General features: G+C 64.7%; 114 protein-coding genes and 1 pseudogene (1 of these 115 cut by a window edge). 62 read left to right on the top strand and 53 right to left on the bottom strand.

The features are described 5' to 3' along the window. The 7 genes from ACSU04_RS13160 to ACSU04_RS13130 all read left to right on the top strand — a co-directional run. A protein-coding gene (locus ACSU04_RS13160; RefSeq protein ID WP_439289865.1) for a GntR family transcriptional regulator crosses the window boundary here: on the top strand, positions 1-73 show its final stretch. Its footprint begins 617 nt before the window's first position; the window shows 73 of its 690 coding nt (coding positions 618-690); the start codon falls outside the window, past its left edge; it ends in the stop codon at positions 71-73. Next, the gene (locus ACSU04_RS13155) at positions 70-867 is read left to right on the top strand and encodes an HpcH/HpaI aldolase family protein (protein WP_439289864.1); all 798 of its coding nucleotides are present in this window, start codon (positions 70-72) and stop codon (positions 865-867) included. The genes ACSU04_RS13160 and ACSU04_RS13155 overlap by 4 nt, the downstream gene beginning before the upstream one ends. Before the next feature lie 147 nt (positions 868-1014). After that, the gene (locus tag ACSU04_RS13150) at positions 1015-1983 is read left to right on the top strand and encodes a tripartite tricarboxylate transporter substrate binding protein (RefSeq protein WP_439289863.1); all 969 of its coding nucleotides are present in this window, start codon (positions 1015-1017) and stop codon (positions 1981-1983) included. Positions 1984-2051: 68 nt separating this feature from the next. Continuing rightward, on the top strand, positions 2052-2576 hold the full coding sequence (locus ACSU04_RS13145; protein WP_439289862.1) for a tripartite tricarboxylate transporter TctB family protein: 525 nt from the start codon (positions 2052-2054) through the stop codon (positions 2574-2576). Continuing rightward, positions 2573-4222: a tripartite tricarboxylate transporter permease gene (locus ACSU04_RS13140; protein ID WP_439289861.1), complete on the top strand. Its 1650-nt coding sequence runs from the start codon at positions 2573-2575 to the stop codon at positions 4220-4222. The genes ACSU04_RS13145 and ACSU04_RS13140 overlap by 4 nt, the downstream gene beginning before the upstream one ends. After that, complete coding sequence (locus tag ACSU04_RS13135; RefSeq protein WP_439289859.1) at positions 4219-5088, top strand: dihydrodipicolinate synthase family protein; 870 nt, start codon at positions 4219-4221, stop codon at positions 5086-5088. The genes ACSU04_RS13140 and ACSU04_RS13135 overlap by 4 nt, the downstream gene beginning before the upstream one ends. Before the next feature lie 217 nt (positions 5089-5305). Further along, entirely contained in the window at positions 5306-6286 is a 981-nt protein-coding gene (locus ACSU04_RS13130) for a LacI family DNA-binding transcriptional regulator (protein ID WP_439289858.1), read from the top strand. Between the two features lies 1 nt (position 6287). Here the strand turns inward: ACSU04_RS13130 and ACSU04_RS13125 are convergent, their stop codons facing one another. Then, positions 6288-6599 carry a hypothetical protein gene (locus tag ACSU04_RS13125; RefSeq protein ID WP_439289857.1) on the bottom strand — a complete coding sequence of 104 codons (312 nt, stop codon included), beginning with the start codon at positions 6597-6599 and terminating at the stop codon, positions 6288-6290. Between the two features lie 231 nt (positions 6600-6830). On the opposite strand from ACSU04_RS13125, the gene ACSU04_RS13120 reads away from it, so the two are divergent. Beyond that, positions 6831-8462 carry a fucose isomerase gene (locus tag ACSU04_RS13120; protein WP_439289856.1) on the top strand — a complete coding sequence of 544 codons (1632 nt, stop codon included), beginning with the start codon at positions 6831-6833 and terminating at the stop codon, positions 8460-8462. 133 nt (positions 8463-8595) lie between these two features. On the opposite strand, the gene ACSU04_RS13115 is transcribed toward ACSU04_RS13120, so the two are convergent. Next, positions 8596-9165 carry a TetR/AcrR family transcriptional regulator gene (locus tag ACSU04_RS13115; RefSeq protein ID WP_439289855.1) on the bottom strand — a complete coding sequence of 190 codons (570 nt, stop codon included), beginning with the start codon at positions 9163-9165 and terminating at the stop codon, positions 8596-8598. Between the two features lie 72 nt (positions 9166-9237). Between ACSU04_RS13115 and ACSU04_RS13110 the strand changes: the two genes are divergently transcribed. Continuing rightward, positions 9238-9810, top strand: coding sequence for a dihydrofolate reductase family protein (locus ACSU04_RS13110; protein WP_439289854.1), 573 nt, complete (start codon positions 9238-9240; stop codon positions 9808-9810). Between the two features lie 111 nt (positions 9811-9921). Beyond that, positions 9922-11304, top strand: a complete 1383-nt coding sequence (locus ACSU04_RS13105) for an FAD-dependent oxidoreductase (protein WP_439289853.1) — start codon at positions 9922-9924, stop codon at positions 11302-11304. Here ACSU04_RS13105 and ACSU04_RS13100 read toward each other — a convergent pair. The 4 genes from ACSU04_RS13100 to ACSU04_RS13085 all read right to left on the bottom strand — a co-directional run bounded on the left by ACSU04_RS13100 (position 11261) and on the right by ACSU04_RS13085 (position 16500). Then, complete coding sequence (locus ACSU04_RS13100; protein ID WP_439289852.1) at positions 11261-11914, bottom strand: Pr6Pr family membrane protein; 654 nt, start codon at positions 11912-11914, stop codon at positions 11261-11263. The genes ACSU04_RS13105 and ACSU04_RS13100 overlap by 44 nt on opposite strands. A gap of 50 nt (positions 11915-11964) precedes the next feature. Next, positions 11965-13347 (bottom strand): magnesium transporter, encoded by a 1383-nt coding sequence (gene mgtE, locus ACSU04_RS13095; RefSeq protein ID WP_439289851.1) that lies wholly within the window; start codon positions 13345-13347, stop codon positions 11965-11967. Between the two features lie 390 nt (positions 13348-13737). Beyond that, a complete protein-coding gene (locus ACSU04_RS13090) occupies positions 13738-15006 on the bottom strand; it encodes a DUF222 domain-containing protein (RefSeq protein ID WP_439289850.1) in 1269 nt (422 codons plus the stop codon). A gap of 141 nt (positions 15007-15147) precedes the next feature. Beyond that, complete coding sequence (locus tag ACSU04_RS13085; protein ID WP_439289849.1) at positions 15148-16500, bottom strand: DUF2252 domain-containing protein; 1353 nt, start codon at positions 16498-16500, stop codon at positions 15148-15150. 158 nt (positions 16501-16658) lie between these two features. Here ACSU04_RS13085 and ACSU04_RS13080 point away from each other — a divergent pair, with 158 nt between their 5' ends. Genes ACSU04_RS13080 through ACSU04_RS13065 form a run of 4 tightly spaced genes read left to right on the top strand, consistent with a single transcriptional unit; the run spans position 16659 to position 20384 of the window. Next, entirely contained in the window at positions 16659-17585 is a 927-nt protein-coding gene (locus ACSU04_RS13080) for an ABC transporter ATP-binding protein (RefSeq protein WP_439289848.1), read from the top strand. Then, positions 17582-18427, top strand: a complete 846-nt coding sequence (locus ACSU04_RS13075) for an ABC transporter permease (protein WP_439289847.1) — start codon at positions 17582-17584, stop codon at positions 18425-18427. The genes ACSU04_RS13080 and ACSU04_RS13075 overlap by 4 nt, the downstream gene beginning before the upstream one ends. 53 nt (positions 18428-18480) lie before the next feature. Next, positions 18481-19701: a sensor histidine kinase gene (locus ACSU04_RS13070; RefSeq protein ID WP_439289846.1), complete on the top strand. Its 1221-nt coding sequence runs from the start codon at positions 18481-18483 to the stop codon at positions 19699-19701. Continuing rightward, positions 19701-20384, top strand: a complete 684-nt coding sequence (locus tag ACSU04_RS13065) for a response regulator (RefSeq protein ID WP_439289844.1) — start codon at positions 19701-19703, stop codon at positions 20382-20384. Before ACSU04_RS13070 ends, ACSU04_RS13065 begins: the two co-directional genes overlap by 1 nt. 1 nt (position 20385) lies before the next feature. Here the strand turns inward: ACSU04_RS13065 and ACSU04_RS13060 are convergent, their stop codons facing one another. Then, positions 20386-20973 (bottom strand): hypothetical protein, encoded by a 588-nt coding sequence (locus ACSU04_RS13060; RefSeq protein WP_439282972.1) that lies wholly within the window; start codon positions 20971-20973, stop codon positions 20386-20388. A 131-nt stretch (positions 20974-21104) separates the two neighbouring features. On the opposite strand from ACSU04_RS13060, the gene ACSU04_RS13055 reads away from it, so the two are divergent. The 3 genes from ACSU04_RS13055 to ACSU04_RS13045 are packed head-to-tail and all read left to right on the top strand — an operon-like array spanning position 21105 to position 24636. Further along, positions 21105-22292 carry a glycosyltransferase gene (locus ACSU04_RS13055; protein ID WP_439290111.1) on the top strand — a complete coding sequence of 396 codons (1188 nt, stop codon included), beginning with the start codon at positions 21105-21107 and terminating at the stop codon, positions 22290-22292. 3 nt (positions 22293-22295) lie between these two features. After that, entirely contained in the window at positions 22296-23483 is a 1188-nt protein-coding gene (locus ACSU04_RS13050) for a glycosyltransferase family 4 protein (RefSeq protein WP_439289843.1), read from the top strand. Between the two features lie 25 nt (positions 23484-23508). Continuing rightward, complete coding sequence (locus ACSU04_RS13045) at positions 23509-24636, top strand: AI-2E family transporter (protein WP_439289842.1); 1128 nt, start codon at positions 23509-23511, stop codon at positions 24634-24636. Positions 24637-24670: 34 nt separating this feature from the next. Here the strand turns inward: ACSU04_RS13045 and ACSU04_RS13040 are convergent, their stop codons facing one another. Next, on the bottom strand, positions 24671-25123 hold the full coding sequence (locus ACSU04_RS13040) for a hypothetical protein (RefSeq protein ID WP_439289841.1): 453 nt from the start codon (positions 25121-25123) through the stop codon (positions 24671-24673). Positions 25124-25186: 63 nt separating this feature from the next. Continuing rightward, positions 25187-25348 (bottom strand): hypothetical protein, encoded by a 162-nt coding sequence (locus ACSU04_RS13035; RefSeq protein ID WP_439289840.1) that lies wholly within the window; start codon positions 25346-25348, stop codon positions 25187-25189. Between the two features lie 110 nt (positions 25349-25458). Here ACSU04_RS13035 and ACSU04_RS13030 point away from each other — a divergent pair, with 110 nt between their 5' ends. Next, positions 25459-26427, top strand: a complete 969-nt coding sequence (locus ACSU04_RS13030) for a GlxA family transcriptional regulator (RefSeq protein WP_439282981.1) — start codon at positions 25459-25461, stop codon at positions 26425-26427. Position 26428: 1 nt separating this feature from the next. On the opposite strand, the gene ACSU04_RS13025 is transcribed toward ACSU04_RS13030, so the two are convergent. Together ACSU04_RS13025 and ACSU04_RS13020 are read right to left on the bottom strand one after the other, a co-directional pair. Continuing rightward, the gene (locus tag ACSU04_RS13025; RefSeq protein WP_439289839.1) at positions 26429-27118 is read right to left on the bottom strand and encodes an NRDE family protein; all 690 of its coding nucleotides are present in this window, start codon (positions 27116-27118) and stop codon (positions 26429-26431) included. 48 nt (positions 27119-27166) lie between these two features. Continuing rightward, positions 27167-28111: an NAD(P)-dependent alcohol dehydrogenase gene (locus ACSU04_RS13020; RefSeq protein WP_439289838.1), complete on the bottom strand. Its 945-nt coding sequence runs from the start codon at positions 28109-28111 to the stop codon at positions 27167-27169. Between the two features lie 68 nt (positions 28112-28179). On the opposite strand from ACSU04_RS13020, the gene coaBC reads away from it, so the two are divergent. The 5 genes from coaBC (at position 28180) to ACSU04_RS12995 (ending at position 35503) form a co-directional block, all read left to right on the top strand. Then, the gene (coaBC, locus tag ACSU04_RS13015; protein ID WP_439289837.1) at positions 28180-29382 is read left to right on the top strand and encodes a bifunctional phosphopantothenoylcysteine decarboxylase/phosphopantothenate--cysteine ligase CoaBC; all 1203 of its coding nucleotides are present in this window, start codon (positions 28180-28182) and stop codon (positions 29380-29382) included. Positions 29383-29438: 56 nt separating this feature from the next. Beyond that, positions 29439-31631, top strand: coding sequence for an ATP-dependent Clp protease ATP-binding subunit (locus ACSU04_RS13010; RefSeq protein WP_439289836.1), 2193 nt, complete (start codon positions 29439-29441; stop codon positions 31629-31631). Positions 31632-31891: 260 nt separating this feature from the next. Then, positions 31892-33460 carry a Re/Si-specific NAD(P)(+) transhydrogenase subunit alpha gene (locus ACSU04_RS13005; RefSeq protein ID WP_439289835.1) on the top strand — a complete coding sequence of 523 codons (1569 nt, stop codon included), beginning with the start codon at positions 31892-31894 and terminating at the stop codon, positions 33458-33460. Continuing rightward, positions 33457-34869 carry a Re/Si-specific NAD(P)(+) transhydrogenase subunit beta gene (gene pntB / locus ACSU04_RS13000; protein ID WP_439289834.1) on the top strand — a complete coding sequence of 471 codons (1413 nt, stop codon included), beginning with the start codon at positions 33457-33459 and terminating at the stop codon, positions 34867-34869. Before ACSU04_RS13005 ends, pntB begins: the two co-directional genes overlap by 4 nt. Before the next feature lie 136 nt (positions 34870-35005). Next, positions 35006-35503 carry a hypothetical protein gene (locus ACSU04_RS12995; RefSeq protein WP_439289833.1) on the top strand — a complete coding sequence of 166 codons (498 nt, stop codon included), beginning with the start codon at positions 35006-35008 and terminating at the stop codon, positions 35501-35503. Here ACSU04_RS12995 and ACSU04_RS12990 read toward each other — a convergent pair. The 6 genes from ACSU04_RS12990 to paaA are packed head-to-tail and all read right to left on the bottom strand — an operon-like array spanning position 35490 to position 40014. After that, positions 35490-36260 carry an enoyl-CoA hydratase/isomerase family protein gene (locus ACSU04_RS12990; RefSeq protein ID WP_439289832.1) on the bottom strand — a complete coding sequence of 257 codons (771 nt, stop codon included), beginning with the start codon at positions 36258-36260 and terminating at the stop codon, positions 35490-35492. The two genes, ACSU04_RS12995 and ACSU04_RS12990, sit on opposite strands and share 14 nt — an antisense overlap. 14 nt (positions 36261-36274) lie before the next feature. After that, positions 36275-37375 carry a 1,2-phenylacetyl-CoA epoxidase subunit PaaE gene (gene paaE / locus ACSU04_RS12985; protein ID WP_439282999.1) on the bottom strand — a complete coding sequence of 367 codons (1101 nt, stop codon included), beginning with the start codon at positions 37373-37375 and terminating at the stop codon, positions 36275-36277. 11 nt (positions 37376-37386) lie between these two features. Then, on the bottom strand, positions 37387-37896 hold the full coding sequence (gene paaD / locus ACSU04_RS12980) for a 1,2-phenylacetyl-CoA epoxidase subunit PaaD (RefSeq protein WP_439283000.1): 510 nt from the start codon (positions 37894-37896) through the stop codon (positions 37387-37389). Continuing rightward, a complete protein-coding gene (gene paaC, locus ACSU04_RS12975) occupies positions 37890-38732 on the bottom strand; it encodes a 1,2-phenylacetyl-CoA epoxidase subunit PaaC (protein WP_439289831.1) in 843 nt (280 codons plus the stop codon). Before paaC ends, paaD begins: the two co-directional genes overlap by 7 nt. Continuing rightward, a complete protein-coding gene (paaB, locus tag ACSU04_RS12970; RefSeq protein WP_439283134.1) occupies positions 38729-39034 on the bottom strand; it encodes a 1,2-phenylacetyl-CoA epoxidase subunit PaaB in 306 nt (101 codons plus the stop codon). Before paaB ends, paaC begins: the two co-directional genes overlap by 4 nt. Continuing rightward, positions 39034-40014 carry a 1,2-phenylacetyl-CoA epoxidase subunit PaaA gene (paaA, locus tag ACSU04_RS12965; protein WP_439283004.1) on the bottom strand — a complete coding sequence of 327 codons (981 nt, stop codon included), beginning with the start codon at positions 40012-40014 and terminating at the stop codon, positions 39034-39036. Before paaA ends, paaB begins: the two co-directional genes overlap by 1 nt. Positions 40015-40156: 142 nt before the next feature. Between paaA and ACSU04_RS12960 the strand changes: the two genes are divergently transcribed. Further along, positions 40157-42295 carry a DEAD/DEAH box helicase gene (locus ACSU04_RS12960; protein ID WP_439283006.1) on the top strand — a complete coding sequence of 713 codons (2139 nt, stop codon included), beginning with the start codon at positions 40157-40159 and terminating at the stop codon, positions 42293-42295. A gap of 22 nt (positions 42296-42317) precedes the next feature. Here ACSU04_RS12960 and ACSU04_RS12955 read toward each other — a convergent pair whose 3' ends face one another. The 5 genes from ACSU04_RS12955 to ACSU04_RS12935 are packed head-to-tail and all read right to left on the bottom strand — an operon-like array spanning position 42318 to position 46846. Continuing rightward, positions 42318-42665 (bottom strand): HepT-like ribonuclease domain-containing protein, encoded by a 348-nt coding sequence (locus tag ACSU04_RS12955; RefSeq protein WP_439283008.1) that lies wholly within the window; start codon positions 42663-42665, stop codon positions 42318-42320. Continuing rightward, positions 42662-43156: a helix-turn-helix domain-containing protein gene (locus ACSU04_RS12950; RefSeq protein WP_439283010.1), complete on the bottom strand. Its 495-nt coding sequence runs from the start codon at positions 43154-43156 to the stop codon at positions 42662-42664. Before ACSU04_RS12950 ends, ACSU04_RS12955 begins: the two co-directional genes overlap by 4 nt. A gap of 50 nt (positions 43157-43206) precedes the next feature. Further along, positions 43207-45237, bottom strand: a complete 2031-nt coding sequence (paaZ, locus tag ACSU04_RS12945) for a phenylacetic acid degradation bifunctional protein PaaZ (RefSeq protein ID WP_439289830.1) — start codon at positions 45235-45237, stop codon at positions 43207-43209. Beyond that, complete coding sequence (locus ACSU04_RS12940; RefSeq protein ID WP_439289829.1) at positions 45234-46106, bottom strand: 3-hydroxyacyl-CoA dehydrogenase family protein; 873 nt, start codon at positions 46104-46106, stop codon at positions 45234-45236. Before ACSU04_RS12940 ends, paaZ begins: the two co-directional genes overlap by 4 nt. Further along, entirely contained in the window at positions 46103-46846 is a 744-nt protein-coding gene (locus ACSU04_RS12935) for an enoyl-CoA hydratase/isomerase family protein (protein ID WP_439289828.1), read from the bottom strand. The genes ACSU04_RS12940 and ACSU04_RS12935 overlap by 4 nt, the downstream gene beginning before the upstream one ends. 59 nt (positions 46847-46905) lie before the next feature. Between ACSU04_RS12935 and ACSU04_RS12930 the strand changes: the two genes are divergently transcribed. Beyond that, positions 46906-47568 (top strand): TetR/AcrR family transcriptional regulator, encoded by a 663-nt coding sequence (locus tag ACSU04_RS12930; RefSeq protein ID WP_439289827.1) that lies wholly within the window; start codon positions 46906-46908, stop codon positions 47566-47568. Positions 47569-47686: 118 nt separating this feature from the next. Here ACSU04_RS12930 and ACSU04_RS12925 read toward each other — a convergent pair whose 3' ends face one another. The 13 genes from ACSU04_RS12925 to xylB all read right to left on the bottom strand — a co-directional run bounded on the left by ACSU04_RS12925 (position 47687) and on the right by xylB (position 62286). Beyond that, a complete protein-coding gene (locus ACSU04_RS12925; RefSeq protein WP_439289826.1) occupies positions 47687-48286 on the bottom strand; it encodes a nitroreductase family protein in 600 nt (199 codons plus the stop codon). Positions 48287-48387: 101 nt separating this feature from the next. Then, entirely contained in the window at positions 48388-50034 is a 1647-nt protein-coding gene (locus tag ACSU04_RS12920; protein ID WP_439289825.1) for a dipeptide ABC transporter ATP-binding protein, read from the bottom strand. A 3-nt stretch (positions 50035-50037) separates the two neighbouring features. Continuing rightward, positions 50038-50628 (bottom strand): GbsR/MarR family transcriptional regulator, encoded by a 591-nt coding sequence (locus ACSU04_RS12915; RefSeq protein WP_439283024.1) that lies wholly within the window; start codon positions 50626-50628, stop codon positions 50038-50040. A gap of 7 nt (positions 50629-50635) precedes the next feature. After that, the gene (locus ACSU04_RS12910; protein ID WP_439283026.1) at positions 50636-51559 is read right to left on the bottom strand and encodes an ABC transporter permease; all 924 of its coding nucleotides are present in this window, start codon (positions 51557-51559) and stop codon (positions 50636-50638) included. Next, on the bottom strand, positions 51552-52484 hold the full coding sequence (locus tag ACSU04_RS12905; RefSeq protein WP_439289824.1) for an ABC transporter permease: 933 nt from the start codon (positions 52482-52484) through the stop codon (positions 51552-51554). Before ACSU04_RS12905 ends, ACSU04_RS12910 begins: the two co-directional genes overlap by 8 nt. Further along, positions 52484-53866, bottom strand: a complete 1383-nt coding sequence (locus ACSU04_RS12900) for a M14 family zinc carboxypeptidase (RefSeq protein WP_439289823.1) — start codon at positions 53864-53866, stop codon at positions 52484-52486. Before ACSU04_RS12900 ends, ACSU04_RS12905 begins: the two co-directional genes overlap by 1 nt. Positions 53867-53896: 30 nt before the next feature. After that, positions 53897-55495: a peptide ABC transporter substrate-binding protein gene (locus tag ACSU04_RS12895; RefSeq protein WP_439289822.1), complete on the bottom strand. Its 1599-nt coding sequence runs from the start codon at positions 55493-55495 to the stop codon at positions 53897-53899. A gap of 268 nt (positions 55496-55763) precedes the next feature. Further along, the gene (locus tag ACSU04_RS12890) at positions 55764-56870 is read right to left on the bottom strand and encodes an ABC transporter permease (RefSeq protein ID WP_439290110.1); all 1107 of its coding nucleotides are present in this window, start codon (positions 56868-56870) and stop codon (positions 55764-55766) included. Continuing rightward, the gene (locus ACSU04_RS12885) at positions 56870-57766 is read right to left on the bottom strand and encodes an ABC transporter ATP-binding protein (protein ID WP_439289821.1); all 897 of its coding nucleotides are present in this window, start codon (positions 57764-57766) and stop codon (positions 56870-56872) included. Before ACSU04_RS12885 ends, ACSU04_RS12890 begins: the two co-directional genes overlap by 1 nt. 167 nt (positions 57767-57933) lie before the next feature. After that, entirely contained in the window at positions 57934-58893 is a 960-nt protein-coding gene (locus ACSU04_RS12880; protein ID WP_439289820.1) for a phosphotriesterase family protein, read from the bottom strand. Then, the gene (locus tag ACSU04_RS12875; protein WP_439289819.1) at positions 58893-59822 is read right to left on the bottom strand and encodes a shikimate dehydrogenase family protein; all 930 of its coding nucleotides are present in this window, start codon (positions 59820-59822) and stop codon (positions 58893-58895) included. The genes ACSU04_RS12880 and ACSU04_RS12875 overlap by 1 nt, the downstream gene beginning before the upstream one ends. 11 nt (positions 59823-59833) lie before the next feature. Beyond that, a complete protein-coding gene (locus ACSU04_RS12870; protein ID WP_439289818.1) occupies positions 59834-60784 on the bottom strand; it encodes an NAD(P)-dependent oxidoreductase in 951 nt (316 codons plus the stop codon). Then, a complete protein-coding gene (xylB, locus tag ACSU04_RS12865; RefSeq protein ID WP_439289817.1) occupies positions 60784-62286 on the bottom strand; it encodes a xylulokinase in 1503 nt (500 codons plus the stop codon). The genes ACSU04_RS12870 and xylB overlap by 1 nt, the downstream gene beginning before the upstream one ends. A 146-nt stretch (positions 62287-62432) precedes the next feature. On the opposite strand from xylB, the gene ACSU04_RS12860 reads away from it, so the two are divergent. The 3 genes from ACSU04_RS12860 to ACSU04_RS12850 all read left to right on the top strand — a co-directional run bounded on the left by ACSU04_RS12860 (position 62433) and on the right by ACSU04_RS12850 (position 64571). Then, a complete protein-coding gene (locus ACSU04_RS12860; protein WP_439289816.1) occupies positions 62433-63047 on the top strand; it encodes a glucose-6-phosphate isomerase family protein in 615 nt (204 codons plus the stop codon). Positions 63048-63103: 56 nt separating this feature from the next. After that, a complete protein-coding gene (locus ACSU04_RS12855) occupies positions 63104-64096 on the top strand; it encodes an EamA family transporter (protein WP_439289815.1) in 993 nt (330 codons plus the stop codon). A 109-nt stretch (positions 64097-64205) separates the two neighbouring features. Next, entirely contained in the window at positions 64206-64571 is a 366-nt protein-coding gene (locus tag ACSU04_RS12850; protein ID WP_439289814.1) for a VOC family protein, read from the top strand. Between the two features lie 21 nt (positions 64572-64592). Here ACSU04_RS12850 and ACSU04_RS12845 read toward each other — a convergent pair whose 3' ends face one another. Further along, entirely contained in the window at positions 64593-64964 is a 372-nt protein-coding gene (locus ACSU04_RS12845; protein ID WP_439289813.1) for a HepT-like ribonuclease domain-containing protein, read from the bottom strand. Beyond that, a complete protein-coding gene (locus ACSU04_RS12840) occupies positions 64964-65419 on the bottom strand; it encodes a helix-turn-helix domain-containing protein (RefSeq protein WP_439289812.1) in 456 nt (151 codons plus the stop codon). Before ACSU04_RS12840 ends, ACSU04_RS12845 begins: the two co-directional genes overlap by 1 nt. Before the next feature lie 125 nt (positions 65420-65544). On the opposite strand from ACSU04_RS12840, the gene ACSU04_RS12835 reads away from it, so the two are divergent. The 5 genes from ACSU04_RS12835 to ACSU04_RS12815 all read left to right on the top strand — a co-directional run bounded on the left by ACSU04_RS12835 (position 65545) and on the right by ACSU04_RS12815 (position 71162). After that, the gene (locus ACSU04_RS12835) at positions 65545-66225 is read left to right on the top strand and encodes a GntR family transcriptional regulator (RefSeq protein ID WP_439289811.1); all 681 of its coding nucleotides are present in this window, start codon (positions 65545-65547) and stop codon (positions 66223-66225) included. Positions 66226-66233: 8 nt separating this feature from the next. Next, a complete protein-coding gene (locus ACSU04_RS12830; RefSeq protein ID WP_439289810.1) occupies positions 66234-67751 on the top strand; it encodes an MmgE/PrpD family protein in 1518 nt (505 codons plus the stop codon). Between the two features lie 124 nt (positions 67752-67875). Further along, positions 67876-68778, top strand: coding sequence for a methylisocitrate lyase (gene prpB / locus ACSU04_RS12825; protein ID WP_439289809.1), 903 nt, complete (start codon positions 67876-67878; stop codon positions 68776-68778). Between the two features lie 3 nt (positions 68779-68781). After that, complete coding sequence (locus ACSU04_RS12820; protein WP_439289808.1) at positions 68782-69972, top strand: bifunctional 2-methylcitrate synthase/citrate synthase; 1191 nt, start codon at positions 68782-68784, stop codon at positions 69970-69972. Next, positions 69972-71162 carry a thiolase family protein gene (locus tag ACSU04_RS12815; protein WP_439289807.1) on the top strand — a complete coding sequence of 397 codons (1191 nt, stop codon included), beginning with the start codon at positions 69972-69974 and terminating at the stop codon, positions 71160-71162. Before ACSU04_RS12820 ends, ACSU04_RS12815 begins: the two co-directional genes overlap by 1 nt. A gap of 253 nt (positions 71163-71415) precedes the next feature. Here ACSU04_RS12815 and ACSU04_RS12810 read toward each other — a convergent pair whose 3' ends face one another. Beyond that, positions 71416-72270 (bottom strand): HpcH/HpaI aldolase/citrate lyase family protein, encoded by an 855-nt coding sequence (locus ACSU04_RS12810; RefSeq protein WP_439289806.1) that lies wholly within the window; start codon positions 72268-72270, stop codon positions 71416-71418. A 239-nt stretch (positions 72271-72509) separates the two neighbouring features. On the opposite strand from ACSU04_RS12810, the gene ACSU04_RS12805 reads away from it, so the two are divergent. Next, the gene (locus ACSU04_RS12805) at positions 72510-73310 is read left to right on the top strand and encodes a hypothetical protein (RefSeq protein ID WP_439289805.1); all 801 of its coding nucleotides are present in this window, start codon (positions 72510-72512) and stop codon (positions 73308-73310) included. A gap of 15 nt (positions 73311-73325) precedes the next feature. On the opposite strand, the gene ACSU04_RS12800 is transcribed toward ACSU04_RS12805, so the two are convergent. Genes ACSU04_RS12800 through ACSU04_RS12790 form a run of 3 tightly spaced genes read right to left on the bottom strand, consistent with a single transcriptional unit; the run spans position 73326 to position 75362 of the window. Continuing rightward, positions 73326-73733, bottom strand: coding sequence for a nuclear transport factor 2 family protein (locus ACSU04_RS12800; protein ID WP_439289804.1), 408 nt, complete (start codon positions 73731-73733; stop codon positions 73326-73328). Next, positions 73730-74593 (bottom strand): SDR family oxidoreductase, encoded by an 864-nt coding sequence (locus tag ACSU04_RS12795; RefSeq protein WP_439289803.1) that lies wholly within the window; start codon positions 74591-74593, stop codon positions 73730-73732. The genes ACSU04_RS12800 and ACSU04_RS12795 overlap by 4 nt, the downstream gene beginning before the upstream one ends. Before the next feature lie 19 nt (positions 74594-74612). After that, positions 74613-75362 (bottom strand): enoyl-CoA hydratase-related protein, encoded by a 750-nt coding sequence (locus ACSU04_RS12790; RefSeq protein ID WP_439289802.1) that lies wholly within the window; start codon positions 75360-75362, stop codon positions 74613-74615. Positions 75363-75725: 363 nt separating this feature from the next. Between ACSU04_RS12790 and ACSU04_RS12785 the strand changes: the two genes are divergently transcribed. From ACSU04_RS12785 to ACSU04_RS12775, 3 genes are all read left to right on the top strand, one after another. Further along, positions 75726-76508, top strand: a complete 783-nt coding sequence (locus tag ACSU04_RS12785) for an acyl-CoA thioesterase domain-containing protein (protein WP_439289801.1) — start codon at positions 75726-75728, stop codon at positions 76506-76508. A 2-nt stretch (positions 76509-76510) separates the two neighbouring features. Beyond that, positions 76511-77506, top strand: coding sequence for an LLM class flavin-dependent oxidoreductase (locus tag ACSU04_RS12780; protein ID WP_439289800.1), 996 nt, complete (start codon positions 76511-76513; stop codon positions 77504-77506). A gap of 125 nt (positions 77507-77631) precedes the next feature. Then, a complete protein-coding gene (locus ACSU04_RS12775) occupies positions 77632-78426 on the top strand; it encodes a FadR/GntR family transcriptional regulator (RefSeq protein ID WP_439289799.1) in 795 nt (264 codons plus the stop codon). Positions 78427-78490: 64 nt separating this feature from the next. Here the strand turns inward: ACSU04_RS12775 and ACSU04_RS12770 are convergent, their stop codons facing one another. The 3 genes from ACSU04_RS12770 to ACSU04_RS12760 all read right to left on the bottom strand — a co-directional run bounded on the left by ACSU04_RS12770 (position 78491) and on the right by ACSU04_RS12760 (position 81861). Further along, complete coding sequence (locus ACSU04_RS12770; RefSeq protein WP_439289798.1) at positions 78491-79594, bottom strand: acyl-CoA dehydrogenase family protein; 1104 nt, start codon at positions 79592-79594, stop codon at positions 78491-78493. Positions 79595-79604: 10 nt separating this feature from the next. Continuing rightward, positions 79605-80618, bottom strand: a complete 1014-nt coding sequence (locus ACSU04_RS12765) for an acyl-CoA dehydrogenase family protein (protein ID WP_439289797.1) — start codon at positions 80616-80618, stop codon at positions 79605-79607. 121 nt (positions 80619-80739) lie between these two features. Beyond that, a complete protein-coding gene (locus ACSU04_RS12760) occupies positions 80740-81861 on the bottom strand; it encodes an acyl-CoA dehydrogenase family protein (protein ID WP_439289796.1) in 1122 nt (373 codons plus the stop codon). A gap of 64 nt (positions 81862-81925) precedes the next feature. Between ACSU04_RS12760 and ACSU04_RS12755 the strand changes: the two genes are divergently transcribed. From ACSU04_RS12755 to ACSU04_RS12710, 10 genes are all read left to right on the top strand, one after another. Next, positions 81926-82303, top strand: coding sequence for an enoyl-CoA hydratase-related protein (locus tag ACSU04_RS12755; protein WP_439289795.1), 378 nt, complete (start codon positions 81926-81928; stop codon positions 82301-82303). A 50-nt stretch (positions 82304-82353) separates the two neighbouring features. After that, positions 82354-83655 (top strand): acyl-CoA dehydrogenase family protein, encoded by a 1302-nt coding sequence (locus ACSU04_RS12750; protein WP_439289794.1) that lies wholly within the window; start codon positions 82354-82356, stop codon positions 83653-83655. Positions 83656-83668: 13 nt separating this feature from the next. Next, positions 83669-83908 carry a hypothetical protein gene (locus tag ACSU04_RS12745; RefSeq protein WP_439289793.1) on the top strand — a complete coding sequence of 80 codons (240 nt, stop codon included), beginning with the start codon at positions 83669-83671 and terminating at the stop codon, positions 83906-83908. Further along, complete coding sequence (locus ACSU04_RS12740) at positions 83905-84888, top strand: phosphotriesterase family protein (RefSeq protein WP_439289792.1); 984 nt, start codon at positions 83905-83907, stop codon at positions 84886-84888. The genes ACSU04_RS12745 and ACSU04_RS12740 overlap by 4 nt, the downstream gene beginning before the upstream one ends. Positions 84889-84932: 44 nt before the next feature. Next, the gene (locus ACSU04_RS12735) at positions 84933-85718 is read left to right on the top strand and encodes an alpha/beta fold hydrolase (RefSeq protein WP_439289791.1); all 786 of its coding nucleotides are present in this window, start codon (positions 84933-84935) and stop codon (positions 85716-85718) included. 94 nt (positions 85719-85812) lie between these two features. Next, on the top strand, positions 85813-86085 hold the full coding sequence (locus ACSU04_RS12730) for an AMP-binding protein (RefSeq protein ID WP_439290109.1): 273 nt from the start codon (positions 85813-85815) through the stop codon (positions 86083-86085). Positions 86086-86162: 77 nt separating this feature from the next. Beyond that, complete coding sequence (locus tag ACSU04_RS12725) at positions 86163-86405, top strand: AMP-binding protein (RefSeq protein ID WP_439289790.1); 243 nt, start codon at positions 86163-86165, stop codon at positions 86403-86405. 305 nt (positions 86406-86710) lie between these two features. After that, a complete protein-coding gene (locus ACSU04_RS12720; protein ID WP_439289789.1) occupies positions 86711-87499 on the top strand; it encodes a cyclase family protein in 789 nt (262 codons plus the stop codon). A 2-nt stretch (positions 87500-87501) separates the two neighbouring features. Further along, positions 87502-87681 (top strand): hypothetical protein, encoded by a 180-nt coding sequence (locus tag ACSU04_RS12715; protein WP_439289788.1) that lies wholly within the window; start codon positions 87502-87504, stop codon positions 87679-87681. Positions 87682-87893: 212 nt separating this feature from the next. Then, entirely contained in the window at positions 87894-88115 is a 222-nt protein-coding gene (locus tag ACSU04_RS12710) for a hypothetical protein (protein ID WP_439290118.1), read from the top strand. A gap of 112 nt (positions 88116-88227) precedes the next feature. On the opposite strand, the gene ACSU04_RS12705 is transcribed toward ACSU04_RS12710, so the two are convergent. Next, a complete protein-coding gene (locus ACSU04_RS12705; protein ID WP_439289787.1) occupies positions 88228-89034 on the bottom strand; it encodes an enoyl-CoA hydratase/isomerase family protein in 807 nt (268 codons plus the stop codon). Between the two features lie 216 nt (positions 89035-89250). Here ACSU04_RS12705 and ACSU04_RS12700 point away from each other — a divergent pair, with 216 nt between their 5' ends. Beyond that, entirely contained in the window at positions 89251-89862 is a 612-nt protein-coding gene (locus ACSU04_RS12700; RefSeq protein WP_439289786.1) for a VOC family protein, read from the top strand. 34 nt (positions 89863-89896) lie between these two features. Then, on the top strand, positions 89897-90493 hold the full coding sequence (locus ACSU04_RS12695) for a TetR/AcrR family transcriptional regulator (RefSeq protein ID WP_439289785.1): 597 nt from the start codon (positions 89897-89899) through the stop codon (positions 90491-90493). Positions 90494-90890: 397 nt separating this feature from the next. Here the strand turns inward: ACSU04_RS12695 and ACSU04_RS12690 are convergent, their stop codons facing one another. Further along, the gene (locus tag ACSU04_RS12690; RefSeq protein ID WP_439289784.1) at positions 90891-91613 is read right to left on the bottom strand and encodes an SDR family NAD(P)-dependent oxidoreductase; all 723 of its coding nucleotides are present in this window, start codon (positions 91611-91613) and stop codon (positions 90891-90893) included. A 397-nt stretch (positions 91614-92010) separates the two neighbouring features. Here ACSU04_RS12690 and fdxA point away from each other — a divergent pair, with 397 nt between their 5' ends. The 3 genes from fdxA (at position 92011) to ACSU04_RS12675 (ending at position 94888) form a co-directional block, all read left to right on the top strand. After that, a complete protein-coding gene (gene fdxA, locus ACSU04_RS12685) occupies positions 92011-92424 on the top strand; it encodes a ferredoxin (RefSeq protein ID WP_439289783.1) in 414 nt (137 codons plus the stop codon). Then, positions 92409-93344, top strand: coding sequence for a Gfo/Idh/MocA family protein (locus ACSU04_RS12680; protein WP_439289782.1), 936 nt, complete (start codon positions 92409-92411; stop codon positions 93342-93344). Before fdxA ends, ACSU04_RS12680 begins: the two co-directional genes overlap by 16 nt. Positions 93345-93493: 149 nt before the next feature. Continuing rightward, complete coding sequence (locus ACSU04_RS12675; protein WP_439290108.1) at positions 93494-94888, top strand: FAD-binding oxidoreductase; 1395 nt, start codon at positions 93494-93496, stop codon at positions 94886-94888. 183 nt (positions 94889-95071) lie between these two features. On the opposite strand, the gene ACSU04_RS12670 is transcribed toward ACSU04_RS12675, so the two are convergent. The 4 genes from ACSU04_RS12670 to ACSU04_RS12655 all read right to left on the bottom strand — a co-directional run bounded on the left by ACSU04_RS12670 (position 95072) and on the right by ACSU04_RS12655 (position 99044). Further along, complete coding sequence (locus ACSU04_RS12670; RefSeq protein WP_439289781.1) at positions 95072-95230, bottom strand: hypothetical protein; 159 nt, start codon at positions 95228-95230, stop codon at positions 95072-95074. 244 nt (positions 95231-95474) lie between these two features. Then, on the bottom strand, positions 95475-96263 hold the full coding sequence (locus tag ACSU04_RS12665; RefSeq protein ID WP_439289780.1) for an acetoacetate decarboxylase family protein: 789 nt from the start codon (positions 96261-96263) through the stop codon (positions 95475-95477). A gap of 6 nt (positions 96264-96269) precedes the next feature. Beyond that, positions 96270-97370: an NAD-dependent epimerase/dehydratase family protein gene (locus tag ACSU04_RS12660; RefSeq protein WP_439289779.1), complete on the bottom strand. Its 1101-nt coding sequence runs from the start codon at positions 97368-97370 to the stop codon at positions 96270-96272. Between the two features lie 123 nt (positions 97371-97493). After that, on the bottom strand, positions 97494-99044 hold the full coding sequence (locus tag ACSU04_RS12655) for a class I adenylate-forming enzyme family protein (RefSeq protein WP_439289778.1): 1551 nt from the start codon (positions 99042-99044) through the stop codon (positions 97494-97496). Positions 99045-99342: 298 nt separating this feature from the next. On the opposite strand from ACSU04_RS12655, the gene ACSU04_RS12650 reads away from it, so the two are divergent. From ACSU04_RS12650 to ACSU04_RS12620, 7 genes are all read left to right on the top strand, one after another. After that, on the top strand, positions 99343-100950 hold the full coding sequence (locus ACSU04_RS12650; RefSeq protein WP_439289777.1) for an AMP-binding protein: 1608 nt from the start codon (positions 99343-99345) through the stop codon (positions 100948-100950). A gap of 153 nt (positions 100951-101103) precedes the next feature. Then, entirely contained in the window at positions 101104-101844 is a 741-nt protein-coding gene (locus ACSU04_RS12645; protein WP_439289776.1) for an SDR family oxidoreductase, read from the top strand. Next, positions 101841-102602 (top strand): SDR family oxidoreductase, encoded by a 762-nt coding sequence (locus ACSU04_RS12640; RefSeq protein WP_439289775.1) that lies wholly within the window; start codon positions 101841-101843, stop codon positions 102600-102602. Before ACSU04_RS12645 ends, ACSU04_RS12640 begins: the two co-directional genes overlap by 4 nt. After that, complete coding sequence (locus tag ACSU04_RS12635) at positions 102602-103063, top strand: MaoC family dehydratase (protein ID WP_439289774.1); 462 nt, start codon at positions 102602-102604, stop codon at positions 103061-103063. Before ACSU04_RS12640 ends, ACSU04_RS12635 begins: the two co-directional genes overlap by 1 nt. A gap of 2 nt (positions 103064-103065) precedes the next feature. Further along, positions 103066-104859, top strand: coding sequence for an acyl-CoA dehydrogenase (locus tag ACSU04_RS12630; RefSeq protein ID WP_439289773.1), 1794 nt, complete (start codon positions 103066-103068; stop codon positions 104857-104859). Positions 104860-104976: 117 nt separating this feature from the next. Continuing rightward, complete coding sequence (fabG, locus tag ACSU04_RS12625; protein WP_439289772.1) at positions 104977-105732, top strand: 3-oxoacyl-ACP reductase FabG; 756 nt, start codon at positions 104977-104979, stop codon at positions 105730-105732. Positions 105733-105799: 67 nt separating this feature from the next. Next, positions 105800-106999, top strand: coding sequence for an acetyl-CoA C-acyltransferase (locus ACSU04_RS12620; protein ID WP_439289771.1), 1200 nt, complete (start codon positions 105800-105802; stop codon positions 106997-106999). A 536-nt stretch (positions 107000-107535) separates the two neighbouring features. Here ACSU04_RS12620 and ACSU04_RS12615 read toward each other — a convergent pair. The 3 genes from ACSU04_RS12615 to ACSU04_RS12605 all read right to left on the bottom strand — a co-directional run bounded on the left by ACSU04_RS12615 (position 107536) and on the right by ACSU04_RS12605 (position 110137). Further along, positions 107536-108471, bottom strand: a complete 936-nt coding sequence (locus ACSU04_RS12615) for a zinc-binding dehydrogenase (protein WP_439289770.1) — start codon at positions 108469-108471, stop codon at positions 107536-107538. Between the two features lie 158 nt (positions 108472-108629). Continuing rightward, positions 108630-109067: a nuclear transport factor 2 family protein gene (locus ACSU04_RS12610; RefSeq protein ID WP_439289769.1), complete on the bottom strand. Its 438-nt coding sequence runs from the start codon at positions 109065-109067 to the stop codon at positions 108630-108632. Continuing rightward, positions 109064-110137 (bottom strand): MsnO8 family LLM class oxidoreductase, encoded by a 1074-nt coding sequence (locus ACSU04_RS12605; RefSeq protein WP_439289768.1) that lies wholly within the window; start codon positions 110135-110137, stop codon positions 109064-109066. The genes ACSU04_RS12610 and ACSU04_RS12605 overlap by 4 nt, the downstream gene beginning before the upstream one ends. 108 nt (positions 110138-110245) lie before the next feature. Between ACSU04_RS12605 and ACSU04_RS12600 the strand changes: the two genes are divergently transcribed. From ACSU04_RS12600 to ACSU04_RS12590, 3 genes and pseudogenes are all read left to right on the top strand, one after another. Next, on the top strand, positions 110246-110707 hold the full coding sequence (locus tag ACSU04_RS12600) for a MarR family winged helix-turn-helix transcriptional regulator (RefSeq protein WP_439289767.1): 462 nt from the start codon (positions 110246-110248) through the stop codon (positions 110705-110707). 50 nt (positions 110708-110757) lie between these two features. Then, positions 110758-110952: a flavin reductase gene (locus ACSU04_RS12595; protein WP_439290107.1), complete on the top strand. Its 195-nt coding sequence runs from the start codon at positions 110758-110760 to the stop codon at positions 110950-110952. Positions 110953-111177: 225 nt separating this feature from the next. Then, a pseudogene (locus tag ACSU04_RS12590) lies at positions 111178-111422 on the top strand (transposase); the annotation flags it as partial. Between the last annotated feature and the right edge of the window lie 101 nt (positions 111423-111523).

The raw sequence follows: 111523 nt of genomic DNA, 5'->3' as shown, positions 1-111523 counted from the left end.
TCACCTCGATGGTTCGCGTGAGCGGATGCTGGAAGCGTGGCGCACCTCTGCCGCGCGGCAGACGACGTCATGACCGTGCCCGCCTCCGTGCCCGCCACTACGGCACTCGACAAGGCCACGTTTCGAGAGCGGCTTAACGCGCGGCGCGAGATGAGTGGCGCCTGGGTGTTCCTCGATGACGCCGTCACGGCCCAAGTGATGGCGCGCGCAGGGTTCGACTTCATCACGATCGACCTTCAGCACAGCTACTCGACGATGAGCGCTGCGGATGCCCTGGTCGAGGCCGTGCGGCAGGGCGGAGCACCGGCGATCGTGCGCGTCCCCTGGAACACTCCCGACCTGATCATGCGGTCACTCGACCTCGGCGCCGATGGAGTGATCGTGCCAATGGTCAACAGCGCGGCCGAGGCCGAAGCTGCCGCCAGCGCGTGCCACTACGCGCCGCGTGGAACGCGCAGTTGGGGTCCGCTGTGGCAGGGAGTGCATGAGAGCTTCCCCGATCACGAAGAAGGCGATCGCGCGGCAGCCTGCATCGTCATGATCGAGACCGCCGCAGCGTACGCCGACATCGATGCGATCGCCGCAGTTCCGGATGTCGACGCGGTGTATATCGGGCAGAACGATCTCTCGCTCAGTGCCGGACTCGGCCGCCAGACATACGCTGAGTCCCCGCAGATGCACGCGATGATCGAGCGCATCATCGAGCGCAGTCATGCCGCCGGGACCGCGGTGGGCCTCGACTGCGGCGGTGCCGACGCGGCGCGCTACTGGCGTGAGCGCGGCATCGACTTCGTCATCGCGGCAAACGATGTCGCGCTGCTGGGGCAGGCTGCTGCGGCGGCTGCCGCAGATCTCCAGAAGCGCTGAGCCGCGGCATCCGCGGCATCCGCGGGTTCCTTCCGTATGCCCGCACGCATGTGTTCACTGTTGACTGTCAACAGTGAACACTGCTACGCTCGGCCCCGTCAGTCCCTAACTGCACTCAAGACAACTCGCACTCAAAGAGGAGCAAAGATGCCTATCAAGCGCATGAACCGCGTGCTGGCAGCCGCCGCGGTTTTCACCACAGCAGCACTGGTTATGTCCGGATGCACGAAGGTCGATGAGGGCGGCGACGCCGCATCGTCCTTCCCCGAGAAGGACATCCGCCTGATCATCCAGGCCAACCCCGGGGGCGGCTCTGACCTGTCTTCGCGCGCGCTCGCCACCCAGCTCGAGGGCATCCTCGATGTCAGCGTGATCCCGGAGAACATGCCGGGAGCTGCGGGTGCGCTCGCGATGGAGTACGTCGCAGAGCAAGACCCTGATGGCTACGTCATCGGCTTCGGTCCGGTCGAGATCGCCATGCTCAACACCACGCAGGACGCGAACGTGCTGCCGGAGAACTTCGACCTGCTCGGCCAGATCATGCTGGCGCCAGGCGTCATCACGGTCGCAGCCACCAGCGATGTACAGACTCTGGAAGACCTCGTCGCCAAGGCGAAGGCCGCGCCCATCACGATCGCCAACTCCGGCGCCGGTTCCATCTGGGAAGCGGCCAGCATCGCCTTCGGCACCGAGGTCGGTGGCCAGGTCACTCCCGTCCCCTACGACGGTGGCGCGCCCGCAGTAGCGGCAGCCGCATCCGGTGAGGCCGACGCAGCCGTCTCCGGCCTCGGCGAAGCACTCTCGCAGGGTGACGCCGTGCGCATCCTCGCCGTGCTGAACGACGAGCGCCACCCGGATGCTCCCGACGTCGAGACTGCAGAAGAAGCTATCGGGGCCGAGCTCATCTTCGGTGGCTGGGGCGGAATCTACGCGCCCGCCGGTCTTCCGGACGACGTGCACGCGACGCTCGAGTCCGCCATCAAGGAAGCCGTAGAGTCCGACACCTACACGCAGTTCCAGGAAGACGCCGGAAACCTCGTCGTCTACCGCGACTCTGCGGAGTTCACAGAGTTCGTCGGCGAGCAGTTCACCCTGTTCCAGGATCTGCTGGGCTGACATCAATGACGGAGGCCGTGGGACACCCCGGCCTCCGTCCCCGTCCCCGTCTCGGTCGAAGGAAGCACATGTCAACAGATGCCGCAGAGAGCGACGAGTACGAGAGCGCGACGCCCTCGCGTGCGCTCGAAATAGCGTTCGCCATCGTCGCACTCGCATTCACCGCGGGATACCTGGCGCTGTCGACGCAGATCCATCTGCGCCGAGAAGTGGCCCCAGGACAGATCGATGCCCGATTCTGGCCCATGCTGCTCGGAGTGACGGGCGTCGTCGTCGCCATCATCATTTTGGTGTTTGCGATCACGCGGCCGGCACCAGGGCGTGAGGACACTGAGCGCATCCAGCCCGGTGGCGTGGCCAGGGTGGTCGCAACTCTCGTGATCTCGGGTGCCTTCGTCGCCGTCTGGTCACTCGGCTCGGTCATCCTGTTCGGCTACCGCATCGAAATCTTCCCGATTGCCGCAGCCCTGCTCATGGCCGCTCTGATGCTCGTCTACGGGCACCGGCGCTGGCTGAGCCTCATCATCTACACGGCATCCGTCACGGCGTTCATCTACGTCGTCTTCGGGATGCTCCTGAGGATTCCGCTATGACCCCGTTCCTGGAGGGGCTCGACGCGCTCCTTGACATCTCGATCCTGCTCTACATGCTTGTGGGCCTCTTGCTCGGCTTCATGGTCGGTGCCTTCCCCGGTATCACCGCCACCATGGCTGTCGCGCTCGCCGCCGGTTTCACCATGACTCTCGAGCCCGTGCAGGGTCTCGCAGTGCTGCTCACCATCTACGTCGCCGCAAACTTCGGTGACCGGGTGCCGTCGATCCTGATCAACACGCCAGGCACCCCGGCATCCATCGCGACGACGCTCGATGGCTACCCGATGGCCAAGCAAGGCAGGGCAGGACTCGCGCTGACGATGTCGGCGATCGTGTCTGCTGTCGGCATCCTCGCCTCGCTCGTGCTGTTCGCGGTTGCTGCCGTGCCGATCGCGAGCTTCGCCCGCGACTACTTCAAATCTCCCGAGCTGTTCGCGCTCGTGGTCTTCGGTATCGCGATCATGATTGGCATCTCGTCGAAGTCGATGCTCAAAGGCATCCTCGCCGGTCTCTTCGGACTCATGCTCGGCACGGTCGGCACATATGCCGCCACTGCAGACAAGCGGTTCACCTTCGGCTCGCTCGACCTCGTCGAGGGGCTGAACTTCATCGCCGTCATCATCGGGCTCTTCGGCATCGCCGAGCTGTTCGATCAGCTGCTCACCTATCGCAAGAGCAACGTGCGTCCGATCTCGAGCCTCGGTCGCTGGTGGCCGAACAAGGCTGAGTTCAAGCAGAGTGGTCGCGCGACTGCAGTTGCCGGAGCGGTCGGTCTCGGCGTCGGCCTCATCCCCGCGGCCGGTGGCGACATCGCAGGTCTCATCGGCTGGGACCGCGCGCGCAAGGCGTCGAAGCATCCCGAGATGTTTGGGAAGGGCTCGATCGAGGGCGTTGCGGCTTCCGACACCGCATCCAGCGCGACGCTGGGCGGATCACTCACCACGACCATGGCGTTGGGCATCCCCGGTGACTCGGTGATGGCAGTGATGATCGGTTCGATGATCATCTGGGGTATCACTCCCGGCCCAACACTGTTCACTGAGCGGCCCGATCTGGTCGTCTCGATCGTCGGCATCATGCTCGTCGCGACGCTGCTCTCGCTCGTGCTGAGTCTCGTGCGCATGAAGGGCATGGTGAAGCTTCTCGACGTGCCGCAGCCATACCTGTGGAGCGGCATCCTGATCTTCTGCATCATCGGCACGTATGCCACCTCGAACAGCATCGCGACGGTCATCACGATGCTCTTGTTCGGAGTCGTCGGCGTGCTGCTCAAGCGGATGCAGGTGCCGGCCGGGCCGGTCGTACTTGGTCTGCTTCTCGGCCCGCTCGCCGAGGAGAACCTCGCACGCACCCTCGCGATCCTTCCGACGAAACCGTTCTTCGAGGTTGTCAGCCCGATCGCGATTGTGCTGCTCGTCCTCGCCGTGCTCTCGATCGTCATGCCGGCGATCCGGGCGGCGCGCAAACCCCGTTCGGAGCGTGCATCCTTCGCAGATTCGGTGCTCGACACCGAGAGCCTCGCTCAGATCTCGAAGGCGCATGACGAACTCGCTGCCGATCCCGAGCTGCTCACATCGACTGTGCGCACGCCTGACTCACCACCGCGGCGCGGCCTGCGCCGAAAGAACAAGGAGAACAAGAAGTGACCCGTTACGACATCCTGACTGCCGTTCCTACTGCGTTTCATCGGGACGGGAGCCTTGATCTGGAAGCGTCGCGCGCGATCTTCCGGTTCGTGGGGGAGTCTGGAAACGAGGGCGCATTCGTTCTCGGGACGACGGGGGAGTTCCCTGCGGTGGATGCTGCGGAGTTCCGCTCGCTTGTCGAGGCGGCGCTTGCTGAGCTGAAGGACCGGATGCGCGTGGTCGTACACGTCGGTCAGCCCAGCGCGTTCGAAGCTGTGCGCCTCACGCGCATCGCGCGCGAGCTCGGTGCGACAGAGTTCGCCGCTCTCACTCCGTACTACCTGCGCTCGACCGAGGACTCAATCTTCGACTATTACCAGGCAGTGTCGGATGCCGTGGGCGACGGTCGCCTGTACATCTACATTTATCCCGCGCGCAGCGGCAACACGGTCTCACCGGAGTTGCTGGTGCGTTTGTCGGCGCTGCCGAACGTCGTCGGCGCGAAGATCAGCGAGCTGTCGCTGGAAGAGATCGCGGCATATCGCGCGGTGGTTCCTGAGGGGTTCGAGCTGTACACGGGTGCCGATCGTGACCTGATCGCTGCCGTTGAGGTGGGCGCCCAGGGTGTCGTCTCAGGTGTCTCATCGGTGACGCCGAAGCCGTTCCGTGCGCTGGCGGATGCCGGACGCTCGGGCGATGCCTCCGCGATCGAGGCTGCGCAGATTGCAGTCGACGATGTCGTGTCTCTCATCGGTGGTGACATGGCGCGGATGAAAGAGGCATATCGCGTGCTTGGCGTGGCCGACACCTTCTGTCGTATGGCGATCGCTGAGCCGACGGATGCCGAGCGCGCCGACGTGCGCCGTGTTGTCGAGCTCTATCGCTGAGGTTCTTTGCCCGGGTGCGCACCCGGCATCCAGAACGCACAAACCGTCCTTCCCGAAGCCGGGGAAGGGCGGTTTTTGCGCTTTCGGTTGTGGAGCGGGCACTGTTGGCGGCGAGTAATCTCAGCGCTGACGGCGGGAGCGCTCAGCGAGCGCATCGACAGCCCCCGCTGGGTGCCCCGCGGCCGAGTGGCTGAAATCGGTTACAGTGAACTCCACAATGACCACCATCTACGACGTCGCAGCGCTCGCGCAGGTCTCACCGGCGACGGTCTCGCGTGTGTTCAACGGCACGAGCGTCTCCTCGGAGAAGGTAGCGGCGGTGCGCGCTGCCGCGGAACAGCTGAAGTTCGTCCCCAACCGCACGGCCCGCACGCTGCGCCTCCAGAGCTCTGAGGTGATCGGGCTGATCATCCCTGATATCGAGAACCCGTACTTCACCGAGATGGCGCGCGGGGTCGAGGATGTCGCATCCGAAGCCGGTTATTCAGTGGTGCTCTGCAACTCCGATTCGGCGTTGGAGAAGGAAGCGACGTACCTCGATATCGCCATGGCTGAGCACATGTCGGGGGTGATTATCGCGACAGCATCGGAGGAGTCGAAGCTCGACGGTATCCTCGCCACCGGCCGGCCAGTCGTCGCGGTTGACCGCAGCACGACCTACGACATTGACGTTGTGACTATGGCGAATCGCGCCGCGGGGGCGAGTGCCACGCAGGATCTCATCGATGCCGGCTACCGCAGCGTTGCCTACATCGGCGGCCCCGAGCACATCGACACGGCGGCCGAACGCGCGGCCGGATGGCGCGATGCGCTGGCCAAGACCGATCGCGAGGTCGACCCGGAACTGCTCCGCTTCGTGACCTTCCGCGTCGACGGAGGACGCGCGGCTATGGAAGAGCTTCTCGCACTGCCCGAGCCTCCCGACGCCGTCGTTGCCGGCAACAACCTCATCGGCGTCGGTGCGATCCAGGTGCTCACCGAGCATGGTCTTACCCCGCCGAAGGTCGGCGTTGCCGTCATCGGCTCGCTACCGTTCACGACTCTCTCGCCGACAGCGGTCACCGTGGTGCGACTCCCCGCGCGCCATATGGGCGTCACCGCCGCGCGGATGCTGCTCGAGCGCATCCGTGGAGATCAGCAACCTGCCCGCACGGTCGTGCTGCGCAACGAAGTGCAAGCGGCCAGCGCCCAACGATGAGTTAGGGCGAGCCCCAGAAGCGCGTGGCCAGCGTCGCAACCTCTTTGTCGAGAGTTTCGATCTTGTGCTCGACCGTGTCGAAGCGGGCGTTCATCTCGCCACGTAGCCCGCCGATCTCGCTGACCATCTCACCACGCAGGCCACCAATCTCGCCGCGTAGTCCGCCGATCTCGCCGACCATCTCACCGCGTAGCCCGCCGACTTCTGCACGGATCACCCGGCTCATCATGGTCGTCATCAGTGTCATGCCACCCAGCATGATCGCCGTGAACACACCGATGAGCGTCCAGACCTGTGGATCGTTCATCTCCATGCCTCCATTCTGCGCTCTTGCCAGGAGTTTGTCACCGATGTTCGGTGCGCATGCTGCGCGAACCCACGATCTGTGGAGAACTCAGTGCGGGGTGGAATTGTGCAGAGAGAGTCGCGCTCCTGGCGTCTCCCTTGCATGATGAAATCGATTTCATGTAGGGTCGGGAGAGAGTTCGCGATCAGGCACGTCATGTGCTGCACCCTCGGAGTCCCACCATCAACGGAGAACACCATGACCTACACGCTTCCTGTCTCGGCATCCCGCCCGGCATCCGCCCCGAAAACCGCGTACCTGATCACGTCCGGTGACCTGCGGGAGGCCGCCAACGTCGGCGGATGGCCCACCCAGGTCGCTCTCGAAGCGGGCGTGTCCCGCGTCTTCGGTGAGCTCGGCTGGAGCGTCGTCCGCGCCTTTGACGTCGACCCCGCCACCGGCCACGGCTTCATCTCCAGCCAGCGCATGGGCATGGAGGTCTTCAAGAACATCCCCGCCGACGCCCCGCTGATCGTTGCGATCGCGAACTGGCAGTACTCGCACCACGTGCTCGCAGGCCTGCGCACTCACCAGGGCCCGATCCTCACGGTCGCGAACTTCGCCGGTGACTGGCCGGGTCTCGTCGGCCTGCTCGGCCTGAACGCCGGCCTCACCAAGATGGACAAGCCCTACTCTTCGACCTGGTCGGTCGACTTCACTGACGACTGGTTCACTGCCACCCTCAAGGAGTGGACCGAGACCGGCACCATCACCCACGACTACTCGCACGTGCGTGCGCTCCCCGCGCTCCCGGAGAGCCCGGAGAAGCAACTCGGCGAGGCACTCGCCGCCCAGCTCCGCGACGAGAAGGCCATCATCGGCGTCTTCGACGAGGGATGCATGGGCATGTACAACGCCATCTTCGATGACGAGCTGCTCAACCAGACCGGCATCTACAAGGAGCGACTGTCGCAGTCCGCGCTGTACGCCGAGATGCTCAATGTCGCAGAAGACGAGGCAGACGCCGCCTTCGACTGGCTCGTCGAGCACGGCATGACGTTCCACTTCGGTGAGGATGGCACGACTGAGCTCACCCGCGAGCAGGTGCAGTGGCAGATGAAGATGTACATCGCCGCCCTGCGCATCTCCGACGACTTCGGTCTGGATGCTGTCGGCATCCAGTACCAGCAGGGGCTGAAGGATCTTGTCCCGGCGTCCGACCTCGCCGAGGGCATCTTGAACTCCACCGAGCGCCCGCCGGTCACCTCGCGCGATGGTTCGCGCGTGCTGCACGAAGGTCGCGCGTTCCCGCACTTCAACGAGGCCGACGAGGGCGTCGCGGTCGACGCGCTGGTCACTGACCGCGTCTGGCGTGCGATGGGCCTCGTGCCCGACAACACCCTGCACGACGTGCGCTGGGGTGAGGACTACAACGGCCAGTTCGTCTGGGCATACGAGATCTCCGGTTCCGTGCCGGCATCGCACCTCGGCGGCTGGGACAAGGCCGAGGGATGGCGCCAGGGCCACGTGTTCTTCCCCGCCGGTGGCGCCACGCTCAATGGTGTGTCAAAGCCCGGCGAGATCGTGCTGTCTCGCGTGTTCATCGCTGAGGGCATCCTGCAGGCAGACATCTTCCGTGGCGCCGTCGTCGAGCTTCCCGAAGCGGAGACTCAGCGCCGCAAGGACGCCACCAACCCGGAGTGGCCGCTCGCTCACGTCGTGCTGAACGGCGTCTCGCGTGATCAGTTCATGGCCCGCCACAAGGCCAACCACGCACAGCTCGTCTACGCGCCGGATGCCGAGACTGCTGACAAGGCGCTCATCGCGAAGGCTGCGATGTTCGACGGCATGGGCATCAAGGTGAACCTGATCGGCGACGTCACGGTCTGATTCACCTGGTGGCCTGATCGACAACAACGCTTGACCTGCGTCACGGCCTAACCGACAACGCACAAACCGTCCTTCCCAGACGCTGGGAAGGACGGTTTGTGCGTTCTCGAGAGCGTGGCGTGCGCGGCGGCGCTCAGCCGGGCAGCAGCCCCGCGACGAGGGCATCCACGACTTCATCGGTGGAGGTCTCCGGATCGATGGGAGAGGTGAGTCGATCGAAGATGAGGCCCTCGATCGCGTAGTGGAACAGGGCGATCTCGCGTCGCCCTCCTGGCAGCCCGGCAGCCTCATTGAACGCGACATCGCCGTCGAAGCCAGTGCGTTGCCACGCGCCCAGTGAGGCGGCGAGGTCCGGACGCCGGGCGGCTTCGAGCCGCAGTTCGTACAGGGCGAGCGTCACCTCGCGCTGCGTGGTCAGACGGCGCACGATGTCACGCGTGTAGTCGGCGAAGAGTGCGCGGCTGGGCTGCTGTTCAGTGCGGGCTTCGAGATCGGACGGTGTGGGCGCGAGACGCATGCCGATCCGTTCGAACAGTCCGGTGAAGAGTGCCTCTCGGGTGCGGAAGTAGTTCGAGGTCGTGCCAATCGGAACGCCCGCCTCCGCATCGATCGCGCGATGGGTCAGGCCGCGCGAGCCTTCCCTCGCCAGCACTGCGATGCCGGCATCCGCCAGAGCATTGCGCCTCGCCTCGTTCTTCGCCATGGGCTGACTCTAGCGCAACCACTGCATCTGTTGTAGTCTCCAATCACTGCACCTGTAGTTATTGGAGAAATGATGCGAGAACTCACCTATTACGTCGCCGTGAGCATCGATGGGTACATTGCCGGCCCCGACGGAGAATTCGATCGGTTCCTTGTCGAGGGGGATCACATGGTCGGAATCGGCGAGAAGTACCGGGGTACGGCGCCGACCGTGCTCGCCGAGAAGTTCGGCTTCCCGATCGACGGCGGCCCGTTCGATACCGTGCTCATGGGCTGGAACACCTATGCGGTCGGCCTCCCCGATCTGCCAGACCCCTACCGCCACCTCCGACAGATCGTCTTCAGTCGCGGACATGACGCCCCGGAAGGATCCGACGGCGTCGAGTTCACCGATCGCGATCCCGTCGAGGTCGTGCGCGAACTCAAAGCGGAAGAGGGCAAGGGGATCTGGCTCTGCGGGGGCGGCTCGCTTGCCGCCGTGTTGCGAGACAAGATCGACCGGCTGGCGCTCAAACGCAACCCGATGCTCTTCGGCGACGGCATCCCGCTGTTCGAAGGACGCGGCTACGCACCCGCCGACTTCCGCCCTACCGCGATCACGCCGTACGAGTCGGGAGTCGTGCTCGCCGAGTACGTGCGCAGCTGAGCGCCGTAGTTTCAATGAGCGCAAATGGCTGCATCTGGATGCCGGATGCAGTCATTTGCGCCTGTCGAAGGAGCGGAGAAACCCAGCCGGAACCGGTAGTGTGGCGACACCATGAGGATGACGCGTCGCGAGCTGCTGATCGGCGCCGGAGCCGGCGCCCTCGGTGTGCTGCTCGTATCCTGCACGCCGGAACCGAAACCCACGCCGACCCCGACGCGCACGCCGTCTCCGCTTCCCACGACCAATGTGCCGGCTCCCGCCGCGAGCATCCGCAGCACATGGTCAACGGATCCGTTCTCGCGCGGCGCCGTCAGCTACACCCGCATCGGTGTGCAATCGGCCACCCGTGAGACTCTGGCAGAGCCTGTCGAAGGGCGGCTGTTCTTCGCGGGTGAGGCGACGGATGCCGAAAATCCTGGCACCATGCGCGGTGCGATCCACTCGGGTGAAAGCGCAGCGGTGCGCGTGCGCGCCACGGCAGGTCCCGGCGAGCGGATCGCCGTGATCGGTGCCGGGCTCGCCGGTGCAACCGTCGCCGCAAAGCTCGCGGATGCTGACATCGAAGTCACCGTGTTCGAAGCCCGTGATCGGGTCGGCGGACGTGTCCACTCGCAGCTCGACGACGACTGGCCGATGCCGATTCAACTCGGCGGATGGCTGCTCGGCGATGACCCGAAAAGCAGCCGCCCCATCCTCGACAGCCTCGAGACCGTCGACCTGGCATCCGCTCTCTGGCGCTCCCCGGCCGAAGAGCCCGCACAGGAAGACGACCTAGACCCAGTCGGCAACGCACCGCTGGAGAAGGCGCTCGCCGCGGCCCAAGCCTTCCCGGCCGATGTCTCACTCTCCGAGGCACTGACGGAGACCGGCGCCGATCCTGAGGAGCCGGGCCTTGCCGCACTTCTCGCGTACCTCACCACCACCTCGGGCGCGGATGCCGACACCGTGTCAGCCTGGTTCCCACCGGCTCTGCCGAATCCTGCAAAAGCCGGCATCGTCAGTGATCTCGGCGCCGTGGTGCAGGAGATGCTCGAAGGTGCGCAGCTGACCCTGTCGTCCGCGGTGACCCGCATCGCTTACGACGACGCCGGTGTCAGTCTGCGCCTGGGGACGGGGGAGTCGACCTCGTTCGATCGGGTGGTGATCACCGTGCCGCTCGGCGTGCTGCAGCGCGAAGGAATCGAGTTCGCGCCGCCCCTGCCGTTCCCGTACCGCGGCGCGATCAACGCGCTGGGTATGGGGCACATCGAGACGGTCTGGCTGCGCTACGACGAGCCGTTCTGGGACACCGAGGCGACGATCTGGCACGCTGTGGACGGCGACCAGCTGATCCGTACCTGGATCAATCTGCTTCCGGTTACCGGCGAGAACGTGCTGGTGGGAATCGTTGGAGGAACGGCCGCCGAGAAGTTCGCAGAGCTCGAAGAGGACGACGCTCTGGTGGCGGCTCTCACATCGCTGGATGCATTCCTGCCTTCCGGCGAGACGGACTGATCCGGCTGATCACCGCCAGCACCGTGGCGATGAGGGCGAAGATCGCCAGGGCGATGCCGCTGGTCACCAGGAACTCCCCGACCCCGCTGACCTGGCGCAGGTCCAGGAAGTAGTACGGATACCAGCCGATCATCGGACCCCGCCACATCGTCACCCCGCCCCAGACCAGGGGGAACACGAGAGAGCCGGGGATGATCCACCACGGCACCGACCGGTGTCCTGGTGTGAGCGTCCATGCGATCGCGGTGAGAGCTGGAAGCCAGAAATGCAGCAGCTGATCTGACCAGGGGACATCCACGCGGATGCCGCGGACACCTGCCTGCCAGACGATCAGAGCGAATGCGAGGCCCGCCGTGATCGTCCAGGTCAGCACCAATGAGAGAGCGATGCTGAACCAGCGCGGATCTTCGTCGCGTCGGAATGCCAGGATGCCGCCGACAACGAGCAGCACGACGAGTGCGCAGTTCGACTCCACGGTGAGATAGGCGAAGAAGTTGCGGCCGGCGATGGTCTGCGAACTCAGACCCCAGAACAGGCGGTGGACCAGCGCGCTCAGGCATACGGCCGCCGTGACAAGACGAAGCACGCCGAACGTGATTCGTGCCTTCACTGTCGCCAGCCTCCCCTTCGACGCGGATTCACGCCATCCGGCGATTCTACTTAGATGCCCAGGACCGCCTTGGCGATAACGAAGTAGATCACCAGGCCCGTGGCGTCCACGAAGGTCGTGATGAACGGGTTCGAGAACACGGCCGGATCCACGCGGATCATCCGCGCAACCAGCGGCATGATCCCGCCGATCGTCGCAGCTACGGTACACACCGCGACCAGCGTGCAGCCGATCACGAGTCCGATCTGCCAGTCGTACACCAGCGCCGTGATCGCGAATCCGAGCAGGCCCAGCAGCACTCCGAGCGACACGCCCACTCGCAACTCACGGGTCAGGACGCGCAGCAGATCTCGCGGCCGTATCTCACCGAGCGCCAGCGCACGCGTCACGGTGGTTGCCGCCTGATTGCCGGTGTTCCCGCCGGTGCCGATCAGTAGCGGCACGAACAGCGCCAGGACCGTGAGTTGCTCGAGCGTCGCCTCGAACACCGACAGTACCTGCACGGTGAGCGTCGCACCGACAGCGAGCACGAGCAGCCACACGACACGTGAACGCACGATACGGCGGATCGGCGTCGACAGATACGGGCGGCCGAGCGGTTCCACACCGCCCTGGCGCGCGGCATCCTCGTTCTCCTCGCGTTTGAGGATGCGCACGGCGTCGTCGATGGTGAGGATGCCGACCAGCCGGCCCTCGCTGTCGACCACCGGAACGGCGAGGAGACCACGGTCGGTGCAATCGCGGGCGGCGGTCTCGGCATCTGCGTCGGCGAGCGCGGTGTGCGCGTCCTGCATCATCGCGTCGACCAGGGTGTCGTCGTCGGCGGCGAGAAGGTCGCGAAGACTCACGACGCCGACGACCCGTCGTGCACTGTCGGTCACCGGAAGCGTGTAGATCGTCTCGGCATCGTCGATGCGAGCCCGCAGTCGCCTCAGCGTCTCGGCGGCGGTGAGATCAGGGTGGGTGGTGACGTACTCCGGGCTCATTCGCCGGCCGATCGAGTCACGCGGATAGCCGAGCACGGATGCCGTGAGTTCCCGCTCGTGCGGCGAGAGCCCCCGGAGCAGGCGAGGAGCGACCGACGCGGGAAGCTCGTCCAACAGCCAGACGCGGTCGTCCGGATCCATCTCTTCGAAGAGCGCGGCGACCTCGGCATCCTGCAGTCCGCGCACGAGCTCACCCTGCAACTCGGGTGACAGGTCTTCGAAGACCTCTACCGCCCGCTGTTTCGACAGCAGCCGGTACACGATCGCGCACTGATGCGGGCTCAGGCGGTCGAGAACCTGCACCATCTGCCTGGTCGATATCGGTGAGAGCGCGGCGGATGCTGCGGCGAGATCTCGGCTCGACAGGCTCTGTTCGATGGTGTCGATGAGGTCTGTCGTTGCGGCAGGTTGTGTGGGGAGCGGCTGCGTAGGGGGCTGCGTTTTCATGGCGTGCGTCTTTCGAGCATGCCGACAGCGCATCGGAAGAGGCGCGCGGTCGACGGCTGGTCGGATGAGTCGAAGCCGGACAGCCGCAGATGCGCGTTAGAAGACGAGAGTCCCAGGTGCGAAGGCGGAGTCCGGAGGCATATGGCAACTATCACCACTCATGGGAGCACCACCTCGATTCCGTCGTCGTGGTCGCATGCGACCGGAGCATTGCGGGAGTGCCCGCGCCGCCTCGGCAAATCTAGCTCATTCGACTGGGAGGGTGCCGCTGTGTTCATGGGCTGTGCTCATGGGCTGTGCGCATGCGCCGCCTTAGGCGGCGATGTCGAAGCGCGCGCGTCCGCCGAGTCGTGGTGTGCGGCCGGGGTCGACGTAGGTGGGTGGGATGAATCAGACGTGTGCGGTGGTGCCCGTGCCGTCGATGCGGATTTCCCAGCCGTTGTCGTGAATGCGGTGGTGGCATGTTTCGCAGAGCAAGATTCCGTTGGAGAGGTCGGTGGGTCCGTGGTCGCGTTTCCACCATCGCAGGTGGTGTGCTTTGGTCATGTCGGGTGGGAGGTTGCACATGGCGCAGCCGTCGTCGCGTTCGACGAGTGCGAGGCGTTGTGCTCGGGTGAAGAGGCGTTTGTGTCGACCCCAGTCGAGGATTTCGCTGTCTGCGCCGAGGACGAAAGGGATGATTCCTGCGCCCGCGGCCATCCGGCGGGCGGCACTGGCGCTGATGGGCTGGTCGATGCCATCGATCGTTGCCGTGCCCGTGCTCGTGTCGCCCACGAGGTCGGTGTAGTTGATGCGCACGATGACTGTTGCCCCGGCGACCGGGGTGCGTTCCTTGCAGCCGAGGACGTGGGAGCAGAACAGGGCGAGCGCGTCGGCGTGCAGCATGGCGATGGTGCGGTGGTCGGCGTCCGGTGCGTCGGGGTCGGGAGCATTTTTGCGTGCGGCGAACGCGGCGGTCACGTACCCGTGTAGTGCGGTGACGATGGGTGCGCCGGTTTCGACGTCGAAGTCTCCGTTGAAGCGCAGTCGTCCGCCGCGTTCGTAGAACGTCAGGGATCGTTTGCTGCGCTGATCGTCTTCACGCGGTTCGACGCCGTCGGGGTTCAGCCATGCTTCGGCGCGGACGGTGAGTCGGCGGACCTCATCGAGCGCGAGCCCGGGTGCAGCATCGACGAGCAGTCGCTCGCCCTCACTGATTCGTTCCACGCCGGCGGCGATGCGACACCGCTCAAGGACTGCGATGATCAACGCGGCGGCCTGGGCACTGAGCGTCCCTGCTTTCATCGACTCACGTACTAGCGGATACTTCGCCGGAAGCTTTGCTCCGAGGAGATCTGTGCGCATCGCGGTGGCCTGCCCGACCGTGATCAGCCGGGAGGCGTCTCCGGTCGAGATGCCGGTGGCGGCGGCGATCAGCTTCGCCGGGGTGCGGAACCCCTGCTGCTTCGCCAGCGAATCGGCCCCAAGCTCGGGCCGCGACTCGCTCGCGATCCCCGCCGCGACATCCACATGCACCGCATCCAACCGGCGCTGCACTACTCCCACCGCGTTCGTCACCGCGATCAACTGCTCCCGCGACAGCTCCGACGCATCCCCCACGCCCGCCCACGCCACATCAAGGCGGGATACCGCCTCGTACAGACCGGTCAGCTGTGACATGTCATCAGCTTATCGCGAAATCGTCGGCTTGTCGAATATTTGTTCTATGAAATTTCCGACAAATTCAATGGAACTAATGGTTGCGCTGGTTGCGACGCGAGGTTACATTCGTCTTTATGTACTACAACTTAGCAGGAGGCGTCAGCCACCGTTCTGCTCCGCCAAGAACTCTCGGTAGTCGGCCAGCGATACTGCTGCGTACGCCCAACCCCACTCCAGCAGTGCCTCGGTCACGACGCGCCCGTCGCCGATGTATCCGGCAACCGCCGTGGCTGTCGCCGACTGGCCATGTGCACGCGCGAGCGTCGCCGCGCACGCCTGTGCGTAGGTGACGAACGGTCCGTCGTCGAGTTCTTCGACTTCGACGCCGCCCTTCATGTCGTGGAACTGCCGCACGTAATAATCGGCGTTCGGGCTCTGCACATGGCCGAGGAACGGATCGGACAGCGCCTGCAGGATTCGCTGCATCGCCACGACCCTGGCGCCCTCACCGGACGTCTTGATGAGCTCCTGCAGCACCGGCGGCTGCGTCACATGCCCATACTCGATCAGCACGCTCTGGCCCGCCTGCTTCGGTTGCATCAGAAGCGTGTGATCGTCACCGTCTTGCAGCAGCACCAGATAGCAGCGGGTACCGACGCTGCCCACACCAACGACGCGGCGTGCGACATCCGAGACGGCGTAGTGGTGAAACAGCATGGCAACGTCGCTGTTGGCTGACCAACGGTAGGCATCGACGAGATCGTCGACCGCTGCGAGGACCTCGGCCTCAACCGGGGCGGTCGTCGGCGGCTGATGCACGAAATGGCGCCTACCCGTCCCGTCCACCTGCGTGAGCCGGTGCACCGCGCGATCTCCGGTGCGGCGCTGGGCATGCTTCACTGCCTTGCGGATCGCGCGCCGCGCGTCGCTGCCGAGCAGCGTCTTGGTTGATTCGACGTCGAAGTGCGTGAAGTAGCGCTCGGTGGGACTGAGCGCGGAGTTGCGCCGGATGCCGCGGGCGTATGTCTTCACCGCTGTACGGATGGCGGCTTCGATCACGGCATCCACTCGCCCAGAAGCTTGCCCGCCGACCACGATGCTGCCGACGAGACGCTTCACATCCCACTCCCACGGTGCCCACGCGGCCTCGTCGAAATCATTCAGATCGAACATGAGGTCGCGTTGCGCCGATGCATAGAAGCCGAAGTTCGACACATGCGCGTCGCCGCAGGACGCGACCAGGATGCCGGAGTGCGGAGCATCCGCGAAATCGGCGGCCATGAGCGCTGCAGTCCCGCGATAGAACGCGAACGGACTGGCAGACATCCGTTCGGCGCGCAGCGGGACGAGCTCCGGCACCCGGTCGGCGTCCTGTGCGGCGAGGATCGCCAACGGGACCCGTGATGTCGTCGACAGCACCGCGAGGTCACGGCGGGGCGTGCGCCGGCGGGCATCCTTGCCTTTATCCAGCAGCTCGGCGCGGGACGCGGGGCGTGAGAATTCGGTGCTCATCCGCTCATCTTGGCAGGGCGAAGTGGCAGCTGCGCGTACGTATGGCGACCGATCCGGGTGTAGACCTGGGTACTGGTCGCCGCCGAGGTCAGGACTTCTGGCCACTGCGGTCCTTTCGCATGTCTCCGTAGCGTCGAAGACATACGAAAGGTCTACTCATGATCAGAGCTCAATCCCTGACGAAGCGATACCGCGACAAGGCCGCCGTCAACGGAATCTCCTTCACCATCGAACCCGGAAAAGTGACCGGGTTCCTCGGCCCTAACGGTGCGGGGAAGTCCACCACGATGCGGATGATGGTGGGCCTCGACAAGCCGACCAGTGGCTCAGTGGAGTTCGCCGGCCGTCGGTATCAGGATCTCCCCGCACCGCTGCGCGAGGTAGGAACCCTCCTCGACGCAGGGGCGGCCCACAAACGACGCACCGCCTACAAGCATCTGCTGGCGATCGCCTCGACGCACGGTATTTCCGCTCAGCGCGTGCACGAAGTGATGGAGATCGCGGGAATCGAATCCGTGGCGGGCAAGAAGGTCGGCGGATTCTCCCTCGGGATGCGGCAGCGCTTGGGGATCGCATCAGCACTGCTCGGGGACCCGGGCACGATCATTCTCGACGAACCGGTAAACGGCTTGGATCCCGAGGGTATCCTCTGGATCCGTGCGCTCCTGCGCCGCCTCGCAGAGGAAGGGCGCACCGTTCTGCTCTCCTCGCACCTGATGAGCGAGATGATGCAGACCGCTGATCATCTGATCGTGATGGGGCGAGGACAGATCCTCGCCGACGGACCGATCCGAGAAGTTGTCGCCGACTCCACCCAGTCTGTGGTTCGAGTGCGCACCCGCGACATTCGCCGCTTGACGACGCTGCTGACACTCCCCGACATCACCGTCACTCCCACGCCGGACGGGGCAGCGGAGATCACCGGGCTGAGCGCGGAGTTGGTGGCAGACGCGGCCTCCGCGGCGGGCATCGTGCTGCACGAAATAGTCACCGTCGAAGGCTCCCTCGAAGACGCATACCTCGCGCTTACCGCCGAGGCGATCGAATACCGGTCCACGACCACAGGAAATGGAACGAGCCGATGACCTCTCTCAACGTTCAGACCGAGTCCGCGACCGCTCGTCACGCTCGGGTGCATTTCTCGGACCTGCTTCGATCCGAATGGATCAAACTCACCAGTCTGCCTACGATGCTCCTGGCACTCGGCGGAATCTTTGCCACGGGGGTCGGGGGTGCACTCTTCCTCAGCGTGACCCTGGCGTCATCTCAGCCGCCTTCCGTGCTCATCGTGGGGAACACCATGGGTGAGGTGACGGGAGGGATGGTCGTCCTCGGCCAGATCATCGCCGGAATTCTTGGCGTGATGGCCATCGGTTCGGAGTATTCCTCTGGCACGATCCAGCCGACCCTCCTGGGTTCACCGACGCGTCTACGCGTCCTGTGGGCCAAAACAGTCGTCGTCTTCATGTCCGTGACCGTCACCGCCGTCGTGACGGTGTTCACCGCGTGGGCTGTGTCATTCCCGTTCTATGCCGAGTTCGGTCTGCAGGTACCGTTGGGTACGCCGGGTGTGGGGGTGGCGATGTTCGGTGCCGCCGTCTACCTCGGCCTGTGTGCGGTCTTCGGACTGGGTATCGGCGCTCTGGTGCGGTCCACCACAGTGGGGTCGATCATCGTCTTCGTCGCCACTCTGCTCGGTCCTGTCATGGCTTCGGTTTTGCCCTTCGGGCTGTTCTCCAGGATCGTGCGCGTCAGTCTTCTCGGAAACGCAGGGGACGCGATGGCCCGCGTGGTGCCGGAGGGCGGACCATTCCTGGACGTGTGGACCGGACATATCAGCACGGAAGCCGGGTGGATCATCGCTAGCGTGTGGGCAGTGGTTACGCTCGCCGCAGGGGCGATCGTGTTGAAGCGAAGGGACGCCTGATCATTCGTAAAGATTCAGGGTGGGGTTCCGCTGCGGCGGTGCCCCACCCTGTCGTGCCCGAAACGCACATCGGAGGCGGAGATCGCGTCTCCTTCGCAGACATGATCCTTGTCGGCGCGTACGTCCTCATCGCCGTCGGCCTGGGTTGTCTCTCAATCGAAGCTCCGCATGACAGCCCTCTCTGGGTCATGCTGGTGCTGCTGGCGGGTGGTGTGGCGACGCTGCTCGTTCGCCGCCGCTGGCCGGCCGTCGCCTTCGCGGCAGCGCTCGTGCTGACCTTGCTCTCGTTCGCCGCGGGCAGTGCAGCCGAGGCTGCACTGCTCGTCATCGCTCTCATCGAACTGGGTGTCACCCGCAGCGGGCGAGCCGCATGGCTGGGTTTCATGGCTACGGCGTTCGCCGGCATCGCCGGGGCCGGGATCCTCGCCAATCGTGCGCGTTTCGGCCCGGCTTTTTGGGGAGCGATCCTTCCCTTGGCCACGCGGGACCTCGTGCAAGCCTGGTTGAGCAGCCTGACGATCATTGTGGTGATCGCCCTGATCGCGACGCTCCTCGGCGTGAATATCGGCCACCGCCGTCGCTTCGTCGCCACGCTCGTGGAACGTGCGGAGCAGATGAAGCACGAACGCGACCAGCAGGCACGCATCGCGAGCGCGCAGGAGCGCGAACGTATTGCCAGGGAGATGCACGATGTCATCGCGCACAGTCTGGCGGTCATGATCGCTGTATCGGATGGCGCGCAGGCCATTGCGATCCGACGGCCGGAAGAGGCGCAAGAGGCCATCAGGCGCGTCGCGGAGACCGGGCGTCGCACTCTCGACGAAGTTCGACTGCTGCTCGGAACCGTGCGCGGTGACGACTCGGATTCACTCCTGACAGCGCAGGCGCCACAGCCCAGTATCGAGCAACTGCCCGCGCTGATCGAGGAGTTTTTGGCTGCGGGACTCCCCGTGAACCTGGAGACAACCGGATCCGCTCCTGCGGACCCTGTGACACAACTCACGGTCTACCGAATCGTGCAGGAATCCCTCACCAACGTGCTGCGGCACGCAAATGATGTGCGAGGCGTGCGCGTGCTCGTTGTGCTTTCGACGACCATGATCGAGATCTCAGTGGAGGACTCCTCCGCCATCGCGGCGACACCGCGTGATCCGGGTCGAGGGCTGCTGGGCATCCGGGAGCGGGCCGCAATCTACGATGGGATCGTAGAAACCGGGCCTCGGACGGCTGGAGGATGGCGCGTGTTCGTACGCCTCATGGTGGGGGAGAAGTGATGGCGGTCGAACGGACACGCGTGCTGCTGGTGGATGACCAGGAACTCGTTCGCTACGGATTCCGGCTCGTGCTGGAAGCAGAGGACGACATCGTCGTCGTGGGGGAAGCCTCGGATGGAGAGCAGGCGGTCATCTCCGCTGCCCGGCTTCAGGCAGATGTCGTGCTGATGGATGTGCGCATGCCGGGCATCGGCGGCATCACTGCTACCCGTCAGATCACCGCATCCTTCCCAGACACTCGCGTGATCGTGTTGACCACATACGATCTCGACGAGTTCGCGTTCGGCGCGCTTCAGGCCGGAGCCGCCGGCTTCCTGCTGAAGAGCACGCGGCCAGCAGATCTTGTCTCGGCGATCCGCACGGTGATGGCCGGTGACGCGGTCGTTTCGCCGCGCATCACGGCGAAGCTGATCGAGGTGGCCGTCCCCCACCTCGGAAGCGGAGTGCAACGCGGCGCAGATGAGGCGCTCGACGCCTTATCGGAGCGCGAACGCGAGGTGTTCCTCCTGGTCGGTCGAGGACTCGCCAACGCCGAGATCGCGCAAACGCTCCACCTGAGTGAATCAACGGTGAAAGCGCATTTCGGTCGTATCCTGACCAAGCTTGAACTGACGAGCCGGGTGCAGGCCGTGATCCGCGCCTACGAGCTGGGCATCGTCGGCGGAAGCACCGCCGCAGACTAAATCAGGCCGGATCGATCCGCAGCACGCCCGGCGTCTCGCCACCCGTGACGTCGTCAGCGATGCGGATGCTGCGCGCCAGGTCGTCGAGCGCCGAAATCACCGTCGCGAACATCTCCCGAGAGCCGCCGACGGCCGTGAGAGTGATCAGGTGCGTGCCAGTGTCCCAGGTATAGGTGGCGAACGGGGGAGAGGACGGCTGCTCCGGGAAAGAGATCACCAGCTTCTCGCCGGCGCCGAGGCGGGAAGGAAACGATTCGGTGTCGTCGTACTCCATGGGCATCATCGCCCTGGCCCGGCGCACCTCATTGGTGAGCTCCTGAGTTGTCGCCATGGCGACGACGAGTTCAGGGTCGGCCTTCCACGTCCACGCCAGCACGCGCCCGTCGGCCCGCTTCATCATCGCCGGCGCGAGCTGGCTGATCGCCCACGCGCCGACACGCGTTCCGCGACGGGCGGTCCCGTTTCCTGCCTGCATGGCCTGGCCCATCAGCATCCGCAATGCCGCCTTGCGCTGACGGCGTCCCTTCCAGCCGAACGATTCCGTCACGGGGATCCAGAGTTGGGGGTCTGCGGATGAGGCGATGCGCATGTCCCCACGGTAGAGGATGACCCTGCGTGAGCGCTCCGACCGCGGCTGGCCTCCGCGGTGCTGCAGGCCCCTCCGGTAGAGTTGCCAGCGCCCGGATCCGGGCCCTTTCTTGCCGCGTACCGTAAGGCTGCATATTCGTGACCTCCTCTGACGCTCCGTTGAAGATCCTCATCGGATGCGACACCTTCGCCCCTGACATCAACGGCGCCGCGCGCTTCGCCGAGCGCCTCGCGGCAGGGCTGGTGCAGCGTGGCCATGACGTACACGTCGTCGCCCCGAACACGAAGTATCGTCGGGCGACACCTGCAACAGAGGTCATCGAGGGCGAGCCGATGACGATGCACCGCCTGCCTTCGGTGCGGTGGATGCCGCACGACTGGCTGCGGTTTGTGTGGCCGTGGCGATCCACGCACTACGCGCGCAAGGTGCTGGACAGTGTTAAACCCGACATCGTGCACATTCAGTCGCACATCATCATCGGCCGCGGTCTCGCGCACGTTGCCGCAGAGCGTGGCATCCCGGTCATTGCCACGAACCACGTGATGGCGGAGAACCTCCTCGACCACTCCATGTTCCCCAAGTTCATCGACGACCTCATACTGAAGTGGGCGTTGGGGGAGGCGAAGCGCACCTTCGACCTCACGCGCGCCATCACGACCCCGACGCGTCGCGCTGCCGACTTCCTCGAGCAGACCATCGAGGTGCAGGGCGTCATCCCGATCAGTTGCGGGATCGATCGCACGCAGTACACGCCGGTGATCGCCCCACGCGAGAAGAATCGCATCATCTTCGTCGGACGCCTGACGGCCGAGAAGCAGGTCGAGGTCATCCTGCAGGCGATGACGAAGCTCGACCCCGCATTCGAGACCACGTTCGACATCGTCGGTGGTGGCGACCAGCGCAAGAATCTCGAGCGGCTGAGTGCGGAGTTGGGTCTCTCTGACCGCGTCACCTTCCACGGCCGCACGACCGATGCGGAGCTGCGCGCGCTGCTGTCGCGCGCGAGCCTGTTCGTGATCGCCTCGATCGCCGAATTGCAGTCCATCGCGACCATGGAAGCGATGGCCTCGGCGCTGCCGATCGTGGCCGCGAATGCCGTCGCGCTGCCGCACCTGGTGCAGAGCGGCGAGAACGGGTATCTGTTCGAACCGGGCGATTCCGACGAGCTCGCGGCACGGATGACGGATGTGCTGACTACCTCGCCGGAAAAGTACGCGCGGATGCAGCAGGCATCGCTGGACGGCGTACTCGTGCACGACATTAACCGCACCCTCGACACGTTCGAGGCTCTTTACCGCGACGAACCGCTGCCGGAGTAGCCCATGCACATCGTCTTCTTCGGCGATCAGCACCTCGAATCCCTCGGTGGAGCGCAGGTGTCGATGCGGCTGCAGCGACGATTCCTCGAACGTGCTGGTCATACTGTGACCGCTGTCGCGCCGAAGATGCATGCGCGCGGCCTCGCGACCACGGATCCTGGATATCTGGACACACCGTCAATTCCGATCACCCTTGATCGTGAGTACTCGATGTCGTGGCCGGGGCGGCGTACCGACCGCTTTCTGGACCGTGCTTTCGCAACCCGGCCGCCCGTCGACCTCGTGCACGTGCAGGGTGACTTCTGGGGGGCGTTCATCGGGCATCGCTTCGCCCATCGTCACGGCATCCCGGTCGTGCACACCATGCACAACCGCGTCGATGTCGGGATGGCCGCGGTCACTCCGCTGCACCGGCAGGTGCTCGCTGTGCTGAATCTGTGGCGGCGCCAGACGATGCACGGCATCGGCTCGCGGGTTGGCGGAAACGACGGCTGGGCGTTCCTCCGCGGAATTGCACAGGGATCCAGCGCGGTCACAGCGCCCTCTGGTCACTTCGCGCGCAGGCTCGAACAGCACGGGGTCTTCGGCAGCGTGGACGTGGTGTGGAACGGCATCGACGATGAGTTGCTGGCCCAGACACGTGTGGCCGAGCGTGATGCCTCCACCACGCGGCGCCCGCGTTTCGTGTGGCTCGGGCGGATGAGCCCTGAGAAGAGACTGCTCCCGTTCCTGGAGGCGGTTGTCGCATCCCAGGTGGACGCCGACATCGAGATCATCGGCGGAGGCGGCCAGCTGCGCGCCGCCGAGAAGATCGCGCGCGGGCATGACGGGGTACGGTTCGCGGGACGGCTCAGCTACGCCGAGACCCTTGCCCGTATCGCTGCGGCGGATGCTGTCGTGCAGACTTCCATCGGTTTTGAAACTCAGGGAATGACGCCGTTCGAAGCGGCTGCCCTCGGCACGCCGACCATCGTCTGCGACCCGGACATCGCCGGTGAGCTGCGCGGCGGACTATGGGCAGTGCCGGGGCCTTCAATCACTGAGCTGTCCGACGTGTTGCGGCGCGCAGCATCCGACATCGTGGCGGGAACCGCACCGACACCCGACCCCGAGGTGGCAAAGGCCTTCCGCCAGTCATCGCGCACCGCGGCGATGATCGAGATCTACGAGCGCGTGCTCGGCGAGCGATGAAACCCATGGGCGATACGCTGGGCGAATGACCAGCTCTGAGCAGACCTCCGATCGGATGCTTTCGTCGAGTCTGCGGGTGCTGCTGACGCTTGCCGCATCCGTCATCGTCATCGCCGGGCTCTTTTTCGCGCGCGAGATCGTCGGGCCCATCGCCCTGGCGATCGTGATCGTGGTGATCTGTGAACCAGCCCGCAGCGTGCTGACCCGCCGCGGATTGCCCACGTGGCTCGGATCGACTCTCGTCATCGCACTGGCCTACGTCATCCTGCTCGCGATGGGGGCGCTGCTGTGGTTCGCAGGAACTCAGTTCGCCCGCCTCGTGGTCGACCTGACTTCTGATCGTGGAGTCATCCAGCAGTTCACCGAGTTCGTCGCGTGGCTGGACGAGCTCGGATTCGGCCAGGAGGCGACGGATGCCGTGACGTCGTTGCTGGCGCCAGCGAACCTGCTGAAGATGGTGCAGAGCGTCGGTGGCACGGTCGTCGCAGTGGGCACCGCACTGTTCTTCGTGTTCGCCTACATCATCTTCATGGCTGTGGATGCGGCCCGCTACCGTCACGCGCCAGCCGTGTTTGGTGCCACGCGCAGCCACGTCATCGGACGCATCACCCTGCTGAACCGCGGCATCCGTCGGTATTACATCGTCAATGCGAGCTTCGGTGCGATCGTCGCGATCGTCGATGGCCTCGCACTGTGGTGGATGGGTGTGCCCGCACCCATCGTGTGGGCGATCCTCGCATTCGTGACGAACTTCATCCCGAACGTCGGTTTCATCCTGGGCCTGGTGCCCCCTGCGATCCTCGCGTTCGCCGTCGGCGGCTGGCCGCTGCTGCTCGGCGTGATCATTGTCTACACCGTCGTCAATGTCGTACTGCAGGTGCTCGTGCAGCCGAAGTTCGTCAGCGACGCGGTCGATCTCAGCCTCACGCTGAGCTTCTTCTCAGTGATCTTCTGGACCTTCGTGGTCGGCCCGCTCGGTGCGATCCTGTCGATCCCGCTGACGCTGCTCACTCGCGCGCTCGTGCTGGAGGGCAACCCGGATGCGCTTTGGTTGCGCTGGGTCACGGGCGATCGCACGGCCGTGCCGCCGCCGGAGCCCGAAGCGGTGCCGGTGCGCCAGCGACGCAGACGCCGGTGGGTGTGGTCGCGCTGACCTGCGGTGCAACCGCTGTTCAGTAACCTGCCGGTCAGCGGATGAACATGGACAGTGTGCCGACGAGGAAGCTGACCACGCCGCTCGCGACACCGGCGATGCCGAGGCCGACGGCGATACCCGCCTGTCCGTGCGGAACGTCGACCCGCCTAAGGCCGATAATGCCGGAGATCAGCGCGGCCAGCGCGGCGCAGAACACGAGCACTACGCCGATCGAGGCGAAGAGCGAGATCAGAAAGAAGTTGTCGCTGTTGATCGTTAATTGAACAACGATGCCCGACACCAGGCTCAGTCCGAGGCCGAGGAGGCCGAAGATGAAGCCGACCCGCCCAGGTGTGTTGCGTCCGGCCGCACCGGGGTGAGCGGGCTGTTGAGGCTGGCTCTGGTAATACGGCTGCGCGGCAGCCGAGGACTGTGCAGGATGACCGGGCTGCCGGCCAGCGGGTGATACGTACGGCGGAAGCGGGGGCTGTTGCGGATCGCTCATGCGGTCGAGCCTAATCCCGGCCAGGAATCAGATCGCGGTCAGGAACCAGACCGTGATCAACCATCAGCGATAGCTGATCGATGCCTCGACGCTGTCGAGGGCGTCGTGGTCGGCGACGCGTGACCAATCGGTGGCCACGGCGTGGAAGCCATCGCGACGAAGCTCGATGACAGTGGCGATGAGCCCAGCGAGGGCAAGTACTGCGAGCAGGATAATAATGGACATGGCAGAAAAACTACGCCTGTTGCTTTCGTGCCACTAGTGGCAGAATCGACATAGATCGTCGAAAAACTGCCAAACTGGCTATCGTCACACTTCGCCGTCGAAGGAGCACCATGAGAACTGTCGCCTGTATTGTCCAAGATGGCTTCGCGCCGTTCGAGTTCGGCGTTGCCTGTGAGGCGTTCGGCCTTGATCGATCAGATGACGGCGTCCCGAACTTCGACTTCCGTGTCGTGTCCACCGAGGTCGGACCGGTGGCATCCAAGTTGGGCTTCTCCATCAACGTGGAGAACGACCTCTCCTTCGCTTATGAGGCCGATCTCGTGGTCGTGTGTCCGATTCCCCGCAAATGGTGGGGAGCCACCGATTCGCGCATCCTTGATGTGGTGCGGGACGCCGACGCGAGGGGCGCGTGGTTGCTCAGCGTCTGCAGTGGCTCATTCGTGATTGCAGAGGCAGGTGTGCTCGACGGGCGGCGGGCGACGACGCACTGGATGTACACCGACGAGATGACGGCGATGTTCCCGCTGATCGACGTCGACCCCGATGTGCTGTTCGTGCAGGATGGCCGCATTATCACCAGCGCGGGAACTGCCGCCGGCCTTGACGCCTGCCTGCACCTGCTGCGTCAGGAGATCGGCGCCGAACTCACGAATCGTGTCGCACGGCGCATGGTCGTGCCGCCGCAGCGTGATGGTGGTCAGGCGCAGTACATCGATCGACCGATCGCCACGGTGCAGAACGACTCGCTTGCCGCGATTACGGAGTGGACCATGGAAAACTTGCGCGAGGACCTGACTGTTGAGCAGCTCGCCTCGCGTGCGCATATGTCGCCGCGTACCTTCGCGCGTCACTTCAAAGCAGAGCATGGCGCGACACCGGCGGCATGGTTGGCCCGCCAGCGGATCATTCACGCCCAGCGGATGCTGGAGCGCACCGACCTGGGTCTCGATGAGATCGCCCAGGAGTGCGGGTTTGGCTCGGCCGCCGTGCTGCGGCAGAACTTCGCGCGCGTGCTCGCAACGACGCCGACCGCATACCGTGCGCGGTTCGCCTGCATCGCGGATGAGTCTGCGGCCTGAGCTACCAGTGCCCAGGCATCGGCAGAGGGGTTTCGTGTACCTCGACCCCTGAATGGTTGACGGCCGCGACGCAGTACAGCAGTGACTGGGTCGGATAGCCGTGCGGCCGGTTGTCGCGGATGATCGCCGCATCGTCGGTGGGGTCAAGGGCGGTGGATGCCGCGAGCAGATCAATCCACTCGCTCTCCCAGGCATCCGTCCGGGCGGCGTGAGCGCGGAACTCCGGCAGCCAGCGCGCGATGCGGGCGGTGGCCGGATCATCCAGCCCATCGTGCGCGATCATGTGCACGCCCTGAGGAACGGGCGTCTCGCGCAGAGTCTGACCGTCCCAGGACAGCACCCGAGCGGAGTCTGGTCCGACTTCGAGCAGATTGAATCCGTGCATCGCCAGTGGCGCCACGGGAGACCGTCCGGCAACTGACTCCAGAGCCAAACTGCCGCGGGTGAGCACCTGGTCTTCGGGAAGGTCGAGAGCGTCTGCCCGGTTCAGGAGTACGGCGAGGCGTCGGGTTGTCGGATCAGCGGCGAGCCAGGCGCCACCCGCCCGCCGGTCGCGGATGCCGATCACTCCCGGATAAGCGTCCGGCCACCACGGGCCCAGCGAATCCCACGCACGTTCGGGGTCTTCATCACGGATCGCCAGCAGACGCGAACCTCCGGGTTCAGCGACATCGATCACGACGGTGCACACGCGGTCAGTCTAAGTGCCATGCTGTCGCGTTTCGCAACAAGCGTGCGCTCAGATCTCGATCACGATTTTGCCGCGCACGCCGCCATGCTCCAGCGCGCGGTGCGCGCCCGCGACGTCTGACAGCGGAAACACGCGGTCGACCTGTGGGCGAATCGCACCGGCGGAGACCCATCTGCCGAGTTCGGCCAACAGTGGCGTTCGCGGATCGCCGCTGAAGAATCGCGTCCAGCGGGTGCGTCGCAGCGAGTGCGCCGCGAGGTGGCTGAGTGCGCGAGCTGGATGCCCGAAATCGATCGAGATGGTGACCATCCGGCCGCTCGGAGTGAGCAGTCGGCGGAACGCGGCAAGGTCGGTGCCCACAGTGTCCAGCACGACGTCGAACTGTCCGAGATCACCTGGGTCGCGGTAATCGATCGCTTCATCCGCTCCCAGTTCGCGCACCAAATCCAGATTGGGGGCGCTGGCCAAACCCGTCACGTGAGCGCCCATCGCCTTCCCGAGTTGCACGGCCACGTAGCCGACTCCACCGGTGGCTCCGCGTACCAGCAGTCGTTCTCCCGGGGCGAGAGCGGCCTTGTCGCGCAATGCGGTGATCGCGGTCGTGCCGACGGGAAGGGCGGCCGCCTGGACAGCATTCAATCCAGCGGGCACATGATCGATCCGGTCGGGTGCGATCGACACATATTCTGCGGCGGTGGCGGCGGCAAGCCCGCCGATACCCCATACGAGATCCCCGACGGAGAAGCGGGAGGAGCCCGGTTCGACGACCTCGCCCACGACATCGAGACCGATCCGCTTCGGGAATCGGTTGCCGCTGAATGGCCGCATTTTCCCTGCGCGCATCGCCAGGTCGATGCCGTTTACGGAGAGGGCACGCACTCGAATCAGGACTTCTCCCGGTCGCACCCGTGGACGCGGTGTCGACACCTCATGGAGCACCTCAGGGGGGCCGTACCGGTCGAAGCTGGCCACGCGCATGGAAGTGGGAGACATATGCCCTGTTTAGCATCGAAGTGGAACGACCTGCCCCGCAGAGGTCGCCGCTCAGGCAGAATCAAGGCATGAACATCGTCGTCGGAGTCACAGGCGGCATCGCCGCGTACAAGACCGTTCACCTCGTGCGCCTACTGATCAAGGCGGGTCACGACGTCACGGTGATTCCGACCGACGATGCGCTGCGGTTCGTGGGCGCACCGACGTGGGAGGCGATCAGCCGCAATCCGGTCACAACGAGTGTGCACGACGACGTGGCGAAGGTGCGGCACGTCGCTCTCGGTCAGGCCGCCGAGCTCGTGATCATCGCCCCGGCCACAGCGAACACGATCGCGAAGATGACCGCGGGGCTTGCCGATGATCTTCTCGGCACGACGCTGCTGGCGACAACGGCGCCGGTCGCGATCGCCCCGGCTATGCACACGGGGATGTGGCGGCATCCGGCAACGCAGGCCAACATCAGGGTCCTGCGCGAGCGCGGCGTGCACGTGCTGGGGCCGGGCGACGGCGAGCTGACCGGCGGTGACTCGGGACCAGGACGGATGCTCGAACCCGAGGACATCGTCGAATCCGCCCTTGCGCTGCTCGCGCCGCAGGATCTCGCAGGTCTCCGGGTGGTCGTCTCGGCCGGCGGCACGCGCGAGCCGATCGATCCGGTGCGCTTTCTTGGCAATCGCTCCAGCGGGAAGCAGGGCGTCGCGCTCGCCGCGGAAGCCGCAGCCCGCGGCGCCATGGTTGATCTGGTCGCCGCGAACATCGCGGCCGACGTGCTTGCCGGGGCGCGGCATCCGCATATTCGCGTGCATCCGGTTGGCACCGCAGCGCAGCTCGGCGAGGCGATGAGGGATGCCGCGGCATCCGCCACTGTCGTCATCATGACCGCGGCGGTCGCCGACTATCGTCCAGCATCCGCGTCCGACCAGAAGCTGACCAAGGAGGATGGCGCGCTCACGAGCATCGACCTCGTTGAGAACGAGGACATCGTGGCAGGCCTTGCCGCCTCTCGCCCGCATGGTCAGATCATCGTGGCCTTCGCCGCAGAGACGCTGCGCGACCCGGAGGAGCGGCGCGAGCGTGCCCGGCGCAAGCGCGAGCGCAAGGGTGTCGACCTGCTCGCCGTGAACCTCGCGGACGCCGATCACGGCTTCGAGAAGCCAGACAATGCGGTGGAGATCATCGGCGCAGAGGGAGCGGTCGTGGCATCCGCTGAAGGTTCCAAGCGCGAGGTTGCCCGCGTGATCTGGGATGCCGTGCGCGCGGCGCGCCGTTGAGATAAAGTTGAGTCAAGATCACTCAACTTTGAAGAGGAGCTTTCCAGGAGGAAGCGATGACCAACCCCGCACAGGATGACCAGCAGTCCGCGCTCGAGCAGTTCGGCATCAATCTGACCGACCGCGCCCGCCAGGGCAAGCTTGACCCGGTGATCGGCCGTGACAGCGAGATTCGTCGCGTCAGCCAGGTGCTGACCAGGCGCACGAAGAACAACCCCGTGCTCATCGGTGAACCAGGCGTCGGCAAGACGGCCGTGGTCGAGGGGCTGGCGCAGCGGATCGTCGCGGGGGACGTCGCGGAGTCACTCAAGGGCAAAGAGGTCATCACCCTCGACATCTCCGCTCTCGTTGCGGGTGCCATGTATCGGGGCCAGTTCGAGGAGCGGCTGAAGCAGGTCCTCAAGGAGATCACCGAATCCGACGGTCAGGTCATCACCTTCATCGACGAGCTGCACACGCTGATGGGCGCCGGTGGCGGCGAGGGGTCGGTCGCAGCATCCAACATGCTCAAGCCCATGCTCGCCCGCGGTGAGCTGCGCCTGATCGGTGCCACCACACTCAACGAATACCGCGAGTTCATCGAGAAGGATGCTGCGCTCGAGCGTCGCTTCCAGCAGGTCTATGTCGGTGAGCCAACGGTGGAAGACACCATCGCGATCCTGCGCGGACTCAAGGAGCGCTACGAAGCGCACCACAAGGTCGCCATTTCAGACAGCGCGCTGGTCGCCGCGGCAGCCCTGTCGAACCGGTATATTCCCTCGCGTCAGCTACCAGACAAGGCGATCGACCTGATCGATGAGGCGGCATCCAGGTTGCGCATGGAGATCGACTCGGCGCCGGTCGAGATCGACGAGCTGCGCCGGTATGTCGACCGGCTGAAGCTCGAAGAGCTCGCTCTCAAGAAGGAGAAGGACGCCGCATCCAAGGAGCGTCTCGCCGTGCTCCGCGAAGACCTGTCCGTGAAGCAGGCCCAACTCGGCGAGTTGCAGGAGCGGTGGGAGCGCGAACGCGCCTCGCTGAACAAGGTCGGCGACCTTAAGGCCCGATTGGATGCCGCCCGCAGCGATGCTGACCGCGCCCAGCGTGAGGGCAATCTCGAGAAGGCCTCCCGGCTGCTGTACGGGGAGATCCCGGCGCTCGAACGCGAAGTGTTCGCGGCAGAGCAGTCCGAGGGTGACGGCGACGGTGAGGGGCGCATGGTCAATGACCAGGTCACCGAAGAGGACATCGCCGGCGTCATTGCGGCGTGGACTGGCATCCCGGTCGGCCGCCTTCTGCAGGGCGAAAGCGAGAAGCTGCTGCATCTGGAGGCCGAGCTCGGCAAGCGACTGATCGGCCAGAAAGAGGCCGTCGGCGCGGTTGCGGATGCGGTGCGCCGCTCGCGTGCGGGTATCAGCGACCCTGGTCGCCCGACTGGATCGTTCCTGTTCCTCGGCCCGACGGGTGTCGGAAAGACCGAGCTCGCCAAGGCGCTCGCCGAGTTCCTCTTCGATGATGAGCACGCCATGGTGCGCATCGACATGTCGGAGTACGGCGAGAAGCACTCGGTGTCCAGGCTTGTGGGCGCCCCTCCCGGCTACATCGGTTATGAGCAGGGCGGTCAGTTGACCGAGGCCGTGCGGCGCCGCCCGTACAGCGTCGTGTTGCTGGATGAGGTCGAGAAGGCGCATCCGGAAGTGTTCGACGTGCTGTTGCAGGTCATGGACGACGGTCGCATGACCGACGGCCAGGGACGGACGGTCGACTTCTCGAATGTCATCCTGATCCTCACCTCGAACCTGGGCTCGCCGATTCTGATCGATCCGACGATGTCGCTCGACGACAAGCGCGACAGTGTCATGGCGCTGGTGCGCCAGGCATTCAAGCCGGAGTTCGTGAACCGCCTCGACGACATCGTCATCTTCCAGTCGCTCACGGAGGACGATCTCGCTCAGATCGTGGAGCTGTCGATCGACCACCTGCAGACACGGCTGCGTGAGCGCCGACTGACGCTCGCAGTCACTCCGGATGCTCGAGCGTGGCTTGCCGAGCGCGGATATGACCCGGTGTATGGCGCGCGTCCGCTGCGCCGGCTCATCCAGAACGAGGTGCAGAACAAGCTGGCCACGGCGCTGCTCTCCGGTGGCGTGCGCGACGGAGACACCGTGCGCGTGGATATGTCTGCAGACGGGGCGGGGCTGGTGCTGACCAGCGATGGGCCGCCTGATGTCGAGGACGACGTCGTTGAGGCGGAGCTGATCGAGGACTGACGCCCGCTGCTGACGCGGGATGGAAAACCTGGCTTCGAGTGCCTTCGGAGCCGGGTTTTCCGTCTCGCCACGCGTGCGACCGGTGCTGGAACGCCCGTCCGACTTTCGCAAACCTCAAAGAGTGCGATTCTTTCGAGTCCGATGGTCGTAATCCTTGCCGAACCTGCACCTCCGGCCCAATATGGTCGTAAGTCAAGTGCCCCGCGCCGGCCCGATCTGGGTGGCCGGCTGATGGCCCGCGACGTGCAAGGGAGCAGTGAATGATGCGAATTGGCATCGTGACAGAACAGAGCGGTGAGACGAGAGTCGCCGCGACGCCACAGACTGTGGGCGCGCTGCGGGGACTCGGATACGAGGTTGCGGTCGAGCGGGGTGCGGGTGTGGCATCCGCTTACCCGGATGATGCGTATGCGGCAGCCGGTGCGACGATCGTCGACGCTGATGAGGCCTGGGTATCGCCGATTCTGTTGAAGGTGAACGCCCCGACGGATGCCGAGATCTCGCGCATCGCGGACAGCGCGACGTTGATCGCTCAGCTCAGCCCGAACCTGAAGCCGGAGTTGCGTCAGGCTCTCGCGACGCGGGGCATCACCGCGCTCGCGCTGGACGCCGTGCCGCGTATCTCGCGCGCCCAGTCGATGGATGTGCTGAGCTCGATGTCGAACATCTCCGGTTACCGTGCGGTGATCGAGGCAGCGAATGAGTTCGGACGCTTCTTCACCGGTCAGGTGACCGCGGCCGGCAAGGTGCCGCCGGCGAAGGTGCTGGTCGCCGGTGCGGGTGTCGCCGGACTCGCGGCCATCGGTGCGGCCTCAAGTCTCGGCGCAATCGTGCGCGCGACTGATCCTCGCCCGGAGGTCGCCGATCAGGTGAAGTCGATCGGTGGGACGTATCTCGAGGTCATCGTTCCTGATGAGCAGAAGGAGGTCTCCTCTGACGGTTACGCCAAGGCGACCAGTGAGGCCTACAATCGTCGGGCCGCCGAGCTGTATTCCGAGCAGGCTGCCGATGTCGACATCATCATCACCACGGCGCTGATCCCGGGGCGTGCGGCTCCTCGACTGATCACTGCGGCAGACGTCGCCAGCATGAAGCCGGGCAGCGTCATCGTCGATATGGCGGCGGCGCAGGGCGGCAACGTCGAGGGCTCGGTCGCCGGAGAGCGTTTCGTGACTGCGAACGGTGTGGTCATCCTCGGCTACACCGACCTGGCCGGGCGTCTGCCCACCCAGGCCTCGCAGCTGTACGGCACGAACCTGGTCAACCTGCTGAAGCTGTTGACTCCTGAGAAGGACGGCCAGCTCACGCTCGATTTCGATGATGTCGTGCAGCGGGCGGTGACCGTGGTGCGGGGCGGTCAAGAGACTTGGCCCCCGCCGGCCGTGCAGGTATCGGCGGCTCCTGTAGCCGCAGCCGTCGCAGCTGTGCCGGTCGCACCGAAGCGTGCGCTCGGCGCTCGGGGCAAGGCAGCGCTGATCGTCGTGGGCATCGCTGCCCTGTTCCTGGTGAACGCGGTCGCCCCTGCGCCGCTGCCGCAGCACTTCACGGTGCTGCTGCTGTCGATCGTGATCGGCTTCTACGTGATCGGCAAGGTGGCGCACGCGCTGCACACTCCGCTGATGAGCGTCACGAACGCCATCTCCGGCATCATCGTGGTCGGCGCGGTCGTGCAGATCGCGAGCCCGAACATCGTGGTGCAGATCGTCTCCGCAGTGGCTGTGCTGGTGGCATCCATCAATATCTTCGGTGGGTTCGCGGTGACCAGAAGGATGCTGAAGATGTTCTCCAAGGGCCCAGAGCAGTCTGCTGACAAGGGGGCCCGCCGATGAGCGCCATCGAGATTTCGGCGTCGGTCGCCGGAGCCGCGTACATCGTCGCGGCGCTGCTGTTCATCATGAGTCTTGCCGGTCTCAGCCGGCACGACACTGCTCGCTCAGGTGTCGGCTATGGCATCGCCGGTATGGTCATCGCGCTTGTCGCGACGGTCTGGGTCACGTTCCAGGGTGCGTGGGGTGAGCCGCATGCGGTCATCGGACTGGTGCTGCTGGTCGTGGCGATGCTGGTCGGCGCGGCCATTGGTCTCTGGCGGGCACGCAAGGTCGAGATGACCGGGATGCCAGAACTCATCGCGCTGCTGCACAGCTTCGTCGGTCTGGCCGCAGTACTGGTCGGCTGGAACGGGCACCTCGCCGCTCCCGAGTACACCGGCGCGCTGGCCGACATCCATCACGGTGAGGTGTTCATCGGCATCTTCATCGGTGGAGTGACCCTCACCGGCTCCATCGTCGCGTTCCTGAAGCTCTCCGGGAGGATGTCCTCGAAACCGCTCATGCTGCCGGGCAAGAACGTGCTGAACCTCGGTGCGATCGCCGTTTTCATCGCGCTGACCGTCTGGTACGTGATTGCCCCAGGGCTCGGGCTGCTCATCGTCGTGACGCTGCTCTCGCTCGCTCTCGGCTGGCACCTGGTCGCATCGATCGGCGGTGGCGATATGCCGGTCGTCGTCTCGATGCTCAACAGCTACTCGGGCTGGGCGGCTGCGGCAGCGGGCTTCCTGCTGAACAATGACTTGCTCATCGTCACCGGCGCCCTGGTGGGTTCCTCCGGTGCGTACCTGTCGTTCATCATGTGCAAGGCGATGAACCGCTCCTTCATCTCGGTGATCGCCGGAGGCTTCGGCATCGCCGCGCCCAAGGGTGACGAGGTCGACCATGGCGAGCACCGTGAGATCGATGCGGCATCCGTCGCCGACATGCTCAGAGACGCCTCGACCGTTGTGATCACGCCCGGCTACGGCATGGCCGTTGCGCAGGCGCAGTATCCGGTCGCCGAGCTCACCCAGAAGCTGCGCGACCGAGGAGTGGACGTGCGGTTCGGCATTCACCCGGTCGCTGGTCGCCTGCCTGGACACATGAATGTGCTGCTGGCGGAGGCCAAGGTGCCGTACGACATCGTCCTCGAGATGGACGAAGTCAACGATGATCTGGCATCCACTGCCGTCGTGCTCGTGATCGGCGCGAACGACACGGTCAACCCCGCTGCGGCCGAGGATCCTTCCAGCCCCATCGCCGGGATGCCGGTCCTGCGGGTGTGGGAAGCCGAGAACGTCATCGTGTTCAAGCGCTCAATGGCCTCCGGTTACGCCGGCGTGCAGAACCCGCTGTTCTTCCGCGACAACGCGCAGATGCTGTTCGGCGACGCCAAGGAGCGCGTCGACGACATCCTCCGCGCGCTCTAGCGCCGCGTCTCAGGGCTGGCGGTATCCGGCGCAGCCGAGAACACACAAACCGTCCTTCCCCACGCTCGGGAAGGACGGTTTGCGTGTTCTCGACGCCGGATGCGAGATGCCGCCACCGTGCGCTAGTCTCGGCGGCATGAGACTTTCCGGCCGGTTCGTTCGCGTCTTCCAGTGGATCGCACCCGTGCTGCTGCCGCTGATGGTCCTGTTCGGACGAGGGGTGCTGGGCGCACCGATGGGCTGGATGACATTCATCGGCATATTCGCCGCACCGTTCGTCATCATCGCGATGTACATCCCGCCGATCATCGTCGCCTTCGATCGTGATGCGAAGGCCGGACGCAGCACGCGTCGGGGCTACAACATCGCGAGCTGGGTCGTCTGGGGTGGACTGCTCGGGATCATGTTCACCCTCGCGGACGGCGGCGACTCCCCGCCCTTCGGCTCTGTCCTCTCCACCTGGGGCCTGAACGCCGCTGTGACCGGCGCGCTCTTCGGTGCCGCGATGTTCGCCGTCGTCATCGGGTGGATCGCCGCGCTGGTATACGCCATCGCCGGCGTCGTGGCCTCACGCACTGTGGGACGGATCGCCCCCGGAATCCACGCGGAAGTCCCGCCGCTCAGCGGCCGGTGAACTCCGGCTTCCGCTTCTGCTGGAACGCGGCGAAGCCTTCGCGGTAGTCGGCGGTGTCGCGGAGCGCCGCCTGGTTCGCGTTCTCCGCGGTCACGGCATCCCAGAGCGCGAGCCGCTCGTCGCGCAGTCGTGCGATGAGTCGCTTACTGGCCAGGAACGCCTGCGTCGCGCCTGCAGCGGCGCCGGATGCCGCGACAAGAGTCGTGGAGATGACATCAGCGGACGGGAGCACCTGGGAGAACAGTCCCGCGTCGACCGCTTCCGTGCCGCTCATGAGCCTGCCGGTGTAGATGAGATCGAGTGTCCTGTGCGCGCCGAGACGTTCGTAGAACAGCGCGTGCCCGCCTGAATCGAGCGTCGCGCCGAGCGCGGCGAAGGGGGAACCGATTTTCGCGGTGTCGGCGACGTAGACGACGTCCGTGGCGATCAGCAGGCCGAGCCCGACGCCGAGGCAGGCGCCGTGGGCGGCAGCGAAGGTCGGTGCCGGGAACGCGGACATCTTCTTGAGCAGCGGAGTCACGAGGCCGTCGAGGTAACCGGTCACGTCGTCGGTCGCGGGGTCGACTCCGGCGATGTCGCGGCCGGCGCAGAATCCTGCTCCCTCGCCGCGCAGCACGAGCGCGCGGACGCCTGCCGCCTCGGCCTCGTCGTAGGCCGATCCGAGGTCGGCCAGCGCCTGCTCGTCGAGCGCGTTGCGCTTCTCGGGCGCATTGAGCATCACATGGGCCACACCTTCGATGATGGTCAGATCGATCATGCGAACTCCTTCAATCACGTGTCGTAGTCGACGACAACGGTCTTCGTCGTCGGATGGGACTGGCAGGTCAGCACATAGCCGCGCTCGAGCTCGTCCGGCTCGAGGGCGAAGTTCTGCGTCATACGCACCTCTCCCTCCACGAGTCGTGCGCGGCACGTGCCGCAGACTCCGCCGGCGCACGCGAACGGCACGTCACCGCGCACACGCAGCGCAGCATCCAAAATTGCCTCATTGGCGGCGACCGGGGACTCCACAGTGGATGACAGCCCATCGAGGGTGAACTCGATGCGGCGCACCTCGTCGCCCGCGTTGACGATGACGGGGCGCCCTCGGTCGACGCGCGGACCGTCGGCATCGCTTGTGAAAAGCTCGAAACGGATGCTGGAGGAGGGCACGCCGCGACGCTCGAGCGTCTCGCGGCACAACGCGACGAGATCGAACGGCCCGCACAGGAACCACTCGGTGACGGTGGCCGGCGGCAGCAGTCCGTCGAGGATCGCGCCGAGCTTCTCCGCGTCGATGCGACCGGAGAGCAGAGGAGCGGTGCGCTGCTCGCGGGAGAGCACATGATGCAGAGCGAGGCGGGCTGGGTAGCGATCCTTCAGGTCGGCGAGCTCGTCGAGGAACATGACGTCCTGCGTGGCACGGTTCGTGTAAACGAGGCTGACCTGCGCTGTGGGCGAGGACGCCAGCACATGAGCGGCCAGCGACATCATCGGTGTGATGCCCGATCCCGCTGCGATACCCGCGATGTGTGCACCGTCGAGGTCGGGGAGATTCGTCGTGAAGCTCCCCTCCGGACTCATGACCTCGATGCGGTCGCCGGGAGCCAGGTGCTCGTGTGCCCAGACGGAGAACAGCCCACCGATGTCGCGCTTGATCCCCACACTGATCTGGCCGAGGGACGGCGCGCGGCAGATCGAATAGCTACGCCGAACTTCCCGTCCGTCAACGTGTGCGCGCAGCGCGACGTACTGCCCCGGTAGGTATTCGTAGTCGCTCTGCAGCTCCGGCGGCACGGTGAAGGTCACCTCGATGCTCTCCGGGGTCAGCGGTCTGACCTCAGAAACCAGGAGTTCATGGAAGCGCCCTCGGCGGCGCACGGTCGTACTCATCAGCCCGGTGTTCATAGCGCTTTGAAGTGATCGAAGGGTTCGAGGCAGGCGCGGCACTCGAAGAGCGACTTGCAGGATGTCGAGCCGAAGCGGGAGGCTTCGTGGGTGTCGAGGGATCCGCAGCACGGACACTTCACCCCGAGCCGGAGGCGGATCGGACCCTGCCCGATCAGACCCTGCCCGAGCGCCGCGCGGGCATGTGGCGGAGCGATGCCGTAGTCGCGGAGCTTCTGCTTTCCGGCATCCGTCATCCAATCGGTCGTCCACGCGGGTGACAGAGTCGTGCGCACCTCGACGTTGTCGAATCCGGCCGCGGTCAGTGCGAGCACGACGTCATCGCGCATGGCGTCGAGCGCGGGGCATCCGCTGTAGGTGGGGGTGAGCGTGACGATCACGCGCTCGCCGTCGACAACGACCTCGCGGAGCACGCCGAGATCCTCGATCGTGAGGACAGGGATCTCTGGGTCGGTGACGGTCGCGGCGATCCGCCAGGCATCCGCCCGTTTCGTGGTGGTCACCATGATGCCCCCGGATGCTGCCTCGCCAGCACCTGCATCTCGGCGAGCAGATGCCCCATCTCGGGGAAGTGGCTTCCGCGGCGCCCGCCGCCTGCCGATGCGCGCGCATCGGGAATCTCGAGCGCGGCCTCGGCGAACACCGCTGCGATCACGGCGTCGAAGCCGGCACTCAGCGTGGAGGGGCGCACCGCGATCCCGTCGAGGTCGTCGATCAGCGGTTCGTCTCGGAACAGTTCTTCGACGTACGGCCAGACATCCCCGATCGCGCGGAGCATCCGGCGGCGAGATTCTGCGGTTCCGCCGGCCAGGCGCAGCGTCCACTGCACGGCGTGATCGCGGTGGTAGTCGACCTCTTTCAGCGCCTTCTCGGCGACTGCGGCGAGCGTCGCATCCGTCGAAGAGCGCAATGCCGAGTACAACTCGAACATGTAGGCGGATGCCGCGAGCTGCCGCGCGATCGTCTGTGCGAAGTCGCCGTTGGGCTGCTCGAACAGCCACGCGCTGCGGAACTCCGATTCATCGCGGAAGTACGCCAGGTCGTCTTCGCTTCGGCCGTCGGCGGTGCCGGCGTAATGCAGCAGGGAGCGTGCATGGCCGAGTAGGTCGAGCGCGATGTTGCCGAGCGCGACGTCCTCTTCGAGTTCGGGACCGTGCGCGATCCACGCACCGAGTCGCTGAGCGAGGATCAGGGCGTCATCGCCGAGCCAGAGCGCATACTCGGCGGTGGCTGCCGTGGTGACCGACGCGTCGGCTCCCGTCAGCTCTGCGGCGAGATCGAGTGCATCCACCGTGACTGCGCCATGCGGGAGGGGTCGCACGTTGTCGCTTGGGTCAGTCATAGGTGGGGCACCCCCTCGGATGCGGTGTAGTACACCGCGTGGCGATAGTTCTTGCCTGCGGGGCTCTCGAAGAACGCGCCCTTGGCATCCGGATCGCTCGTGGTGATGGCATCCGCCGGCACGACCCAGATCGAAGTGCCCTCGCCGCGCCGCGTGTACAGGTCGCGGGCGTTTCGGATCGCGAGTTCGGCATCCGGCGCGTGCAAGGAGCCCGCGTGCACGTGACTCATACCTCGGTTCGCGCGCACGAACACCTCCCAGAGCGGCCAGAGCTCTGTGTTGTCGATGCCGGGCGTCGCCATCACGCCACAGCCTTCGCAGCGCGCAGCTCTTGCTTTCGGGCGTACTCCGAAGCAGCCTCGCGCACCCATGCGCCCTCTTCGTGTGCCTCACGGCGCGCGCGCAGCCGCTCAGCATTCATCGGACCGTTGCCGCCGAGCACCTCGAAGAACTCGGTCCAGTCGATCTCGCCGCCGATGTGCTCCTGCGTCTCTTCATCGAAGTGCAGAGCGGGGTCCGGCAGAGTGACGCCGAGGATCTCGGCTTGCGGCACCAGCATCCCGATGAAGCGTTGACGCAGCTCATCGTTCGAGAAGCGCTTGATGTTCCACGCCATCGACTGCGCCGAGTTCGGAGAGTCGCCGTCGGGCGGCCCGAACATCATCAGGCTGGGCCAGTACCAGCGGTCCACGGCATCCTGCGCCATCTTCCGCTGCGCATCCGTGCCCTTCATGAGGGTGAGCAGAATCTCGAAACCCTGCCGCTGGTGGAAGGACTCCTCCTTGCAGACACGGATCATCGCTCGCGCATACGGACCATAGGATGCCCGGCACAACGGCACCTGGTTGCAGATCGCGGCGCCGTCGACGAGCCAGCCGATCGCACCCATATCCGCCCAGGTCGGGGTGGGGTAGTTGAAGATCGACGAGTACTTCGCCCTGCCGGTGATGAGCTGTTCCGTCATCTCCTCGCGGGTGATGCCGAGGGTTTGGGCTGCCGAGTAGAGGTAGAGGCCATGGCCTGCTTCGTCCTGCACCTTCGCCATCAGGATCGCCTTGCGCTTCAGGCTCGGCGCCCTCGTAATCCAGTTGCCCTCCGGTTGCATGCCGATGATCTCGGAGTGCGCATGCTGGGAGATCTGGCGGATCAGCGCACGGCGGTAGGCATCCGGCATCCAATCGCGCGGCTCGATGCGGGAATCGGCCGCGATGATTTCGTCGAAGCGGCGCTGTTCGTCGGAGTATTCCTCCTCGACGGACGAAGGACCTTCGGGGGCGGTCATGTTCGGCTCCTTTGCCATGCACGTCTTTACTGACCGATCGTTTAGTTATTCTCGCACAGTGGATCGTGGAGCGCAAAGCTCGTTCGGCCGAGGCGACGTGAGGGGCGAACGCGATGTCGGTCGCGTGAGGCAGAGTGGAGACATGACATTCGACGCGCCGCGCTCACCCGAACAGGCATCGGACACCCGCGCCGCTGCCCTCGCCGCGTTGCGCGACCTCGTGGGGCGCCCGGACGTCTCGTTTCACGACGGGCAGTACGAAGCGATCGAGGCGCTGGTCGCTGAGCGCCGGCGGGCGCTCGTCGTGCAGCGAACCGGGTGGGGTAAGTCCGCGGTGTACTTCGTCGCGACCCTGCTGCTGCGTAGGCAGGGAGCGGGTCCGACCGTGCTTGTCTCGCCCCTGCTGGCGCTCATGCGCGACCAGATCGCTGCAGCCGAGCGGGCCGGCGTTCGTGCGGTCGCGATCAACTCGACGAACGCGCACGAGTGGAGCGATGTGCTCGCCAGCCTCGAACGCGATGAGGTCGACGTGTTGCTGGTCTCGCCGGAGCGGCTCAACAACCCTGCTTTCCGTGAGCAGCAACTGCCGGCGCTTGTGAAGCGCATCGGCATGCTCGTCGTCGATGAGGCGCACTGCATCAGCGATTGGGGGCACGACTTCCGCCCCGACTACCGGCGGCTGCGCGACCTCATCGCGCAGATGCCCGCGGAGGTGCCTGTGCTCGCCACGACGGCGACTGCGAACAGTCGCGTCGTGGCGGATGTCGCCGAGCAGCTCGGCACAGGCGGCGCGGGCGGCGACACCGGGCCCGAGGTTCTCACCATTCGCGGACCTCTTGCCCGTGCATCCCTGCGGCTCGGGGTGCTGCGGTTGCCCGATGCCTCGAGTCGTCTGGCATGGCTGCTCAGTCATCTCGATGATCTGCCTGGCTCTGGGATCATCTATACGCTCACGGTGGCGGCGGCGGTCGATACCGCCCGCCTGCTGCGCGAACGCGGCCACGAGGTGCGCGCCTACACCGGTCAGACCGACACGGATGAGCGCATGGAATCCGAGGGCATGCTGAAACGCAACGAGGTGAAGGCCCTCGTCGCGACCAGCGCGCTCGGTATGGGCTTCGATAAACCCGACCTCGGATTCGTGTTGCATCTCGGGGCACCCTCGTCACCTGTCGCGTACTACCAGCAGGTCGGTCGTGCGGGCCGTGCGAGTGAGAGCGCTGACGTACTCCTCCTGCCCGGCGTCGAAGACCGTGACATATGGCACTACTTCGCGACGGCATCCATGCCGAATCAGGAGCGTGCCGAGCGCGTGATCGCCGCGCTCGGGGACCAGCCGATCTCGACCCCTGCGCTCGAGGCGATGGTCGACATCCGCCGCACGCCGCTCGAGCTGCTACTCAAGGTGCTTGACGTCGATGGTGCTGTGCGCCGGGTGCAGGGCGGCTGGGTCGCCACCGGTGCGCCATGGGTCTATGACGCGGAGCGGTACGAGCGCATCGCCGCCGAGCGTCTCGCCGAGCAGCGGCACATGATCGAGTACGAGCAGACCGATGGATGCCGGATGGAGTTCCTCCAGCGTTCACTCGACGACGACACGGCAGTGCCGTGCGGGCGGTGCGACAACTGTGCGGGCATCTGGTTCCCCCGTGAGATCAGGGCGATCGCGACCGCCGCGGCGACAGAGTCGCTCGACAAGGTTGGCATCCCCGTCGAGCCGCGACGTGCGTGGCCCACGGGCGCCGGCCGTCTCGGAGTCCCCGTCAAGGGACGCATCTCCGCCGCCGAGCAAGCCGGCGAGGGTCGGGCGCTCGCCCGGCTGACCGACCTCGGATGGGGTGGCACGTTGCGTACGCTGTTCGCAGCCGGCGCTCCCGACGAGCCGATCTCGCCGCAGATGCTCGCCGGGTGCGTTCGGGTGCTCGCGCAGTGGGGGTGGACAGAGCGTCCGGTCGCTGTCGTTGCCATGCCGTCGCGCTCCCGGCCGCTCCTTGTCGATTCGCTGGCTCGAGGACTCGCCGAGGTTGGGCGACTGCCCTACATCGGGGCGTTGGGTCATGCGAATGGAGGCCCGACCGGCCAACCGGGCGGCAACAGCGTATTTCGCCTCGCTGGGCTCTGGGACCATTTCACCGCCGATGGTCTCGATATCCCTGCTGGTCCGATCCTGCTCGTCGATGACCAGGCCGACAGTCGGTGGACGCTGACGGTTGCCGCTCGCGTCCTCCGTCAGGCGGGCGCGACCGAGGTGCTGCCGTTCGTGCTCGCCCTGCGCGGCTGACAGATTCTCTGCGGCGACCAGCTCAGAGGGCCGGATGTGCACGGTCATCGGCGTCGAGCAGGCGATGCGCCGCAGCGGCAAGCTGTGGGATGTCGTGCCGTGCGGTTGCCGTGACGATCGCGTGGGTCGTGTCGAAGTAGCGGTGCGTGAGGTGATCGCGCATCCGAGCGATGTCGCTCCACGGGATGCCCGGCTCGTGGAGCGTCAGCGAAGGGTCGAGATCTTTGACAGCTTCGCCGATCTCGATGAGCCGCACGCGGATCGCGTCGAACACGATGTCGTCGGGGACTTCGGCTCGCGTGATGTGCCTGGCGATCGCCTCGCAGGCGGCGATGATATCGAGTAGGCGATCACGGCTCCGTCTACTCACAGCGTGATCGCTTCTCGCTCAATGATGCGCGCGATATCTGGTTTGAGGCCGGAGCGTGGGATGAGGTCAACGCGTCGACCGAGTAGCGCCTCGGCCTCTCGTTGCATCCGCAGCAGGTCAAACATGCCCACCGTCGGCGAGACATCAACAAGCAGGTCCACATCGCTGGATTCTGTGTCGTCGCCGCGCGCAACGCTTCCGAAGAGCCGAATGATTTCGGCGCCGAGTGGTTCCAGAGCGGCTCGAAGCTCATTTGCCCGTGCGAGCACGCGGGTTCGTACGTGTCCACGCTCAACGAGGAGGGGTGATACCTCGATCGTGAGGCCGATGGTCGAGAGCAGGTGGTCAACCACGGCGAAAGACGGCTCTCTTCGACCATTCTCATACTCACTGATCACGCTTTGCGTGACGCCGGCAAGCTGCGCTAGGGCAACCTGAGTCAACCCGCTTTCCTGGCGGGCGATGCGGAGCAGTTCGGCGGCGCGGCCCATGCTTCAAAAATATCGCACATACGCGATATTGACAATGCGCGATGCGGTGTCTACTCCTTCTCCACCAGCGTCAGCACGTCATAGGTTGCGACGGTGTCGTCATTCTGATTGCGGATGACAGCGTCCCAGCACACCTCGCCGTACTCGTCGGTCTCGCGCGGCGTGATCTTCTTGGCGGTCAGCTCGACACGGATGCTGTCGCCCGGCGAGACCGGAGTCACGAAGCGCAGGTTCTCCAGCCCGTAGTTCGCCAGTACTGGCCCGGGGTCGGGATCCACGAACAGCCCCGCGGCCCAGGAGATGAGCAGGTACCCGTGCGCGACTCGTCCGGGGAAGAACGGATTCGCGGCGGCGGCTTCCTCATCCATATGGGCGTAGAAGGTGTCGCCGGTGAAGTGCGCGAACGTCTCGATGTCGTCGAGGCCGACTTCGCGGGATGCCGACGCGATCCGATCGCCCAATCTCAGCTCGGCCAGGGACTTACGGAAGGGGTGGATGCCGTCTTCCCTGGAAACCGCCCCGGCGTGCCAGACTCCGGTCAATGCCGTGAGCATGTCGGGGGAGCCCTGCACCGCCGTGCGCTGCATGTGGTGCAGCACCGCGCGGATGCCGCCCAGCTCCTCGCCACCACCAGCTCTGCCTGGCCCGCCGTGTACGAGACCGGGCATCGGGGAACCATGGCCTGTCGATGAGCGCGCGTCGTCTCGATCGAGGAACAGGACACGACCGTTGGATGCCGCGATCCCGCTCATGATCTCGGTCGCAAATGCGGCATCGTGTGTGGCGACACTCGTGACGAGCGAGCCGCCGCCGCGTGCGACGAGTGCCGCAGCATCCGCGGTGGTGTCGTAGGTCAGCAGCGATGCCACCGGGCCGAACGCTTCGACCTCGTGCACGGCGTCCGCCTGCGCATCGTCGAAGCGCAGCAGCATAGGAGAGACGAAGGCGCCGTCGGCAGACGCAGAGATAGCGGCGGGCGGCTCGGTGGATCCGATGACGATTCGCCCACCAGCAGCCTGCAGCACCCGAACCTGCCGTTGCACCTCATCGCGCTGCGCGAGCGAGACGAGCGGGCCCATGGTGACACCCTCATCGCGCGGGTCGCCGATGACCACCTTCTCGGCGATCCGGGCACGGACGGCGTCGATCACGGCTTCTGCCTGCGCGGTCGGCACGAGCGCTCGCCGGATCGCGGTGCACTTCTGTCCGGCTTTCGAGGTCATCTCGGTGACGAGCTGGCGCACATAGGCGTCGAACTCGGGTGTGCCGACCACGGCATCCGGGCCGAGCACCGAGGCGTTGATCGAGTCGGTTTCGGAAGTGAAGCGCACGCCGGCGGGGGTGCGATCGCGCAGCGCCGAAGCGGTCGACGCGCTGCCGGTGAATCCGACGGCATCGCCCAGGCGCAGGTTCTCGAACAGTGTCGGCACGTTGCCGCTCACGAGCTGCAGCGACCCATCGGGCAGCAGACCCGAGTCGACCAGGATGCGCACGAATGCCTCGGCGAGATAGCCGGTCGGAGTGGCGGGTTTCACCAGCGAGGGCATCCCGGCGAGAAAGGCGGGCGCGAATTTCTCCAGCGACCCCCACACCGGAAAGTTGAAGGCGTTGATCTGTACGGCGACACCGGACAGCCGCGTGTAGACGTGGCGACCGAGGAAGCTGCCGTCCTTCGACAGCGGCTCGACCGGGCCGTCGACGTACACCTGCGCGTTCGGCAGTTCGCGTCGCCCCTTTCCCGAGTATGCAAACAGCACACCGATGCCGCCGTCGATGTCGACCCAGGAATCAGCCTTCGTCGCGCCGGCGCGCGCGGACAGCGCATACAGTTCGTCCTTACGCTCGGTCAGCACCAGCGCGAACTGCTTCAGTAACACCGCGCGCTGATGGAAGGTCAGTGCTCCGAGTGCCGCCTGCCCGGCGGTGCGCGCGTAGTCGAGAGCTGCTGCGAGATCGAGGCCATCCGTGCTGACCCGTGCGACCTCGTCGCCGGTGGAGGCATCGCGCACGACGCTCACGTTCACCGGTGCGGCGGGCGTCCACCAGGAGCCCCGCACGTAGCTGGGCAGGATCTCGGTCATGTTGCATCCCATCTGTAAAAGCCTTCGCCGCTCTTGCGGCCGAGTTTGCCGTCAGCGACCATCTGGCGCAGCAGGGCGGGCGGTGCGAAGCGCTCGCCGAGAGTCGCGTGCAGCTCCTCTGTGATGCCCAGACGCACGTCGAGCCCGACAATGTCGGTCGTGCGCAGCGGACCCATCGGATGCCGGTATCCGAGCTCCATCGCGGTGTCGATGTCTTTGGCGGATGCGACGCCGGCATCCAGCATCCGGATGGCCTCGAGAGCGAGCACGAGACCGAGCCGGCTGGATGCGAAACCGGGGGAGTCGCGCACCACGATCGGGGTCTTGCCGAGCGCCTCGACCCACCCGCGAGCCTGTGCAATGACGGCGGGCTCGGTGGCCGCGCCGGTCACGATCTCGACGAGGGCGGATGCCGGGACGGGGTTGAAGAAGTGCAGCCCGAGGAACTGCTCTGGGCGGGCGAGGGATGCCGCCAGTGCGTCGATCGATATTGACGAGGTGTTCGAGGCGAGCATGGCGGTCGGAGCGATCACGCTCTCGATGCGCGCAAGTGCGTCGGTCTTCAGACCGCGGTCTTCCGGAACGGCCTCGATCACGAGGTCGCAGTCGGCGAACCGGGCGATATCGGTGCCGAGGCGCAGCGCGGCGTTCAGTTCATCGGCGGAGACGTGAGTTGTGCCGCGTTCGATGGATCGCTCCACGTTCTCGCGGATCCGCAGTGCCGCGGCATCCGCCGCCTCCTGGTCTCGCTCGACGACCAGCACCTCGCTGCCGACCAGCAGGAAGGCGTGGGCGATACCGGCGCCCATGCGTCCGCCGCCCAGCACGCCAACCTTCAGGTCACCGCCATTCAGAAACTCGACCCTCATCGGTGGCCCCGCCGCTCGAGAAACTCGGTCATCCGGCGCATCTTCTCCGGGCTTTCGAACAGCTCCGCCTGCAGATCGCTGTCGAGTGCGGGGTGGGCATCGCGCGGTGCGCGCATGGCTGTCTTCGTGTGCCGGATGGCGAGGGGGTCGGCCACGGCGATTCGATCGGCGATCGCGTGCGCAGCCGCGAGCAGATCGGCGGGCGCATGAATGCCGGAGATCAAGCCCGCAGCCAGAGCCTCATCGGCAGTGAGCAAACGAGCGGTGAGCAGCATTTCGCTGGCCAGGCCCCCGCCGATGATCTCGCGCAGGCGCCAGGTCGCCCCTGCCGCGGCGATGATGCCGAGGCAGGGTTCCGTGTTGCCAATCCTCAGCGTCGGTGTTGCGATACGGATGTCGGCCGCGTAGGCGAGTTCGGCGCCGCCACCGAGCGCGTAACCGTCGAGCGCGGCGATCACCGGCATCGGCAGCTCGTGGATGCGGATGAAGGCCGTCGCATTGATGGCGCGGCGCGCGTCTTCGGCGCGACGGGCGCGCAACTGGGTGATGTCGGCTCCGGCAGCGAAGACTCCGTCTGTTCCGGTGAGGATCAGTGTGCGGGGTTCGGCCTCGAGCTCCTCGCAGAGCGAGTGGAACGCATCGACCATCTCGCGGTCGATTGCATTGCGTTTGTTGGGTCGGTTCAGACGCGCGATGACTCGGTCTGAGTGGCGGTCGACGACGAGGGGGATCTCGTTCATCTGCGCTCCCGTCCGCACCCTCGGTCGATCTTTTCTGAACATTCGGTCAGTATTTAATTATGGCAAGGAACCGCCGGGTCGGCAATGGTGCCAGACTGGAGCGCGTGTCAGTGTCTGAAGAAGCGATCGAGGTGGTGCCTGCTCGTCGCGGCCGCCCTGGGTACGACCAGCAGCAGGTGCTCGAGATCGCCGTGCAGGTGTTCATCGAGCAGGGCTACGACGCGACCTCGGTGGCCTCGCTGGCCGGCCGCCTTGGATTGACGAAGTCGGCGCTGTACCACCACTTTGAGTCCAAGGAGGCTCTGCTGGAGGTCGCACTGGAGGAAGCGATCGGTTCGCTGGAGGGTGTGCTGCGTGAACCCGGCGCACAGAGCGGATCCGCCCGTGAGCGGCTTGAGTACGTACTTCGTGGCGCTGTGTGCGTCCTCGTGGAGAAGCTCCCCTATGTGACTCTGTTGCTGCGCGTGCGCGGCAATAGCGACATCGAGCGGGCGGCTCTCGAGCGCCGTCGTGCGTTCGACCGGGAGGTCACCGCGCTCGTGCGTACGGCCCAGATCGAGGGCACCGTGCGCGCCGATCTTGAGGCCTCGGTGGCCACTCGCCTGCTGTTCGGCATGGTCAACTCGATCGTGGAGTGGTACCGCCCGACCGGCGCCGAGGGCGCGTCCGAGCTCGCCGATGACGTGCTGGCTGTGGCGCTGGATGGCCTGCGCACGCGCTAATCGCGCGTTGCCCTCGCCGTATGCGCCGATCGCGCGTTGTCAGCCGAGAACGCATAAACCGCCCTTCCCGACGGCTCGGAAGGACGGTTTCTGCGTTCTCGATCCTGGATCGTGCCGATCAGGCGCTGGCGATGACCGTCTCTGCCAGAGGGCGACGAGCGCGCGGCGCAGCCTCGCGTTCCTGCATCTTCTCGGAGAGTGTCGACGGGTCGCCGAGCTCGCCGAGGGCGATCACTGAGATCGGGGCGAAGCGGCTCTCCACGCCGGGCAGAGCGGCAAGCTGCTCGCGCTCGATGCCGCCCATCTGGTGCACAAAGAGGCCGTCGGCGTGTGCCTGCACGGAGAGGTGGGCGACAGCCTGGCCGAGGTCGTACTGCGCCCACGGACGCGGCTTGCCTTCGGCATCCGTCAGTTCAGCGAAGGCCACGATCAGCACCTGGGCGTTGCCGGCCCACTCCCGGTTGAAGCCGATGAGCGACTCGTCGATCTGAGTGTGCAGGTCGGTGCCGCGACGGCTGACGATGAAGCGCCACGGCTGGGTGTTTGCTGCGGACGGCGACCAGCGAGCGGCCTCGAGCGCTGCGGCGAGCTTGTCCTCGTCGATCGGCGCGCTGGTCTCGAACGCGCGCGGGCTCCACCGCGCGGCAAGCACGTCGAGAAGGGGCACAGAGGTCTCAGCGGTGCGCACAGTTGTGCGTTCGGCGGTGGGAATGCTCATGATGTCCTTCGGGGTCGAATATTCGGGTGGACCCCGTCGTCCAGCACTGCATTCAGCGTAATGGACTCCGCTGTACGCCCGTCACAGAAGGCAACGGACGGTCAAACAGCCGCCGCCAAGCGCGCTGCCCTGCGCTCCTGCTGCACATCAGGATCGGGCACCGGCGCCGCCGCGAGCAGTCGCTTCGTGTAGTCGTCAGACGGATACTGCAGCACCTGCTCTCGTGACCCGGACTCGATGATCGACCCCTGCCTCAGCACGGTCACGCTGTCGCAGAGCTCATCGATCACGGCGAGATCGTGGCTGATGAACACGCACGCGAAGTTCAGCCGTTCCTGCAGCTCGCGGAACACATCCAGCACCTGGGCCTGCACTGATACGTCCAGGGCGCTGGTCGGCTCGTCTGCGATGAGCAGCGCTGGGTCCAGTGCGACGCCGCGAGCGATGGCGACGCGCTGCTTCTGTCCGCCCGACAGCTCGTGCGAATACCGACCTGCGCGGTCGAGGAGGCCGACTGATTCGAGCAGCGCATCCACACGATCGGTCAGCTCGCTCCCGCGCAGACCTTTGATCGCCTTAAGCGGCTCTTCGACGCTCTGCCGCACCGTGTAGCGAGGGTTCAACGACAGTGCCGGGTTCTGGAAGACGACTCCGATCCTGCGGCGGGTCTCACGACGCACGGCTCTGGTCGCGGTGCGCATGTCGATGCCATCGACGGTGATCGATCCGGCTGTCACCGGAGCCGCCCCGATGATCGCTCGTCCGATCGTCGACTTGCCACTGCCGGATTCACCGACGAGACCGAGGATCTCGCCCCGGTGCACCTGCAGACTCACTCCTTCTACCGCGCGGAAGAAGCCACGCAACCGGCCGCCATAGGTGACCTCGAGATCAGCGACATCCAGAACGAGCGGAGCATCCGCTGCCGTCTTGCCCGACGCCGCACGCTCGCCGATGCGCGGAACCGCGCTGAGTAGCTGCTTCGTGTATGACTCGGTCGGCGTGAGCAGCACACCCCGCACCGTCCCCTGCTCGACGAGCTCGCCGTCACGCATGACCACCACGCGGTCGGCCAGTTCTGCGACGACGCCCATGTCGTGCGTGATGAGCAGCACGGCGCGTCCGTCGCGGCGACCGAGGCGGGCGAGCACATCGAGCACCTCCGCCTGCACTGTGACATCGAGCGCCGTGGTCGGCTCGTCGGCGATGAGCAGCTGAGGGTCGGATGCCAGTGCCATCGCGATGCCGACCCGCTGGCACTGCCCACCGGAGAGCTCATGCGGATACTGCTTCATGCGCCGCGCTGGCTCAGGAATCTCGACCAGTTCGAGAAGCTCGATCGCACGCCTGCGTGCCGCACCAGTGCTGAGCGAACGGTTATGCGCACGAACGGCCTCGACGACCTGGAAGCCGATTGTGAAGACCGGGTTGAGGGATGCGACCGGATCCTGCGAGATCAACGCGATCTGTGCGCCGCGGACGCGTCGCAGCTCACCGGAGCTGAGGCCGAGAAGCTCGCGGCCGTGCAGCTTCACCGAGCCCGTCGCGTGTGCATTCTCGGGGAGTAGGCCGATCACCGATAGCGCTGTCACCGATTTGCCGGAGCCGGACTCGCCGACGACTGCGACGACCTCGCCGGGCGCGATGTCGAGATCGAGCCCGTGCACGACCTCGATCGGGTTGCGGGTGCCGAAACGGACGCGCAGATCGCGGATGCCGAGAACGGGGTCGGTGGTCGGTGCACTCATGTGTCAGGCCCTGTCTTCGCCCGCGTCACGGGCACGTTTGTGCTCCCGCCAATCGGCGAGCATCTTGTGGTGGTAGTCCTGCACCCACTCCAGGTAGTCGCGGCCGTTGGTGAGGCGGATGCGCGCATCATCATCATCGGGAGTCAGCCAGCGCAGTGCGGCATCGAGGGAGCGGATCTCTTTCTCGAAGTAGCGCCGTTCGTTCGCCAGGAAGCTGCCCCACGGGTCTTCCTCGGCTTTGAAATAGTGGCTGCGATCACCGGGCACGGGATGGCGCCTGATGAAGTTGGTGTCGATCAGTCGCCTTGTCGCCATCGACACGGCACCGGTGCTCGCGCCGAGTGCCTCGGCGAGGTCGGCCGACGAGATGTACGTCTGGTCCATGATCATCAGGTAGCCGAGCACCTTGCCGTCCATGCGGGACGTCCCGGCCATCTCCCAGATGAGGCTGATTTCCTCGGCGAACTGGCGTCGATACTGCTCGCGCTCGTCGACCTCGCCGTGCGTGACCTCGCCGTGCGTGATCTCGCCGTGCGTGATCTCTTCAGGAGTGGCATCCGCCATGTTCGATCCCTTCTCGTTCACCATCAGCATCCCACTCTCATCGACGCTCTCGCGGATCGAATACGCTGCGCAGCTCCTCACCGAGGGCGACGACCGCGAGCACGGTGAGAGCCAGCAGGATGCTGGGCAGGATGAGCACGTGCGGTGCCGTTTGGAACACACGAGAGCCTGCGGCAATCTGCAGACCCCACGAAATGGATGGCGAAGACAGCCCGATGCCGAGATACGTCAGCGTGCTCTCGGCGACGATGACGCCGCCGATGGTGAGCGTTGCCATCAACAGCACCGGCTGTACGGCGTTCGGCACGACGTAACGGCTGAGGATGCGGCCGGTGCTCAGGCCCATGGTCCGCGCGGCGAGCACATGGTCGGCTTTCGCGACCGAGCGCACTGACGCACGCATGAGCCTGGCCATCATCGGCCACCCGAACACTCCCAGTACGACACCGACGGTGAGCACGTTGCGGGTGCCCAGCATATTCAGCACCACGATCGCGGCCAGCAGGAAGGGGAAACCGAGGAACACCTCGGTCAGCCGCGAGACGATCCAGTCGGCGGTGCCTCCGCCCATCCCGGCGACGAGGCCCATCACAAGAGCGATCGTGAGGGATATCCCGGTGGCAAGCAGGCCGACCGCGATCGAGGACTGCGCACCGTAGACGGCGCCCGCCCAGATGTCGCAGCCCTGGAGGTCGAAGCCGAACGGATGCCCGGGGGCCGACTCGATCTTGCTGTCCGCAAGGTCGCATGCGCGAGGGTCACCGTTTCCGAAAAGCGCGGCGAAAGGAGCGGGGGCGACCGCGAAGGCGAGCATGACGAGGAGGATGGCGGCGCTCATCCAGAACAATGGTCGGCGCAGCAACATCTGCCACGCGGCCGGTCGCGGGGTCTGGGGCAGCACAATTCGAGTCGTCTTCGGTGCCGGGATCTTCGCGGTCGTGGGTGGGATGTTCTTAGGCACGGCGGATCCTCGGGTCGAGCAGCGCGTGGATGGCATCCACAAGCAGCGAGGTGATCAGGAAGATGACGATGAGCGCCGTGGAGATACCGACGACCATCGCGGCTTCGTGATCTCGGATCGCGGTGAACAGGAGGTTCCCGACACCGGGGAGGTTGAAGATGCCCTCGATGACGACCGTGCCGCCGAGCAGGAACCCGAGGTCGGTCGCCAGAAAGGTCGCGGTGGGGATGAGCGAGTTGCGCATGACGTGCAGGCCGATGACGCGGCCCTCGCCGATGCCCTTTGCACGGGCGGTGCGCACGTAATCGGCATCCAGGTTCTCGATCATCGACCCGCGTACAAGACGTGAGACGGAGGCGAGTCCGATCGCGGCGATCACGAGGGCGGGGAGCAGATATGACACCGGCCAACCGTCGCGGATGCCAGCGACGGGCAACCAATCCAACCGCACCCCGAACACGATCTGCGCGGTGATGCCGAGGACGAAGATCGGGATGCAGCTGAGGCCGATGGTGATGACCAGCAGGCCCTTGTCGATCACCGTGCCCTTCTTGAGGGCGGAGACGATGCCGACGGCGAGGCCGAGGACCACCTGGATCGTCCAGGCGGTCAGCGCCAGCGTGATCGTGACAGGCCAGCGCGCGGACAGCTTGTCTGCCACCGGACGCCCGGTGAGGTCCAGGCCGAGATCGCCGCGGAGGAGATTGCCGAGATAGTTGGTGTACTGCACCCACAACGGCTGATCGAGCAGGTACTTGGCGTTGATCGCATCGACCACTGACTGCGGTAGCTGGCGGTCGCCGGCAAGTGCGCGGATGGGATCGCCCGGCAGGCTGAACACCGCGAAGTAGATGATGAAGGTCACGCCGATGAACACCACAGCGAAGCCGGTCAGGCGCTGCAGAACGCTCACGGTCAGGCGCATCAGCCGCGCTCCAGTTGCGCATGTGCGGCGAGGATGGCGCCGTACTGCACGCCGACGACGCGGGCCAGCGGGATCGGCGTCGAGCTACGTCGGGCCGAGGCCTCGTGGAACCAGGCCTCGAACACCTGCTGTGCATCGCGCGCCGCGGTACGTACGTCAGGGGAGGCGAGACCTGCATCGACCTCGACCTGCAGGGCACGCAGCAGCATGCCGCCCCAGCGCAGTCGGTGAAGGTCCACCAGACCCTCCAGGCTCGACAGCTCCGCGACCGTCGCGGGCCGATCATCTTCGGCATCCGCCCGTGCGATGTTGCCCTCACCGGCGCCCAAGGCCATCGGCGAGAACACGCGTGCGGCGCGCAGCAGCGCGGTGTCCATCCGCACCTGCGCCCTGACGCGCTCGAGGAGCGCGATCAGTGTTGCGCCGGTCTCGACGAGCTGCTCTCCGCTGCGGCGCAGGGCGTCGCGGTAGAGGGTCTCGGTCGGGGTCGTGTCATCGGCTGCGGGGTCGCTGAACTGCGGCAGCTCGGCGATCAGCGACAGGGTGTTGTACTTCCGCGCGTATGAGGTCGACGCGTCACCGGCGGAGCCGGGAGGGTAGGGGTCGAAGCCCTGCGCCTCTGACCAGTCGTAGACGTCTTCGAGCGTGCCCATCTCGTAAATGGCCTGGTCGAGCACGGTGAAGTGCGCGCCCTCCGCTTCGCCGGCGTGCAACGGCACACCGCAGGATGCCGTGACCTGGTGCAGCAGCGGGTGCAGCTCTGGAACCGCGCGGGAGAGGTAGAAGTAGGCGCCGCCGCCCTCGCTGTTGTGCAGCGGCACATACAGATCTGGCCGGGCGCTGTCGATGGCGCGCGCCAGTGCCTGCGTTTCCGGCATCATAGCGTCGAAGTAAGCCGTCTTGTAGTCGAACGGGAACGTCCACTCGACCTGCTCGTCCGGTGCGGGGCGGAAGAACTCACGGGCGTAGCGTTCGCGGTCAGATGGGTCGCCGAACCAGCCTTCATTGAGACGCATGCCATCGGGGTCGGCGCAGGGGATGATGTGCCAGGCGGTGTCGAGCCCCTCACGGAAGGGCTCATCATGCAGGAGCTGATCGAGCAGATGCAGGATCGTGAGGGACCCGATCGGCTCATTGGGGTGTACAGCGCCGACGATCAGCGCAGACCTGTTGCCCTCGCCCACGTGGTAAAGCCGGATCGGCTCACCGAGCCGGCTTGTGCCGATGCGTTCGAGAGTGATGAGGTCGGGGCGCTCTGCGCGTAGGTCCTCGATCCGCTCGTGGAGTTCATCGACGGTGGGGATACTCGTCTGCTCTGGTACCGCGCCGGCACGGCGGAGGATGTCCTCCACCGTGCCGAGCATTGTTGCGGGGTCGTGCAAGGGTTCAGCTCCGATTTTCGGGATCGACGGTCAGTCGGCGACGACGATCTCGGACACGTTGACGGCGCCCGAGTTCGTGTGCAGTTCAGCGATGCGATCCGAGGTGACGTACAGGTAGCGGTTGCCGAACAGCGGCACCGTCGGGAAGTCCTCGAGGATGCGTTCCTGCACTGCGGTGTAGCCCGCGTTGGACTCATCGACGGTCGCCGCGGCATTTGCCGCCTGGAGCAGCGCGTCGACTTCGGGGTTGCTGTATCCGCCGGCGCCGAAGTTGCCTTCACCGGTCGCGGTGAACACTGCGGTCAGCGTGTTCTGCTGGCTCGGGTAGAGCGCGCCCCAGCGGGCACGGAACGGTCCGTCGGTCGCGCCCTGTCCGACCATGTCGACGAATGCGGCGAAGTCTGCTGACGGGGATGCGATCGCGCTCTCGATGCCGAGGTTCTGGCGCAGCTGGTTGGCGATCGCCTCGAAGAGGTCTTCCTGGCCCCAGTTGGCGATGAAGTGCACCTTCAGCTCGCCGTCGATTCCGCCGGCCTCTTCCAACAGCACTTTGGCAGCCTCGGGGTCGAACTCGCAGTACTCGCCGCAGACGCCGTCGGGATTGCCCGGCATGCTGGGCGCGGTGAGTGAGGTCGCCGGCACCTGGGATCCGCCGAAGACGGCGTCGTTGATCGCTTCGCGATCGATGGCCATCGAGATCGCCTGGCGTACGCGCACGTCGGAGAAGGCCCCGGAGCCCAGATTGAAGCCGAGGAAGTCCACACCTGGTGCATCAAGTTCGTACACATGATCGCCGAACTCAGTTCTCGCCTGTTCCACCTGCGACGCTGCGATCGCGACGATGTCAATCTCGCCGGCGAGGGTATCGGTATAGGCGGTGGCGGTGTCGAGGTACGGAACGAATGTGACCGCGTCGATCGTCGGCTCGTCGCCGGCGAAGTCCTCATAAGCCACAGCATCGATCGGCTCGGTGGCAGACCATCCGTCCACGAGGCGGAATGGGCCGTTGCCGATCGGGCTCTCCTCCCACGCCTCGAGGTCTTCCAGCGCGCCAGCTGGCAGCGGGTACAGGCCGGTCTGACCGATGGTCAGCTGCAGCGGGTACTGCCGGTCGGGGGCACCGAGCTCGACCGTGAAGGTGTGATCGTCGACGATGGTGAGTCCTGCGAGCTCGGTGGCCGTCGGCTCGCCTTCGCCCGGGTTCATCTCGGCGTATCCGACGACGTTCGCCAGCTGCGCGCCGTTGACCCAGGCATTCGGGCCGTAGGCGGCGAAGTTCCAAGTGTCGACGTAATTCTGCGCGGTCACGGGTGTGCCGTCGTGGAATGTCCAGCCGTCGCGGAGCGTGATTGTCCACGTCTTCGCGTCATTCGATTCGACGGATTCGGCGGCCACGAATCCGATCTCGCCGTCCTCGCTGATATTCGTCAGCGGGGAGAAAAGCGTCTCCAGAATTGCGTACGATCCGAACTGGTTGCCCGGGACGAAGGAGTCCGGCTCCTCCACGGCGTACCGAATCGGGTCGGCTACGGCGGCGGGGTCTCCGTCTGTCGCCCCTGCCGAGCATCCTGTGAGTGTCAGCGCCAATGCCGCGGACGCGGCTACCAACAGTCGTGCCTTGCTGTGCATAACTCCTCCTTGAGCCACAACGTACGGAAACCGTGTCGGCTGCGGCGGGCGGGCTGCTCGGGTGTGCAGCCGTCTACCAGCACGCTAGAACGGTTTCAGTTCAGTCGTCAATGAACTTTCAGGAATTACTGAAAGTTGTAATAGGAGTGAAACATGCGCGACGCGTGAACGCAATACCTCGGCGGAAAACGACAGAGGAGCGGATGCCGCGGCCAAAGTGGCCGCGGCATCCGCTCCTCATTTCGACAGGCTCAAAGAGCGGTGCGGATCAGCGCCGCAGCGCCTCCCGAAGCTTCACGCGAGCACCCATCTTCAACAGCGAGTTCTCGTAGATCTTCGCGCCGATCGTGATCACCACAGCGCAGGCCACGAGCATGATCGCCATCGAGGCGAGCGGCTCCCACCAGGCGGCCTCGTTGAAGAACAGTCGGATCGGCATCGCCACCGGAGCAGAGAACGGCACATTAGAGAGAACCGTCATCACCACGGGGTTGTCGCCGAAGAAGATCACCAGGAAATACGGAATCATCGTCAGATACATCACCGGGGTCAGCGTCGCGCCGACATCTTCTTGGCGCGAGACCAGGGAGCCGGCAGCGGCGAACATGGCCGCGAGCAGGATGAATCCGAAGAAGAAGAACACCGCGAACCACGCGATCGGTCCGCCGATTCCCTGCAGAACGGTCGTCTGCCCTGTCGCCATGAGCCCGATCGTGCCGACCACCACCAGTAGGAGGATCTGCGAGATCGCGAGCAGCGTGTTGCCGATCACCTTGCCGGCCAGTAGCACTCGCGCGGGGATCGCGGAGAGCAGGATCTCGATGACGCGGGTCTGCTTCTCCTCGACCACGCTCGTCGCGATCGGCGACCCGAACGAAATCGCGGCCATCATGAACACCAGCCCGAAGGCGAGGCCGAGGATGTAGCGCATGCCGGCGCCGGCAGTGTCCGGATTCAGCAGTTCGACCGTCGGCGACTCGGAGAGCAGCATCAGCAGCGACTGTGGAGCCTCCTTGTCGGCGATGATGACGGTCCCCGTCGGGGAAGCGGCGTCATCGATCACGGCGGCGTCGACTTCGCCTGCTGTGACGAGCCTCTCGGCCTCCGCACGATCGGCGACGTCGGTGATCTCGAAGCCGTCGACTCCCTGCAGTGTGGTGGCAGTGGCGCTCGTCACTGCGATCGGTGTCGAGCTGGGCGTCGCGCTGGCGATGCCGGCCCAGATGACGCCGGCGAGAGCGATCAGCAGAAGGATGCCGGTCGAGATGAGATACGCCTTGCTGCGTAGCTTCGTGCTCAGCTCGCGCTCGGCGACGAGCCAGATGCCCTGCGCAGGAGAGAGGGATGTCGCGCGTGCCGGCGCGGTGGAAAGAATCACTGGATGACCTCCTTGAAGATCTGTGAGAGCGAAGGATGCTGAGGGGCGAAACGCGCGACGTCGCCGCCTTCGAGCGCTCGCCGGAGCACGCGCTGTGCGGTGGAGGGGGCATCCACATCGAACACGGCGCTGCCGCCCTCGAAGTCGACGACACTCACTCCGGGCTCTTCGCGCAGCCAGCCCACGTCGCCGCTGCTGTCCAGCTCCCAGCGCGGTGCGGAGTGCTGTTCGCGCAACGCGTCGCGGGGTCCGGTGGCGCGGATCGTGCCGCCGGCGATGATCACGAGGTCGTCGCAGAGGCGCTCGACGACGTCCAGCTGATGCGAAGAGAAGAGCACGGAGACTCCGCGCGCTGCGCGTTCCTGCAGCACACCGGCAACTGTTTCGACGGCGAGTGGGTCAAGGCCGGAGAATGGCTCGTCGAGGATGAGCACATCAGGATCGTGCACCAGCGAGGCGGCGATCTGTGCACGCTGCTGGTTACCGAGTGAGAGCGCCTCGATATTGTCGTTCAGTCGTTCGCCGAGTCCGAGTTCGGTGAGCAGCGCCGTGGCGCGGTCCGTGGCATCCGACTTGGAGAAGCCGTGCAGGCGTGCGAAGTAGACCACCTGCTCGAGCGCCTTCATCTTCGGGTAGAGCCCTCGCTCCTCCGGCATGTAGCCGAACTGCCGTCTGGCGTCGGCCGTGAGCTCCTTTCCGCCGAGCGTGACGGAGCCGCCGTCGGATGCGAGCAGGCCGAGGACGATCCGCATCGTGGTCGTCTTGCCTGCGCCGTTGCCTCCGACGAAGCCGGTGAGGTGGCCCGCAGTCACCGGAAAAGTGACGTCGTCGAGTACTAGGCGCGTGCCGTAGCTCTTGGTGATTCCTGTCAGTTGCAGGGTTCCTGTGGTCATGCCTCCACGTTATGAGGGCGCGGCGTGTGGCGGCATCCCCCGTGGGGCGGATCTTCGGCGTCCGCCGCGCGGCGGAGGTGTCGTGGGTGGTCGCTTCGGGGCGGTGCGGGCGGCGATGTGCGGCCCCTGCCGGGGCGTGGGGCGTGGATGCGGGCAGGTGGCGCGCGTCAGCCGAGGTCGAGCAAGCGCGCGGGGTTTGCGACCAGCATGCGGTCGACGGCGTCGGTGCCGATCGTCTCGCGCAGGCGCGGCAGGTACCGGTCGCCGAGGTAGGCGAGACCGGGCATCCCGCCGTAGGAGATGTAGCGCGTGCGGCGGGCGACGTCGCCGCCGAGGAGGATGCGATCACCCGCGCCGCGCTCGACGACCGCTGCCGTCAGTTGCAGAAGTTCCGCGTCGCTGCGCGTGCGTGGCCTCGCGAAGCCGTCGTATCCCAGGTAGGCACCGCGCTGGGCGAGCGAGGAGTGCAGACCAGGATCAGGGTCGCGGTCGGCGTGCGCGAGCACAATGCGATCGGATGCCACGCCCTGGGCCGCGAGCAGATCGAGCACCTCGTGCGCCGCGGTGCAGAACTCCAGGTGCACCATGACCGGCGCGTTGGTCTCCCGATGCGCCGTGGCCAGGGCATCCAGCGTCGTCCGCTCGAACGCGCTGATCCGCCAGTAGTCGATGCCGCCCTTGAGTACGCCGGCGCGCACCGGTGCGCCCGCGTTGGTGCGTGCGGTCGGGACATCCGGACTTTCGAAGACGGTCGCGTCGTCCGCGGCCATCCCCTTGGTGAGGTCTGCGATGAACAGCTCGGCCAGCTGCTCGACGCTCCAGACCTGCATCGGGTGATCCTCGCCGTAGTGCGCTTCGCGGTGCAGCCCGGTCGTGGCGACGACGTGCAGCCCGGTCGCCTGGCTGATGCGTGCGAGAGCCTCGGGGTTGCGGCCGAGGCCGAAAGGCGTGGAATCCACCATCGCGGCGAAGCCGCTCGCCTTCAGCAGGCCAGCTTCAGCGCCCGACGCCGCTTCGTCGTCGAGCTCATCACCCGGCAGCAGCGGGGTGACCTGGAAAAGGTGCTCGTGATAGTTCGCCTGACCCAGCAGGGCAGGGTCGATATCGCCGAGGACAGTGCGGATCATCAGCGCGCAGCCTCTGCGGCATCCGCGAGCTGTTCGACGATCTCGGGCGTCAACTCCAGCTCGAACACGTCGGCAACCACCTGCGACCAGCCGTGGATGAAGTAGCGCCAGCCGTCGATCACGTGCAGGTCGCGGGCATCCTCCTGTGCGCGTGCCTGGTGCAGGAACTCCAGCGTGCCGCGGTAGTTGAACTCCCAGACGTATGCGCCTTCGGAGAAGACGACGTCATCGGGCAGGGGAGAGCCGGGGCGATCCTTGCCGAGGCCGGTGGCGTTCACGATCAGCGAGCCGCGTGGCGCGGCGGCCACGAGGGCTGCGGCATCCGCGGGAGTCTCGGTGCGTACGTACTCGATGAGTCCTTCGCGCGTGCCGTGCTGGCGGTGAACCTCGCGCAGGTGCTCGAGTTTCTCGTCATCCCGGGCGGTGACCGTGATTTTCGTTGGTGCGTCCGCGCGCTCGGCGAGTGCCCAGCTGAGTGCGGTGCCGGAGCCACCGGCCCCGAGGATGATCACTTCGCTGCCGGTGGTGGCGAAGTAGTCAGCGGGCAGGAAGTCCTTCAGAGCGAGGTCGACGGTGATCGGGTCTTTCGCGCGGCCGGAGAGTCGGGATCCGCGCTTGGCGATGCTCGAGATCTCCGAGCACGACACCGCGAACGGGTCGAGTTCATCGAACAGATCGGATGCCGCGGCATACACATTCATCTTGTGCGTGGTGACCAGGGCGCCGCGGTGCTGCGGGTCGTCACGGATCTGCTCGACCAGGGCGACGTACTGCTCTGGGGTGGCATCCATCGGCAGGTCGTGGCCGATCAGCGTGCGGGTGGGGAGTCCCAGGATGTCGGCCCAGAGCGGGAACACCTTCATGATCGACGACGAGCCGGTGGTCACGCCGACGAAGCCCATGTAGTCACTGGCGGGGGCGGTGGTCATGATGAAGCCTTTCAGCGGGCGACGGGAAAGCGCGGCTCGACGCCAGCGAGGACGGCGAGAACATCGCCGAGGGAGAGCGAGCCCATGTTGTCGACAGCCTGCGTGGTCTGCGCTCCGAGGTGCGGGGTCACGATCACGCGATCCGCGAGGTCGACGGCGAGCAGCGGGCTGGCGGATGCCGCGGTGTCGCCGTCGAGGGTGTCCGCCGCGTAGCCTGCCAGACGCCCGTCGTTGAGGGCCTGGGCGACAGCCTGCTCGTCGATCAGATCAGGGCGTGCGGTGTTGATGATGATCGCGGCGGGATTGATCGACTCGAGCCGTGCGGCATCGACCAGCCGCTGTCCGCCGGGGGCGTGCAGCGTGATGAGGTCTGCCGTCTGGAACAGTTCGTCGAGGTCAGCGGGTTCTGCGCCGAGTTCGCGGATCCGGTCTGCCGGGAAGAACGGATCGGCGGCGAGGATGCGCGGGCCGAAGCCGCCGAGGCGGCGGGCGACGCCCTGTCCGATGCGGCCGAAACCGATGATGCCGACCGTGGCGGATCCCAGCTCGCGGCCGCGGCGCACGCTCCAGTCGCCCTGGCGCACGCGCCGGTCGCCGTCGGGAATGAAGCGGAGGGCGGCGAGCATGAGACCGACCGCGTGGTCGGCGACGGCATCCGCGTTCGCGCCGGGGGTATTGGTGACCCGGATGCTGCGGGCCTCGGCTGCGGCGATGTCGACAGCCTCGGTGCCGACGCCGTAGCGCGCGATCACTTGGAGGTTCGGGGCGGCATCCATGTGAGCGGCGGTGACAGGCCCAGTGCCGGCGATCCAAGCATCCGCCGTCGCGAGCAATGGCGCAAGCTCGGTGAGGTCATGATGCGCGGGGCCGCGGACGATCTCGTGCCCTTGTGCGGCGGCGACGGCGACCAGATCGATGTCGCCGTCCGAGAAGGAGCGGCTGGTGGCGAGGATGGTGGCCATCAGAGGGTCCCTCCCCGAGGAGTGGCCGCAAACCACGGCGCGAGCGCGTCGTAGGCGGAGGTGAAACGGGCGTGCCGCTGTGCGTAGACCGTGTGGCGACTGGCATCTGGCGTGAACTCCGCCGTCACCTCGCTGAGCGCGCGTGCCGCCGAGAAGTCGGCGAGTCCGAGGCCGACGGCGCCGGTGACTGCCGCACCGAGGCTGTTCGCCTCCTCGACGATCGTGCGCCGGCGCACCGGGATGCCCCACACATCCGCCAGGATCTGCAGCAGTGCGTCGCTTTGGGCTCCGCCACCGACGGCGTCGATGCGGTCGATCGCAGCGCCCGATTCGCGGAAGGCGTGGATGCTGGTGAGCAGGTTGTATCCGATGCTTTCCAGCACTGCCCGCACGAGGTGCTGGCGGGTGTGGTGGCGGCCGATGCCGACGAAGGCGCCGCGGGCGTTCGGATCCCAGATCGGGGAGCGCTCGCCGAGCAGGTACGGCAGGAAGTAGAGATCTTCGGTGTCGAGGTCGCCACCGGCCTCGGCCGTGAGGCGCGCAGTCTCGGGCTTTGCAGGGTCGGGCGAGAGTGCCTCGGAGATCCACTGGATCGAGGCGCCACCGGCCTGCATCGTCGCGGTGGGGACGAAACTGTTCGGCACGACGTTGTCGAAGGTGAAGGTGCGCAGGCCCTTGTCGATGAGGGGAGCGTGCGAGGCGAAGGAGATCCAGGACGAAGTGCCCAGGCTCAAGTAGGCGCCGTCCTCGGGTGCGACGATGCCCGATCCGACGGCGGCCATCGGGCCGTCGCCGCCGCCCATCACCACGCGCACCCCGGTGTGAAGTCCGAGAGCGTCGGCGGCGTTGGCGGTCAGTGGCCCGGCGATCGCGGTCGAATCGAGGATCTCGGGGAACAGTGCGCGGTTCAGGCGTGCGGCCTGCAGTACCTCGTCTGACCAGTCGCCGGTGCGCTGGTCGTAGGCGTTCGTGCCGGAGGCATCCGATCGATCGGTTGCGAGGCGCCCGGTGAGGGCGAGCACGATGTAGTCCTTGGCGACGCAAAAGCGGCGCACGCGTGCCCAGATGTCGGGCTCGTTGTCGCGCACCCACATGACCTTCTCGATCGAGTAGGTGGGGTTCAGCCGGTGACCGAGCAGCTTGTACGCGTGCGCGGCGCCGAGTGTCTGCTCGAGTTCGCGCTGCTGTGCGACCGCGCGGGTGTCGGCCCAGATGATTGCGGGGCGCACTGGCGCACCATCGCCGTCCAGCAGGACCGCACCCATCATCTGGCCGCTGACGACGAGGCCGGTCACGTCGGCTGGCGCCGTTTCCGTGCGTGCGAGGAGGTCGCGGGTGGCGGATGCGACGGCATCCCACCAGTCCTGTGGGTTCTGCTCGGCGACGCCGCCGGCGGCGAAGTGGGCGGGGTAGCCGACGGTCGTCGCGGCGATCAAGCGACCGTCGTCGTGGTGCAGCGACGCCTTGTTGCCGGTAGTGCCAAGGTCGTGAGCGATGATCACGGTTCGTGCCTGCTTCGTTGGTTGCGGTTCCGGATTGAGCTGTTTTGGAGTATATCTGTAATTACAAGTAACTTGTAGTTACAAGTCTTCGTCACATCGGATCGCTCAGTTCAGAGCGCCGTCATCATCGTCATCAGGAGAGCCCCGTGAGCACCCATCCCGTCGTGGACCTTCCCACATTGTTGGACATCTCGCCCCAGGGCGGCATCGAGGGGCGGTCCCGTCGCTACGAGAAGTTCATCGGCGACATGGACGGCGTTTATCGCGATGACGCGGCCTGGCAGGATGCCGTCGGCGAGCGAGGCGTGGAAGAACTCGTCTACTGGGTTGACGATCACCGCTACCAGGAAGGTCCGGGGGCCTTGATCGTCGGCACGAGCACGCTGCTGCCCGGACGCTACGGGGAGGAATTCGCCGTCACCCGTGGGCACCTGCACGCCGTGGCCGACCGCGCCGAGCTGTACTACTGCCTGAGCGGCCGTGGCGTCATGCTGCTGGAAACCCTCGATGGCCAGACCTCGGCCGTCGAGCTCACCCCCGGCAAGGCCGTCAACGTGCCGGGCCACTGGCTCCACCGCAGCGTCAACGTCGGCGACGAGCCCTTCGTCACCATGTTTTGCTATGCCGCGGATGCAGGGCAAGACTACGGCGTCATCGCCGAGGCCGGCGGCATGAAGAACCTCGTCGTCGTGGACGGCGACGGCTGGGCACTGAAGTTGAACCCGGATCACCGCGGGTACCGCGCGTACGCGGGGGACTGAAGCACCTGCCCTGCCTGTGTAGCTGACGCGTGCGCTCACCGCTACTGTCAGTGATCATGACGACTTCGGCGGATGACGTGCACGCGCGGTCGGGGCTGCGGCTCGGGCTTCCGCTCGCGATCGGGGCGGCATTCGCGTTCGGGATGTCCGGCGCCTGGGCGCGCGGCCTCATCGATGCGGGATGGACGCCGGGCGCGGCTGTCACCGTGCGCATCTGGGTCGCGTCGCTGGTGCTGCTCGTCCCCACGATCATCGCGCTGCGCGGTTGCTGGCGGCTGCTGCGCCGAAACATCGGACTCATCGCCGCCTATGGCCTGCTCGCAGTGGCTGCGACGCAGCTGTTCTACTTCCAGGCCGTCGCGGTGATGGATGTCGGACTCGCTCTGCTCATCGAGTACACGGCACCGATCGCCGTCGTGCTGTGGTTATGGATGCGTCGGGGGGAGAAGCCCACATCGCGCAGCATCTTCGGCGCCGCCGTCGCGTTTGTCGGGCTCGTGCTCATGCTCGACGTGCTCTCCGGTCGCAGCGTCGACGTCGACGGCGTCCTGTGGGCGTTCGGCGCGATGGTCGGGGCCGCGGCATACTTCCTGCTCTCTGGGAAGAGTGACACCGGGCTCCCGCCGATCGTGCTCGCAGGATCGGGCCTCATTGTCGGCGCTGTCGGGCTGACCGTGGCGGGGCTTATCGGCATCCTCCCGATCGCGTGGAACACGGATGATGTCACTTACCGCTTCGGGCCCGGGTATTGGTCTGCGCCGTGGTTCGTCCCCGTGCTCGCCATCGGCATCATCGCCACAGCTCTGGCCTATGTGCTTGGCATCACGTCCACGCGGATGCTGGGCTCTCGCCTTGCGTCATTCCTCGCCCTGGCGGAGGTGATCGCAGCCCTGCTGTTCGGCTGGATGCTGCTCGGCCAGCTGCCGAACGTGCTTCAGGCGGTCGGCGCGGGGCTCGTGCTGGTAGGGGTGGTGCTCGTCAAACTCGGTGAACCCGTTGCGGCAGCAGGAGCGGATCCGCTCGTGCCGCCTATTCCGAACGGCCCTTGAAGTCGCCGGCCCTTGAACTCAGTGGCACTTGAACTCATCGGGCGGTCGGACGAGACTGGCCGCACCGGTGTTCGATCGGGCCCGGCGACGTGACAGAGAGGACAGGACTATGGCTCACGGAGACATCACGCACATCGACATTCCGGTCACCGATATGGCACGGGCGCAGGCGTTCTATTCGAGTCTGTTCGGGTGGAGTATCACCGAGATGCCCGGCTTCGAGGGGTACCCGATGTGGCAGGCGCCGAACAAGATCAGCGGAGGAGGGCTGGCGCCGCGCAGTGCGGACTTCGATCAGCCACGCTCGTATGTCGAGGTCGATTCAATCGATGAGACCGTCGCCGCGGCCGTGGATGCCGGCGCGACCCTCGCGATGGCGAAGCAGCCGATCAGCGAGACGAGCTGGTGGGCCGTGATCGTCGATCCTGATGGCAACTCGATCGGGCTGTATGAAGGTGTGACTGACGCCGGATGAGATCCTGGCGGGGTAGCACGCTCAGATGCCGCTACGAATCTGGGTGACCGCGGCAAGGTCGCTCGGGATGTGCTCGACGATCGCGGCCCAGATGGTATCCCAGTCGACGCTCTCGCCGTAAATGTGGCCGACCTTGTCTCGAGTGCGCATGAGTTCTCGCCAGTTGACCTCTGGATGCGCCACGCGGAAGAGCTCTGAAAGGTCCTTGACTGCGTTCCCGGCCTGGATGAGCGCGGCATACGCCGCGTTGCGGTAGATGAAGTCGGATCCGAAGAACGCTTCTTCGCCGCGTTCGACGATGTCGACGCACTCGAGCAGGTGCGACTCGATCGCAATGACGTTCTGTAGGAGACGTGCATCGCGCTCCGCGTTCCGGCGGCTGGGATCTGCCATCATGCAACCTGCGCGGGCATCGGCAGATCGAACGCGGTGCGCTGCATCTCCTCGGTCGCCGTTCGAGCTGAGGCGACTTCGACCTCAACGCCGAGCAGCGCGGCGATCTCGTCTTCCATCGCTACCACCGTGTAGAACGAAGTGCGCGGAGCGAGATCGACGAGGAGGTCGAGGTCGGACTGCGAGGTGTCGTCCCCCTTTGCGGTAGATCCGAATACCCGCACGCGGGTTGCCCCGTGCTTGGCCGCGATCCGCGCTACCTCGGTCTCGCGACCAGCGAGCGCCTCTGAAGGTCGCGGACGCATGGCGTCGATCAGGCGCTCTCGCACCTCCGTCGAGGGAGATTTCGCCCCGGACTCGTACGCGGCGATGTTCGGCCGTGCCGTGCCAGTGCGCGCGGCAAGTTCCGCCTGCGTGAGGCCGGCAGCGAGGCGCATCGTCCGGAGATCGTCCATGTATATCAATATACGCTCGATCAGCATGCCTCTCCAGGGGTTCGCACGCGCGTTATTTGTATACGTTCCACCCGTCTAGGTAGTAGGCAATGTGCTTCAAGAGGTTTTATGTATACACTAGCCACGTGAGCACCGCAGTTGAGCGAACCAGAGCGAGCGATCGCGCCTATGCGACGTTGCTGGAGGAGATCCAGTCCGGCGATCTCGCCCCCGGCACCGTTCTCGCCGAGGTCGAGCAGGCCGCACGTCTCGGCGTGAGCCGCACCCCGCTGCGCGAAGCGCTGCAGCAGCTCAGCGCTGACGGGCTCGTCGAGCAGCAGTCGCCGCGCGTCACCGTCGTCACCGACATCGATGCCGACGACATTCGCGCGCTGTTCGAGATTCGGCGCGCGCTGGAAGAATCCGCTGCGCGCCTCGCCGCTGCACGCGGCAATGCGGAGCTGTTCGCGAGCCTGGCATCCGAATTCGCCGCTGCCGGAGCATCCCTCGCCGCCTCGACCGGCCGCGATGACTACTACGCGCTCATCGCCCGCTTCGACCGCGCCGTCGATGCCGCTGTCGACAACGACTACATCGCCGCGGCGCTGCGCACCGTGCGTACGCACCTCGTGCGTGTGCGCCGACTGTCGCGCGACAACCCGACCAGGCTCATCGCCTCGGTCGCCGAGCACCAGCTCATCGCCGAGGCGCTCGCCGAACGTGACGGCGATCTCGCCGCTCACGCCACACACGTGCATCTGCGGAACGCTCTCACCAGCATCCTCGAATCCCTACCCTCCGACAACCCACTTGCGACTGAAAGCTGAGCACAGCCATGACCGTCAACCACCACGTCCGCGTCTACAAGAGCGAAGAAGATCTGCCCCGCGAGAACCAGCTGGCCTGGAAGATCGCCGAAGTTGCGACCGATGCCGTCGAGGTCGAGCAGGCTGTCGTCGACATGATCATCAACCGCGTCATCGACAATGCTTCCGTCGCCGCGGCATCCCTCACGCGCGGACCGATCAAGGCCGCCCGTGACCAGGCCTTCAGTCACCCGGTCTCCACAGGCGGCAAGGGCGCGACCGTGTTCGGCGCCCCGCTCGACAAGCACACCAGCCCCGAGTGGGCGGCATGGGCCAACGGCGTTGCCGTGCGTGAGCTGGACTATCACGACACCTTCCTTGCCGCCGAGTACTCGCACCCGGGCGACAACATCCCGCCGATTCTCGCGGTCGCCCAGCACGTCGGTGTCGACGGCCGTGCGCTCGTGCGCGGTATTGCCACCGGATACGAGATCCAGGTCGACCTGGTGAAGGCGATCTGCCTGCACAAGCACAAGATCGACCACGTTGCCCACCTCGGCCCGTCGGCTGCGGCCGGCATCGGAACCCTCCTCGGCCTTGATGCCGAGACCATCTACCAGGCGGTCAGTCAGGCGCTGCACACCACCACCGCTACGCGGCAGAGCCGCAAGGGCGAGATCTCGACGTGGAAGGCGCACGCCCCGGCCTTCGCGGGCAAGATGGCCGTCGAGGCCGTCGACCGTGCCATGCGCGGACAGACCAGCCCTTCGCCGATCTACGAAGGTGAAGACGGCGTCATCGCCTGGATGCTGGATGGCCCGGATGCTGCGTACGAGGTGCCGCTGCCCGCAGCGGGCGAGGGCAAGCGCGCGATCCTCGACACGTACACGAAGGAGCACTCGGCTGAGTACCAGGCGCAGGCCTGGATCGACCTGGCGCGCAAGCTTCACGGCGAGGGCATCGACACGACGGCGATCGAGTCCGTCGTGCTGCACACCTCGCACCACACGCATTACGTGATCGGCTCCGGCGCGAACGACCCGCAGAAGTACGACCCGACCGCATCGCGCGAGACGCTCGACCACTCGATTCCGTACATCTTCACGGTCGCGCTGCAGGACGGCTCGTGGCACCACGTCGACTCGTACGCTCCTGAGCGTGCTGCGCGTGCCGACACGGTCGAGCTGTGGAACAAGGTGACGACGCTCGAGGATGCCGAGTGGACGCGCCGCTACCACTCCAACGACATCGCGGAGAAGGCCTTCGGCGGACGCGTGGAGATCACGCTGACCGACGGCTCTGTCGTTGTGGATGAGATCGCGGTCGCGGATGCTCACCCGCTGGGCGCGCGGCCGTTCGCTCGTGACAACTACATTGCCAAGTTCCGTCTGCTCGCCGCTCCCGTTCTTGAAGAGGCTGAGATCGAGCGGTTCCTGTCGCTCGTGCAGCGGCTACCTGAGCTCACCGCAGCCGAGGTCGCCGAGATCTCGATCATCGCGAAGCCGGGTGTTGTGGAGGCTGAGCCGACGACCAAGGGGTTGTTCTGATGCGTACCGCGTGCACAACTTCGGATGCCGCGGCCGACACGCCGCGCTCTGCGCGTGTGCCTCGGCGTTTCGTATCTGAGATCCGAAGTTGTGCTCGCGAGTCGAGCCGAAGAGGAGGGTTCTGATGTTGTACTCCCACACCACTCCCGCTGAGAAGCGCCGGCTGTTCCGCGAGCGGCTCGCGTCCGGTGAGTTGCTACGTTTCCCCGGTGCATTCAACCCGCTCTCCGCACGCCTGATCGAGCAGAAGGGGTTCGAGGGCGTCTATATCTCGGGTGCCGTGCTCGCCGCCGATCTCGGCCTGCCCGACATCGGACTGACGACACTGACCGAGGTCGCCGCTCGTGGTGAGCAGATCGCGCGGATGACCGACCTTCCCGCGATCATCGACGCTGACACCGGCTTCGGCGAGCCGATGAATGTGGCTCGCACGATCCAGGAGCTCGAGAACGCCGGTCTTGCCGGTGCCCACATCGAGGACCAGATCAACCCGAAGCGCTGCGGTCACCTCGACGGCAAGGCAGTGGTCGATCTCGGTACTGCGGCGAAGCGCATCCGTGCCGCTGTCGACGCGCGCCGCGATGAGAACTTCCTCATTATGGCGCGCACCGATATCGCCGCCGTCGACGGTCTGGAGGCGGCGAAGGATCGCGCGAAGGCGCTGGTGGATGCCGGTGCCGACGCGATCTTCCCCGAGGCGATGCGCTCGCTGGAGGAGTTTGCGGCGATCCGCGCGGCTGTTGACGTGCCGATTCTGGCGAACATGACCGAGTTCGGCAAGAGTGACCTGTTCTCGGTCGATCAGCTGCGGGATGTCGGTGTGAACATCGTCATCTGGCCGGTGTCGATGCTGCGCATCGCGATGGGCGCGACCGGTCGTGCACTCGATACGCTGAACGAGGAAGGACATCTCACGAGCAAGCTCGGCGAGATGCAGCACCGCGCCGACCTCTATGATCTGATCGATTACGAGTCGTACAACCACTTCGACTCGGGCGTCTTCAACTTCACCATCACGAAGGAGTGAGCAATGGCTGACAACGACATCAAGAAGGGCCTGGCAGGGGTCGTCGCTGACGAGACTGCCGTCAGCAAGGTCAACCCCGAAACGAATAGCCTGCTGTACCGCGGCTATCCGGTGCAGGAACTGGCGGCGACCCAGCCGTTCGAAGCTGTTGCCTACCTGCTGTGGCACGGCGAGCTGCCCACCGTTACGCAGCTGGCTGAGTTCCGTGCCACCGAGCGCACCAACCGTGCGCTGTCGCCCGAGGTCAAGGAAGCGATCGATCGCCTGCCGATCGACTCGCATCCGATGGACGAGGTGCGCACCGCGGTCAGTGTGATCGGCGCGATCGAAACGGCGGGCATCAGCAACGTGCTGGATGCCGTCGGCACTCCCGAGGAGAACCTCGAGCGCAGCCTGAAGCTGTTCGCGGTGCTCCCGGCGATCGTGTCGTACGGCCAGCGTCGTCGGCGCGGGCTTGAGATCGTCGAATCGCGGGACGACCTCGACTACGCCGCGAACTTCCTGTGGCTGACCTTCGGCGAAGAGCCGGATGCCGTCGTCGTCGACGCGTTCAACCGCTCGATGATCCTTTACGCGGAGCACTCCTTCAACGCATCGACCTTCACCGCGCGGGTCATCACCTCGACTCTGAGTGACCTGTACTCGGCAGTCGTCGGCGCGATCGGTGCGCTGAAGGGTCCGCTGCACGGTGGTGCTAACGAGGCCGTGATGCACATCTTCGATGAGATCGGTTCGGCATCCGAGGTCTCCGGATGGTTGGATACCGCGCTGGCGGAGAAGCGCAAGATCATGGGCTTCGGCCACCGCGTGTACAAGCGCGGTGACTCGCGCGTGCCGACGATGAAGGCGGCGCTCGACACTCTGGTCGCGCACTATGACCGTCCGGATGTCGCTGAGCTCTATGACACCCTCGAGAGCGAGTTCGTCTCCCGCAAGGGCATCTACCCGAACCTCGACTACCCGTCGGGCCCGGCGTACAACCTCATCGGCTACGACACCCTGACTTTCACGCCGCTGTTCATTGCGGCGCGTATCACCGGGTGGACCGCGCACATCCTCGAGCAGCAGGCGTCGAACGCGCTGATCCGCCCGCTTTCGGCGTACAACGGTCCGGATGAGCGGCACATCGAGGAGTATGTGCCGGACACCGCGGCGATCGACGTGCTGGAGCGGGCTGAGGAGGCGGTGGGCTGATGGCTGCCTCTCGAGAGAAGATCGCGCTCGTCGCCGGGGCGCGGACCCCGGTCGGGCGCTTCGGCGGGGCGTTCAAGGACACTCCGGCACATGAGCTGGGCGCTGCCGCCACAGTGGAGGCGCTGCGCCGTTCCGGCGTCTCGCCCGACCGGGTCGGCGAGGTCGTGATCGGCAACATCGGTCAGGTTGCGGGGGATGCCTATATCTCTCGCCGGATCGCTTTGTCGGCCGGGCTCGACGTCAATACGCCGGCGTTCACCGTCAACCGGTTGTGCGGCTCTGGTCTGCAGGCGATCTGGTCGGCCAGTCAGGAACTGTTGTGGGGCGGTATCGACGTCGCCGTCGCCGGTGGCGCCGAGAACATGACGCGGATGCCGTTCTACGACTTCAACGCGCGGTTCAATGACCGGCTCGGACATCGCCAGCTGCTGGATGGCACGATCGCGATGCTCACGGATCCGTTCACCGAGAAGCACATGGGCACGACGGCCGAGAATGTCGCGTCTCGATTCGGTGTGACGAGGGAAGAGCAGGATGCTTTCGCCCTCGAGTCGCAGCGACGAGCAGCGACCGATGCCGCACAGTCCGCGTTCGCGGAGGAGATCGTTTCGGTGACCACGTCAGGTCGCAAGCCTGTCGAGGTATCGCGAGATGAACACCCGCGACCGGAGACAACTCTGGAGACGCTGGCCGGGTTACCTGCGGCGTTCGCCAAGGATGGCACGGTCACGGCCGGCAACGCTTCGGGAATCAACGACGGTGGTGCGGCGACGGTGCTGATGCGCGAAGCGGATGCTCGTGCCGAGGGTGCGCCGGTGCTCGCGACGATCGAGGCTGTGACGACGGCGGCGCTCGAGCCGGAGATCATGGGCTACGCGCCGACGCTCGCGCTAAAGAAGCTGTTCAAGCAGACCGGGCTGACGCCGGCCGACATCGACACGGTCGAATTAAATGAGGCGTTCGCATCTCAGGCGCTGGCTGTCATTCGCGATGCTGAGCTCGACCCGGCGAAGACGAATCCTTATGGAGGAGCGATCGCACTCGGGCACCCGGTCGGGGCGACCGGAGCGATTCTCACTGTGCGTGCTGCATTGACGCTGCAGCGTACCGGTGGCGAGTACGCGATCGTCACGATGTGCATCGGTGGCGGACAAGCGCTGGCTGCGCTGCTGAAGCGGGGGAACGCGTAAGTGTAGTGAGCATCGCCGTGACGGTTGGCCAGGATGGCTTTGCAGGTGGCTGTCCTGGCCGGACGATCGCGTGAAGCTGTACTTCGTGGCGCTCACGGACCGTGAATCGCAGTTTCGATCCAGGAAGTTCCTGCACGTTCTCGCGCGACACCAAGCGTCCTCCTGTGCCTGATCAAGAGCAAATTGCTCTCGACGCTCGTCGTGGTCGAGCGGGCAGCGTACTTGAGATTTCGCCACGACTGAGCGATCACGATTACTCAGTCGGGGTCGCTCTCAGCGGGTCCTGCGTTGCGAGAATCTTCTGCGCCCTTAGGATCACCGGCCGGTCGACCATCGCGCCGTCGACCTCACCCGCGCCGTCGATACCTGCAGCGATTACCCGACTCGCCCACGCGACTTCCTCGTTGCTCGGCAGAAACGCGTCGATCATGTGCGGAATCTGGCCGGGATGGATGCACAGCTGACCGCCGAACCCCAAGTCTCTGGCCGATCGTGCGCCGGCGCGCACGACATCCACGTCGCGGAACTCCGGATTGGGAGAATCGAGAGGGGCAGCCAGCCCCGCAGCGTGGGAAGCGATGACGATCGTGCAGCGGGCGTGATCGAGCATGGTCGGGCTGGTCGAACCGACATCGACTCCGAAATCGAGCGCACCGAAGGCGAGTCTGCACACGCCGGGCGCGTGAGCGAGCGCATCGATGACGCTAAGCCCCACAGCACTTTCGACCAGTGGGATAAGCGGCACTCCGGGGAGGATGGCGGCGACCTCTGCGATCTGATCCGGTGATTCGGCCTTGGGGATGACCACGGCCAGAAGATGCTGCCGGATGAAATCGTGGCGCGAGAGTGCAGCCGCATCCGCTGTTCCTTCGCTGGCGGCGTTTATCCTCATCGCAGCAGAGAAACCACCTTCGCCGAGTGCACTGATCGCCGCATCCCTTGCGGCGATCTTCTCATCGCTCGGCACAGCATCCTCAAGATCGATGATGACGAGGTCCGATCCGGATGTTGCCGCCTTAGCGAATCGGTCAGGGCGGTTGCCGGGTACGAAGAGCGGTGCTGTGGCGAGGACCGCGCGCGGCGGGGTGCTCGGGGGCGGATCGGGCATGCGGACCGACTTTCTCTTAGGGTCATCGGCAGCCCGCTCGGCGGGCCAATGGCCCTATTGGTAGTAATGATTGAGAAAGGTTGTGCGGTCATGAGAAGCGAAGGACCTTACTTCGACGAGCTCGAGATCGGCCAGGAATTCTCTGCGCCGTCGCATACGCTCACAGCAGGTCGCCAGGCAGTGCATCGATCCTCGGTGATCGTCTGCGCATCTCGCTGGACGACGAACTCGCCGCAACCGTGGCCGGTGCCCCCGTCGCGCATCCTGCGCTGGTCTGGGACATCGCAATCGGACAGTCGACAGTCGTCACCCACCATGTCAAAGCCAACCTGTTCTATCGAAATCTGACATTCCACCGATTCCCACTGATCGGTGCCACGCTCACGACGGCGACGACCGTCGTCGGTCTTCGTGAGAACTCTCGTCGCGAGGGACGTCCACCGACAGGTCTTGCGGCGCTGCGCATGCACACCGCCGATCAGCACGACCGCACCGTGCTCGACTTCTATCGCTGCGCCATGCTGCCGCTTCGAGGTGACCTCGAGACAGGACACGCTGACGATCTCTCCGCGATTGGAGGGGATCAGCTTCCCGACCCGCTTGAGGGCCTCGCAGGGTTGGACCTCGCCGCGTTCCCGAGCGGGGGACCGCTTCCCGCCGCAGGAACATCGATCGAGGTCATTGGTGGAGATGTCGTATCCAGTGCACCGGAACTCGCCCGGTTGCCCCTGAATATCGCAGCCGTGCATCATGATGAGAGCGCGAATGCACAGGGGTGTCTCGTCTACGGAGGGCACACCATCGGGTTGGCGATGGCGCAGGTGACACGCGTGATCCCCGGACTTGTGACGGTTCTCGGCTGGGACAGCTGCGATCACACCGGCCCAGTGCGCGAGGGACAGCCGCTGCGGAGCATTCTCGAGGTCGAGCACGCCGAGCCCGGTCCGCAGGGAACGACACTGCTGCGCCTGCGCTCCCGCGTCACCGTGGACGGGGGTGGGGAGGTTCTCGACTGGCGGTTACTCGCGCTGGCAAAGTAGCCGTTGGCAGAGTGCTCATGACCCCGCCGCGCGGTCCACGAGAACTGTGCGGCGCTCGATCTGCCACCTGTCGTTCTCGAGCCGGACAGTGTCTTCATACACGGCGAACAGCTCCACGGTCGGAGTGGAGTCTGTCGAGCGATAGAACAGCAAATATGACCATGCGTGCCCCCGCTCGCCATCCACCTCGACGCGCATCGGCACGACGACGTGTCGCGAGGCCGTTCCTGGGCCGCTGATGCCGTCGGTGCGCCGGCGGCGCGTCGCTTCGATGATCGCGTCGATGCCCTCTTGCTGTACTGCGCCCATCGCCCATACGGCGTCTGAAGTATAGATCTCGGCGTACGATTCCGGCGCGGCGGTGTCCCCGTAGAACGCAGAGCGGGAGATGAGGGAGCGGATCGCGCTTTCCTGGTCTGTCATCGGAGCCTCAGCGACTCATCCGTGCCGACCTGGCCCTTTGGCTCAGCCCACAGGTCGAGGGCGAGCCTCGCTTCGGTCGCCCCAGGAGTCAGATACGGAGTGAAGTCCGTCACTCCCTCCGCCTCGAGCACGTCGTCGTCGATGAGAAACCGGCCGGTGCCGGTGTCGAACGACTTCGTGAGCACGGCGTAGGCGGCGTCGGCCATGATCTGCGGGGTACGCGAGTTCGTGTCGTGTCCACGGCCCACCAGCTCCGTGGCTGCGGTGCGGATCGTGGTCCGCGGCCAGAGCGAGTCGACGGCGATCCGATCGTCGCGGAGCTCTTCCGAAAGTCCCAGTGTCACCAGGCTCATCCCGAACTTCGCGATCGTGTAGCCGGTGAAGCGGCCCTGCCACTGGCGGTCGAGGTTCAGCGGCGGGGAGAGTGTGAGGATGTGCGCCGAAGACGATTTACGCAGGTGCGGAATGCACAGCTTCGAGAGCAGAAAGGTGCCGCGTGCATTGATGTCGTTCATCAGGTCGTACTTCTTCATCAGAAGATCTTCTGTACGTGACAGGTCGATGGCGCTGGCGTTGTTCACGACGATGTCGATGCCGCCGAACTCCTCGGCGGTGCGGGCCACAGCCTCCGCGACAAAATCGTCGTCGCGGATATCGCCGACCAGCGAGAGGGCCTGTCCTCCCGCATCCCGGATGCGCGCAGCCGCGGTATGGATCGTGCCAGGAAGCTTCGGATGAGGCGTATCGGTCTTCGCCAGCATCGCGACGTTTGCGCCGTCCGCAGCCGCGCGAACGGCGATCGCCTCGCCGATGCCCCGGCTACCGCCAGACATGATGATGGTTCGTCCTGCCAGGTTCATCGCTGTACTCCTTGTATGGTCATTCGCCGCGGAATTCGGCGGTTCGCTTCTGCGCGAAGGCGGCAACGCCCTCGCGATAGTCGGCACTGCCGAGCAGCGTCGTCTGCGAACTACGTTCCAGCTCGAGCGTTCGGCTCAGATGAGGGATGCTCGCCAGGTTGATGGCAGTCTTGGTGCGCGCCAGGGCGTTGGTTGGGCCGGCAGCCAGGCGCGTGACGACCTGTTCGACGGCATTCGAGAACCCCTCTTCCGGAAGGCACTGTGCGATCAGACCCCGCTGGAGGGCGTCTGTCGCAGTGAGTCTTTCGCCGCTCATTGCCAGCCACATCGCTTGGGAGCGTCCGATCGAGGCGGCCAGCAGCTCCGTTGCGCCGCCGTCTGGCATCAGCCCAACCCGGACGAACGCCTGCAGGAAGTATGCGCGTTCGGAAGCGATCACAATGTCGGACGCAAGGGCAACTGAGCATCCGATTCCGGCCGCGGGTCCATGCACCGCGGCGACGACCGGGTATGGTGCGGTGGTGATCGCCTGGATGAGCCGGGACGCGGCATCCAGGAACCCCGGGGTTGGACCACCATCGGAGAGTCTCGCTCCGGAACAGAATGCGGTACCGGCACCGGAGATCACCGCGACCCGCACGTTGTCGGCACGCATGATTTCGTCCGCCAGGGCGTGCACGAGCGCAGTGTCCACTGCGTTCAACTGCTCTGGCGCATTGATTGTGAGCCGCAGCACTCCGTCTGCTCGCTCGACTTCTAATTCGCTCATGGATAGCGCCTCCTGCACCTGGCGGGAACGTCTGCACTTTCGCCCGTAATAACAGTAATCTTAGTACTAGATGAGATGGATCGAGCGAGGATATTTCCCTCAGAGGTGCGATCCGTCCTCTTTAGTGAACGCCTTGAGCTCGGCCTCACCAACCACAAAGTTCGCGACGTCAGTGCGGAGCTCCGGCAACATCCCGCATGGCGATGTGTCGTGGGCTTGTGGGGCGCGGGCGGCACCCGCGCGCGCAGAGAACGTTCCAGCGCTGGCGAACTATCATGTATATGATAAAACAATGAAATGGGACTCTAAGTGAGGACACGGGACGGAAGCGCCGATGCAATCGCGGCAAGTGTGGATTGGCCGATGGGTGCACGTCGCGGTCAAAACTTGGCTCATTGGAACTGGACGGCCAGTGCAGCTGTGTGCAATGCCCGCAACATGTTATACGGCGGATGGATCTTAGGTGCCCTTGCGGAGGCGGCGCAGTCGTTGAGTGAGTCCCGTCTTCGCGAGCTGGCAGTGGTGTACATCGCTGCCGTCGGCAAGGGTGAGGAGGTGACGGTGTCGGCCGAGTCCCTCCGGAATGAGGGACGGTTCCGCCATACGCGGCTCCACATTGAAGGTGCAGGTGGTCAGGTCGTTGCGGCACAGGCTATGACCGGACCGGAACTCGAGTCCGGGCAGTCTTCCGGTGTTCCCGACGTCGGCCGATGGCAGGACTGGGAGCCGGTCGAGTTCGGTTCCACTCTCGGTTCAGGTTCCTCACGGCTTCTCGAGGTCCGTGCAGTCACTGACGGTGACCCCTCCATCACGAAGCGGGTGCGTCGGTGGCTGAAGGTTCATGCGCCCGTGGATTCCACGGTGGCCGTTGCGGTCGTGAGTGACGCGGTCCCGAGCGCGCTACGGCTTGTCATGCCAGAGTCCATCTTTGTGCCAACTATGACGGCGCACCTCAAGATGCATGCCCGACCGGATGGTGACTGGATGTTGGTGGATGTCGTGGTCGGCCCGATCGACAGCCTCACGGCATCGGGGGAAGTGAAGGTCTGGTCGTCGACAGGAGTCCTGCTGGCTAGCGGCACCCAGACGTGCCGGCTCTTGTCTCGCCCGCCGATTTCTCCCCGGCTGGCGCGAAGGAAAGAGTAGGAATGAAGCTCGGTCTGATGTTTGACCTGCGCGTGGTGGGGGGAGACCGTGAGGCCTGGTCTCGTCGCTACCGATTCATTCTGGAGGCCTGCGAGGAGGCCGAACGCCTTGGCGCCGACTCCGTCTGGCTGACTGAACACCATGGTTTTGACGACGGTTATCTTCCGCAACCGCTCGTCTACGCAGCAGCAATCGCTGCGCGCACGTCACGAATTCGGATCGGCACGGCCGTCGTCGTCGCACCGTTTCGGCATCCGCGCCACCTGGTTGAAGAGGCTGCTGTGGTCGACTTGATCAGCGATGGTCGCCTTGATCTTGGGCTTGGCGCGGGCAATCGCGTCGCAGAGTACGAGATGTTTGGTGGGGATTTCTCACGACGTTTGCGCCGCACGATCGAAACCGCGGCCAACGTTCAGTCATCGTGGTCGGATCCGAGCATGACTCCACATGCAGTTCAGCGGACCGCACCACTCTGGATGGGTTTCGGAGGGCCCAAGGGAGCTCGTGCGGCGGGGCGTCTCGGGGCCGGGCTGCTGTCATTAGACCGCGGACTGCTCGAGCCGTATCGCGAAGGCTTGGCGGAGTCTGAGGCGGTCGCACGGATGTCGGGGTTGTTGTCAGCCTACCCGTCGACCGATCCCGAACGCGACTGGTCGCGCGTCGGCTCTCTCCACGCGGCTCAGTGGGACTCCTACGCAAAACATGCTCAAACGGGCTTGGCCGAAACGGCACACCGTCCGGTCGACAAAGAACGCGCGAGATTGGCGGGCCTCTCTCTACCCGGTATGGGACTGGCGTATGGGACTCCCTTCGACGTCGCCCGAGCCATCCGTACACACGTTGCTGGTCTTCCGGTCGACACAGTGATGGTCTGGGGTGCATTACCCGGAGAATCGGAGGCCGACGTCGCCGAACACATCCGAGTCTGTGCCGAGGAACTCCGCCCCTTGCTCTCCATCGACGAGGATTCAACGGCCACCCAACCGGCAAGTCCGTGACGCGAGGTAGATTCTTGACGAAGATGCGGAAGCAGCTCGGCTCGGTGCGGTGCTCCCTCGTGTTGACGTGATGATCGGTAAGATACAAAGATGTCAATATTGATTCAGCAACCAAAGGTGCGATGATGCAGTTGAAGCAGCCACGACTCGCTGAGATGGTCGCAGCGAGCCTTCGCAATGACATCCTCGCCGGCGAGCTCAAGGAGGGCGATAGCCTGCCGCGGCAGGAGCATCTCATCGAGCGGTTCAGGGTCAGCCTGCCTGCGGTGCGCGAGGCGATGAGAATCCTTGAGACCGAGGGGCTCATCTCCGTCAGGCGGGGAAACGTGGGAGGCGCGGTCGTCCATCTGCCATCGTCGTCGGCGGCTGCGCGGATGATCAGCATGGTTCTTCAGGTGCGAAAGACGACGCTGGATGATGTCAGCGGTGCGCTGCTGCACATGGAGCCAGTGTGCGCTGGCATGTGCGCGGCACGTGAAGATCGGGAGACTGAGGTTGTCCCGTTCCTCCGTGAGGCACTCGAAGCGCAGAAGGAAAGCTTTGACGATTGGGCGACATGGACACCGCTGGCGCGTCGTTTCCACGACGCGCTCATCGAACGCAGTGGCAATGAGACGATGAAAGTCCTCATCGGGTCGCTGGGGAGTATTTGGTCAGCGCATGAGTCAACGGTGTGGGCTGATGCGACCATGGTTAATCAGTACCTAGAAGACCCCACCCATTCTCCGATGGCTCGCAAAACCCGACAGGCGGCTTATCGGGACCATGAACGATTGCTAGCGGCGATCGAAACTGGGCAGGTGGATAAGGCCATACGGGTCGCTTCTGCACACCTGGCGGCGACACGATCCACGACGCTTGCGTCAAGTGCGACTGACTTCGTCAACGCGAACCTGATCAGCTCTGTAGATCTCTCTTAGCAGATCTCGCTTAGCGACAGCTGGTGGGCGCCTCGTGTGAGGAGACGCCACCAGCTGCTGTCGGTCAGCGGGGGAGCCCGAGCACCTTCTCGCCGACGATGTTCCGCTGGATTTGCTGAGATCCGCCGTAGATTGACTGCGCCCGCGAGTGCAGGTACGCGAGGAACTCCTCGGCGTCATTGAGTAGTGCATCGGGCCCCGCGATATCGGCGGCAACGCGGTAGAGATCTTGCTCGACTCGCGTGGCGAGCAGCTTGTCGACGGACCCTGCCGTGCCAGGGCTGTCGGCCCTGTTCGCCAGAGATCTCGTGACGTGCCACTCGAGCACATCGAGCCCGACTTGCGCCGCAGTCAATCGCGTTCGTGCGGGGCCGGCGTCGTCGGCGAGGTCGGTCTTCGCCGCTTCGAGTCCCCGTCGATAGCGCCCAGTCCAGCCCATGTCGGCGGGCCCGCGCTCGAAGGCGAGCATGTGCATCGCGATCGCCCAGCCCTGCCCGCGTTCACCGATGAGATTCGCCGTCGGCACCTCGACGTTGTCGAAGAACACTTCCGCGAACTCGCCACTGCCTGTGGAGAGCATTATCTGGCGCCGGACGATTCCCGGCGAATCCATAGGTACAACGACCATTGAGAGCCCTTTGTGCTTGGGCAGGTCGGGTTCTGTCCGAAGGAAGAGCAGACACCACTGCGCCCACATCGCCCCGCTGGTCCAGATCTTCTGGCCGTTGATTCGGATGGTGTCGCCGTCGATCTGTCCGGTTGTCCTGATATCGGCCAGATCCGATCCCGCTCCCGGCTCGGAAAACCCCTGGCACCACGGTTCGGTGCACGTCAGCAGCCCCGGAAGTACGCGTGCTTTGAGCGCATCGGATGCGAAGTCGGCGATCGCGTGTGCGATGTGTGCGATTGGCGGCGGCGGAGGAGCGTCGGCGTCGGCGAGTTCGCGGTTAACCACGGCGTCGTAGATCGGCTCGAGCCCCTGCCCGCCGTATTCAACGGGAAAGGATGTTGCGACGAACCCGGCTGCTGCAAGATCACGGTGCCACCGGCGTACGCTCTCGAAATCCGCCGGGTCGAAGTTCAGGTCATGTGTCTGCTGGTAGTTGTCGAGCCACGCGCGTAGCCCAAGTCGAAACTGCGCGATGGCGTCATCATCGGTGTAGTCCATAACGATCTCCTCACTCCTGCACTGAAAGCGCGGCGTATTGCGCGAACTCGTCGCCGAACAGGCGTCGATCCATCTGAATGCGGCGCTGCCAGACGTGCGCGAATGATTCCCAAGTCATTCCGATCCCGCCCAGTGTTTGGATCGTCGCCTCGATCACCTCGACTGCGCCGACGGACGCGAATGCCTTGGTCGTCCGCGCTGCGGCCAGCGAGGCGTCCGGGTCGAGTGCGTCGACGGCCCAGGCCGAATACCACACGGCGCTTCGGCTCGCTTCGACGGTTACATGGGCTTCGGCCAGCAGATGCTTGATCGCCTGGAATGATCCGATGGGCTTGCCGAACTGCTCGCGCTCCTTGGCATGGGCGACGGCACGGTCCAGCGCAGAGGACATGAGTCCGAGCAGATCGGCCGAGATTATCGTGAGGGCGAATGCGAGCTCGCGCTGGCGGATCTCGTCGGTCGTGTCGGCGATTGATAACGCGGAGGGCTCGCCGTTCGGTTCCGCGAAGCAGCGAGTGAGATCAGCGCTTGGGCGGCTTTCGCCCAGGGGGATGGACAGCGCCCTACTTCCGAGCAGCACGGCGGATCTGGCGCCGTTCGCTTCGAACGCGATGGCATCCTCGGGCGACCTTGCAAAACCGCTCAGGTCACGGGTGAGCGCGGCGGTGATGCGGTGCTCGCCGGCGACTATCGGTTCGACGATCTCTGCCGGTGCGCTGCGCAGGCGCAACTGCTCGGTGGCGAGAATCGCACCGATGACCGGAACAGGCAGAGCGTGTCTGCCGATCTGCTCGACCAGTACGCACACATCCATGCAGGACCCGCCAGCACCGCCCGACTCCTCATCGGCCCGGACAGCGAGAGAACCCAGCTCCGCGATGTCGTTCCAGACGTCGTTGTCTCCGAGCGGATGCTGGCGCGAGTCTGGCCCGCGTCCCTGGTTCCACTTCCATGCCAACTGTTCGCAGAGCGCAGAGGAGGCCTTCGCGAATTCTTCCTGCTCAGGGCTCAGTCGAATTTCCATGCTTCTTCCTTCCGGTCAGACCAGATCTTGCCAGACCGGTCCGGGCTTTTCACCAGTCGCGGCGATACCGCGCGATGATGAGAGTTTCGTACGTCATCCCGAGTCGCGTTCGATGATCGTGCTACTCGAGTTTGGACTCGACGAACGTCGAAAGGCGTTCCACGTGAGAGTCGACCGACCCGAGGAGTTTCGCACTGGTCTTGGCGCGTTTATAGAAGATGTGTGCATCGTGTTCCCAGGTGAACCCGATCCCACCGTGGAGCTGGATCGTCTGTGCGGCCGCGAACTCGAATGCTTCGGATGCCGTGAGCCCGGCTATCCGTGCGATCGATGCGCTGTCGGCATCACCATCGCTGACCGCTCGCAGAGCAGCATACGCAGCTGACCGCGCGGACTCGACTTGGATCAGCATGTCGGCCAGACGCTGCTTGATCGCCTGGAAGGATCCGATCGCTCGGCCGAACTGGAATCGAGTCTTCACATACTCGACGGTCATGTCTAGGCATCGCTGTGCGCCGCCGACCTGTTCAGCGGCCAAGAGCGCGCGGGAGACGGCCGTGGCAGCCTCGATCGCGGAGGAGCTGTCCCCGGTGCCGATCCGCCTCGCAGCCGCGCCGTCAAGGGCGAGGGTCGCCATTTTCCTGGTCTGATCGAGGGTGACGAGGGACTCCTTGGTAACTCCTGCACCTTGATCGATGAGGTAGACACCGAACCCGGAGGCGTCTCGTGCCACGACCAACACAACATCTGCCGTAGCGCCGTCTACGACGAAGCTCTTCTGTCCCGATAGCCGCCACTGGTTACCATCGCGCGCCGCGGTGGTCGCCACAGACGACAGTTCCCACACGCCATCCGCTTCGGCGAGGGCGACGGTGGCCGTGCGCCTGCCGCTGATGAGATCAGGGGCGAGCTCGTGGAGTACGTCTGCATCTTCGAGTGCCTGCAGGAGCGGGACGGCGAGCGCTGCTGTCCCGAATAGGGGCAGGCATGCCGCGGCGTACCCGGCCTCCTCCATCGCATACCCGAGCTCATGGTGCGAAAGTTCTGATCCGCCGTAATCGGCGGCGAGCGAGATACCGACCAGCTCCAGATCGCGCTCGATCTTGAGCCACTCCTCGCGGGAGAAGCCTTCTTTGGTGGCCATTAGGCCGCGGACGCGTTCCAGGGATTCCCCCGAACCTGCGATTGCGGCTCTGGTACTCGCTCGAAAGTCGGCGACGTCCCCTGCTGAAAGTTCACTCATCACTCACGCTCTCCTAATCTGTCAGTATTATCATTACACTACTAGCAATCGAGGGGAGCTAAGTATGTCGGACGCGATCGTGTTGCAACATGAAGGTCCGGTCGGCTGGCTCATCTTCAATCGGCCAGATGTGGGAAACGCGGTGAATGCCGACATGATGACTGCGCTCCCGCTCGCCTGGCGGGAGTTGGACGAGGATCCCGGCGTGCGCCGCATCGTCCTTACCGGTCGGGGGTGCGCCTTCCAGACGGGCCTCATTGGCGTCCATGAACGTGTCGGCGCGCAGCGCGCATACGAGCGCGGTTTCGTCAGCGAACTGGTCGAAGCAGAGCGGTTGCAGGAACGAGCACAGGAGCTTACCGAGCAGGTCGCTGATCAGAGGACATCTGAGGCAAAGACAATAAAGGCCTTACTGTGGTCAACCATGGAACTGGGGCGATGATCCATCCATCCGACCGCGTCGTATTGCGACGCTGACCTTGAGGAGAAGACATGACCAATGCGCCACCAGAACTTGCCGAGGCTTACGGGCCGGGAACGACACCAGAAGAGGCTGGGTTGGCTGCTCGTGAGTGGTTGCGAGCAGCCCTTCCCGAGGCCTGGCGCGAGGCGGGAGAGCGCGGTGGTCCGGCTGCGGTGCGCCAGCTGCGCACACCGGATGAGTACCGCGCCTGGTACCCGAAGTTCAGCTCGTCCGGACTGGTCGCTCCGACCTGGGCAGTCGAACATGGCGGACTTGGCTGGTCCACCGCCGCCGCTCGTTCTGCCGAGCGCGAACTCGCACCGTATCATCTGCCGCGCCTGAATCCACTGGGATTGAATCTTGCGGCTCCGGCACTGTTTGCCTACGGCTCGGAGGACCAGCGTCGCCGGTTCCTTCCCCCGATCGTGCAAGCGAGCGAGGTGTGGTGTCAGCTGTTCAGCGAGCCGGGCGCGGGTAGTGACCTAGCGTCATTGAGCACGCGTGCCGAGCGCGACGGTGACGACTGGGTAATCACAGGTCAGAAGATCTGGACGACTTGGGCTGATCAGGCAGACTTCGCCATCTTGCTGGCGCGCACCGACCCGGACGCTCCCAAACATCAGGGCATCACCTACTTCCTCATCGACATGCATCAGGATGCCGTCGAGGCCAGGCCTCTTCGCCATATGGGTGGGGAGACGGAGTTCTTTCAAGTGTTCATCGACGGCGCACGCGTTCCCGACTCCCAGCGCGTCGGTGAGATCGGCAACGGCTGGCGAGTCGCCCAGGCGACGCTTGGTGGTGAGCGGCAGATGGTGGCCGGCACTGGGTCCGGCGGGGTGGATCGCGTCGGCGGCGGAAGCGCTCTGAATCTCGTGCGTCTGGCTCGGCGCCGTGATGAGAAGGGACTATCCGGCGGTTGGCAGGATCCGGTGGTGCGGTCGTCCATCGTTCGACTGTGGTGTGAGGAGCGCACCAGGCAATGGACGAACCAGCGTGTGCGTGAGCTGCTTGCGCAAAAGGTCTCACCCGGCCCGGAAAGTTCAATCGGCAAGGTGCACGGGTCCGATTTGAACCAGCGGATCCAGGGCGCGGCCGCCGGGTTGCTCGGCATGAATGGCCTGGCTTGGGCAGGATTGCCTGACGTCGACGCCGACTACGCAGAGACGATGCCCCGCGAGGTCATGGGGATGCTGCGCAGTCGGGCGAACACGATCGAGGGCGGAACGTCCGAGGTGAACAAGAACGTGCTGGCCGAACGAGTGCTCGGGCTTCCCAAGGAGCCGGATCTCTTCAAGGGTATGCCCTGGCGCGATTTGCCGCGAGGGTGACTTTGGGCGCGGTGTGATCATCTCGCCGGGAGACCTCCTGCACGGCGACATGCACGGCGTCGTGCGCATTCCTGCCGAGCACGCCCGTGATCTGCCGGCGGCGATCGCCGCCCATGGGGAACTGGAGGCGCGAGTGATGGCCGCCACCCGGACTGAGAGCTTCCGTCTGGAGGATGTCACGCGTGCGTACGCGTCATCTCTACGGCCTGAGGCCGACCCCGATACCGTCTCGAAGGAGATCAGGACCACATGATATCGACCGATCACTCTCTCGAGGGCGCGACAGTTCAGACTGCGACGGGCAGCGTCCCCGCGGGTTCGCTGGGCTTCATCCTGCCGCATGAACATCTGCTCTGGGCCGACACTGGCTGGCAGTACGACACCTTCTCGTACTCGACAGCCGAGGAACGGCTGGAGACCATCGTCGGGGATCTGCGGGCGCTGGCCGCCGTCGGCGTGAAAACCATTGTGGATCCGACTCCGGCCGAGATGGGCCGGGACGTGAGCCTGATGGCCGAGGTGTCCGCACGCAGCGGCGTGAATGTCGTGTTCGCCACCGGGCTGTACTGCCGGCGCCCAACTGCCTACTTCTCGCAGCGCACCAGTGCGGAGCTCGCCGACTTCTTCGGCACCGAGCTGACGCACGGCGTGGGCCCGGGTGCCGCGAGACCTGGCATTATCAAACTCGCGATCGAGTCCACAGACTTCACGTACCATGAACGAGCGTGCATGATCGCCGCCGCATCTGTGCACCGGCAGCTCGATGTTCCGATCCTCGTGCACTGCCAGCCATGGGTCGGCCCCGATGTACTCCGCCTGCTGGTGGATGAACACGGCGTGGACGGATCGGCGATCGTCATTGGTCATGCGGAGGGAGTCTTTGACCTCAGCCATCACGTGCAGGTCGTTGAGGAGTACGGTGCTTCTCTGGGGTTCGACCGTTATGGTCTGACGGCCTTGGGGGTGCGAGACTCGATTCGAACGGCGCAGGTCGTCGCGCTGTGCGCGATGGGCTACGCCGGACGGATCCAACTCGCCCACGACTACGCGTTCGCCACCGTCGGCCACGGCGCCGAGAGACTGGCGGAACGGCGAGCAGAGGAGACCGCTTGGAAGCCGACACGGGTTCCGCTGGAGGTCGTGCCCGAGTTGTCCGCCGCTGGCGTGAGCACAGCGGACATTAATCTGATGACCAGGGTGGGGCCGGCCCGCTGGCTTGCCCGCAGGATGTGACGGACTCAGTGAGCGCGTCGACGGCCAGAGGTGGCCGACTCACGGTGGCTGATCGCATGATCTCCTTCCGCGAATACGGCGACCCGGCCTCGCCCGGCATCGTCCTCGTACACGGAGGAGCAGCTCACGGAGGCTGGTGGCACGAGACCGCTGCCGTGCTGGCGGACGGTTTTCACGTCATCGTCCCGGATCTCAGCGGACACGGAGACAGCGAGCACAGCACTTCGTATGGGTTCGAAAACTGGGCTCGTGAGGTGCTGGCGTGCGCCCAACTCGTAACGGGCGGTGGTGCAGCCGTCCTCGTCGGTCACAGTCTCGGCGGTCTCATCTGTCTTCGTGCGGCCGCTCGGGACCCGCGGATTCGCAGCGTCGTGGTCGTCGAATCTGAGATCAGACCCTTCTCGGACGAGGAGCTCGCTCCCTGGCTGCGCAACGTCAATGCTCCCGCCCGCGCTTGGCCGAAATCGGACGATTTGCTGGCACGCTTCTCACTGTTCGACCAGGTTCTAGCGGTGGACCAGTCGATCGTGGAGACCATTGCGCGCCAGGCGATGGCGAACGGACCCCGAGGGTGGAGCTGGAAGGTCGATCGACGGACATTCGGCGCTGCCAGACTCGAACCGCATGAGGTACAAGCTCTATCCGTACCCGTCGCGATCATCCGGGGAGAATTTGGGCGGATGTCGTCCGATATCGCCGACGATGTGGCCAATCGTGTAGGCGGTGATGTTCGGATCGAGGTTGTCTCGGATGCTGGCCATCACGTAATGCTGGATCAGCCTGCGCAGATGGCGGCACTGCTCCGGAGTCACCTTGTCCAAAATGGTTAAGATCATTAACTTAGATATAAACACAAGGAGATGAACAGGTTTATTATGTGCGACAGGGAAGACGCCATGAACATCGCGAGCGCGGTGGCGTGAGCTGAGCCGCCGCACGGGCGCAGCGGGGGAGGGCCTCCGCTTGCTCGGGATTGGCCGCGGCGATCGCGTTGCAGTCCTATCATCCAACTCCCTAGAGCGGTGCGTCATTGCGTTGGCCGCACTTTGCATCGGCGCCGTCGTCGTGCCCATCAACGTGCGCTCTCGCTCGCCCGAAGTCGCGTACATCATTGATAAGATCGACGCTCGGCGATCGCCTTCGACAAGGGCGCGGCGGAACTGCTTGCGCCCGTCGCCTCGGAACGGCCCGCTCTGATCCGGGTCGGCCTCGATGAAGGCTTGGATGCCGACACTTCTCTGATATAGCTAAGCGGGACCTCCGGAGAGGCCGAGGTGTGTCCGGTCGAGGCGCATGATGCCGCCGTCATCCCGTTTACCTCGGGAACGACTGGTTTCCCGAAGGGTGTGATTCTCACCCACGCGAACGTACGCGCTATGACAGACGCATATGCGCACTTTGAGGGGTGGAATTCATCGACCGTGATTCTGTGCTTCGCCCCTCGCGTTCAACGGCGGTGTGAGAGCGGCGGTCGCATCTGGGTTTCGCATTCGGTATGCACAGTTGCCTGGGGTTGAACCTGGCACGGTATGAGATTCAGATCTGGATGGAGAGGCTGCTCGCTGAACTCCCCGCCTACGAGATCGTCGGTGATGTGGACTACGGTCGAGGGTCCCTCGCACGTAAACCCGCACGCCTTGAGATCGCGCTGTCCGCGTGAGTGATCGAGGGTGAGAGGCGATGAGAATGACGACTGATTTCCGCGAGATCGGGGCACGCGTTTCCAACTGGGGCGTGGGGCGAGGGTGACCAACGTGGCACCCTCAACCACATCACCCCGGACACGATCCAGGCGGCTTCGTCGTGCATCAAGAGGGGCGCCGTGTTCGAGTTGAGCATCCCGTTGGACGCCACCGGACCGATGTGGTCGACGAGCAGCACACGGGTGAGGCCGATGCACGTGATGACGGTGCTGCCCGATCAGTGGGGGCCGGAGATGCATGGCACCTTCGGTACCGATGACTGGCTGTTCCTTCCGCTGCAGTCAGGAACCCAGTGGGATTCGCTCGCGCACGTCGGCTACGACGAGTACTTCTACAACGGTGTCCCTATGTCGGAAGTCAACGCCGGTGGCGCCGCGCGCAATGCGGTGGCTTCAATCCTCCCGGGAGTCGTCGGGCGTGGCGTGCTGCTCGACATTCCGCGCTTGATGGGTGTCGATCGACTTGACGGCGGTCAGCCGATCACCCCTGCCGATCTTGAGGCTGCAGAACAGGCGCAGGGCGTGCGCCTGACCACCGTCGATGTACTGTTGCTGCGTACGGGGTGGCGAGCCAAAGCACTCCAAGACGGGTGGCAGGGCTGGCACGACGTCGAACCGGGCCTCACGCTCGAGTGCGCTGAATGGCTTCACGAGCGCGAGGTCTCAGCGGTCGCATCGGACAACCACGGGATCGAAGTTCTTCCAACCACCGCGAGTGGCCCGGTCGGACATCCCCTGCACTTCGTGGTCATCCGTGACATGGGAATGCCGCTGGGCGAGATCTTCGACCTTGAGGCTCTGGCGGACGATTGCGCCGAGGATGGTCAGTACGAAGTGTTCTTCTCGGCTCCGCCTCTGCGGCTTCCGCGTGCAGTCGGTTCACCGATCAGCCCCATCGCGGTGAAATGATCATGGCGGCGCGTGAGGTCGAGTGCCGCGCGTGCGGCGCTCTAGTCATCGCGGCCGATGATGCCGCGCTGATCCTGGCAGCTCAGGAGCACAGCATGAGTATCCACAGCCACTGGCTGCCACCCGAGCATGTGCTGGCGGATGCCGTCGATTCACCCGACACCAATCTGGGTCCGGATTGAATTCGGTGACGTCCCCTGGGCGGTGTGGTTTCCAGGGTTCCTGGCGTCGCCTCGTTGACGTGAGGAGCCACCGTCGGATGGGCAGCCTGATTCTCCTTTTGTTGTCAAGTCGTGTTCGGGGTGGGTTTGCTGGTGGGAGAGCCACGAGTGGTACTCGTGTAGAACCGCCTCAGGTTTGAGGCCGCATTCTTTTGTGTTGAAAGGATGGCGCCATGCCTAAGAAGTTCGATTCCGCTCTGCGCGAGCGTGCAGTCCGGCTCGTGCGCGAGCACCGGGCCGAGTATCCGTCGAACGCGAAGGCGATCGCGGCCGTCACTCATTGCCATCCCTGGATCGAGCCGGACGCCCCGTCAATGCGAGTTTGGTGCCCAGATCGCAACACGGCCGCCGTATTTGATTCCCTCGCCATCGGTGAGGCAGCGCGGAGTATCTGAGTTTCAAGTCGCCAGTGCTGATCGCCTCCCGATCCGCACCCGCCCGCAGAACCGTAGTGGTATCTCTCCGCGCTCGGATCCAGCAGAACCCCCTCGGTTGGTACCTTCTGATTCACTTTCCCGAGAACTTCGGTGGCCTGCGCTCAACGAATGCGCTGAGTCCTTCGCGAAAGTCGGGGCTGCGCGACGAGATCTCCATCCCGTAGCCCTCCTCCGCCAGGTGCGCGTCAAGGGGCTGGGACCATGACTTGTTGATGAGCATCCGGGTGAGCCCCAGTGCCACAGACGGACCCAGGGCAAGTTGCGTCGCGATCTCGTCAGCTGCGGCGTCCACATCCTCATCGGGCAGGGCCCGGTGTGCGATGCCCCATTCCACTGCCTCGGCGCCGCTGAGGCGCCGACCGAGCAGCAGGATCTCGCGGGCGCGAACCGGGCCGACGGCACGCGGGAGCATCCAGGATGCTCCGCCGTCTGGCCCCATGCCGCGAGCCGCGAACGGCTCCCAGAAGGTTGCCGTCTCACTCACGACCGCGAAATCACTCGCTAGAGCGAGCTGCATGCCCAGCCCGACGGCGAATCCGCGGACGGCTGCAACAACGGGCACCTGGATCGATGTCAGAAGCGGGATGAGCCGGTGTGCCTGGGATGGAAGCCTCCTGCTGATCGCACCGACCCGAGGGCGATCAGCCTTTCCAGCATTCCGTGCCACGATATCCGCGCCGGCGCAGAAGTTCCCATTCGCGCCGGTGAGCAAAATCGCTCGGATCTGTTCGTCACTGTTCGCCAGCACAAGCGCATCAATGATCGCGGCGACCGCGTCGTCACGCAGAGCATTGCGGCGCTTCTCACTATCGAGCGTGATTCGGAGAACGGCCGATTCGGCTTTGATCCGGACGCCGTCTACCTCTGGATACTTCATCTGCACCCTCCACGACGCTGTGCTTTCCTTATGCCTGCTGCTAGGGTCATTCCTATCATGGCAATGATTATACCTTGATCCAAGGCGACGGGCTCCAGAGTCTAAGTTCATCCCGTGCACGTGCACGTGCACGCAGCACCATTGATTGCCGCGGATTCAACGGTTTTCGTCGGCGGGCATTCGTCATCGCGATCAGCATTCTAGAATCGGAGAAATATGACTCAGGCCACATCTCAGGCTGCACCATGGCCGACCATCGACATCGTCGCGTTCTCGCACGTCGGCATTGTGGTCCCGAGCATCTCCGAGTTTCAGTCCACCTGGGGATCCCTGATGGGCATCGACGACTGGCTGGTGCGTGACGTGCCACAGCCCGCGGGTCGCTTGCAGCTCTTCGGCGAGACCGTCGACGAGCCCTCGGCCAACCTCATTGCCTTCGCGAAGGTCAAGGGTTTGTCCATTGAACTCATCGAGCCGCACGGCGGCCCGACGGCCTCCGGTCGATGGCTCGAAGAACACGGTCCCGGCATCAACCATCTCGGTGTGTGGGTGCGTGACTTGTCCGGCGCGCTAGAGCAACTCGCAGAGGTTACGCAGGTGACGTACTCGGCCGCTTCGTTGGTCTCGAACCTCGCCGACCGTCCGGCAACGGCGGTCATCGAGGACTCCTCGAAGTGGCGACCACCGTTCTGGGCCTATCTCGAACCGTGGTCGGGGTCGACCGGCTGGCAACTGGAGCTGCTCGACGTCGAGTTCGAGGGTGCCTACCGTGAGTACTACGGCGACTACGCCTTCTACCCCGGCGATTTGCCCGGCACCGATCGTTGACCTTTCGTCCGCGGCGCCAGATAGGCTAGATTCCATGCCTGAGGCTCCCCGAACCCTTCGCGTGCGCCAGAAGGAGATGGCCAGGCGGAACCTGGTCGCCGCTGCGACATCTCTTTTCGCCGACCGCGGGTACCGAGACACATCGATCGACGACATCGCCGCTGCTGCTGGAACATCCAGGGCGACCGTCTATTCCTACTTCGATTCGAAAGAACGCATCCTCGACCAGCTCCAGGACGAGATGTGGCAGGATATCCGTGCTTCGTACGCCAAATTCGGCGACCTGACCGAATGGACCGATGCGACGATCCGCGGCTGGGTCCGTCTGGCCGTCGAGGACTGGGAGCGTCACAATCAGCGCAACAGGGCCTGCGTCGCCGTCCAACAGGTCACGATCGACCAACGTCACGAGCGATACCACGCCGAGTTCGTCTCGACGCTCATGAGTAACGCGAAGCTCTGGCAGAGGTTCTCACCTGAACGGGCCGAGCGTCGTGCTTCGCTGTTGATCCGCATGACCGAGGCGTATCTGACCACGTGGTTGATCCGGGGGTGGGTCGTGGATCGTGAATCGAGCGTCGAAACGATGGCCGACGTGTGGGTCGATGTCCTGCACGCGGCGGGCACCTAGTCGCGATCTTAGATCGCGAGTCGGTCTCCGCCGACAATGTGCCGCGATCGCTGTCGATGTCTAGATCGCGCGCTCGAGAAGTGAGTAATCGTTCTGCACGCAGACCAGTGCATTTTGCGGATGGCGTCAATCTCGATCTGCAGTCGCGCTTGGTCGACGTGTGACCTGCGGGCTTGCGCTCCTTTTGTGGTCGCAACGCTCACCGCTACGAGTGCCTCCGGCCGGGTGCGAAGGCGAGCGATATTCGTCTGTTCATCGGCGACCATCTCGCTCGTGGGGCCGTCGTTGTCTGCGGTGTCGAAGAGCGTGATACCGACATCTAGTGTCCCTGAGCCGCGCGGACCCCCACTGACGACCGACCGCAGGAGACCAAAATGCCACCGAGCGCGCTGAGCGATCATTTGCCGACCGCTGTCCACCCGCCGTCGACGGGGAGGCACTGCCCGATAACGTGAGTCGCTTCGGCGAGGAGCCAGACGATCGATTCAGCGATCTCCCGGGGCTGAGCGAGCTGCCCGCGCGGGGTGCGTTGCTCGACCGTGCTCAGGTCATACCCTTGCTGGCGCATGTCCTCAACCATCGGGGTGAGCGTATGCCCGGGCGCGACCGCGTTGACACGCACCCCCAGCGGCGCCCACTCGATAGCCAGATTCTCCATGAGCTTGCGTTCGGCGGCCTTCGCGGGCCCGTAGTCGCTCTGGTTGGCCCATCCACCATAAGCTGCCGTCGACGACAGCAGCACGATCGATCCGCGCGCACCTTCGAGTCGGCGCACAACGGCTCGTGAGACGACGAGCGTGCCGACGACGTGGATGTCAAACTGTCGTCGAAGCGCTTCCAGATCCATTTCGAGCGCGGGAACGAACGCGCCTCGGATACCGTGGCTCGCGACGAGACCGGTGACCTGCCCACGAGTCCCCGCGCGCTCGGTCGCTGCTTTCACCGCTGCTTCGTCACGCACATCGACGATCTCCGTCACGACCCCTTCGCGTGTGCTCTCCTGTAGGTCGAATACGGTCACGCTGATGCCTCGGGCGAGGAGGAGGTCGACGACGGCGGCGCCGATTCCGCTGGATCCTCCGGTGACGATAACGTGTGCGTCCTGAGCGAGCTGGGTCATATGTGCCTCCTTGGCTCGATATCCAGGGATCGTGCTAGCCTGACATGATTAAGACCTATAAAATAGTATGAATAGAGCACGAAGGCAAGTCGAGAAGGGCGGAATGCGATGCGGGCGAGAGGCCGGGTTGTTTTTGAACAGGTAGATCACGCCGGATGCCAAGAGTCCACTACGCACCGCAAGCAGTGCGACGCGCTCGACTACGAGCGTTCGCCTCTCGAGGTGCTAGTGGCATTGCTCGGTGATGCCCATGTCGATCTCGGTGACGCCGTTTCACTCGATGCAGCGAAGGACGAGTCGCTACATGGTGCGGGCCAGCCCCCAGCGGCCGTGGTTCGTCCCGTATCTGCCGCGGAGGTTGCCTCTGTGGTCAGCTTCGCCGCGCAGAGGTGATCAAATGGCCTTCGCAATCGGCAGCGACTGCATCGACGTGATGGACCGATCGTGCGTCACGGTCTGTCCCGTGGACTGCATCTACGAAGGCAAACGCCGACTCTACATCAACCCGATCGAGTGCATCGACTGCGGTGCCTGCGAACCTGTCTGTCCCGTTGAAGCGATTCGCTTCGACGAGGACATCGATGACAACGACCCCCGCCTCGAAGAAAACGCAGCCTTCTTCCTCGAAACACTACCCGGCCGCGACACACCACTCGGACGAGCGGGCGGCGCACGCAAGACCGGCCCACTCGGCACCGACATCCCCCAAGTCGCCTCCATCCCAAGCCCCGAGGCCGCCAGGATCGCCCCGGAGAAGGCTCCGGTCCACATGGATCCCCTGAAGCAGGAGGCAGCATGCGCGTCGGTGTGATCGGGACGGGCTTCGGTACGACGGTGGCCAAGGCATTCGAACGCACTGACGGATGCCACGTCGTCGACGTGGTCTCCCCGCGTGACGATGCCGCCGTGTCGGCTCTTTGTGCACGGACGGATATCGATCTCATCTCGGTGCATTCGCCGCCTCATCTCCATCGGCGAGATGTCGAAAGGTCCCTCCAGAGCGGTCACCACGTGGTTTGTGACAAGCCGTTCGGCCATACCCTTGCTGATGCGACGGCTATGCACTCTGCGGCCGGCCAATCATCCACACTTGCGTTCACGACGTTCGAGCTTCGATTCGAACCGTGGCGCCGATCCATCGACGCGCTGCTCGGTCTTGACGGCATCGGACCCGCACGCTCGATCCTTTGGTACGAGAGCAGCAGCGCTTGGTCCGTGCCGCCGACCGGATGGCAGTCGGTGCGCTCCCAGGGAGGCGGATGGCTGGGTGCTTCTGCCTCCCACGCAATAGACACGTTACGCCGATGGCTTGGTGATCTGCGGGTTCAAGGTGCCGATATTGCTCCCCTCCATGCCGGAGCAGACAGCGCTGACGGTGGTGTGTCGATGCTTGCAACGGGCGACGCGGGCGCACGCTGCACGATGGTCAGCGTCGGCACTGATGTCCGGGCTGCCGGGCGGCATATCGTCATCAATACCGATGGTGGCGTCGTGACCAGCGACGGCCGAACGCGGGTCGAACTCGAAGGCGGGGAATTGCCCGGCGGGGTTCCCCGCCCCGCTGCCCCGGAGTCTGGATCGTCGTTCGACTGGGCGTTGGCCGAGTGGTGCGGCCTGGTGCGCGACGCCGTACGGTCTGGGCATCCGCAGGGCGTCGCCACGTTCGACGACGCGCTGGTCACCGCGAAGGTGATCCACGATATTCGGGCCGAGGCGTACGCCACTTTTTGACTAACATGTAAAAGAAGCATAAAATAACATGAATGGGTTACGTGACCAAAGGTGAGAACGGGGCTGAACGCGATGCGGGTGCGAGACCAGATTCTCTTTGTGCAGGCAGATCACGAGGGCAATGTGACCGGCGGGGTGCTGACGCGGTGATGATCTCTTCAAAGCCGGAACTCGAGGTGCTAGTGGCATTGCTCGGTGATGCCCATGTCGATCTCGGTGACGCCGTTTCACTCGATGCAGCGAAGGACGAGTCGCTACATGGTGCGGGCCAGCCACCAGCGGCCGTGGTTCGTCCCGTATCTGCCGCGGAGGTTGCCGCTGTGGTCCGCTTCGCTGCGCAGAACGGCATTCCCTTGGTGCCTCGCGGTGCAGCGACGGGACTGTCGGGTGGCTGCAGGCCGGAGGAAGGCAGCGTCGTCCTGTCGACGGAGCGGATGAGCCGCATCCTCGAGATCGATCCGCTCGGTCACACCGCAACCGTCGAGCCGGGGGTGACGCTGGCTGAGGTCAATGCTGCCGCCGCGCAACATGGACTCGTGTACCCGGTCTTCCCCGGCACGGATGCGGGAAGTATCGGAGGCACCATCGCCACGAATGCGGGCGGTATGCGGGCGGTAAGGTATGGCGTTACGCGGCAGAACGTGCTCGGGGTCGAAATTGTGACCGGCACGGGGGACATCGTGCGCGCCGGAGGGCGACTGGCAAAGAACTCGTCGGGCTACGACTTGACGCAGCTCATCATTGGGTCGGAAGGCACGCTCGGCATCGTCACGCAGGCGACATTGAAACTGCAGCCACTGTTAGATCACTCAATCACGATACTGGCGCCATTCGATAGCCTGGACGCGGTGGCGCGCATGGTGCCGCGCATCGTCGGGAGCGGAATGCAGCCATCCGTACTCGAGTACATCGATCGGTCTACGATGACGGCTCTACTCGCATACAAGGACCTCAGACTCGGAGTTCCGAGCGACGTGCTGAAGTCCTCGGAAGCCCACTTGGTCGTGGTCCTGGAGAACCGGGATCAGGAGACGCTCGATCGTGCCGTTGACGAGCTCGCCACGATGCTCGCCGACGGTGGCGCCCTGGATGTATACGTGCTCGAAGGCACTAAGGGCCTGGCGTTGCTCGAGCTGCGAGAGAGCGCCTTCTGGATGGTCAAGGCCAACGGTGCTGACGATCTCATCGACATGGCCGTGCCGAGAGCGCTCATCCCGGAGTACCTCATGCAAGTCAAGGCGATCGCGAAGCAGCATGGGGCGCGTGTCTACGGCTGTGGTCACGCGGGTGACGGCAATATCCACTTCTCAGTGTATGAGAAGGACGATGCGCGTCGGCACGAGTTGCTCCTCGACATCTTCCGCGCAGGAATACTGCTCGGAGGTACTATCTCCGGCGAACACGGCATAGGACGAGATAAGCGCGTCTACTACGAGGCCCTGACCGATCCAGCGAAGCTTGCGCTCGAGCGCCGGATCAAGTCCGCTCTCGATCCGGCCGGCGTGCTCAATCCAGGTGCCGTCTTCGTTCCCCTGACGTTATAAACGTGGCGTCACGCTCGAAGGGCTGTCAATACCTTGCTGGCGATCCTTTGTGGGAGCCGTGTGATATCTCAGGATAATAGTGACAGGCATCGTGTTTTTGGGGGTTGATCCTCGGGTCTGCCGTTGCCGAGATATCGAGTTCCGCGTTGTGCCCTGAGGTCTTCGATGAGGAGCGTGCCGTATTCATCGAAGACCATCGCCGGTTGCGTCGCGGTGAGTGGGCGCGTCGTGGTTCGGTTGCAGTGCCTGGTGCGGGCGATCGGTGTTGCGGATCAGGTCGAACTGATCCACGCGTCCTTCGAATTCCTTGATCGTCTTGCGAAGGGATGCTTGTCTAACCACCGAAATAGGGTCTGGTGGAATCGTTCGTTCTTGCCCTGGGTCATCGGATGCCCGGGCTTCCCCGTGATCGCGACAACACCGCGCGTGCTCACGCAAGCGACGAGGTGGCTGTTAATGTCGCGACGGTCCGGGTTCAACGCTCTCCCGTTGTCTGTGAAAAGCCGTCAGGCGCCGCAGTGCAGAGTGATTCCCTTCATCATCACTGACAGCCGATGGTATTCGGAGATTCGCGGCCCCTGACCGATCAGCCGGCGAAGGCCTCGGCACCGACAATCGTGAACGCGACCTCGCAACGAAACCCACCGACGATCTCCCGCGGTTCCAGAAGCGTGTGCTCCTCGAACGCTGAGTCGAACAACTCGAGCTCGGCGTCCCCAGACCACACATCGGCCACCTCGAACCCTTCGACGAGGTTGCGAGCGAGATCGTGCACCAACGGCGGCCCCCCGGCGAGGTCGGGCACGTGACGCGTGTGCCAGACTGGCATACGTAGCGCTTGGGGCACGAGCCCCGCTTTTTCCGGTCCGGTGAGGGTCACCGCACCACGCGCGAGCCGCGTGCCCAGCGAAGCGACCGTGCCGACGAGTCGGGCTCCGGCTGTCAGTTGCGGACCACCTTGGCCGACCTTCACGGTTCGGGTGATGTCGATTTGCCCCATCTTCTTCGGGAAGCCCTGAATCAGTCCCCGGGCGAACGACAGGTCATCATCGACCCAGATGTAGGGCACCCGCGCGACCTTCTTACCCGCCAGCGTGCCAAAGACGGAGATGTAGGCCTCGCTGTACTGCGCGCGGGCTGGGTTGTCCCCGTATCGCGGGTCATTGGGTGCGGTCGATGCCCAGTCGACGAACGTGAAGCAGGCCGAGCCATCGGGCAACGGCTCGATCTCGGCGGGCAGTACTGCGGCGATGGCGGCAGGGTCTGCACGGAACTCTATCCCGATCGCCGTGCCAGAGAAGTGCCATGGGGGCGCGGGGACGAGTGATGCTTTGCCGGTGGGGGAGAGCGGTAGGCTCCAGCCGTTGAGTGCCACGGTGACTCAGATACGCGTGTCGGCGCGGACGACGCGGGTGCCGGGGCCAGCGTACGATTTTCCGTAACCCGGCAGTTCGTCGTATCCGAGGTTCGGTGGATCGGCGATGGCCGCTTTCCACCAGTTGTAGAGCCGGTCCTCGGCGCCGTAGTCGAACGGGTCCTGGAGAGCAAATTCCTCGTAGCCGCCCCGCGCGGGTGGGTTGGCCTGCAGCCATCGGACGGCGCGGCGCACGGCTTCGCGCGCCGGTACGACGTCGTGATAGCCGAGCCGGTCGCGAAGCTTGGCGGTATCAACTACACGGTGGTGAGCCACAGAGCTCATCTGCAGGGGTCGCGACGGAATCGCCAGCTCCGAGGGCATCGAGACAATCTCCAAGTCGTAGGACATCTCATCGGCTACGAGCTCGACCATCTGTCTGATAGTGAGCTTTTCGTCGTCGCCGCAGTTGAAGATCTCGCCCTTCGACTCGTCGGGCTGCTCGATCGCGAGCATCATCGCGTGCGCGAGGTTGTCGACGTATCCGAACGGGATGAGTGACAGGCCGCCGTCGGGCAAGATGATGAACGGCCGGCCATCGATGATGCGGCGCATCACTGCCCACTCGCGCGGCGCGAGCTGTCGCGGACCGTAGATGTACGGGTATCGAAAGTGTGTGGCATCCGGCTGCAACTCGAAAAGAAGCTGCTCCGTTCGGGCAACGCGATAGCTCTTGCCATCCTCGTCCTCACGTGCGAGATCGGCGTCCTCGCGGGTCGGAATGGGCAGGCCTGTCGGTTGGAAGACCGACGGATCGAAAAAGCCGCGGTAGACGGGCACGCCGCCGACGGAGAGGAAGTGCCCCGCGCGTCCGCGAAGTACTGAGGCCGTGGCCCGAAGGCGGCCGTAGCTCGCGATTACAACGTCGAATGAGCGCTGGCCGAGGGCCTCTCGGATGCCCTCCTCGCTGAAGACGTCACCGTGGATGTGTGGGAACCGCATTACCTCGTCGAGTTCGTGCGTGCCTCGGTGCAGGATCGTCAGGTCGTATCCTCGTTTCTCGAGGCCGGTTGCGATAGCTGGGCCGGTGGGACCCGTGCCGCCGATCAGAAGTGCTGTCTTGGACACTTGAATCTCCTTACGATCCACTATCTTATTAATGATAATACTTTGAGAGGTGTTGCGACGCAAGCGCCGCAACATGCCTCAGTTGATGCTGGTCCGGGCATGGCCTGCGTCACCGCCCCTGATTCAGTCGGATGCTTGGATGAGCTGACCGCGCAGGACCTTTCCAATCTCGTTGCGTGGGAAGGCATCGACCCTGGTGAAACCGGCAGGAATCTTGTACGGAACCAGGTGCTCACGACACCAATCCGCAAGACGGTCTGTGATGTCCGCGCTCTCACTGATGATCCATGCGTGCGGTACTTCTCCTAGCCGGCGATCCGGTACCCCGGCGACGGCAGCGTCACGCACGCCCGGGTGTCGGCGGAGGACCTCCTCGACCTCTGCGGGGAAGACCTTCAGGCCCCCACGATTGATCATGTCGCTGACACGTCCCTCGATCCACAGAAACCCGTCCGCGTCGAGTCTCCCGATATCGCCGGTCCGCAGGTATCCCCCGACAAACCGATCGACATCTTCGGGTACTGCTGACGAACTTTTCGCGTAGCCCTGCATTCGGTACGGTGAGTTGACGAAGATCTCACCCGGTCGGTCGATGCCCACTTTCTCGCCATCCGGGCCACGGACCTCAAGCGCTACATCAGGGTACGGTCGACCCGCCGCACCGAGCTTGTCCACGCCGAAGTCGCGCACGTCAGCCGAAGTCCAGCCGACCACTTCACCGCCGAGCTCCGTCTGTCCGTAGGAGTTGAGCACGAAGACGTCGAAGCGTTCGTAAAAATCGCGGGCGATAGTGGGCGAGAGTGGGGCGGTGATTGAGCGCACGAGCCGCAGGGGGGCGAGGTCGGTGAGGTTTGGATCGTCGGCGAGCATCGCGATCATGGCAGGCGCGAGCACAGTCGACTTGACCTGGAACTCTCGGACGATCTCCACGAAGAGATCGACATTGAACTTGTCCATCAGCGCCACGCCGATTCCGGCCCGAAAGGAGAAGACGGTGTTGTAGATGCCGGCCCACAGGGACAGGGATGTGGGGACGACGTTCATCCTTAACGAGCCTGGCGAATCGATGGGAGACTTGGCCGTGCGGCGCAGCATACGAAGGCTGGAATCGAGCGCACCGATGGTGCCTGAGTGTCGAAGCAGCACGGCCTTCGGCCGACCCGTCGTTCCCGAAGTCCGCAGGGCGAGAGCGATATCCGGCTCGTAGAGTTCCTGACTCTGGTCGGCGTGGGCGATGATGCGCGGCTCGAGGTTATCGGCAAACTGCACGTAACCGATGCCCCCCGCGCGGTCAGACCGCTCGCCCGCAGAGCCGATGAGTAGAGCGACGGGAGTCTCTGAGATGACGGAGGCAATCTCTTCCTGCGTCGCGCGACCGTTGATGGGCACGTAGACGCCACCCGAGCTCCAGATCGCGAACATCGCGATCACCGCTCGCGCACTCTCTTCGACGTGGACGCCGATGGCCATTCCCTGTTTCGCTCCGGCGGCAGTGAGCGCGCCAGACAGGGCGGAGACTCGCTCTCGGACTTCGCGGAGACTGAGTCGATGCTTCGGGGACGCCACCAGCAATGATGAGTCATCGAAAGCAAGGTCCTCCAGCAGCCCGCTCAAGAGCGCGTGTGAGACATCGTTCGCCGTAGCGTCACCAATAGATATATCGTTCGTGTTCATATCGTTCCGTCCGTTGCGCTAATCACCATGTAGTCTATTATTATTACATTTATACACGCTATCATTGCTATGATAGAAAGTATTCGCTCGGGAATGAAATGTCCTTGATGCAACGGTGCGAACGCATACCGTGACCCGTCATGAGCGGCCGGAGTGTAGAAGGAGCGCGGATAGAGGCGGATGCCGACATCCGGAGGATCGTGGTCGACAGACCAGTTGCCGGAACGCCATTCGCGACGAGGCGGTCGCCGCAATCATCGGACGCTGATCCGGTTTGACATCAAACGAGGGAGATTCGATGGAAGTGGTGGACACGTATGCAGGTGTGCTCCGTGCGAGTGCGGCGCGTTTCGCCGACCTCGAGGCCCTCGCTGATGGCGATGTACGATTCACTTTCGGGCAGCTGCTCACCGACGTGCGCGCGGTCGCGGCGGCGCTGATCGTGAGAGGCATTCGCCAGGGTGACCGCGTCGCAGTGTGGGCGCCAAACTCCCATTGGTGGGTCCGCTTCAGTGAAGCTGTTCACTACATCGGCGGAGTCGTCGTGCCGATCAACTCACGCTACCGTGCGATCGAGGCCCGCGAGATCCTCAGCCGCACGAAAGCACGAGCGATTCTCATCGACGATCGCTTCCTCGGATTTGACTATCTCGAAGCACTCGGCGAGGCGTTCATCGACGAGGGTGTCGCCACGCTGGACGATCTCGAGTTCGTGGTCGACGTGTCCGCGGACTCGTCACGGCAGTCGCGGACCGATTGCGACATCTTTGGGTGGGAAGGCTTCGTCGCCACCGGGACTTCTGTCGCCCCCGAGACTGTGGAGACTGCCGCTGACGCAGTGCGCGGCTCTGATCTCGGCGACATTCTGTTTACCTCGGGCACGACCGGTCAGCCGAAGGGCGTGGCGTTTGTGCAGGGCGCCGTGATTGCGCTCTACCGCGACTTCGGCCGCATCTGGGGCCTTCGCCCCGGGGACAGATACCTCCTGTCGTTGCCGATGTTCCACTCTGGCGGTTTCAAGGCTGGCGTCCTCACCTCGCTCATCCACGGTGCGGCGATCGTGCCGTTGGCAGTCTTCGACGCCGTCGAGATGATGCGTCTCATCGAGCGCGAGCGGGTCTCGATCCTCAACGGTCCCCCGACGGTCCTCTACGCGCTGCTGGATGACGCTCGTCGTGTCGAGTTCGACTTGTCGACGCTGCGCCTGGCCGCGACCGGCGCGGCGACGGTTCCGGTCACAATGGTGGAGCGCGTGCAGAAGGAGCTGCCTTTCGAGCATTTCATCACCGCGTACGGGATGACCGAGACCTACGGAGTGGCCACGATGTGCAACGTGGGGGACTCGAAGGAGATGATCGCTAATACGAACGGCCGCGCCCTGCCGAATGTTCTGCTGAAGGTCGTCGATGCCGACGGCGCCGAGCTGCCAGCCGGTCAGGCCGGGGAGCTTCTCGTGAAAGCGCCCAACGTGACGCCAGGCTACTGGCGCGAGATCGAGCAGTCATCCGCGGCTGTGGTGGATGGCTGGTTGAGCACGGGCGACATCGGCACGCTCGACGAGGCGGGTTACCTGAAGATCACCGACCGACTCAAAGACTTGTTCGTGGTTGGCGGATTCAACGTGTCGCCCGCTGAGGTCGAGCAAACTCTGGCTCGCCATCCTGACGTGCGAGAGGTCTCCGTCATCGGAGTGCCCGACGCGCGGTTGGGTGAGGTCGCGCGGGCGTTCATCATTCCCGGGAGCGGATCCACGCCCGATGAAGCGGAGATTATCGCGTGGTGCAGGGAGCGTCTGGCGAACTTCAAGGTGCCGCGCATGGTGGTGCTCGTGGAGCAGCTGCCCCGTAACACGCAGGGCAAAGTCATGAAGACGGAGTTGCGAGCATCTTTTACATCCGTTGCATGATCGCCGGCGATGCCGATTGGTTAGTCACGGCGTGTGGATCCCGGCGGGTGCCAACGTCGTCAAGGTCGCGCAGTTCAATGATGAGGAGTTCAGGGTCGAGATGATTCGCATTGGTGGAGGGCAGGGTATGTCGAAGGTGCTGGAGCGATTCTCATGAGCGGAAACCTCAGTTTTGATTTCAGTGGGCAGACCGCGGTTATCACGGGTGCGGCTCGCGGCATTGGACTAGAACTCTCGCGCAACTTCGCGCGCGCGGGTGCCGACGTGATTCTCATCGACTTTGACGGCGAAGCCGTGAATCAGGCTGCGGAAGAGGTGGGTGGTAGAGGTATCCGTGCGGATGTCAGCGACACGGCAAGCGTCAATGCTGCGATCGCGCAGATCATGGCTGAAAACGATCGCATTGACGTTCTCGTCAACAATGCCGGAATCTTGCGCGATGGCATGCTGTGGAAACTTAGCGACGCCGACTGGGACGCGGTCCTCGCCGTCCACGCTGGTGGCACATTCAAGATGACCCGCGCGTGTGTTCCGCAATTCCGAGCGCAGCGGTTCGGCCGGGTAATCAACGTCACCTCGTACACCGGTCTACGAGGCAACATCGGGCAGTCGAACTACGCGATGGCGAAGGCGGGAATCATCGGGTTCACCAAGACGGCGGCAAAGGAACTGGCGCACTTCGGCGTGACGGTTAACGCGATCTCGCCGAACGCCGACACCCGAATGATCGCCTCAGTGCCGCCCGACAAGCGTGCGGAGTTGGAAGCCGCGATTCCGCTGGGACGATTCGGAGAGCCGAGCGAGATGTTCGACGCCGTTGCTTTTCTTGCCTCCCGCGAGGCCAGCTACATCACCGGAGTTGTACTCCCCGTCGACGGAGGGATCTCGATATGAGCACCGCAGAACGCTATGAGGGCCGTGCAGCCATCGTCACCGGTGCAAGCCGAGGTATTGGCTTGGCGATCGCACGTCGCCTTCTCAACGAGGGTGCCCGCGTTGTTATCACTGGTCGTAATCAGGCTGGTCTCGACGCGGCCGTCGCCGAGCTCGGTGCCGGCGACCGCTTGCTGACCGTGGCCGGCAGCGCCGACGACCAGCAGCACCAAACCGACACAGTTGATCGTACGATCGCGGCCTTCGGCCGGATTGATCTCCTGGTCAACAACGCCGGGATTAACCCCGCGTTCGGGCCCCTCATCGAGTCTGATTTCTCGGCGGCGCGCAAGATCTTCGACGTCAACGTGCTCGGCTCGCTGGGCTGGGTCCAATCTGTGCACGAAGCCTGGATGGGTGCGAACGGCGGCGCAGTGGTGAATGTCGCTTCGGTAGCTGGACTCCGCCCGGCCGCAGACATCGGACTTTACGGCGCGAGTAAGTCTGCGGTCATCTACCTCACCGGCCAACTCGCAGTAGAACTCGGCCCGACGGTGCGCGTGAACGCCGTCGCTCCGGGGGTCGTAACGACCCGTTTCGCGAAACCACTTTACGAGGGAATCGAAGAAAAGGTTGTCGCGCGATACCCGCTTGGCAGGCTCGGCGAGACCGCCGACGTCGCCTCGGCTGTGGCTTACTTGGGCTCTGACGATTCGGCGTGGGTAACCGGTCAGACGCTGGTGGTTGACGGCGGGCTTCTGCTCGGGGGTGGAATCTGATGGGCGAACTCCGATACGACGAGCTAGGAGATGCGCTCGGCACGATGCTCGGCCCGAGCGACTCGATCCTCATCACGCAATCCCGCATCGACTCGTTCGCCGAAGCGACCGAAGACCGACAATGGATCCACATCGATCCAGCACGGGCAGCACACGGGCACTTCGGAACAACGATCGCTCACGGCTACCTCACCCTGTCACTCGTGTCAGCTTTCCTTGAGCAGATTCTCGTCGTCTCCGGCTTCGAGAGCGTCATCAACTACGGCACCGATCGCGTACGCTTTCCCTCCCCGGTGCCCGTCGACTCCTTGATACGCGCAACAGGGGAGATCATTGGCGTGGTTCCCGGCGACGGCTGGACCCAGCTCACCGTCCGGGTCACCGTAGAACGCGACGGCGGCACCCGGCCTGTGTGCGTCGCTGAGGTTCTCATCCGTTACATTGCTCCCGCGGAAGGTTGATCATGGCATCTCAAATCTTGTCGCGCCGCGACCTCGACTTCTTACTCTTCGAGTGGCTTAAGGTCGACGAACTACTGACTCGCCCACGATTCGCGGATCACTCTCGTGACACATTTGAGGCGGTGCTCGATCTCTCCGAAGCACTCGCCGAAGAGGCGTTCGCGCCACACAATGCCCTGAGCGATGCCAATGAGCCTCGCTTTGACGGGGAGCGCGCGCACGTGATCCCCGAGGTGGGTGAAGCGCTGAGGGCCTTCAACGATTCTGGCCTACTCTCAGGCGCGATGGACGAGGAGGTGGGCGGTGCGCAGTTGCCACACGTCGTCGACCGTGCATGCTTCGCCTGGTTCCAAGCCGCAAACACGGCAACGGCGGCCTACCCGATGCTGACCGCGGCCGCAGCGCGCCTTCTTCTCGCATATGCGACTGAACGCGATATCGAGCGCTACGCAACTCCGATGATCGAGGGTCGCTTCTTTGGCACGATGTGCCTTTCCGAACCAGATGCAGGGTCATCGCTTGCAGACGTCAGGGTACGCGCCAAAGTGCAAACCGACGGCACCTTCCGGCTGTTCGGGAGCAAAATGTGGATCTCGGGAGGCGACCACGAGTTGAGTGAGAACATCGTGCATCTCGTGTTGGCGCGCGCAACGGGCGCACCCATGGGTGTCAAAGGCCTCTCGCTATACGCGGTACCCAAGTACCTGGTGCAGGCAGACGGTTCGCTTGGTGAACGGAACGATGTCGCGCTCGTGGGCCTCAACCACAAAATGGGGTACCGTGGCACGACGAATACGGTGCTCGACTTCGGCGGTGGCCGCTATCTCCCCGGCGGTGAAGCCGGGGCCGTCGGTACACTCATCGGCGAAGAGAACCGTGGGCTCGTCTACATGTTTCGAATGATGAACGAGGCGCGCATCGCCGTCGGTGCTGGCGCAGCGGCGCTCGGATACACGAGTTATCTTCACGCGGTCGAGTATGCACGGACACGTCATCAGGGTCGCCTCGTCGACGCCAAAGGCTCGGATTCCCCTCCGGTGCCGATCGTTCGCCACCCCGACGTGCGTCGGATGCTGCTTACCTCCAAAGCTTACGCAGAGGGGGCGATGGCGCTCGTGTTGTATGCCGCACGATTGCTCGACGAGGAGGAGACCGGTGAGACTGACGATGATCGCCAGCGCGCCGCCATTCTGCTCGATGTGCTCACACCGATCGTGAAGAGCTGGCCCTCGCAGTGGTGTCTTGTTGCGAACGATTTGGCGATCCAGATACACGGGGGATACGGGTACACCCGCGACTACCCGGTAGAGCAGTTCTACCGTGACAATCGGCTGAACCCCATCCATGAAGGCACCCACGGCATCCAGGCACTCGATCTACTCGGCCGGAAGGTGCGCCTGCACGACGGCAAGGGATTGACGCTGCTAACGGAAACGATCCGCGCCACAGCAGCTCGGGCCGGTGAGTCCGAGGAGTTCGCCGGACACGGGAGCACGCTTGAAGTGGCGATTACCAGGATTGAAGCCATTACCTCCGACCTCTGGGCATCCGGGGATCCGGCGGCAGCGTTGGTCAACGCCAGCACGTATCTCGAGTCGCTCGGTGACATCGTCGTGGCGTCGCTGTGGTTGGAGCAAGCGCTTGCGGCCGATGTTGTCGCCGACGAGTTCCACAAGGCGAAGCGAGTGACGGCGCGATACTACTTCACCGATATTCTGCCGCGCATCGAACCCGCACTCGATCTGCTCGAGCGGGCCGATCAGACGTTGATCGACCTCGACGATTCGTTACTCTGAAGCGGTTCGGATGGTGATATGCAAGCAAATCTCAAGCGGCCACGGTCGTGAGAGTAGCGCGCCGGCGCTCAAACGAGCGGCGGCGCAGACATCCGTTCTAACGAGGAGTGAATTCAAATGACGGAAAAGAGAACGGCGATTGTCACGGGTGGCGCCCGTGGCATCGGTGCAGCAGTTGCGCTGCGCCTCGCCTCTGCTGGTCGTCGGGTGGCAGTGATTGACCTACGTGAGGACGACACGGCAGACGTCGTGGCATCCATTCGTGCCACCGGTGGCGAGGCGATCGGCATCGGAGCAGATGTCTCCGCTTCCGCCGATGTTGCCGCAGCGGTTGAGCGCGTCGGTGAACAGCTCGGGGCACCAACAATTCTCGTAAACAATGCTGGAATCCTGCGCGACAACCTGCTTTTCAAGATGACTGAGGACGACTGGGATGCCGTGATGGACGTTCATCTGCGCGGTGCCTTCCTGATGTCACGCGCGGTGCAAGCGCACCAGGTGCAGGCTGGCTGGGGGAGGATCCTGAATCTGTCCAGCACTTCAGCGTTAGGTAACCGTGGGCAGGCGAACTATTCGGCAGCGAAAGCGGGACTGCAAGGCTTCACGAAGACGCTCGCGATCGAGCTGGGTCGGTTCGGAGTGACCGCAAACGCGATTGCCCCCGGGTTCGTCCAGACCGCAATGACTCGCGCGACGGCTGAACGCCTCGGGATGACCTTCGAAGACTTCCTCGCAGAAGTGGCAAAGGACATCCCAGTTGGGCGCACTGGGCTCCCGGAAGACATTGCTGCCGCGGCCGCGTTCTTCACCGGCGACGAGGCAGCCTTCGTCTCAGGACAGGTGCTCTACGTCGCTGGCGGACCGACGGACTGACCGGCTGGTTGAGGTCGTGTAAGGCCCCAATCCTTACTTAGAAGCCCCAATCCTTAGTGGAGTGAACATGAGACAAGCAGTGATCGTTTCGACAGCGCGAACCGGGATCGGTCGGGCGTATCGGGGCGTGTTCAACAATACTGGTGGACAGGCGCTAGCCGGTCACGTGATTTCGCACGCGGTCAATCGTGCGGGGGTGGATGTCGCCGAGGTCGAAGACGTAGTGATGGGTGTGGCTCTGCAGCAGGGCAACACCGGGACGAACGTCGCCCGTCAGGCGGCGTTGCGCGCTGGACTTCCAGTGAGCGTACCCGGTATGACGGTCGATCGGCAGTGCGCGTCTGGGTTGATGGCAATTTCGATCGCTGCGAAGCAGATTGTGGTGGATCATCAACAGATTGCGATCGGTGGCGGACTCGAGTCAATATCGCTGGTGCAGAACGACAAGTTGAACCTGTATAGAGCCGAAGATCCCTGGCTTGTTGCTCAGCATCCGGGCACGTACCTACCGATGTTGAACACTGCGGAGATCGTCGCCGAGCGATACAAGGTCTCGCGTGAAGCTCAGGACGAGTACGCGCTGGTGTCTCAGCAACGCACCGCACGTGCACAGGAGTTGGGTCTGTTGGATGACGAAGTTGTGCCGTTTATTGCATCGATGGAGGTGCGAGACAGACAGACGGGGGAGATCGCCGTCCGTGAAGTGACGGTGTCGAAAGACGAGGGCAACCGCCCCGAGACGACGCTCGAAGGGCTTGCTGGTCTTCGCACCGTCCTGAATGACGGAGATGTTGCGAGGATCGCGACGATCACCGCCGGGAACGCATCGCAGCTCTCGGATGGCGCGTCTGCGTCCGTACTCATGGAAGCGGGCGAGGCATCCCGTCGTGGTCTCGAACCGCTGGGCATCTACCGGGGGATCGCAGTCGCCGGTGTTGAGCCAGACGAGATGGGCATCGGTCCGATCGTCGCTGTGCCAAAGCTCCTCAAGCAGCACGGACTTTCGGTCGATGACATTGACCTTTGGGAGCTCAACGAAGCCTTCGCTTGCCAAGCGCTGTACTGTCGCGACTTTCTGGACATCGATCCCGACCGGTACAACGTCAACGGAGGAGCGATCTCGATCGGACATCCTTACGGGATGTCGGGTGCGCGTATGGTTGGGCACGCGCTCATTGAGGGGCGTCGCCGTGGCGCGAAGCTCGTCGTCGTGACGATGTGCGTCGGTGGCGGAATGGGTGCCGCTGGCCTCTTTGAAGTCGTGTAGCGCGTACTCAGAGCCGATTAGGTCAGCCTCGCGCGCCCCGTCTGCTTGGTTGCGATTGCACCAGATTGACAAGAAAAACTGGCAAGCAAAACTAGGCCCACCGAAAAGACCTGGTGAGAAGCGATTGTCGGAGTATCCAAACAGGCCGACCAACAAGGCCTCACGCCGGTCGCATTCGAAGGGTGTACTGACCTGAATCGGCACAGCTTCACGTCTGAGGGTTGCGCGAGGCGATCAAGATCGAGATTGCCGCGCGATCCGCTATGCCGGAGCGGTCGTGACAATCTCCGTCGTTGGAGCCGGGCTGGCAGTCTGACCCTTGCCCGTGCGCTGCAACTGAACGGCATCGACAGCGTCGCATACGGACCTGAGTGGTCGCGTGACGTAGACGCCCTGGGTGGGATGCTCCACATGCATTCCGGGTAGCGCGCGCTACGTGGTGCTGGCCTGTTCGATCAGTTCCACGCCATCGCTCGCCCCGAAGGCCAAGAAATGAAACTTCTAAAGGCGGGCGGTAGGTGGTGCCACCGCGGACTTTAGAACTCGGCGACGATCCGACCGAAGGTGCTTCCGACCACCAGTTTCTCCAATGTCTCCCCGATCTCGTCGAATGTGATCGGGTGCAGTTGTGGCGCCAGGCCGCCGGAGGCGAACAGATCGTACACGGCTGCCACGTCTGCCGGAGTGGTCCCGACCGACCCCAGGAGCTGGATCTCGTCGAGGACGAGTCTTTGCGTCGATATGGTCGCCTCGGGACGGCCGAGCCCGACCTGCACCACCGTGCCGCCCCTCTTCACGGCGTTGACAGCTACCGCAGTCGTCGTGCCGTAGCCCGCGAAGTCGATGATGACATCGAGGTCGAGGCCTTCGAAGGACGAGGCATCCTCGAACGACTCGGTCACGCCCAGCCCGGCGGCCAGGGAGCGGTTGAGTTCGCCGGGTTCGGCCGCGTAGACGGTGGCTCCGGTGAGGGAGGCCGTGCGCGCACCGATCTGACCGAGACCACCGAGGCCGATGATCCCGACACGTGACGAGGCGGACACCTGCCCGACTGACCTGACGGCCTTGTACGCGGTGCCACCGGCGTCTACACCCATCGCGGCCTGCGCGAAAGATGCTCCTTCGGGGATGGAGACGATCTCAGGGACCTTGGCGATCACGTACTCGGCGTAGCCTCCGTCGCGGCCCACTCCGGGTGCCGTGTAGTCGATGCCGACGATGCCGACCCGGTCACCCACCTGCATGTTGGTGACACCGTCCCCCCACGACTCGACGATGCCGGCACATTCGTGCCCGAGCACGATCGGCGTGTAGACAAGCGCGGTGAGAGAGCCCTCGCGGAAGCCGACGTCGCTGTGGCACATGCCCGCAGCTTTGATCTGGACCAGTACTTCACCGGGCCCGGGCTCGGGTTTCGGCTTGTCGACCAGACGCAACGGTTGACCTACTCCGGGAAACTCCCAAGCCTTCATGTCCTTCTCCGATCTCGTGGCGGCAGTGCGCCGGGCCGCAGGCGGACCTTCTTAGACGCTACCAAACGATCGATGGCTCGGGGTGGGGGCGACGCAGCGTATATGCCGCCGTCGTGTCGGTTATGTGAGCCGCTCACCGTATCTTTATTGCTGGTCTCTCATGGTCCGTGAGAGATGACTTCGCGACGGCTGATGCGCCAACCATCAATGGTGCGTATGAGCGTGTCGAGGTATTGGCCGATCAGTACGGGCATGGGACCGGGCTGGCTGTTTCCGAGGCGAAGGAACTTGCTGCGAACCTCGACCTCATCACCATGGTCAGCGACGATCTCGCTGTTGGTGGTGTGGTGGGAGAGTGCAGGGCGTGTGAGAACCGAGCGGTAGGTGTGCGGATCGTCGGCCGACCCAGTCATGGCTTCGAGAACGTGTTGCCGCCCCTTGATGACAGATCCCGGCTGGCCGGGCGGGCCCGCGTGGGTGAGGTCGAACTCGACGTCGTCCGTGAAGATCTGGTCAAATGGCGCCGTGCCAGCGTCGAGGGCATGTCCGTAGCGGGCGATGGTCTGCATGATCTCGTAGTAGTCGGCGAACCTCACCGCGCTGTCCCTACTGAGTTCACGGTTTCCACGCGCGGTACGGACCGCGGTGTGAGGCCAAACGCCTGGGCGAGGAGTCCGTGGGAATGGCGTCGGGCAGCGGGGTCGGCGATGAGGTTTTGGATCATCACTTCATCGGCACCGCTTTCGGCGATCATTTGCTCCAAGGTGGCGCGCACATCATCGGGTCCGCCAGCCACGAACCGGGGCCACTGGCCGTCGACGATGGTCGTTGGCTGGTCCTTCTCGGCCTGAGTCATCTCGCGTGCGGCTTCGTCGGGGGCAGGCACTACGACCGATCCGGCGGCGCGGCCAGCACGACTGAGCCTGGAGTAGAAGCCCTTCGGCGAGTTGGCCAGGTGCAGGCCGTCGGCGGTAGTGTCGCCAACTGCGACGTTGACCGCCAGGATCGCCCGCGGGGATTCAAGCCCGAAACCTTGAGGCGCGAAGTTCTCCCGGTAGTGGCGCAGCGCCGCAGCGGCGCCCACAGGATTGATGAATCCGGCGAACGTGTAGCCGATACCGAGGCCGGCGGCGAGGTTCGAACCGTTCGGACTGGAGCCCAGCAGCCAGGTCTGCGGCACCTCGGGCACAGTCGCCATCAATGGGTGGCTGGCGAACGGGTGGGCGTCAGGAAATGTCTCGTAGAGCCAGCTCAAGGTCTCCAGCACCTGCTGCTGATGGTCGGCCTGTGCCGGGTTTTGTCTGTTCTGCTGAAGCGCCAGATCGAGCACGGGTCCCGCGGTGGCGCGGCCCATGCCCAGATCGATCCTGCCCGGAGCCATTGCCTCAAGCTGCTTGAACATCTCGGCTACCTTGAACGGGCTGTAGTGGTTCATCAGCACCGCCCCCGAACCTAATCGGATCTCGGAGGTAACCATCGCGGCGGCCGCGATGAGGAGCTCGGGGTGGTGCGAGGCGCCCGATCGGCTCAGATGATGTTCGGCGAACCAGATGCGGTGGAAGCCCCGCTGCTCAGCGTGGCGTGTGGTCTCCAGCGCATCGGCCAGAGCGTCCTTCTCGGTGGTCTCGGGCGCCACCGTCCCGAGATCAACAATGGACAACTTCATGAACAGACGCTCCTCGACATCGGGGAAATGGGGTGTAATCCACGATACATAAGATAGTTAGCTTGACCCAACTTGTTTTCTCTCGACTCGAACATTACTGTGGCCAACATGGATGAGGTTCTCGATGACCTGGAACGTTCACTGGCTGCGGTGCTGCGGTCGCTGACCGATCGTGCGACCTACGGCGAGGTTGCCGAGCGCTGCGGCTACGATCTGCCCCCGGCGTCCTGGGCACTGCTGGAGTATCTTGACGCCTACGGTGCGTTACGGGTCTCTGATATCGCGGCCTGTCACGGTGTGGATGTCTCGTCGATTACTCCGCGCTTGAAGCGGCTGGAGAACGACGACCTGGTTCGGCGTGAACGGGTACCCACGGATGCGCGCGCGTTCCTCATCAGCATCACCGGCAAGGGGGCGCAAGCCTTGGAGAGTATCCATACCGCGCGACGCGAGATCCTCTCGCAAGCCCTCAGCGGCACCGATCCGGCGACGGTGTCAAACGCCACAGACGTGCTACGGAGCATCGCGGTCCATCTGTCCCACGACGCTGTCCGGCCGGTGCACCTGTGACCTCACATTCAATTGAATTCACTGCGCTGGCTGAGGACTTCCGTGCTGGAATGGCCCGGGTCCCGACCTCCGTCGCTGTTGTCACCACCGATGCGGACGGGAAGCCGTACGGCACCACGGTCAGCGCTTTTATGTCCTTCTTGATGCACCCACCCACTGTGTTGGTCTCACTCGCCAACAAGTCGTCATTGCTGGTCAAGCTTCGTCCAGCAACGATTGTGGGCATCAAATGTCCTCAGTGTTGACCAAGCAGACGTTGCTGCGTTCTTTGCGCGTGAGGACAAGAGGGGCGTCTCTGTGGCGTGGGAACTCGGCGATGACGAGCCGCCCCGGCTGTCCGGTGCGCATGCCTGGTTTGCCGCCATTGTCACAGAACTGATCCAATTCCACCGCCCCGTTCAGATGAGCCTCCTCAACCTCACGCGTCGAGAGCGGCGACTTGAGTCACTTGTAATGCGCCTGCTCGGTGAGCGATCGAGTCGCTGAACACCAGCTGCGCAAAATCACTAAGAGCCGGGGCCATTTCCCCAACGACACCGCCGCCGAAGCTGCGCTGGCTCGCGATCTGCAACATCGAAGACAAAACGCGCACGCGAATGCGAGAAGGAACGCGGGTGCCCGCACGAGACGCAAAGCGTCCGGCTGGCTCATCGAGGGCAACATCCCCACGAACTGGAAACAAGCCCTCACCGGCGCCAAGGCCCGCTCGATCTGACGGTCGTGTAGAGGAGCGATTGTGCGTCAGGACTCGGCTTGTAGTTCTGACGCACGGGCCCGCAGGGCCGCGCGATCGATCTTGCCGACGTGCCCGCGGGG

It is taken from the genome of Microbacterium sp. A84 (assembly GCF_051842815.1).
Taxonomy (GTDB): domain Bacteria; phylum Actinomycetota; class Actinomycetes; order Actinomycetales; family Microbacteriaceae; genus Microbacterium.
The sequence above is the reverse complement of the archived record's forward strand: the minus strand, read 5'-3'. Positions and strand labels throughout refer to the sequence as shown.

Excerpts from the sequence above, each read along its gene's own strand:
- ACSU04_RS12705 (WP_439289787.1), bottom strand. The coding sequence starts at position 89,034 with ATGAAGTATCCAGAGGTAGACGGCGTCCGGATCAAAGCCGAATCGGCC.
- ACSU04_RS12930 (WP_439289827.1), top strand. The coding sequence starts at position 46,906 with ATGGCAAGGAACCGCCGGGTCGGCAATGGTGCCAGACTGGAGCGCGTG.
- ACSU04_RS13155 (WP_439289864.1), top strand. The coding sequence starts at position 70 with ATGACCGTGCCCGCCTCCGTGCCCGCCACTACGGCACTCGACAAGGCC.
- ACSU04_RS12855 (WP_439289815.1), top strand. The coding sequence starts at position 63,104 with ATGACGACTTCGGCGGATGACGTGCACGCGCGGTCGGGGCTGCGGCTC.
- mgtE (WP_439289851.1), bottom strand. The coding sequence starts at position 13,347 with ATGAAAACGCAGCCCCCTACGCAGCCGCTCCCCACACAACCTGCCGCA.
- paaB (WP_439283134.1), bottom strand. The coding sequence starts at position 39,034 with ATGGCGACGCCCGGCATCGACAACACAGAGCTCTGGCCGCTCTGGGAG.
- coaBC (WP_439289837.1), top strand. The coding sequence starts at position 28,180 with ATGAACATCGTCGTCGGAGTCACAGGCGGCATCGCCGCGTACAAGACC.
- ACSU04_RS12995 (WP_439289833.1), top strand. The coding sequence starts at position 35,006 with ATGAGACTTTCCGGCCGGTTCGTTCGCGTCTTCCAGTGGATCGCACCC.
- ACSU04_RS13090 (WP_439289850.1), bottom strand. The coding sequence starts at position 15,006 with ATGTCACAGCTGACCGGTCTGTACGAGGCGGTATCCCGCCTTGATGTG.
- ACSU04_RS12940 (WP_439289829.1), bottom strand. The coding sequence starts at position 46,106 with ATGAGGGTCGAGTTTCTGAATGGCGGTGACCTGAAGGTTGGCGTGCTG.
- ACSU04_RS12870 (WP_439289818.1), bottom strand. The coding sequence starts at position 60,784 with ATGGCCACCATCCTCGCCACCAGCCGCTCCTTCTCGGACGGCGACATC.
- ACSU04_RS12905 (WP_439289824.1), bottom strand. The coding sequence starts at position 52,484 with ATGCGCCTGACCGTGAGCGTTCTGCAGCGCCTGACCGGCTTCGCTGTG.
- ACSU04_RS13150 (WP_439289863.1), top strand. The coding sequence starts at position 1,015 with ATGCCTATCAAGCGCATGAACCGCGTGCTGGCAGCCGCCGCGGTTTTC.
- ACSU04_RS12700 (WP_439289786.1), top strand. The coding sequence starts at position 89,251 with ATGACTCAGGCCACATCTCAGGCTGCACCATGGCCGACCATCGACATC.
- ACSU04_RS12880 (WP_439289820.1), bottom strand. The coding sequence starts at position 58,893 with ATGATCCGCACTGTCCTCGGCGATATCGACCCTGCCCTGCTGGGTCAG.
- ACSU04_RS13120 (WP_439289856.1), top strand. The coding sequence starts at position 6,831 with ATGACCTACACGCTTCCTGTCTCGGCATCCCGCCCGGCATCCGCCCCG.
- ACSU04_RS13075 (WP_439289847.1), top strand. The coding sequence starts at position 17,582 with ATGACCTCTCTCAACGTTCAGACCGAGTCCGCGACCGCTCGTCACGCT.
- ACSU04_RS12845 (WP_439289813.1), bottom strand. The coding sequence starts at position 64,964 with ATGGCAGATCCCAGCCGCCGGAACGCGGAGCGCGATGCACGTCTCCTA.
- ACSU04_RS12920 (WP_439289825.1), bottom strand. The coding sequence starts at position 50,034 with ATGAGTGCACCGACCACCGACCCCGTTCTCGGCATCCGCGATCTGCGC.
- ACSU04_RS12765 (WP_439289797.1), bottom strand. The coding sequence starts at position 80,618 with ATGGAAATTCGACTGAGCCCTGAGCAGGAAGAATTCGCGAAGGCCTCC.
- ACSU04_RS12780 (WP_439289800.1), top strand. The coding sequence starts at position 76,511 with ATGAAGCTCGGTCTGATGTTTGACCTGCGCGTGGTGGGGGGAGACCGT.
- ACSU04_RS13010 (WP_439289836.1), top strand. The coding sequence starts at position 29,439 with ATGACCAACCCCGCACAGGATGACCAGCAGTCCGCGCTCGAGCAGTTC.
- ACSU04_RS12620 (WP_439289771.1), top strand. The coding sequence starts at position 105,800 with ATGAGACAAGCAGTGATCGTTTCGACAGCGCGAACCGGGATCGGTCGG.
- ACSU04_RS12710 (WP_439290118.1), top strand. The coding sequence starts at position 87,894 with ATGCCTAAGAAGTTCGATTCCGCTCTGCGCGAGCGTGCAGTCCGGCTC.
- ACSU04_RS12935 (WP_439289828.1), bottom strand. The coding sequence starts at position 46,846 with ATGAACGAGATCCCCCTCGTCGTCGACCGCCACTCAGACCGAGTCATC.
- ACSU04_RS12875 (WP_439289819.1), bottom strand. The coding sequence starts at position 59,822 with ATGACCACCGCCCCCGCCAGTGACTACATGGGCTTCGTCGGCGTGACC.
- ACSU04_RS12755 (WP_439289795.1), top strand. The coding sequence starts at position 81,926 with ATGTCGGACGCGATCGTGTTGCAACATGAAGGTCCGGTCGGCTGGCTC.
- ACSU04_RS12830 (WP_439289810.1), top strand. The coding sequence starts at position 66,234 with ATGACCGTCAACCACCACGTCCGCGTCTACAAGAGCGAAGAAGATCTG.
- ACSU04_RS12655 (WP_439289778.1), bottom strand. The coding sequence starts at position 99,044 with ATGAACACGAACGATATATCTATTGGTGACGCTACGGCGAACGATGTC.
- ACSU04_RS12785 (WP_439289801.1), top strand. The coding sequence starts at position 75,726 with ATGGGTGCACGTCGCGGTCAAAACTTGGCTCATTGGAACTGGACGGCC.
- ACSU04_RS13085 (WP_439289849.1), bottom strand. The coding sequence starts at position 16,500 with ATGAGCACCGAATTCTCACGCCCCGCGTCCCGCGCCGAGCTGCTGGAT.
- ACSU04_RS12820 (WP_439289808.1), top strand. The coding sequence starts at position 68,782 with ATGGCTGACAACGACATCAAGAAGGGCCTGGCAGGGGTCGTCGCTGAC.
- ACSU04_RS13020 (WP_439289838.1), bottom strand. The coding sequence starts at position 28,111 with ATGTCTCCCACTTCCATGCGCGTGGCCAGCTTCGACCGGTACGGCCCC.
- ACSU04_RS12715 (WP_439289788.1), top strand. The coding sequence starts at position 87,502 with ATGGCGGCGCGTGAGGTCGAGTGCCGCGCGTGCGGCGCTCTAGTCATC.
- ACSU04_RS13035 (WP_439289840.1), bottom strand. The coding sequence starts at position 25,348 with ATGTCCATTATTATCCTGCTCGCAGTACTTGCCCTCGCTGGGCTCATC.
- ACSU04_RS13140 (WP_439289861.1), top strand. The coding sequence starts at position 2,573 with ATGACCCCGTTCCTGGAGGGGCTCGACGCGCTCCTTGACATCTCGATC.
- ACSU04_RS12925 (WP_439289826.1), bottom strand. The coding sequence starts at position 48,286 with ATGAGCATTCCCACCGCCGAACGCACAACTGTGCGCACCGCTGAGACC.
- paaC (WP_439289831.1), bottom strand. The coding sequence starts at position 38,732 with ATGACTGACCCAAGCGACAACGTGCGACCCCTCCCGCATGGCGCAGTC.
- ACSU04_RS12850 (WP_439289814.1), top strand. The coding sequence starts at position 64,206 with ATGGCTCACGGAGACATCACGCACATCGACATTCCGGTCACCGATATG.
- ACSU04_RS12950 (WP_439283010.1), bottom strand. The coding sequence starts at position 43,156 with ATGGGCCGCGCCGCCGAACTGCTCCGCATCGCCCGCCAGGAAAGCGGG.
- fdxA (WP_439289783.1), top strand. The coding sequence starts at position 92,011 with ATGGCCTTCGCAATCGGCAGCGACTGCATCGACGTGATGGACCGATCG.
- ACSU04_RS12675 (WP_439290108.1), top strand. The coding sequence starts at position 93,494 with ATGATCTCTTCAAAGCCGGAACTCGAGGTGCTAGTGGCATTGCTCGGT.
- ACSU04_RS13045 (WP_439289842.1), top strand. The coding sequence starts at position 23,509 with ATGACCAGCTCTGAGCAGACCTCCGATCGGATGCTTTCGTCGAGTCTG.
- ACSU04_RS13105 (WP_439289853.1), top strand. The coding sequence starts at position 9,922 with ATGAGGATGACGCGTCGCGAGCTGCTGATCGGCGCCGGAGCCGGCGCC.
- ACSU04_RS12640 (WP_439289775.1), top strand. The coding sequence starts at position 101,841 with ATGAGCACCGCAGAACGCTATGAGGGCCGTGCAGCCATCGTCACCGGT.
- ACSU04_RS12645 (WP_439289776.1), top strand. The coding sequence starts at position 101,104 with ATGAGCGGAAACCTCAGTTTTGATTTCAGTGGGCAGACCGCGGTTATC.
- ACSU04_RS12795 (WP_439289803.1), bottom strand. The coding sequence starts at position 74,593 with ATGAACCTGGCAGGACGAACCATCATCATGTCTGGCGGTAGCCGGGGC.
- paaA (WP_439283004.1), bottom strand. The coding sequence starts at position 40,014 with ATGACCGCCCCCGAAGGTCCTTCGTCCGTCGAGGAGGAATACTCCGAC.
- ACSU04_RS12990 (WP_439289832.1), bottom strand. The coding sequence starts at position 36,260 with ATGATCGATCTGACCATCATCGAAGGTGTGGCCCATGTGATGCTCAAT.
- ACSU04_RS12760 (WP_439289796.1), bottom strand. The coding sequence starts at position 81,861 with ATGAGTGAACTTTCAGCAGGGGACGTCGCCGACTTTCGAGCGAGTACC.
- ACSU04_RS12800 (WP_439289804.1), bottom strand. The coding sequence starts at position 73,733 with ATGACAGACCAGGAAAGCGCGATCCGCTCCCTCATCTCCCGCTCTGCG.
- ACSU04_RS13080 (WP_439289848.1), top strand. The coding sequence starts at position 16,659 with ATGATCAGAGCTCAATCCCTGACGAAGCGATACCGCGACAAGGCCGCC.
- ACSU04_RS13145 (WP_439289862.1), top strand. The coding sequence starts at position 2,052 with ATGTCAACAGATGCCGCAGAGAGCGACGAGTACGAGAGCGCGACGCCC.
- ACSU04_RS12695 (WP_439289785.1), top strand. The coding sequence starts at position 89,897 with ATGCCTGAGGCTCCCCGAACCCTTCGCGTGCGCCAGAAGGAGATGGCC.
- ACSU04_RS12600 (WP_439289767.1), top strand. The coding sequence starts at position 110,246 with ATGGATGAGGTTCTCGATGACCTGGAACGTTCACTGGCTGCGGTGCTG.
- ACSU04_RS12630 (WP_439289773.1), top strand. The coding sequence starts at position 103,066 with ATGGCATCTCAAATCTTGTCGCGCCGCGACCTCGACTTCTTACTCTTC.
- ACSU04_RS12810 (WP_439289806.1), bottom strand. The coding sequence starts at position 72,270 with ATGCCCGATCCGCCCCCGAGCACCCCGCCGCGCGCGGTCCTCGCCACA.
- ACSU04_RS12895 (WP_439289822.1), bottom strand. The coding sequence starts at position 55,495 with ATGCACAGCAAGGCACGACTGTTGGTAGCCGCGTCCGCGGCATTGGCG.
- ACSU04_RS13125 (WP_439289857.1), bottom strand. The coding sequence starts at position 6,599 with ATGGAGATGAACGATCCACAGGTCTGGACGCTCATCGGTGTGTTCACG.
- ACSU04_RS13110 (WP_439289854.1), top strand. The coding sequence starts at position 9,238 with ATGCGAGAACTCACCTATTACGTCGCCGTGAGCATCGATGGGTACATT.
- ACSU04_RS12680 (WP_439289782.1), top strand. The coding sequence starts at position 92,409 with ATGCGCGTCGGTGTGATCGGGACGGGCTTCGGTACGACGGTGGCCAAG.
- prpB (WP_439289809.1), top strand. The coding sequence starts at position 67,876 with ATGTTGTACTCCCACACCACTCCCGCTGAGAAGCGCCGGCTGTTCCGC.
- fabG (WP_439289772.1), top strand. The coding sequence starts at position 104,977 with ATGACGGAAAAGAGAACGGCGATTGTCACGGGTGGCGCCCGTGGCATC.
- ACSU04_RS12750 (WP_439289794.1), top strand. The coding sequence starts at position 82,354 with ATGACCAATGCGCCACCAGAACTTGCCGAGGCTTACGGGCCGGGAACG.
- paaD (WP_439283000.1), bottom strand. The coding sequence starts at position 37,896 with ATGGTGACCACCACGAAACGGGCGGATGCCTGGCGGATCGCCGCGACC.
- ACSU04_RS12840 (WP_439289812.1), bottom strand. The coding sequence starts at position 65,419 with ATGGACGATCTCCGGACGATGCGCCTCGCTGCCGGCCTCACGCAGGCG.
- ACSU04_RS12960 (WP_439283006.1), top strand. The coding sequence starts at position 40,157 with ATGACATTCGACGCGCCGCGCTCACCCGAACAGGCATCGGACACCCGC.
- ACSU04_RS12635 (WP_439289774.1), top strand. The coding sequence starts at position 102,602 with ATGGGCGAACTCCGATACGACGAGCTAGGAGATGCGCTCGGCACGATG.
- ACSU04_RS13030 (WP_439282981.1), top strand. The coding sequence starts at position 25,459 with ATGAGAACTGTCGCCTGTATTGTCCAAGATGGCTTCGCGCCGTTCGAG.
- ACSU04_RS12885 (WP_439289821.1), bottom strand. The coding sequence starts at position 57,766 with ATGACCACAGGAACCCTGCAACTGACAGGAATCACCAAGAGCTACGGC.
- ACSU04_RS12650 (WP_439289777.1), top strand. The coding sequence starts at position 99,343 with ATGGAAGTGGTGGACACGTATGCAGGTGTGCTCCGTGCGAGTGCGGCG.
- ACSU04_RS13040 (WP_439289841.1), bottom strand. The coding sequence starts at position 25,123 with ATGAGCGATCCGCAACAGCCCCCGCTTCCGCCGTACGTATCACCCGCT.
- ACSU04_RS12915 (WP_439283024.1), bottom strand. The coding sequence starts at position 50,628 with ATGCTGATGGTGAACGAGAAGGGATCGAACATGGCGGATGCCACTCCT.
- ACSU04_RS12815 (WP_439289807.1), top strand. The coding sequence starts at position 69,972 with ATGGCTGCCTCTCGAGAGAAGATCGCGCTCGTCGCCGGGGCGCGGACC.
- ACSU04_RS12615 (WP_439289770.1), bottom strand. The coding sequence starts at position 108,471 with ATGAAGGCTTGGGAGTTTCCCGGAGTAGGTCAACCGTTGCGTCTGGTC.
- ACSU04_RS13115 (WP_439289855.1), bottom strand. The coding sequence starts at position 9,165 with ATGGCGAAGAACGAGGCGAGGCGCAATGCTCTGGCGGATGCCGGCATC.
- ACSU04_RS13005 (WP_439289835.1), top strand. The coding sequence starts at position 31,892 with ATGATGCGAATTGGCATCGTGACAGAACAGAGCGGTGAGACGAGAGTC.
- ACSU04_RS13065 (WP_439289844.1), top strand. The coding sequence starts at position 19,701 with ATGGCGGTCGAACGGACACGCGTGCTGCTGGTGGATGACCAGGAACTC.
- paaE (WP_439282999.1), bottom strand. The coding sequence starts at position 37,375 with ATGAGTACGACCGTGCGCCGCCGAGGGCGCTTCCATGAACTCCTGGTT.
- ACSU04_RS12595 (WP_439290107.1), top strand. The coding sequence starts at position 110,758 with ATGGCCCGGGTCCCGACCTCCGTCGCTGTTGTCACCACCGATGCGGAC.
- ACSU04_RS12740 (WP_439289792.1), top strand. The coding sequence starts at position 83,905 with ATGATATCGACCGATCACTCTCTCGAGGGCGCGACAGTTCAGACTGCG.
- pntB (WP_439289834.1), top strand. The coding sequence starts at position 33,457 with ATGAGCGCCATCGAGATTTCGGCGTCGGTCGCCGGAGCCGCGTACATC.
- ACSU04_RS12770 (WP_439289798.1), bottom strand. The coding sequence starts at position 79,594 with ATGGACTACACCGATGATGACGCCATCGCGCAGTTTCGACTTGGGCTA.
- ACSU04_RS12605 (WP_439289768.1), bottom strand. The coding sequence starts at position 110,137 with ATGAAGTTGTCCATTGTTGATCTCGGGACGGTGGCGCCCGAGACCACC.
- ACSU04_RS13060 (WP_439282972.1), bottom strand. The coding sequence starts at position 20,973 with ATGCGCATCGCCTCATCCGCAGACCCCCAACTCTGGATCCCCGTGACG.
- ACSU04_RS12790 (WP_439289802.1), bottom strand. The coding sequence starts at position 75,362 with ATGAGCGAATTAGAAGTCGAGCGAGCAGACGGAGTGCTGCGGCTCACA.
- ACSU04_RS13130 (WP_439289858.1), top strand. The coding sequence starts at position 5,306 with ATGACCACCATCTACGACGTCGCAGCGCTCGCGCAGGTCTCACCGGCG.
- ACSU04_RS13050 (WP_439289843.1), top strand. The coding sequence starts at position 22,296 with ATGCACATCGTCTTCTTCGGCGATCAGCACCTCGAATCCCTCGGTGGA.
- ACSU04_RS12775 (WP_439289799.1), top strand. The coding sequence starts at position 77,632 with ATGCAGTTGAAGCAGCCACGACTCGCTGAGATGGTCGCAGCGAGCCTT.
- ACSU04_RS12690 (WP_439289784.1), bottom strand. The coding sequence starts at position 91,613 with ATGACCCAGCTCGCTCAGGACGCACACGTTATCGTCACCGGAGGATCC.
- paaZ (WP_439289830.1), bottom strand. The coding sequence starts at position 45,237 with ATGACCGAGATCCTGCCCAGCTACGTGCGGGGCTCCTGGTGGACGCCC.